The sequence below is a fragment of the Chitinophaga polysaccharea genome (genome assembly GCF_902150045.1).
Lineage (GTDB): Bacteria > Bacteroidota > Bacteroidia > Chitinophagales > Chitinophagaceae > Chitinophaga > Chitinophaga polysaccharea_A.
In genome coordinates this window covers 519043-634385 of the sequence record NZ_CABFVU010000003.1, presented here as the reverse complement: position 1 = coordinate 634385, position 115343 = coordinate 519043, and the positions used below count along the sequence as shown (strand labels likewise).

The window sequence follows — 115343 nt, the reverse complement described above, 5'->3', positions numbered from 1 at the left end:
ACACGGCGGCATTGGTCCGGTAATTTTTCAAGGGCAGAGCGGTATTGGGCTTCCAGTTCCTTATGTTCCAGCAGGGAATGGTTATTTTCCGCCGGTGTAGCGGTTTGCATTTGTTCCTTGGCGTATACTTCTTTTCGTTGCTCTTTTTTTATCCTGTTCAGGCAGGTGTTTACGGTGGCTCTTGCGAGATAGTGATTAATAGGGGCCCTTTCATCCAGGTTTTCCGCACCTTTCCACAAGTTGAGGAAAACATCCTGTACCATATCATTCGCGTCATCTTCATCTTTCACATACCGCACGGCAATATTATACATGGATGGTGCGAACTGTTTAAAAACAGTTTCGAACACATCTTTGTTTCTGCTCCGGATGCCTTTTACTATTTCGTCGTTACTCAATTGCAACATGCTTTTGATCTTTTGTCTTGTTTCCGTAGTGCGAAGATAATTTTTAAAATTACTAATTACGAAAGCAGCTGGTATAACGCCTTGTAATTCTTTTTTTCACTTTAACATTTCTTTGACTAATGGTAAGTGAATTGTCGGATGTATTGTTTATATACGGTAGCCAACGATGAGGGCATATAACAAAAACCATGCACATTCATCCGGGCCGGGGATATTCAATATAAATATTAACCATTCAAAAATTGAAGCCATGAAAAAATCAATTGTAGGAACGCTCGCTTTAGCAACAATGGTACTTGGGATGTCGGCTTTCAAAAGTGCAGATGTAGCCGCAGTAAAAACTGTAGACAGCACCGCCGCAATGGTGGATTCAATTGCAACAGACTCCATTGCCAGCCTGGATTCAGTAAAAGTTTTCAGTGTAGACTCACTGCAGCGCCTGGATTCTTTAAAAGGATTTGATTCCCTGACAGTAGACTCATTAATGGGAACCGATTCTTTACAGAGAGTGGATTCCCTGGCCGGAATTGACTCTGTAATGCGTATTGACTCTTTAACAGGGGTAGATTCTTTACAGCGCCTGGATTCCTTAACCGGGATTGACTCGTTGCAAAGAGTGGATTCTTTAACTGGAATCGACTCTTTACAAAAAGTAGATTCTTTAACCGGAATCGACTCTTTACAGAAGGTAGACTCCCTGCAGGGACATGATTCACTGAAAGTGATGGCTGTAGAAGGTGGTTCTATCACCGGTAAAATCACTCCTGCCGACAGCGCTACTGAAGTAGAGGCAGACAACGGTACTGATAAGCTGAAAGGCGCTATATCACAGGGTGCATTCACCATTCCGGCTGCTAAAGCAGGAACTTATACTATTACTGTTCTCGGCAAAAGCCCTTACAAAAACGCCGTGATCAAAGATGTAAAAGTAGAAGACGGTAAAGCTACCGACCTGGGCGAAATCAAATTAGAACAATAGTTTTTAATAATGAAATAGCAACCAACAACACAAAATCATCCACATTGGAAAACCCAATTTGGTTTGATGCAGGGGGACCTCTTACGGTCCCTCTTTTTTTTGCGCGGATTTTACTGGTTTTATTTTGCTGATTGTTAGACTGGGGAAGGATATGGGGGGTGGTTTTTATTTTGGGGAGATGAGAAAGGCCGTCTCTACTAACTGGTATAGCTCCGTAAAGCAGGATAGTACTTTCATTCGCTCACTCACGGAGCTGTAAGGCCCGCCGGGGTTGGTAAGGGCTTCGGTTTAAGCTGAGGCAAGCAGGTTATTCGTTTCACCTGGTCCCAAAAGCTCAAGTAGCTTTTCAGCACTGTTCCCGGGGAATTGCTATTCTTCGTCTGTAAGGCAGGCGGGGTTGGGGCGAAAGTCATATTAATTACTGAAAATATATTTAACAGAATGAAAAATAATTATAGTAGAGACAGGAGAAGCAATAACTGGCTCGTAAAAGAGCTGGGAGTAAGTATTACCACGGTTTCAAAATGGTGTACCAATACAATGCAGCCTACCGTGGAATCCTTGTTCAATATCACCGCTGCACTGGATGTGGATGTACGGGAACTGCTGGTTAGCACAAAGAAACTGGCGTAGAGCTATGTAAATCTATTTATCATCTTTTTTCAAAAAAAGTGGGCGTAGATTTCTTTTTTTTCTAAAAAAAAGCATTATCATTGAAATCAGAAAGTTGTTTGAACCTTATTGATTTGTGACCTAACTGTAGAATGCAGAGCCTTTGGGCCACTACTACGTTAACTCTTGAATAAGCATTAACGGGCAATTTGTTCCGGAGCAGTATTACCAACCCTGCATACACCGGATATATATAGTCAAACAAGCAACGAGCGAACAACGAGCGTAAAAAGTATTTGGTAACAACTTATAAGTTGCAATAGGATAATGAAAAATTGTGTTAATTGTCTTTTGTTTCCTAAAATAGGTTGTTATTTGTAAAATCCATTTTGAATGCATGTTTTAAGGCAAATAGTATAGGTACCCGCGCGTTTGAGAAGATAGTTGACCTCGCAGGATTACCATACATATATATATATTGGCTCCTTCCTGCCATAGCCAATATTACCGCCAGAGAATTTATATAGAGTTTTTTGCTTCCAATTTTTATTGGGATCCAAGCTTCATGACGTCCCGGGTCAGATGGTCCTCCTGGTTTCATGAAGATCGGTCTTCTTATAAAATGAGAAGCCTGCAAAACATCCAGTTACAGCCGGGGATGTTTTTTACTGGTTTCAGCAGCTATAAAAAGGTAGAGAACTTGCTCTAAAGGAAATAAGCCGGAGTAAGCCCTCTAAGTGAAGAATCGTGCCCCTGTGGTAGATGCAAAGCATATTGTGGCTTTGCCCATGATAGCTGTGTGCAAGCATGAAAACTAGTATCAGGAAAAGATTTAATAATTCAATATAAAATCTCAAACAAATGATCAGATTAAGTTTATTCAGTGTCAGAGCTGCTTTAGCAGTCACTTTATTTGCCGTTACTTTCGCATCATGCACCCAAATCTCTACAGAAAGGCCTCAACCGGTGGATTCAACGGCCATTTATCTCAAAAAACTCAATGACTACAAAAAAAGTGACCATAAGAAGTTTGTTGGTTATTTCAACGGTTTAGAAAAATCTGTTTCTGCAGATAGTACCAGGTATATGTATAGTAATCTGCGACTGGTTCCGGATAGCGTCGATGTTGTAGATATCTTTACTCATATGGGAAAAGGAAAAAAAGAATTGTGGAACAACTTTGACAAGATAAAAGCAGATATAAACTATCTCCGGAAAAGGGGTACTAAAGTGGTGAATTGCATTTGGCTGACTGATTTTCAGGATTGGCATAAAAATGCAGATGGAACTCCTGTATATAATCACAATGAGGCCGACTATGATAAATTTGCAAAATTGGTTTATGATTATTTTACGGAATGGGGCCTGGACGGAATAGATGTAGACATGGAACCTGAACTCATTTATAGTAAGGAACAGACAAAGGGGCTACTGAAAGCGTTGAGCAAATATTTCGGTCCTAAATCAGGGAATAACATTTCTTTTATTTTTGATACAGACCAAACATCGGGTACTATTTTTGAAATCTTTAACGATACCTATAGCTATTATAACAATGTTATCTTTCAGGGATACAATTGTGCCGGCGATCGGTGGAGCGGAAATCAAAATATGATGACTGGTGTAGTGAATCAATACGGAAGGCTTATTGGTAATAAAAATGTATTCTTTTTAACCAATGGTGAAAAACCATGTGCCTGGAATGTGAATAGCGCTTTAGGTAAAAATACCTTAATTGAGGAATATGCATTATGGGCATTGAAAACTGATGTTGGTGGTATAGGGGCATATGGATTCAATTTGGATTATAATAATAATAAATATTATAACGTTCGGAAATCAATAGCAACAATGAATTCCCCTCAATAAATTGTTTAACTTCTTTTTTGGGGAAAAATAATGGGCTGCTATGTAATATTACATATGAGCCCGTGAGAGAGCATTGCCCGGTTTTTCAAGCGGCTGTAAACTGAACTGTGTTAAAGGTCGGAATATTTCAGACCTTTAACACAGTTCTTATTTTATGAGTTATGCCCATCTGTTTATTGCATTGGGAGGTATTTAAAGTAAAATCATCATGATCCTGGAGACAGACAACCTCCGCTTCAAATATTATTTTTTGCAGATAGCAGCTACTCAGTAATTTAGCGCTTTCAAATATTTAATCACGCATGCGCACCATCCTGCTCCTCACTGTTTCCAATACCTTCATGACATTTGCCTGGTACGGCCACCTCAAACACCAGGACGTTGCCCTCTGGAAAGTGATCCTCATCAGCTGGGGCATCGCCTTTTTTGAGTACTGCTTTATGGTGCCCGCTAACCGCTACGGCGCCCAGGAAGGGTTTACCGGGTTCCAGCTCAAAACCATCCAGGAGGTGATCACCCTCACCGTTTTCAGCATTTTTGCGGTTACCTTCCTGAAGGAGCCCCTCCGCTGGAACTATCTCGTCTCTTTTTTCTTCCTTGTAGGAGCCGTATATTTTATGTTTAAAAAGTAACGCAGTAATAAAGCAGTGAGAGATATATACTTTAAAACCAATTCATATTATATAAAAATAAATGTAAAACAAGATCAAATTAGAAAAAATCTGTATTATCTTTAGGGATCAGTTTTCAACCAAAAAACAAATTATTGAGGGAAGAAGCCAATATACAGCTGCTGGTGGAAAGGGTAGCATCGCTGGGAGATGAACAGGCTTATAAAGCGCTGTTCCGGATATTTTACAAGCCATTAAGCCAGTTTGCCTTTTCCATCGTAAAATCCTGGGAATCCGCCGAAGAAATCGCCTCGGATGTATTCCTGAATGTATGGAAGCAGCGGGAACGACTGCTCCAGGTTGAAAATCTTCGCGTGTATCTTTATGTATCCACCAAAAATATTGCCCTCAATTACCTGAATAAGGCTGCCCGCACCCAGCATTTCAGTCTTGATGAAGTAGCGGTAGACATCAGTGTCAGCAATGCCACACCGGAACAGATCTTCATTTCCGGCGAAATGGTAAAAAGAATAGAAGCAGCCGTAAATACACTCCCCCCCAAAAGGAAAATGATCTTTAAGCTTATCCGGGAAGATGGCCTTAAATATAAAGAAGTTGCCCAGATCCTCGACATTTCCGTGAATACCATTGATGTACATATGGCCCAGGCCCTCAAAAAGATCAGTGAAGTGATCAACCTCTCTTTTATCAAAACAAAATAATTTAAATTTTTTTTCAGGCAGAGTAGTAGATTTTCAAAAATTGCTTGTCCTTCTGTATAATCATGCTTTTGTATCATACACATGGAACAGGAAAGAATATGGCTTTTGATGGGAAGAAAGGTATCGGGCGAAGCCACGATGGAGGAGTTGCGTGAACTGGAAGCATCATTGCAGAAAGATCCGGACCTGAGATATAAATTATCCGTATTAAGCAACTGGCCTCAGCCGGCTGCCGGTACAGAGTGGGAAACCAAAACGGAACAGGCCCTGGAAAAACACCTGGCCCGGATGGAGGAAGAGTTCCCACAGGAAGAATTACCCGTTAAAACCAGGAGGAACTTCCGTAAATGGGTGGCCATTCTTTCTATACTGGTAGTGATACTCGGAAGCTATTGCATCTATCTCTTATCAGACAAATACCCGCAAAAGGCCGGTAAAGTAGCAATGGCGGCTATTTATACCCGCGATGGCTCCCGTACAAGGGTGCAACTGCCCGATGGAACAGAAGTATGGCTTAATGGTGGCAGCCGTTTAACCTATGATCCTGATATGAACAACCAGGACAGCCGGGAAGTTACCCTGGAAGGGGAAGCCTTTTTTGACGTAGCAAAGAATGCAGCCAAACCCTTTTCCATTCGTACCTCCAGGATGGGCATCAAAGTACTGGGTACCTCTTTTAATGTAAAAGCATATACAGGAGATCATACCACAGAAGCTACGCTGATCACCGGCGCTGTGGAAGTAACACTTAACGATGGCGTGGAAAGGAATGTGAAACTGGCGCCCAATCAAAAGATCATTTTACAGCACGGACCAAGCAACAAACAAACCCAACCCAACCTGGTAGCAGGCTACAGGGTAGAAAATATCCGTAATAACACGCAGGACAGCATGGTAGCGGAAACTGCCTGGCACGACAACTACCTCGTGTTCGATAACGACAACTTCGAAGATATTGCGCTGAAAATGGAACGTTGGTATGGTATCAGGATCCATCTCAACGGTAACAAATTAAAAACATACCATTTCACCGCCACTTTTAAAAATGAATCGTTTTCAGAAGTACTGGAAGCGCTGAAGGTTACAACATCATTTCATTGCAGGATAGTAAGCAATGAAGTATTCATCACTCAGTAAAAGGGGAACGTTAAAAGAAAATCGATACCTCTCAGATAAAAAAAGGGCAAATGCTGCAAACATTTACCCCTTTTGTTGAGATCAAACGGCAGCTAGCTTCACTTGGCAATGTAGTACTGTCGTAGTTTTATGACCTTTTACAACCATAAATGTATGGAAAAAAATCCTACATTATGAATCCTTTTGCGTATAAAAACATAGGGAAAAGTTGTACTGATAATGAAACTGGTGTCCTTTATTATTCTTATTACCTGTTTGCAAATAACAGGAAATGTCTTCGGTCAGCAGGACCGGCGCATTTCCCTCAAAGCAGATTCAGTGCCGCTGACACGGCTCCTGAAGATGATCGAAAAGAAAAGCGGCTACCGTTTCGTATACCGCAACGATCTGATTCCGGCAGGCAAAAAAGTGTCACTGAATGAAAACAATGCTTTGACAGAAGATATTTTAAAAAAGATATTGAAGGATACTGGTCTTACTTTCAAACAGCTTTCCGCCACATTGGTGGCTATAGCGCCGGAAGACAAAGAGATCAGGAATATCAGTATCAGTGGAACGGTAACCGATGTTTTCGGACATCCTTTACCAGGTGTGAGTTTACGTATTGCAGGTCTTAATAAGGGTACTACTACAGATGAGAATGGTGAATTCCTCATGGAGGCGCCTTCTTCAGCAACGTTGATCTGTTCTTTCATTGGTTATGAAGAGCAGCGGGTGACAGTAAACAACTCATCCCACCTCAACATTACGCTGAAAGACGATTCCAAAGGATTGAACGAAGTGGTGGTAGTGGCTTATGGCGTGCAAACAAAAAGTTCTTTGACAGGTTCAGCTACTATGGTAAATGCTTCATTATATGATAAAGCACCCCGTAGCAGCTTCCAGGAAAGCTTACAAGGCAATGTAGCCGGCTTACAATCTACCAATGGTTCCGGTCAGCCCGGTTCCATACCCAGTATTCATATACGCGGCATAGGATCTATTACTGCAGGCAGCTCTCCGCTATACGTGGTAGACGGCACACCGGTGGTAACAGACAACCTTACAGATTATAATGTGAATTCCCTGGCAGGGATCAACAGCGCAGATATCGCGTCGATCTCTATTTTAAAAGATGCAGCTTCTGCGTCCATCTATGGCTCCCGCGCTGCCAACGGCGTGATACTCATCACCACCAAACCCGGCAGCCAGGGCAGAACAAAGATCAGCGCAACAGTGCAAAGAGGCAGCAACCAGCTCACCATCCCGCAGGCAAACTATCCGCTCAATACCAGCGAGATGATGGAACTGCTCCGCGAAGGATGGGCGCATAAAGCAGATGGCACAGGCGAAGCCGGTTTTCAACGGGAGCTCCGCGCACGTGGCGTAGACACTACCGTGAACACCAACTGGATCGATGTGCTCACCCGCCATGGGAGCTATACACAAGCCAATCTATCTGCCGCAGGCGGAAATAATAAAACAAAATTTTATGTTTCCGGCGGCTTATACGATTCCAAATCAGCCCTGAGAGGAGTGGACTACAAGCGTATGACAGGCAAGCTCAATCTGAGCAACCAGGCCACCAGCCGCCTGTCGTTTGATGTAAACCTGTCCTTCTCTTATCAGCGTGCAAACGCAGTAGGGGATGTAGGCTTAATGGCCAACCCGGTACGCTCACTCGTACGCCTGCAGCCCTGGTTGAAAATTTACAACCCGGACGGCAGCTACGACTTCAGTTACAACAACACCTTCAACCCGGTGGCCGTACTGAATGGCGATACCCGCACCGGCACCATTTACGGACTGCTGGGCGGCGCCGGCGCCAAATACGCCTTCACTGATTTTCTTTCGTTTGAAACAAAGATCAGTCTCGACCTGAACTATGCCCGGAGCAACTCTTTTTTTGCACCGGGATTCGGGGATGGAAGAAATACCAATGGCTGGGTATCGGTCAGCAACAGCCTGTGGAATAACTGGGTATCTACCAATATCCTGCGGTTCAACAGGCGATGGGGCTACCACGGGATCAATACGTTTGTAGGATATGAAGCGCAGAAAACCACCAACAGCGGCAACTCTTCAGCAGCGTCAAACCTGCTGCCCGACCTGCAACTGCTGGCGGACGCCTCCAAACCGGAAAGCGTATCCTCTGTATCCAGCGCCAATTCACTTACAGGATTGTTCCTGAACAATAGCTACGACTACAAGCAGAAATACTACCTCACCGCCTCTATCAGAAGGGATGCCTCTTCCAGATTTGGCCGGAAAAAAAGAAGTGCTGCATTCTGGTCCATAGGAACAGCGTGGAATATTTACCGCGAACCATTCCTCCAGGATGTAAATGTCATCAACGAATTAAAGATAAGAGCGAGCTACGGCAGCAACGGAAACCAGGCTATTGATAATTATGCTTCATTGTCGCTTTATAGCCCGGCAAATGATTATGATGGGAAACCGGGGTATGTGCTTACGCAATACCCCAATCCTTTCCTCACATGGGAACAGAACAGGCCACTCAATATAGGACTGGATTTCGCGGTGCTCAGAAACCGCTTGTCAGGTACCATTGAATATTATAACAGAACCACTTCAAGGTTACTGCTGAATGTACCGGTATCTTCTACAAATGGTATTACAACTGTTTTTAGAAATAACGGGGAGATGAAAAACCGCGGCTGGGAAATATCCCTTTCCTCCCGCAATATCATCGCAAAAAATGAAAATGAATTCTCATGGCGTACAGATGCCAACATCTCTACGCTGAATAATAGGATCACAAGACTGGATAACCCGATCACCAGTCCTCCTTATAAACGGGAACCAGGCACAGATTTCTACCAGTTCTTCCTCGTTGGATTTGCAGGCGCAGATCCCCAAACCGGTGAAGCACTGTGGTATAAGGATGCTTCTAAAACCGCTACTACCAAATCATACGGCGAAGCGCAACGTTTTAATCAGGGAAGCGCACTGCCTAAATTTTATGGCGGCATTACCAACTACTTCAGCTATAAAGGATTTGATCTGAGCTTTCAGTTCTTCTGTAACTGGGGAAATAAAGTATACGACAACTGGGGAACATTCACCGAATCAGATGGCAGCGGCGGATTCGGGGGCGCAGCAAAAATGTCGCGCCTCATTTATGAAAAACGCTGGCAGCATCCGGGAGATATTACCAATGTGCCTAAAGTGGTTTTCGGCGGTACACAATCGGGTTTGAGCAACCAGAGCTCCTCCAGGTTCCTGTACGATGGCAGTTTTATCCGCCTGCGCGACGTGCTGCTGGCTTATAACCTGCAGCAAAGCTGGTTAAAGAAAGCCAATATCAGCGAAGTAAAAGTATATGTGCGCGGCAATAATTTATGGACGTACGTAAAAGATAAATATCTCACCATGGACCCGGAAGTACCGGTAACAGGTGATTACGATCAGCGTCCCCCGGTTTTTAAAACATTCCTGGTAGGATTGGATGTAAATTTTTAAGGTATTCATGCAAAAGAAATATACATACGGGATACTTGTTTTACTGGCTGGCTTCTTCAGCGCCTGCAGCAAGGATTTCCTTGATCAGCGCCCGGATCAGTCAACAGAAACAGGCCGCGCCATTACAGACCTGCCCGGGTTGAGGGCGGCTATCAACGGCGTGTATTCCCTGATGCAGGATGAAAATTATTATGGACGTACCATGCCGCTGTTGCCGGATCTGCGGTCCGACAATGGTTTTATCAGCATCATCAACAGCAACCGGTACCGCAACCAGGACCAGTATATAGTAACGGCCAACGATCAGTATACCACCGATTCATGGAACCAGTTATACGCGGTAGTGGCCAATGCCAATATGGTGATCATGAAAGGGCCAAAGATTTCGCTGCTGCCATCATCGGCCGACAGTACAGAGGCTAAACAGATAGTGGCGGAAGCATACGCATTACGCGCACTGGTGTTCTTTGATATTGCACGCATGTTTGCGCAACCATATAACTATACGCCCGGCGCTACGCATATGGGTATTCCCATTGTAACGGTTACGAATGTAGATTCGGTGCAGTCGCCCTCCCGCAGCAGTATGAAAGATACTTATGCGCAGATTATCAGCGACCTCACAGCTGCTATCTCCGGGTTTGAAGGAAGTAAAAGCACAGAATTCTCTTCCGGGCGGATCAATATCTATTCTGCTAAAGCATTGTTGTCCAGGATCCTCTTATATAAAGAAGACTGGCAGGGAGCAGCCAGGTATGCCGGCGATGTGATACAATCCGGCAAATACGCACTGCTGCCCAATGAAAAACTGGTGAGCGATTTTAAGATCACCAATAACAATGAAACTGTTTTTGAGATCATCAATACAGCGGTAGATAACCGCAATACGGATGGCTTAAGTTATATGTTCAGCCAGGACGGATATGGCGATGTATTGGCCACCAATAACATTTACAATATCTACCAGGCTACAGATGTAAGAAGGAATTTTCTGCAGAAGGGAAAACGATCCGGTAACGGCGGCGAAGATCCGGCTAACATCATCACGAAATACAAAGATGTAAACACGTTTACAGAAAGTATCAAAGTGATGCGGCTGGCTGAATTATATCTCATTCATGCAGAAGCAGCAACACACCTTGGAAGCACCGCGGAAGCACAGGCTGACCTGGAAATGGTAACACAACGCGCCGATCATAATGCCCCGCCGGTAACGGCTACAGGACCGGCACTCCTGGATGCGATCCTGCTGGAACGTAGAAAGGAACTGGCTTTTGAAGGGCATCGGCTGTTTGATTTAAACAGAACAAAACGCTCATTCACCAAATTCCTGGCGAGCGACAAAACGATACAGGTATCGTGGCCAAGTACGAAAGTTATTTTGCCCATACCACAAAGAGAACTGGATGCTAACCCCAATATACGCAACCAGCAGAACGAAGGTTACAATTAAATCTAAACCGCCTTTGTTAATAATTGGTTTTTGCTAAGAGATGGCTGGTTGGATTTTTGCTTATGAAGAAATAAAGTCCCGGTGGTTCTTCACCGGGGCTTTTTTTATGTAAACACGACAATTATTCCGACTTCAAACTCTTCACTGGATTGGCCAACGCCGCTTTCACCGATTGGAAACTAATGGTAAAAAAAGTGAGCAGGATCACCACAACACCTGCAATTAAAAATATGCCTGCATCGAAATGGATACTATAGGCAAAGCCTTTCAGCCATTGCGCAGTAGCCCACCAGGCCACCGGGAAAGCAATAAGCATAGCAATCAACACCAGCCGCAGGAAATCCTTCGACAGCATCATCACAATGGTACTGACCGTAGCGCCCAGCACTTTCCTGATACCGATCTCTTTGTTTCTCCGCTGCGCGGTAAAGGCTGCCAAACCAAATAATCCAAGGCAGGAGATGAGGACAGCCAGGCCGGCGAAGTACCTCGACAACTGCGATATCTGGCTTTCTGCTTTGTATAAAGTCTGGTATCTTTCATCCAGGAACTGATAGTCGAAGGAGACCAATACAGCCACAATCAATATAATAGAAAGGGAGAACTGGAACACCACCAATCCCTTTCGTACAAATAACTCGCCCGCAGATCCCCTGATCTTTCCTTTCAATACAGTTACAGGTTTAAAGCCTGACAAGTGAAATGCAGGATAACTGCCGGCTATCAGGCCGGTGAACAGTGTGATGCCAAGCGTGGTCATTATCATCGACACATCGGGATGGAACAATGTAAGTTGTTTGCCTGTAATGCTGTTGAATACAGGGAGGAACAGTATTGCCATTAAAACCGCCAGCAGCAGGGAAGTGAAAGCCATTACCATGGATTCGCCGAGGTATTGCAGGATCAATGCACCACGGCCGGCGCCCATCGCTTTTTTGATGCCTACTTCCTTCGCCCTTCCGGATGCTTTCGCGGTAGAGAGGTTCATAAAATTAATGCAGGCAATTACCAGGATGAAAATAGCAACGAGAGAAAACAGGCGTACATAATCTATTCTGCCACCTACCTGTATACCGTTTTCATAACGACCATACAGGTAATTTTCTGAATACCGCTGGATGAAGGGCGTGCGGTAAGTGATCTCATTATTGGTTTTAAGTTTAATGTAGCCGGCAATTTTTGCATTGAATTTTTCGATGTTGGTGCCGGGCTTTAAAATAAGAAAGGTATTAAAAGCAGTATTTCCCCATTCATCGGCATTGCGTTTCACCATTTCAAGCGAGCGTACAGGCAACATAAAATCGAACTGTTCAGATGACTGTGGCCCGGGTGATTTAAATACACCGGAAACAACAAATTGTTCTTCATGCTGGAAGTCGACTATTTTACCAATCACATTTTCAGAGGAGCCAAACAGGTTCTTTGCCAGCACATCAGACAACACAACAGAGGCAGGGTCTTTCAGCACCTGGTCTGCATTTCCGGTGATCAGCTCATAAGAGAACATCTTAAAGAAATCCTTATCGGCATATTTCCCATTGGTCCTTATATTCTTTTCATTTTTTACAGATATTATTCCTTCAAGGACCGGGCTTACATAGGCTGCATATTCCACTTCCGGCATATCCTTTACCAGTGCTCCGGCCATAGGTACCGGAGATGATTTTGCTGTCCAGATGCCGCTTGCCTGCACCCTGTTTTCCAGCACCTGGAAAAGCGTGGCGTCGTTCTTATGGAATTTGTCGATGTGCAGCTCATCTTGTACCCAGATATAGATCATAAGCGCGCAGGCAAGCCCGGTAGACAACCCAATTAAATTAAGAAATGCAAAGCGGCGATCCTTAATGAGATTACGCCAGGCAAGCTTAAAGTAGTTTTTCAGCATAGTGAAAATTATGTTGTCGTTTGTCTCCAAAGGCGATGCCATTGCCCGGAGCTTCTATAAATCAAATTAATGAATATTTGTAATATATTTAAATTGTCCGGTTTTGATACAAATGGTGTTCATATATGCAACCTGGTGTACGCTCATCATATTTATCTTTCCTGCCACCAATTAATTATTACTTTTGGCAATCCGTAAATTCACGAATCATCAAATGTTTATAAGACGATCTACCGCACTGGTTATAATTTTACTGGCAGTATTGGGTTTACCCGCATTGGCACAACCATCACCCGTATGGAATGCTGCCGATATAAAACTGCAACTGAAGAAGCTGGATACGCTTGGAAGTGTATTATACATTGCCGCCCATCCTGATGATGAAAACACCCGTTTGCTGGGCTACCTGGCAAAGGAAAAGCTGTATCGTACGGGCTACCTGTCGCTCACCCGCGGTGATGGTGGGCAAAACCTGGTAGGGAATGAACAGTCGGAGTTACTGGGACTGATCCGTACACAGGAGCTCCTGGCTGCACGCCGTATTGATGGGGCAGAACAATTTTTTACCCATGCCCAGGATTTCGGGTTCTCTAAAAACCCGCAGGAAACATTTACCATCTGGAACAGGGAGCAGATCCTGGGAGATGTAGTATATATGATCCGTAAATTCCAGCCTGATGTGATCATCTGCCGTTTCCCGGCAGACAGCCGCGCAGGCCACGGCCATCACACCGCATCGGCCATGCTGGCGGAAGAAGCATACAGCGCAGCCGCTGATCCCAAACGTTTCCCTGAGCAGTTGAAACTGGTAAAACCCTGGCAGGCAAAACGGATCCTCTGGAATACCTTCAGCTTCGGCAATATAAATACCACTTCAGACGACCAGTTTAAAATAGATGTAGGCGCCTTTAACCCCCTGCTTGGAAAAGGCTTCGGGGAGATAGCCGCTGAAAGCCGCTCCCAGCATAAAAGCCAGGGATTTGGCGTAGCCTCTTCCCGTGGCAGCTCCCAGGAATACTTTCTAACCATCAAAGGCAATACGCCTAAAAAGAGTTTACTGGATGATATAAATACCAGCTGGACAAGAGTTCCCGGCGGCGGTAAAATAGGCGCCCTGGTAGATGCAGCGCTGGCTGCATATGATATGGAGAACCCGGCCGCCTCTGTACCGGCCCTGCTGGAAATACGCAGCGCCATCCAGGCTTTGCCCGACGGCTACTGGCGCAACCTCAAGCTGAAAGAAACAGAACAACTGATTTACGCCTGCGCCGGCCTGTGGGCAGAAGCCTACAGCACATCGCCCACTGTAGTACCCGGCACCAGTATGGAAGCCACGGTGCAACTGATCAACAGGGGCCCGGTAAAAATTACGCTCGATAAAATAGAATTACCAGGCAATACCAATATAGGAGAACAGCAACCACTGGCCTTCAATAAATTCACCAGCATATCCCAAACACTGCAGGTACCGGCCAACACACCGGAATCGCAACCCTACTGGCTGGCAGAGCCTCACCCGGTAGGCACTTACATCATCAATGATCCGCTGCTGGTGGGCAACCCGGAAAATATCCCTGCACTGCAGGCACAGATCCATCTTACCATCGGTGGCCAGCCCTTTACTATTGCACGCCCGCTGCAGTATAAATATACCGACCCTGTTAAGGGAGAGCTGTACCAGCCACTGGTAATAGCTCCGCCGGTAGTGGCAGACCTCAGCAACCAGGTATATATTTTTACAGATGCCAAAGCACAGTCCGTACCGGTGAAGCTCAGGGCAATGGCCGACAATATACAGGGAACCGTGCGGCTGCAATTACCCGCCGGCTTCAGCGATGGCAACAGCCAGCCGTTCAGCCTGAAACAAAAAGGAGATGAAACAGAGCTGCGCTTTGATATCAAACCGGTAAAAGGCGTGGCAGAAAACCATGCAGATACATTTACCGTGGTAATGAGCTGTAACGGTAAGGAATACACGCAAAGCCTGCAACAGATCCGCTATGATCATATCCCGCTGATCACGCTGTTCCCGCCGGCACAGGCAAGGCTGGTGTCCGTGAACCTGAAACATAACGGCAACCGGCTAGGTTATATTCCCGGGGCAGGCGATATGGTGGCCGCATCGCTGCGCCAGGTAGGATATGATGTAACAGAACTGGGAGAGAAGGAGATCATGAGCGGCAACCTGCAACAATACGATGCTATTATCACCGGGGTGCGGGCCTATAACGTAAACGCACGTATGAAATACTGGCAGCCCAAACTGATGGAATATGTGAACAACGGCGGGAAGCTGGTGATCCAGTATAATGTGAATGGCCCCCTGGTAACAACAGACCTGGGACCTTATCCGTTCAGTTTGTCGCGCGACAGGGTAACGGATGAAAATGCGCCGGTTACTTTCAATGATCCGAAAGACCCGCTGCTGCATTATCCCAACGAAATTACCGCAGCGGATTTTAACGGCTGGGTGCAGGAACGCGGGCTGTATTACACGGCTAATGCAGACAAGGCCTATAACAAGCCTTTCAGCATGAACGACAAAGGCGAATCGCCACTCAGCGGATCCACACTGGTGGCTCATTATGGCAAAGGATGCTATGTATACACCGGCTTGTCCTTTTTCAGGCAACTGCCTGCCGGTGTGCCCGGAGCATACCGTTTATTTGTAAACCTGATTTCTGTAAAATAGTGGCTGTAAGATAATGAGTAAGAAACATCAAGAAAATCGTCCCAGGCTGAAGATCGCTGCCGGCTTGTGTATTGCCCTCGGCCTGCTGATCGGGTTTACGATCAAGCGCGTGCAGGTGGGATTGATCATTGGTATTGCATTGGGACTGCTGACAAGTAGTATGTGGACTAAAAGCAATTCAAACGATTAGATTATGGCAGATAACCTGCGGGAAGAAAAACCACCGTTGTTTCCATCGTGGGGATGGTGGTATGCATTGGTAATAGCCTGGCTGCTGTTGCTGATCATACTCTTCTACTCATTCACCAAAACATTTTCATGAGTCCTTTAGATTGGATGGTACTCATTGGTACCCTCACTGTAATCATATGCTATGGCGTCTGGAAAAGCCGTGGCCAGCGAAACATGGAAAGCTATTTCCTGGATAACCAGTCTATGCCCTGGTATATCATCCTGCTGTCTATCATTGGTACCCAGGCAAGCGCTGTTACCTTTATCTCTGCGCCGGGCCAGGCCTATACAGACGGGATGCGCTTTGTGCAATACTACTTCGGTTTACCCCTGGCTATGGTAGTGCTTTGTATCACGTTTGTTCCCATCTTCCATAAACTGAAAGTATATACGGCCTACGAATTCCTGGAGCAGCGCTTCGATCTGAAAACACGTACCCTCGCGTCATCACTGTTCCTGATACAAAGGGGTTTATCTACCGGTATCAGTATCTGTGCGCCTTCTATCATATTATCTTCCTTACTTGGCTGGAATCTGTACTGGACAAACATGATCATGGGCGGCCTGCTGATCATTTATACAGTAGCCGGTGGTACCCGCGCGGTGGCCTATACGCAAACATTTCAGCTTACCATTATTTTCGGAGGCATGTTCCTGGCCGGATGGATGGTGGTACACCTGTTGCCCGCGGATATTGGTCTGAAACAGGCTTTGCAGGTATCCGGTAAGATGGACAAGCTGAACGTGATTGTTACGAAATTCGACTGGAAAGATAAATACAATATATGGAGCGGCGTGATAGGCGGCTTCTTCCTCGCACTATCATACTTTGGTACCGACCAGTCGCAGGTAGGCCGTTACCTTACCGCCAAATCAGTGAAAGAAAGCCGTATGGGCCTGCTGATGAACGGCCTTGTAAAAGTGCCCATGCAATTCCTGATCATGCTGATAGGCGCGCTGGTATTTGTATTTTACCTGTATTTCCGTGCACCTATTTTCTTTAATGAAGCGCAACTGGCAAGGATCCATAAAACAGAACAGGGACCGGCGTTACAGAAACTGGAAGACCGGTACAATGAACTGGGCGCCCGGAAACAGCAGCAGGTAAAGGACCTGGCGGCTGCGTTGGAAACAGATAACAGCGCCAGCATTGCTGTTGCAAAAAAAGCGTTGCAACAAACGGATGATCAGTCGCAGGAGGTGAGAACAGCCGCATTGTCGCTCATCAAAGATGCCGACCCGACTGCCGACACCAACGATACCAATTATATATTTCTTCATTTCGTGGTGAACAGTTTACCCAAAGGACTGGTAGGGTTGCTGATAGCAATCATCTTCCTGGCAGCCTGGGGCAGTATTGCTGCCGCATTGAATTCACTGGCGTCTACTACCGTGATTGATGTATACAGGCGGTTGTATAATGCGCATGCGTCGGAAGAGCATTACCTGAAGATATCAAAACTATGGACCCTGATCTGGGGTGTGTTCTGTATTGTGGTGGCGCAGTTTGCCGGTAGCCTTGGCAGCTTGATAGAAGTGGTGAATGTGCTGGGCTCCTGGTTTTACGGGGTAATACTCGGTATTTTCATGGTCGCTTTTTACCTGAAGCGGGTAGGGGGCGCTGCTACTTTCTGGGCGGCCATTATCGCGGAAATAGTGGTGCTGGTGGTTTACTGGACCGGGACGGTATCTTTCCTCTGGCTCAACGCCATTGGCTGTCTGCTGGTGATATTGCTCGGTTGGATCTTCCAGTATTTTGTGAATACGCGGAGGTTGTCTGACTCAGGATTAGGATGATTATGATGATTTCGCTGATTTTTATTTTTTGAATTTTTGTAATTATTATAATTAAGGGAGATGAGAGCAGATACACCTGTCTCATCTCCCTTAATATTTCCAAAAAATAAAATCAGCGAAATCATCATAATCATCCTAATCCTGAGTCAGACAAAATTCGCTTACTTCAACGTAGCCAGCAACTTCTTGTTTAAAGTTACGTAGTCATCGTTTTTAGCCGTAGTAGCCAGTTCTATGGATTTCTGGGCTGCTTCCTTAGCTACTTTCACATTTTTGGCTTTCGCGTTAATGCGGGCTTTCTGGTACCAAACCCAGAAGGCATCGGGGCTTTGTGTAGCGGCTTCATTGATCCACTCTACGGCTTTGTTGATGTCTTTACCGCTTTCGTAGTAGTATACAGCGGCCTGGAAGTAAGGTTTCTTTTCGGCATTCTGCATAGCATCGTTGATCTGGGCAGTGATTTTATCGTCGATGTCTGCTTTGATCACTACCGGTACTTTGGTTTTATCCCAGCCAAGGGTCAGTACTACGGAGTTGGAGCGTACATTTTCAAATCCGATGGTAAAGCTTTCCTGGCTGAAAGGAGTGGCTACCGGTTTTACGGTTACACGGGCAATATCGTTTTCCTGTTTGTACGCAGCAGGGCTGGTTACGTCCAGGCTGCTGGTAAGGATAACGGTCCATGATTGTGCGCCGGGAATAGATAGTAAACCATATTTACCAGCTTTCACAGGTACGCCGCCAAAATTTACATCGTCGCCGAATGTAATAGTGGTAGCGCTGTTGGCTCCGGTTCTCCAAACTTTACCATAGGGAACCAGGTCGCCCATGATAACGCGGCCGTTTTTCAGCGGACGGGAGTAGCTCAGCTCAATATTGGATAAAGCGAAGTCCTGTTTAATGGTTTGCGTAGGACTTGGCGCAGGCATTTTGATGCCCTGGGCCAGTGTAGTGCCGGCATACAGCAGCAGCATAGCGCCCGCTGTGGCGGCAAAGGTTCTGATAGTATTCATATTTGGTGGGTATTTAAATCTATTCTATTAATCCGTTGCGGAATGCGTACAGTACCAGGCCGACGCTGTTTTTAACGTTGATTTTTTCCAGTAGTTTCTGGCGGATCCCCTCTACTGTGCGGGGGCTCAGGAAAATCTGCTCGGAAATCTCCTGAGTGGTAAGTTCATTACAGATCAGCTTCAGTACTTCCAGCTCCCGGTCATTGAGCTGGATCTCATTTTTTAATGTCGGTTTAAATTGTTGTTTGTTTTTGTGCAATACTTTTTTGAGCAGTGCCAGGTTTACGTTTTCATTAAAGTAAAATCCTTTTTCAAAAGTAGTACAGATGGCTTCATAGATCTCTTCCGGTTCCGCGTTTTTTAATAAATAGGCATTGGCCCCGTTTTCCACCAGGTGTACAATGAAGTTATCGTCTTCATACATGGTGAGTATAATAATCTTTACATCGGGATATTTTTCCTTTACCTTGACAGTAGCTTCAATGCCATCCATGTTTGGCATTTTCAGATCCATCAGGATCACATCCGGTTGATGTGTTTCCATGTTCTGTAGCAGATGCAGCCCGTCATCGGCTTCAAAAACGAAGCGGATATTTTCGTAAGGAATCAGTGTGTTTATGACTCCACTGCGGAAGATCTTGTGATCATCTGCAATGGCCACTTTTATGTGTGCCATAGGTGGACAGTTAGAAGATTTGCTATTATTTTATTCAGAATAAATTACTATAAGTCATGTCGTTACAAGCGGGTTCAACATAACCGGATGGCAATTTAGTAATAAAACAACATAAGTATCAACTATTCTGTGCTGGTGACTGATAATTCTCTACACTTATCGTTGCAATGGTACCTTGCGGTGTTCCGGGAGTGAAGTTAATATTTCCACCGATAATATTGAGGCGGCTTTCAATATTTTTAAGTCCGAGGCTCCCGGTTTTAGTGCGGGAGGCGGCCAGTGTATTGAGTAGGGCGCCGTTCCCGTTATCTTCCACGGTAACCGTAAGCAGGGAAGGGGTGGTTTGATAAGTGATCAGTACATCGGTAGCCTGTGCATGTTTCAGGATATTATTGATCAGCTCCTGTACCACGCGGTATACGTTCAGTGCTTTTTCCCGGTCTACCGTTTGGCCGTTGCCTGCGGTTTTGAAAGCTATTTTTACCTGTTTGTTTTTATTCATCAGGTTGCAGAAGGAATCCAGGGCATGCGCCAGGCCCAGGTTTTCCAGCGCCTGGGGATGCAGGCTCTGGGAGATGAACCGCAGTTGCTGGATAATGGTATCCGTGAAATCTTTTGTTTCGCGGAGCCGTTCCGTTTCGCCGTTGCCGGTTTTCAGCAGGGGTTGAAGGCCGCCCAGGTTTAGTTTCAGTACCGACAGCTGGGCGCCTACCTCATCGTGGAGGTCTTCCGCGATACGTTTGCGTTCCTGTTCCTGGCCCTGTAGTACTGCGATGAGGCGTTCCCGCTGGAGCTGGAGGTCTTTGTCGCGTATGGCAAGTTTATGTTGGATAACCATTTTTTGTTGGAGCATTACCAGCAATATCACGATGACTCCCAGCATTAACATTACTGTAGTACCAATTACAATAACATCAATAATTCGCATGTTTTAGTTTTTTGATCTTAGAGAAGCCAATATAAAGAAGAATCATCGATATCATTCCAACAATATAATTGATACTCAATATTGCCACGGTCATTCCCAACCTGGCTACCCCTGTAGTGAAGAGCGTTTGCAGGTGATTATAGCTGATACAGAATAAAAATTCTGTACAGGCAAAAATGAAAACACCCGAATTATACCAGAATATCGGCAGGGAATCTATGTAGATCGATTTTTCTATAAGAGTCCTGTCTTTCAGCAGCTGTAAGAAAAGGTAAAGGCCGTAGGAGAACACCACGAGCTGCTTAACGCCGGATGAGATGGAGTTAAAGGCGCGTACTCCCTCTATAAAGAACAAATCAAATATAAATATAGCCAGTATCAGGAAAGGCATATACTTTATAATAGCTTTCATCGTAGGGTTATGTATACTCCGGTAGTAAAATATAGAGAGTGTTACAAACTGGATGAAATGCATAAGACTGAAAAACCACATGTTATTCCCTATATGTCTCTCTACAAGAACAGAGCCTCCTGCAAAAACGATACAGCTGAGAATATAAAAAAACATGCACCGGGAAGAGAAGTCCAGGGATTTATAGTTTAAAAGGAAGGGGATCAAGACCAGCGCTTCAATCCCCATCATGCTATAAAAAATGCTGAAAAATAAAGTTACATTCACGAGATGGCATTGTTGATGATAGTAGTTATCATTTATCCTTTCCCTCCTGGCTTTGAGCAATATTCAGGGCAGGGTAATCCTGAGTCAAGGATTTTTGCCATACCGCCTTTGGCTAGAACACCTCCCGGCGCCGCCGCAGTTGTCTCAGAAGGAAGTATATCATTGCCCTCTTCATCTACTGCTACCAGGATCATTTTTTTCTCTTTTATACCATCCCCATCGGTATCTACCTTTATACCATAATAAATTCTCAAAGCGGTGGTACCGGGTTGGTCCAGCAACTCGATGATCTTGTCTTTACCAAAACACATCGCCTTAACATGGGTGCCAAAAGACTTCTGGTTGACATGATCGTCATCATGATTTTTTGTAAGCGTTATCATTTCTTCCAGGGAAATAAACTCGCCTGTATCGGCAGGAATCGGCCTTTTAGGAAAATCATTCATAGTGGGTAAGTTTTAGTTTGTGGTAAAATTATCACAAATAATGGCATATACAATCCGGCTGCAGACCTACCTGGTTAAGGGCAACTGCGTTTTTACGCAGGTGTAACTGAATCCACCATTGGGTTTGAGCAGTTTTACACCCGCATGGAAAGCGCCCGGATTCCGTATCCCCCACAGGAAAATGCGTATTTATACGCATGGCTGTTTGGCCAGCCAGGAGAGGGGACAAAAAGCGAAAACCGTACTTCCCTTTCTCATTATACGTAATTATACGCAAGGTCTTTTTTCAGTTGTTAAACGCTTGACTGCTCCTTTAAAGTTCTTAATCTTTGTATTGTCAACCGGCTTAAATCTATTGTCCACAAAAAAGTTAATAGTAATTGGCCTTTCTACCATGTTTGTTTTTTTAGGTTAGTGATATGCAGAATCAATTCATCAGGTGATGCTCGTTAACCCCTTTTTTTTTCTTTAAAAAAAATAAAATTATGAGTTACCTATTAATCGGAAACATCTCTGCACTTATTTGCCAGGATTGCGTGGAGCCCCTGGTAAATGCACGTATCCGGGTGTATCTGCCTGCTGTGTCTGCAGCATCAGAACAGCCCATTGGAATTTTTAACGACATGAAACCGCTGTCTGCCCGCGAAGTGCTGATGAAAGCCGACCGGTTACTGGCAGAAGCCACCCTTGATGATAAAGGCAATTTCAGTCTCCGCTGGAAGGAAGTACACCTGTTCACCGAAGCGCTGGAACTGGACCTGTGCCTGGATGAGTTACCGGGAAAGAACGGCACGCGGCAATCACGCAACTTTCACCTGAGCAAACTGGTGCTGCACTGGAAGCGCAACGCCGACGGCTACGTGGGCGCCTATGCCTATGTGATCCCTGCTGTTACCTGGCATAATATATATGCCAATGCCGGCGCCTGGGTAATTACCGGTGTAGTGAAGCCTCATTTTGCAGCCTCTGGGCAACCGCACCTGAAAGTGGAAGCCTACAATGCAGTTACAGGTCAGCTGATAGGGCAGGCGCATACCAATGAGGCGGGGCGTTATACCCTGCACTTTTCCAGGCAGCACCTCAGCAATGGCGTGATGCAGTCGCTCATCCCCGGCCGCAGAGCCACCGGCCCGGATGTGTACTTCAAAATTTACAGGAATAATGAATTGCTGTGGGCGGAAGATGAAAGCATGGCCCGGCTGCCCGGCCGACAGGACCTGCGCCCATGCAGCAATGTAAATATAATTTACCGGTCATCGCGGGTGAAACGTGCTTCTGAGCAACTTGGCAGCTGGCTCGCCGATGTGATCACCCTCACCGGTCAGAAGAGAAAGAAGAGTGATAAATACCGCTTGCTAACCCATAGCTTATTGTAAAAGGATTGTTTGTATGTCCCTCCTTATCATGGCAAAACTACCAATTGTTTGTGACCTTCTAACAGCAGATGAGCAGCTACCTTTCCCCGGGTAGCTGTTCTCATTTACAGGTATCAGAACCTCGGATGAAAACGCAGCAGGGTATCCCTCAGGTATTCCCGGTCAAGGTGGGTATAGATCTCCGTAGTGGTAATACTTTCATGTCCCAGCATTTCCTGTACGGCCCGCAGGTCGGCGCCGCCCTCTACCAGGTGAGTTGCAAAAGAGTGCCGGAAGGTATGCGGCGATACGTTTTTCTGAATACCCGCTTTTTGGGCCAGCTCTTTTATCACGAGGAAGATCATTACCCGGCTCAGTGCACCACCGCGACGGTTAAGGAACAGGGTGTCTTCCTGACCGTATTTAACGGGTAACATTGTCCTGACATTTCTCCGGTAAATATCTATCTGCCGCATGGCATCTTTACCGATGGGTACCATTCTTTCTTTATTGCCTTTCCCGATCACCCTGATAAATCCCACATCCATATGCAGCTGGGTGATCTGGAGGTTAATGACCTCACTTACGCGAAGCCCGCAGCTATACATGGTTTCCAGGATGGCTTTATTGCGGTGGCCTTCTGCAGTATCCAGCGGTATTTGCGCAATGATCTTTTCGATTTCTTCAAAGGAGAGCACGTCCGGCAGCTTCCGGAGAATTTTAGGGGCTTCCAGCAGTTGGGTGGGATCTTCCTGGGCCATGTCTTCCAGCAGGAGGAACCTGTAAAATGCCTTCAGCCCGGAAATGGTCCTGGCTTGTGAACTGGCGGTCATACCCAGTTGGGCAACCCATTGTACACAACCCTGGAGGTCTTCAAAAGTTACGTCCTGCGGGCGCAGTTTTTCTTTTCCGTGGGCCTGGAGGTATTGCTCCAGTTTTTCAACATCTCTTATATATGCTTCCACGGAGTGGTCAGACATTGATCGCTCTAATCTTAAATATCCTTTAAACAGTTTCCGGAATGATTCCCACATATGCAGGCAAGTTAAATGCTTTTTGGAAAACTACGGTAACGGCTATTCGTAAAAATAAGGGGAAAAGGGTAAAATAATACCAGGGAAAGCGGGTGTTTTTACTACAAAAAAGGGAAAGTAGTTTTATTTAAAGTAAACTATTCTATGAAATAGTATAAATTATTGATAGTGAATTATTTAAGACATATAAATATTAGCCGGTTTCAAGGGTGTAAACCGGGGTTTTTGCCTCCTTTTTTGCTATCATATTCTTATTGAAGATCATATGATTACGCCTTTTTGGCAGTTTTATTATCATATCTAAAGTACCACTTCTTACAAAACCACATAAGTATATGTAAATGAAATAATTAATCAACAAAATAAATAACTGGCCCACAAAAAAGGCCGGCTTTTGAGAAGCCAGCCTTTTTGCAATGATGTAAGTGATTCAGTACTAGAATTTCTCCAGACCGCTGAAGAAGAAGTTACCTTCAATCACAGCGTTTTCATCAGAGTCGGAGCCATGTACCGCGTTGCGGCCGATAGACTCTGCGTATTTTTTACGGATGGTACCTTCTTCTGCGTTGGCGGGATTGGTAGCACCGATCAGTTTGCGAAAATCTTCTACGGCATTGTCTTTCTCCAGGATAGCCGCTACGATATGGCCGCTGCTCATGAATTCTACCAGTTCACCGTAAAAAGGTCTTTCCGCATGTACCGCATAAAACTCACCTGCTTTAGCAGTAGATAACTGCGTCATTTTCATGGCCACGATGCGGAAACCTGCAGCGTTGATCATGTTTAAAATGCCGCCAATGTGCCCGTTTGCTACTGCATCAGGCTTGATCATAGTAAATGTTCTGTTGCTCATATAATGTTTAATTCCGAATTACAGATTAGGCCGCAAAAGTAATTACATTTTCTTTAGTGGTAAAAAATTTTGAAATTCTGCCCCAAATAAAGATCTTCGCACTTCGTTTTCTGTTTCAACCACTTGTTGTGATTGGAAATCAACTCTTAACATTACAGTTTTTTAATGAAGCCGATCGAGGAAATTAAACCTTTGCTGGAGAGCCCTAAGAAAGTGGTGATAACAATGCACCAGAAGCCAGACGCGGATGCCATGGGTTCTTCCTTAGCAATGTATCATTATTTAATACAGAAAGGGCATCAGGTAACTGTAATCTCACCCACCAATTTTCCGGATTTCCTGAAATGGATGCCAGGCGCCAATGATGTGATCGATTACGAATCGTCTATAGACCGGGCCACCCAGGCGCTGGAAGGTATTGATCTCCTGTTTTGCCTGGACTTCAACGCCCTCTACCGCACCAAAAACCTGGCGCCACACCTGGAAAAACTGGATTGCACCAAAATTCTGATAGATCACCATCTGGAGCCACAGCCCAGCTTTGACTACGGCGTGAGTGATACCAAAGCCAGCTCCACCGCCCAATTAGTTTATGAAACTATATATAAATTGGGAGATGAGCAGTATATTAACCTCGAAATTGCCGAATGCATTTATGCCGGTACTGTAACAGATACAGGTTCTTTCCGCTTTGCATCCACTTCTGCTGCCGTACACCGTATGGTGGCCGACCTGATGGAAAGAGGACTGAAACATGAGGTGATCCACCAGGCGATCTATGATAACTTCCTGGAAAACCGCCTGCGCTTCCTCGGACATAGTCTGCTGAACCGCATGGAAGTATTCTATGAATATAATACTGCTATGCTGGCCATTCCATATTCCGATCTGAAACGGTTCGATCTCCAGACGGGGGATACCGAAGGGCTCGTGAATTTCCTGTTGTCTATCCAGGGGATCAAAATGGCTGCGCTGATCATCGACCGCAATTCGGAAGTGAAACTGTCGTTCCGCTCCAAAGGCAATTTCGACGTAAATACCTTTGCCCGCAAATATTTTGACGGGGGAGGGCATTTCAACGCTTCCGGAGGCCGCAGCACAGATTCACTGGAAAAAACGGTAGACCGTTTTGTGAAAGCCGTGGAAGAGAACGAAGACCTGTTACAATAACTTTAATTAAAGTATTTCAACCTACTAATACAATCAAATGAAAAAAAACAATCAGTTTTTAGTTGCAACTGCAGCTTTTGGCTTTCTTTTAGCCAGTTGCGGTACAGGTGTTAAAAAAACACCGGGCGGTATTGAGTATATCGTTCACAAATCCGGCAGCGGAGCACAACTGAAATTAGGCGATACTGCCCTGGTGAATGTTACCCAGCATATCAATGACTCCCTGCTGGGTGATTCCCGGAAAATGGTAGGCGCTGCGATCCCGGTGCTGGTGGCCAAACCACAGAGCAAATACGATCTGATGGAAGGTATTGCCCTCCTGCATGAAGGCGATAGCGCTACCTTTATTATTCCATGGGATTCATTACCAGCCCAGGAACGTCCTCCGTTTGGTAAAGCAGGTGATAAACTGAAGATCACTTTTGCAGTGGAAAACAAATACTCTGCTGCTGCCCAGAAAGAAAAAGACGAAAAAGTAATTAAAGAATACCTGGATAAAAACAAGATCAACGCCACTAAGAACGCTGAAGGCGTTTATGTAGCAGTTACCCAGGAAGGTACCGGCAGTACCCCTAACGCGGGCGATACCGTGTATGTTCACTACACAGGTAAGCTCACTACCGGTAAAGTATTTGATTCCAGCCAGGATTCAACTATGCGCCCAGGTATGCCTTTAGAGCCAATCAAATTCCCTATCGGCCGCGGTTTCGTGATCAAGGGCTGGGACGCTGGTTTGAGTGGCCTGAAAAAAGGTTCCAAAGCTACCCTGGTAATTCCTTCTGTACTGGCTTATGGCTTACAGGGAAGTCCCCCGGTAATCCCCGGCAACTCCGTACTGGTATTTAACGTAGAGTTGGTAGATATCAAAGCTGGCGCTCCGGCTCCGGCTGCTGCTGCACCCACTCCAGGTAAATAATTATTATCGCATAAAGAGAAAGCCCCCTGTCGCTTGACAGGGGGCTTTCTCTTTATAATTCAATACCATTATCAGGAGTATCCATCTATCAGCACCTCGTATAACTTCACCTTCAGGTCTTCCAGCGACACATCCTGGGTAAGCACTCCATCAATCGCATAAGACACAGATCCTCTTTCCTCGGAAACAATGATCGCCATATTATCGCTGTGCTCCGTAATCCCTACCGCCGACCGGTGCCGTAACCCTATACGGGTGGGCAGGTTAGGATTTTCAGATACCGGGAGGATCACTTTAGCCGCCAGGATCTTGTTTCCAACAATGATCAGCGCACCATCATGCAGGGGACTGTGCTTCTCAAAAATACTTTCTATCAGCTTCGCGCTTACGTTCCCGTCGATAGGAATACTGGACGCAGAATCGAATTTCAAACGGTAGGTGGTAGCTATTACAATCAGGGCTCCGGTAAATGTGCTCTGCATCCGGCTTACTGCCACTATCAGTTCGTTGATAATATTTTCTTCTTCCTTATAACTTTTAAACTTATCAGGAAGAAACAGTTTTGTTAGAAAACTGTCCTTACTCAATGGTGTTTTCTTACCCAGCACCAGCAGGAACTTCCTGATCTCCGGCTGGAAAATAATGATGATGGCAATGATACCAACATTAATAAAGTTTTGCAGGATATTGGTGAGGATAGGCATCTTCAGCGCCCTTACCAGGAAATAAGCGGCATATACCATCAACAGGCCTACGAAAATATTAAAAGCAAGACTTCCCTTTAATAAACGGTATAACTGAATGATCAGAAAAACAACAATCAACAGGTCCAGAAGATCCAGCCATCGAAACTCAACTCCATAAAATTGTATTACTTCCTTCATAGTTGTAAAATTGCAAGATTAAATTAGCCATTCATTTTCTTCATGATCCTTACCGCTTCCACAGCGGCTTTTACATCGTGTACCCTTAATATATGCGTACCCTGTTGCAGGGCAATGGTATTTAAAACAGTAGTGCCGTTCAACGCTTCGGCCGGGGTAATGTTCAGCAGTTTATAGATCATCGATTTACGGGAAATGCCAGTCAGCACCGGTACCCCAAGTACATCGTAAAACAGGCGCAGGTTCTTCAACAGGGTATAGTTATGGTCAATCGTTTTTCCAAAGCCAAATCCCGGGTCAGCAATAAAATCTTTGATGCCGGCAGCGCGACAGGCGGCCAGTTTCTGTACCAGGTAATCAAGCACTTCGGCCACCACGTCTTCATACTGCGGGTTTTGTTGCATTGTGGCTGGTTTACCCTGCATGTGCATTGCAATATAAGGCACCTGCAGTTTACCAACAACCGGGATCATATCTGCATCCATATCTCCCGCGCTTACATCATTGATAATAGCTGCGCCTGCATGTACTGCTTTCTCTGCTACTGCAGCATACCAGGTGTCTACAGAAATAATAGCAGTGGGATATTTGTTCAGGATGGCATGAATAGCAGGGATCAGCCGGTGGATCTCTTCTTCCGGTCCCACCATTTCAGCACCGGGACGGGTGCTCTGTGCGCCCAGGTCCAATATGGCGGCGCCTTCCGCCAGGTGCTGCGCCGCTTTTTCCATCACCAGGTGCAGCTCATGCATGCGGTTACCTTCATAAAAAGAATCAGTGGTCACATTTATAATACCCATTACGGCAGGTGTGGCGAGAGACAATAACTGCCCTCTGCAGTTTATTACAGGTGAAGATGTTGTTGCCGGGACATGGTATGGTTTCATTTAAATGCGTTAAGAGTTAGTATGCAGGCGCCTGGCCCCTGATTTCTTATATAGTTCCGGCCTTTTACCCGAAATTCTTTATTTTGCCTGCAAATCTAAGAAGGAAAATCAATCATTTCCGAATTTAGGAATTTACACGTTTAATTTCAGAAATAGATTTGAAGCGCGCCGGCAGGCATTTTACGCTCATCAATTTCAAGGAAAGGTAAACCCTGATTGTTCTTATCTTCACAGATCACTTAAACATTAAACTATTTTATGAAGATTATCCTTAACCTGTTACGTATAATCGTTGGGGTTTTATTCATTTTCTCTGGCCTGATTAAAGCAAATGATCCGTTAGGGCTCAGCTATAAAATGGACGAGTTCTTCGAAGTGCTGCACCTCACTTTCCTGTCTCCCTGGTCCCTGGCATTTTCCATTATCATGAATGCCTTCGAAATTATTGCCGGTGTAGCTGTACTGGTTGGATACCGTATGCGTATCTTTTCCGTGCTACTGCTGCTGCTCATTATATTCTTTACCTTTCTTACAGGTTATGCCCTGTTCAGCGGTACTATCCGTGAGTGTGGCTGCTTTGGCGACTGCATAAAGCTCAGCGCCGTGGAAACCTTCTGGAAAGATGTGATCCTGCTGGTGATGATCCTGGTGATCTTCTTTTACAGGAACGGCATACAGCCGCTGTTCAAAGCAGCAGGACTGGTGCTGCTGCTCTCCGCCGTATTCGCATTCGGGATTCAGTGGTATACGTTGAAACACCTGCCTTTCTTCGACTGCCTGCCTTATAAAATAGGCAACAACATCCCCGAAAAGATGAAACTGCCCCCGGGCGCTACACCGGATGTGTACGAAATGATCTTTATATATGAGAAGAACGGGCAGAAGAAGGAATTTACTGCAGATAACTATCCCTGGTCCGACAGTACCTGGAAATTTGTAAACCGGAAAGATAAACTGGTGAAAAAAGGCAACGCAGAACCGGCCATCAAGGATTTTATCCTTACCGACCTGGATGGCGTTAACCAAACGGAGGCCATCCTGTCTGAAACCAAACCGGTATACCTTTTCCTGGTGCTCAATACCCAAAAGGCCGGCAGCGGATGGGATGAAAAAATGAAAGCCCTGCAACAAAAGTGGAAGAACCAGGAAGTAGTTATATATGGAGTAACCGCGTCCACCAAAGAGGAAATTGCGGCCTTCAAACAGCAACACGGCCTGGAGTTTCCTTTTGTACAAATGGATGGAGTGGCCATTAAAACCGCAGGCAGAAGCAACCCTGCGCTGCTCCTGCTGGATAAAGGCACCATCAAAGGGAAATGGCATTATAATGATATACCATAATCAGCTGTATGCTTCGTTTTCTGCTTCGTAAAACCGGGTATGGATTGCTGGTGCTGCTAGGCGTAGTGGTGTTGGTGTTCTTCCTGTTCAATGTGCTGCCCGGCGATCCGGCACGGCTCACATTAGGACAGCGGGCAGACGTAGCATCCCTGGAAAACGTGCGCCGGGAACTGCATCTCGACCAGCCGGTAGGGACGCAGTTCCTGTATTACCTCAACGACCTGCTGCCAGTTGGGGTCCACACCCAACAGGAAGCCAGTGAAAACCTGCGGTACCTAACGGTAGCGCATATATCAAATGATAAGCTCCTGGTGCTGAAAGCGCCTTATCTCCGCCGTTCCTACCAGGGTAAAAAACAGGTATGGGATATTCTAATAGAGGCATTGCCTGGCACCCTGCTGCTGGCAGTAGCCGCTATGCTGTTTGCCACTATTGTTGGTATTGCCCTGGGGGTAGTATCGGCCGTAAAGCAAAACACCTGGATGGATACCGGGGCCGTATTTGCCAGTGTGGCCGGTATTTCAGCGCCTTCCTTTTTTGCAGGGATAGTACTGGCTTACCTGTTTGGCTTTGTACTGAGCGACTATACCGGTCTTCATATGTCCGGCAACCTGTTTGATGTGGATCCTTTCAGAGGCAGGGTACTGAACCTGCGCAACCTGGTGCTCCCGGCAATTACGCTGGGGATCCGCCCGCTGGCCATCATTGTGCAGCTCACCCGCAGCGCTATGCTGGATGTACTGCACCAGGATTATATCCGTACCGCTTACGCCAAAGGTCTTTCCCGCCGGGCCGTGATATGGCGGCATGCGCTGCCCAACGCCCTCAACCCGGTGATCACCGCCATCACCGGCTGGTTTGCCGAACTGCTGGCAGGCGCCTTTTTCGTAGAATACATTTTTGGTTGGAAAGGCATCGGCAAGGTAACGGTGGATGCCTTGGACAAATTCGACTTCCCCGTGGTAATGGGAGCCATCCTCTTCACCGCCGGCATCTTCGTGATCGTTAACCTCCTGGCGGATCTCCTTTATACACTTATCGACCCGCGGATCAAGCTCGCGTAGCTCGCCGCGGAAATTGTCTGACTCAGGATTTTGATGATTACACTGATTTGATCATTTTTGATTTTAAAAGATTTGTGGAGATATTAGCGAGTATATTTTCGCTAAAATCTCCCCAAATCCTTTTGAATCAAAAAAATAAAATCAGCGAAATCATCAAAATCCTGAGTCAGACAAACTCCGCAAAAAAATATTCCCATCTTTGTAACATCTCCGATTTACAGTCGTCTTCTTTCAAAACGCACTATTCTGCATGTCATTAGATAGATTCCTTACCGAGGTAGTTCCAGTCAGGCAAAAGCTTTACCGCTTTGCTTTCCGCCTGCTGGGCAACGAGGAAGACGCGCAGGATATCATCCAGGATGCCCTCATGAAGGTATGGGGCATGCAGGAAAAGATGGCGGAACTACAGAATATGGAAGCCTGGTGCATGCGTATTACCCGCAACCTGGCCCTGGATAAGATCAAATCCAGGAAATACCGGGTATCAGATGAACTGGACAGGGCAGGAGAGATGCCGGCCATTCATCAGCAAAACCCGCATGCGGTAACAGAACAGAACGATGTCATGGAAAAAGTGCATGTGGCCATCAATGCCCTGCCGGAAAAGTACCGCACCATTCTTCAGCTGAGGGATATCGACGGGCATTCCTACCAGGAGATCGCCGACATACTTGATATAGACATGAACGACGTTAAAGTGAATTTGCACCGTGCCCGTAAAACGGTACGCGAAAAACTACAAAACCTGCAGATATATGGATTATAAACACATCACTGTATTGGTGGAAAAGTATTGGGAAGGAGAAACCTCCCTCGAAGAAGAAGCGATACTGCGTGATTTTTTTAGCATGCCGCACGCTGGCCTGCCGGAAGCCCTGCAGGAGGCGGCTCCCTTGTTCGGGTACTTTCACCGCGAAGCAGAAAGAGTATGGGAAGCGCCACCGGTAAAAATAGTGAAGCTGTCGCCCTGGCGGCACTGGATGAAATATGCTGCAGTGATCTTGGTAGCGGTAGGCATCGGTTATGCGCTTAAGCAGCACCATCAGCGGGAGCAGCAGGTACTGGTAGCTTTAAGGCAGCAGGAAATGAACGATCCGCAGAAAGCGCTGGACGAAACCAAGAGAGCTTTACAGTTGCTGGCTAAAAATCTCAACAAGGGCACTTCCGGGATACAGCAGCTGTCTTATTTCAGCGAAGCCACTGCCGTGGTGGAAGGAAAGGAAGATTAACCAACGGCCATTTTAAAACCTGATATAAATTTAGAAAGATGAAACGATTCTTGTTATTACTAGTGGCGGTCTTTGCCAGTTTTCACCTCTTCGCGCAACAGGGAAGCGCCATAGAACGGTTCTTCCAGAAGTACGAGAACGACCGCAGCTTCACGGTGATCACCATCACGCCCAAGATGTTCAGCATGTTCGCCAAACTGGACCCCGGTGATGCCGACGCCAAAAACATGATGAAGGTGATCCAGAAGCTGAAAGGACTCCGTATCCTCACCAAGGAAACTACGAAAGATGGCCCCCGGTTATACAGGGAAGCCGCCGCGTTTATTGGTGGCGACTTTGAAGAACTGATGACGGTGCGCGACAAAGGCAGCGATGTGAAATTCATGGTGAAGGAAGACGCCAAAGGCAACATCAATGAACTGGTAATGCTGGTAGGCGGCTCCGATCAGTTCCTTGCCATGAGCCTGGTGGGCAATATGGATCTCAACGAAATATCCCAGATCGCCAACGGCGTTAGTATCCAGGGAATGGATAAACTTAAAAACGTGAAGAAGAAATAACTTTTAAAACTACTCCCATGAAATCATTGCTCATTGCCGCAGGTTGTATGTTCTTATCTGCTACGGCTGTAAAGGCCCAGGACAAATGCCTGCGCGAGTTCCGCAACAAGTATAAAGGAAGCGCGGAAATACACACTGTAAACCTGGGCAAATTTGCGCTCAACCTGGGCAGCCTGTGCCTGTCGTTCGACAATGACGACGCCGATGCCAAAGCGATGGGGCACGCACTCAGAGGCATACAGAAAGTAAAGGTATACACCATTTCCAATGTAAAAGGCGGCACTGTTAGTTATGACGATATTGCTGATCTGAAAAGCAACCTGCAGCGGAATGAGAATTTCGATCTGTTAATGGAAGCAAGAGACAATGGAAACCTGGTTCATATACTCAACAAGGGGAAAGCCGATGAATTGGGTAACGTGGTAATGCTGGTACAGGAAGAAAACGAATTCGTGATCGTAAACCTGCAAACCACCCTGAAAATAGCTGATGTCAACCATCTTATCCGGCAGTTTGCCTCCAACTGATCACTGCCTAACGGATCATCACTTCCTTTACAATGTTCTCTCCGAGCATTTCATTCACCAGCTTGATGATCTTGTCTTTCGAATAAGTTAATTCCTGTTTTAGCGGCGCCACAGTAGTTGTAACGATCAGTTTATTATCGATCAGCTGGATGCTCTGTGTGTAGCGGGCAATGGTTTTGCCCATCAGTTTCTCCCAGTTTTCCTGGATGCGCACCTCCGTAAGGCGGGGTTTCATCCTGCTCTTATTCATAAATTCCCGGAGGGCATCTCCTATACTGGTAGTTCCATGACGCATGGTGCGAAGCTAGTGATTTTTTGTTGGTATGTAGCTTTCAGCAACGCATTTTGTTGCCGGAAGCTATATGCTATATGGCGATGAGCTGTATATTTTCTCCTGTGCCCGCAAAGGCCTGCTGCAGCCGCTCTGCATGCGTATCCGTAATAAATACCTGGCCGTAGTTATCGCTGGCTACCAGTGCAATGAGCCGGCTTACCCTTTCCTGGTCCAGCTTTTCAAAGATATCATCCAGCAGGAGCAGGGGAGGGAATTTTTTATGCTGGCGGATCACTTCAAACTGCGCCAGCTTCAGGGCAAACAGGAAACTTTTGCGTTGGCCCTGTGAAGCGCTGCTTTTCATGAGATGATCGTTCAGCAGGAAAAGAAGATCATCACGGTGAATGCCGGTGGTGGTGCGCTGCAGCTGCATATCGCGGTACCTTGCCTGGTTTAGCTGCAGGGCATAATCTTCCTCCAGCAGGCTGCACTGGTATTGGATATTCACTACTTCATGGGTGCCGGCAATATAATCATACAGGCGTTGTACCTGCGGGATAAAGGTTTGCAGGAAAGTTTTCCGGGTTTCATATACCGGTACGCCATGCATTACCAGCTGCAGGTCAAACACATCCAGGAGGCTGTCCTGGTTTTGCCCCGTGGCCGCCATATTTTTCAGGAGGCTGTTCCGTTGTAATAATATTTTCTGGTAGATGATCAGGTGCTCGAGGTACTCGGGGTAGAGCTGGGAGAGAAGACTATCCAGCCATTTACGCCTTTCCTCGCTGCCACCAAGGATGATGTCTGCATCGTCCGGGGCGATCATTACCGCGGGAAACTGCCCGATATGGCGGGAAAACCGGTCGTACCGCTCCTCATTCAGGCTTACTTCCTTGCGGCCGTCTTTGAGGGTACATACGATCTTTTCTTCCTGGTCATTTTTTTCCAGGTAGCCCTCCAGCCGGAACCCGTTGGTCTGGTAGCGGACATTCTGATTTTCGCTGCTGGTAAAATAGCTGCGGGTGAAGCAAAGATAATAGATGGCGTCCAGCAGGTTGGTTTTACCCGCACCGTTGCGGCCGGTAATCCCCACTATCCGGTGCCCGAAGGAAAAGGATACCTGGTTGTAATTCTTGAACTGAACGAGTGATATCTTATTTATATAAAGCAAAGAAAAAAATTATTCGTAATTAATAATATGCAAAAAATATCATTTGTATAACTAATAAAAATCCGCTCTACTGGGAACTTCCCTGTGATCCGGGTGCAATTAAATGCAAAACTGTTTGAAATTGATGAAATTGCATAATTTAATGGGAATTAGAATTGATATTTATATTTTACGATTTTCCTGTTATATTTGCGAACAAATTTAGAAAGAGTGCAAACTAAAACAGACGTGAAGACGAAATTCACCAAAGAGACATATCTGTACTGGTATGAATTGATGCTTTTGCTGCGCCGCTTTGAAGAAAAGACAGGCCAATTGTACGGTATGCAAAAAATCCGTGGCTTTTGTCATTTGTACATAGGACAGGAAGCAATTGCTGCTGGTGCGATGACTGCTACCAAGCCGGAAGATAAATTCATCACTGCCTACCGTGATCACGCGTTGGCAATTGCGAAAGGAATTTCCGCTAAAGCTTGTATGGCAGAACTGTATGGTAAAGCAACCGGTTGTTCGAAAGGAAAGGGAGGCAGTATGCACTTTTTCTCCAAGGAACATGGCTTCTTCGGCGGCCACGGTATTGTTGGAGCCCAGATAGGCACCGGCGCCGGACTGGCGCTTGCAGAACAGTACAAGGGAACAGACAATGTAGTGTTGTGTTTCTTCGGTGATGGCGCTGCCCGCCAGGGTATTCTCCATGAAACCTTTAACATGGCAATGACCTGGAAGCTGCCGGTAATTTTCATTTGTGAAAACAATATGTACGCAATGGGTACTTCTGTAGAACGTACCTCCAACGTACTGGATATCTATAAACTGGCGGATGCTTATGAAATGCCGGCCGATTCTATCGATGGTATGAGCTGCGAAGCTGTACACGATGGTATCGAAAGAGCGGTAAAACGTGCCCGTGAAAAAGGCGGTCCAACCCTCCTGGAAATCAAAACATACCGCTACCGTGGCCACTCTATGAGCGACCCGGCCAAGTACCGCACCAAAGAAGAGCTCGAAGAATACAAGGAAAAAGATCCTATCAACGAAGTACTGAGAGTTATTCAGAAAAATAAATGGGCTACCGAAGCAGAAATTGAAGCGATCAACGAAAGAGTGAAAACAGAAGTGGAAGAATGTGTGGCATTCGCAGAAGAATCTCCGTGGCCAAGCGATGATGAATTACTGAAAGACGTTTACGTTCAGGAAGATTATCCATTCATCGTTGACTAATGTATTTAGCTATCTGCCTTAAGCCTTTAGTAAATGTAGCCAAAGCTGCATCTGCTAAAGGCTTAAAGCCTAAAGCTAAACCCTATATTTAATAACCAAGCAATCATAACTACACCTTACAATGGCAGAAACTAAAGATAAAGCCACCGTGCCTCAGCCTACAAAAGATTTTGACCTGGAAGCATCCATGCACAAGGCAGAGGATTTCTTCTATAAAAACAAGAACGTTATTACTATAGCTGTACTGGCTGTAGTGGTAGTGGTAGGCGGTTTCTTCGCCTATAACCGTTTTGTGAAACAGCCGAATGAAAACAAAGCGCAGGAAATGATCTTCCACGCTCAGAACTACTTCGCGGTAGATTCATTCAAACTCGCCCTGAACGGTGATGGTAACAACTATGGTTTCCTGCAGGTGGTGAACAAATACGGCGGCACCAAAGCCGGTAACCTGGCTAAATACAGCGCAGGTGTTTGTTATATCCGTTTGGGTGAATACCAGAAAGGCATCGACATGCTGAAATCCTTTAGTTCTACCGACCTGCTGCTGCAACCCACTGCCTACGGCCTGATCGGCGACGCGTACATGGAGCTGAACAAAGCGGAAGAAGGTATTGAGTCTTACAAAAAAGCAGGACATTATAACGATAATGAACTGACTGCCCCTGTATACCTGTTCCGTGCAGGCCAGGCCCTGGAGAAAACAGGTAAAGCAGAAGAAGCTAAAGTTATCTACAAAGAGATCAAAGAGAAATTTCCTACGACTAACGAAGGTCGTGAAATGGACAAATACCTGGCAAGACTGGGAGAAGTAAAGAACTAGCTGTTAGCCGTTTGCTGCCGGTTTAAAGCCGGCAGCAGACCGCCGGCAGCCCAAAGCTATAAGAATAATATGTCCGAGCACAATAAGAGCTTATTAAATGATGCTGGCATTCTCAACCTGGAGGATGCCAGTGTTGTTATGGTGTATACCGAATGGAACGACGCTATCGTGAATGAACTGGTAAACGGCTGCGAAAAAACCCTCACACAGTACCAGGTCAGCAAATCAGAAAAAATAATTGTACCAGGCGCATTCGAATTACCATATGCCTGTAAACAATACTGGGAAACTACCAAAGGCACCGGTAAACAGCCTGGCGCTATTATTGCTTTTGGATGCGTGATCCGGGGCGAAACACCACATTTCGATTATGTGTGTAAAGCAGTAACAGAAGGTATCCTTCAACTGAACCTTCAGCTACCCGTTCCTGTTATATTTGGAATTCTGACGGTAGACAATGAGCAGCAGGCGCTGGACAGGCTGGGCGGAGCCCACGGGCACAAAGGAGAAGAAGCTGCCATTACTGCACTGAAGATGATCGCATTGCAAAGAAAGTTAGCTAAAAGCTAAGGCTAACGCTAAAAGCTATAGAGATGAACGTACAGTTATTTATACCGTGTTTTGTAGATCAGCTGTTTCCCGAAACCGCCTTCAATATGGTGAAGGTGCTTGAGAAACTTGGATGTAATGTAATGTATAACGCGGAGCAAACCTGTTGTGGTCAGCCAGCCTACAATGCCGGGTACCAGGACGAATGCCGCACCGTAGCCACCAAATTTGTAAAGGATTTTAAAACGTTCGACTACATTGTTGCTCCCAGCGGTTCCTGTACCGGTTTTGTGCGGAACTACTATGGCAAATTGTTTGATAATTCTGCAGCACATAATGATGTAAAACTGCTGAAGAAAAACCTCTTCGAGTTTACCGAATTCCTCACAGACGTATTGCATGTAACAGACCTTGGCGCTACCCTCAACGGGGTGGGCACCTATCATGATGCCTGCGGCGCACTGCGGGAATGCCATATCAAGGAAGGCCCCCGTAAACTGCTGGAGAAAGTAAAAGGACTGGAGCTGAAAGAAATGAACGATTGTGAAGTGTGCTGTGGCTTTGGCGGTACGTTCTCTGTAAAGTTCGAACCCATTTCCATGGGAATGGGCGAACAAAAAGTAAACAATGCCGTTAACAGCGGAGCCGATTACCTGATCTCTACCGACCTTTCCTGCCTGATGCACCTGGATGGTTATATCCGTAAACACGGTACCAATATCAAGGTGATGCACATTGCGGATGTATTGGCCAGTGGCTGGTAATCTTACTATCTGATCACGAAAATTAAATGCAATATGAATTATTGGTTGGTGAAATCTGAGCCATTTAAATATTCCTGGGACCAGTTTGTAAAAGACAAGATCACTTTCTGGGATGGCGTGCGTAACTACCAGGCCCGCAACAATCTCAGGGAAATGAAGAAAGGCGACCAGGTATTGTTTTACCACAGCAATGAAGGCATGGAAATAGTAGGCCTGGCTACCGTGGCCAAAGAAGCCTACCAGGATCCCACTACACCAGATCCTAACTGGGTGGTGGTAGACCTTAAGCCATTAAAGCCGTTTAAGAAGCCCGTCACACTGGTACAGATGAAAGCTGAAAAAAGGCTGGCCAACCTGTCGCTGATCCGCCAGGGACGCTTATCCGTATGTGATGTAAAGCCGGAAGAGTTTGAAGCGATCATGGAAATGGGAGGAATGAAAAAATAAGTATTTTAAAGAGATAGAAATGCGAAGGTCATCTTTCTTTGGAAGATGACCTTCGCTGTTTATGGAATTTCACGGAGATGTACATCATAGGGGAAATTCCAGCTCATGAAACATTCATTCATATTTGCCCTATGCGCGGCTACAATGCTTTTACCCGCCTGCCGCAATAACAGCACCAACAGCGCGCCTGCAGTACAGGAACTTAAAATGGAGGAAGCTCCGGCTATAGCGGCCGTAGCTGCTGAAGGCGCACTGGCTTCTTCCGGGAGCCATGCCGGTCAGGGGGCTGCGTTACCCATCTCCCAGAAAATTATTAAAAACGCCGTGCTTCGTTTCTCTACCTCCGATTTCGAATCCTCCAAAAAACGTATAGCCGATACAGTTAAAAAGTACGGCGGCTACATTGCCAGTGAAAAACAGGAAAATACCAGCATGCAATGGCGGAACGAGGTAGCCATAAAAGTACCGGCAGCCGCCTTTGAGCAATGCGTGGAAAGTATTACCAGCGGGGCTTCCAGGATAGATGAAAAAAGTATTACCTCCACGGACGTTACCGAAGAGTATGTAGATCTGGACGCCCGTATGAAAGCGCGGCTGGCGGTGGAGCAGCGATACGTGCAGATATTGCAGCAGGCAAAGAATGTAAAGGAAATACTGGAAGTGGAGGCCCAGCTGAAAAGCATCCGTGAAGAAATAGAATCGGCAAAAGGGCGTTTGCAATACATGGATCATCATGTAGCCTATAGCAACATCAGTCTTGAGTATTACCAGACCTTTGCCAACTCAGATCCGCAGTCACCGGGCTTCCTGCAGCGGTCGTGGTTGTCGTTCAAAGACGGCTGGAACTGGCTCTTATCGCTTACGCTCGGTATTTTCAGTGCATGGCCATTGATAGTTGGTATTGTTTTTATTTTTATTTTTATAAAAAGAGGAATAAGGAGATGGAAATCCCGCAAAGCCCCAACTAACGTAAACCAATAAACGAATTTACATGAAACCAAGACTGGTGGTGCTGACCGGAGCCGGCATCAGTGCTGAAAGCGGCCTCCGGACCTTCAGAGACACAGATGGATTATGGGAAGGCTATGATGTATATGAAGTGGCTTCCCCGCAGGGTTGGCAAAAGAATCCTGCCCTGGTGCAGGACTTTTACAACGGTCGCCGTCAAGACGTGAAAGCGGCGCTTCCCAATGCGGCTCACACAGGCCTGGCAAAGCTCGAAGAAAAATATGATGTGCGGATCATCACACAAAATATTGATGACCTTCATGAAAGGGGAGGATCTACCCGGGTGCTGCACCTGCATGGGGAGATCTTTAAGATGCGCAGTGTAAATAACGAGGAGCTGATCTATGAGATCCGCGATGATATTAAGATGGGCGACCTTGCGGAAGATGGCGGGCAGTTGCGCCCGCATATTGTTTGGTTTGGCGAAGCCGTGCCAATGATTGAAAAGGCCGCGCGGGAAGTATGGGAAGCGGATATATTTGTAGTGATAGGCACTTCCTTGCAGGTATACCCTGCGGCCAGCCTGCTGCAATATGTAAAGCCGGGTGTGCCGGTGTATATCATCGACCGGAAGATCCCTGAAGTAGGTAAGGCCGATAACCTTTACCTGATTGAAAAGCCCGCAACAGAGGGCGTGCTGGAATTATTAAATATCCTGTAAAATAAAAACCTCCCCGTTCCAGGGGAGGTATCACAAGTCCTTGTGCCCGATTAGAGTCCATCATAGGAAAAAAATAACTTTGCTTATTCAAAGCTTTCTTCAAATCTGATATCGTACTCTTCTAATTCTTTTAGAACGGGGTTATATACTTCCGGCATTACCGGTATCTGCAGTCCTGTTAATGTAATCTTGTCCTGGAGGATCATTTTGGCCATAATTCCCAGTGGGAGCCCTACTGTTTTCGCCATCGCTGTGTGTATGCTGTCTTCTCCCTGAACAATCATGTAACTGTGCATCCTGGTGGCCATACTGCGGCGTTCAAACTCAATTTCATGCATCATTACGATCATGTCTTTATCGGCAGGTTCCATTTTAAGTTTGTTCTCTACCAGGAACTGGAGCACGCCTGCGTTGGTTTGTTCCCCTAAATTTATGACTTCTGTGCTTAATAATCCCAGGAATTTTAGCTGGCGGATCACTTTGGACTTGGTGCTAACGCCCAGGAGCTGGGCTATATTCTCTTCCGGGGTGCCTGTTCCATCTTTAACGGCATGTGATGCCCATTCCGTATACGTTAGTTTATCTGTGGCAATTTTATGACTATCATCTGTCAGGCCCAGCTTTATCAGGGCATTCCAGCCCTCGCAAAAGTCCGGGAAGCGAAGGGTGGCTCGCATAAAGGTGGCCAGGTCTTCCAACTTGTAAGCCTGCATATAGCCCAGGGAATCGCGGTTGGGGTAGAAGGCCAGTTTACCGAGGCCGGGTACCTGAATGGTTTTTGTATGATCAAAAAGTTGTTCGTGGGTAAGTTCCTTCACTTTGCCTTTTTCCTTGTAGGTAGCGCCGGAAATGCCTGCCGTTACGATGTTCCGGGCATTCCAGGATACTTTGTACTGCCAGGGGTTATCATTACTGGCCGGGGAGATAAGACCACCGCAATATGATTTAAAGGAGAAGATCTGTCCGCCTTTCTTTTCAATAGAGTGAATGAGTTTCATGGCCGACATATGATCTATACCGGGATCAAGGCCCATTTCATACATAAACAGCAAACCTGCTTTTTCAATTTCGGGTTGCAGTTGTCTTACTTCATCATCAATATAAGAAGCGGTAAGCAGGTGTTTCTTTTCCGCCAGGCAATCCCTTGCCACCAGGATATGAAGGGTAGCAGGCAATAAAGAAATAACCAGGTCGGTATCTCTGATCAGTTGTTGTCTGGCTGCATCGTCTTTGATATCCAGTGCAGCGGGTGTAGCATAATATGATTTTCCTGTTTTGGATTTAATGAGCGAAAGGTCGTGATCGGCCACTGTGAGATGCCATTTTTGCCTCGGTGCATTTGCCAACAGATAGTCGATCAGGCTGGTGGCCGATTTACCGGCGCCAAACAACAGTATGTTCTTCATAGTCTTCTTTAGAAAAGTGATTAAGAATCAGGGGAATAACAGCACTTTTTACACTTATGTTCGAATTTTCAGGCAAATTCGGATTTGTTCTTATTATATATATGTTTTCCGTTGATTCGAGCTATTGATTATCAGCCGCTTAGAAACAAATACTTTGCCAATATTTATTTTCTAATATATTAATGGATCTTAACATATAGCAGATAAATCAGAAAACGGGTTATTTATTTATAACGCAAAAGGCATATAAATGGTTGTCATTCATTATTTAAATCAATCATATATCCATATCACAATATAATCGTTATTCCCTATGGCGTTTTTTATTCACATTCTTTGATTTTTAGGCCGGAATAAGGGCTGAAATGGCTATATTTGCCTTTATCTGTTTTACGCAGAAAAAACTGTAAATCAACACACAAAATGACAGAGCATACGGAAAATCATCAGGAAGGGAGAATTGTCCAGATAAATATCGAGGAGCAAATGAAAACGGCCTACATAGATTATTCTATGTCCGTGATCGTGGGCCGTGCCCTGCCCGATGTGAGAGATGGTCTGAAACCTGTGCACCGCCGTGTTTTATTCGGGATGAATGAACTCGGTAACCACAGTAACAAGGCCTACAAGAAATCAGCGCGTATTGTGGGTGAGGTAATGGGTAAGTATCACCCGCATGGTGATGCCTCCATTTACGACACCATTGTACGTCTGGCACAGCCCTGGAGCATGCGTTATCCCATGGTGGATGGTCAGGGTAACTTCGGTTCGGTAGATGGCGATATGCCGGCTGCCATGCGTTACACTGAGATCCGCCTGCAGAAGATCGCAGAAGCCATGCTGGAAGACATCGAGAAAGAAACGGTGGATTTTACCAACAACTTCGACGACACCCTGCAGGAACCTACGGTACTGCCTACCCGCATTCCTAACCTGCTGGTGAATGGCGCTTCCGGTATCGCCGTTGGTATGGCTACCAACATTATGCCCCACAACCTCAGCGAAGTGGTGGACGGTGCAGTGGCGTATATCGAAAACAGGGACATCACCATTGAAGAACTGGTCAAACATATCAAGGCGCCCGACTTCCCTACAGGAGGTATTATATATGGTTTTGAAGGCGTTAAACAAGGCTTTGAAACCGGCAGGGGCAGGGTAGTGGTAAGAGGTAAGATCACCTCAGAAACTGCCAAGAACGGCCGCGAAAAACTGGTGATCTATGAACTGCCTTACCAGATCAACAAGGCGGTACTGCATCAGAAAATTGCACAGCTGGTAAACGATAAAATTATTGAAGGCATTTCCGATGTACGCGACGAGAGCGACCGTGAAGGTATGCGCCTGGTAATTGATCTCAAAAGGGAAGCTATCTCCAATGTGATCATCAACCAGTTATTTAAATACTCCGAGCTGCAAACATCTTACGGTATCAATAACGTGGCCCTGGTAAAAGGTCGTCCCCGTATATTGAACCTGAAAGATATGATCGCGGAATTCATCGACTTCCGTCATGAAGTAGTAGTTAGAAGGACCCGCTTCGACCTGCGTAAGGCAGAAGAGAAAGCACATATCCTCGCCGGTTACCTGATCGCACTGGATCACCTGGACCAGGTGATTGCGCTGATCCGTGCCGCAGCTACGCCTGATGTGGCAAAAGAAGGACTGATGACCGAATTCGGGTTGTCTGAGATCCAGTCGAAAGCCATACTGGAGCTGCGCTTACAGCGCCTTACCGGCATGGAGCGCGATAAGATCCGCGCCGAATATGACGACATCATGAAGCTGATCGCTTACCTGAAAGATGTATTGGCCGATGAATCTTTACGTATGAAGATCATCCGCGAAGAACTGGAAGAAGTGAAGAAGAAATTCGGTGACGAGCGTAAAACGGAGATCCAGTACCTGGCCAGCGAAATGAGGATAGAAGATATTATCGCAGAAGAAGATGTGGTGATCACCATTTCACACCTGGGATATATCAAGCGTACTTCCGCTTACGACTACCGCCAGCAGAAACGCGGTGGCCGCGGCGCAATTGGCGGTAAAACCCGTGATGAGGATTATATAGAGCACCTGTTCGTAGCCTCTACCCACCATACCATGCTGTTTTTCACGGAAAAAGGCCGCTGCTACTGGCTGAAGGTCTACGAAATTCCGGACGGCGAAAAAAGCGGTAAGGGACGTGCTATCCAGAACATGATCCAGCTGCCGGCCGATGATAAGATCCGCGCTATCATCGACATTAAAGACCTCAACGATAAAGATTTTATAAATAACCATTATATTGTACTTTGTACCAAGAAGGGTATCATCAAGAAGACAATGGTGGAAGAATTCTCCCGCCCCCGTCAGAACGGTGTAAACGCTATCACGATCAATGAGGGCGACCAGTTGCTGGAAGCCAAACTGACTACCGGCGACAGCCAGATTATGATGGCCATCCAGAGCGGGCGCGCCATCAGGTTCCCTGAAGTAACGGTTCGTGACACCGGTCGCGGCGCCATTGGTGTAAGGGGAATTGAGGTAGACAGCGACAAAGATGAGGTGGTTGGTATGGTTTGTGTTAATAAAGAAGACGATCAGAAAACCATCCTGGTGGTATCTGAAAAAGGATTCGGTAAACGCACCAACATCGAGGAATACCGTATTACCAACCGTGGCGGTAAAGGTGTGAAAACCATTAACATCACGGAGAAAACCGGTAACCTCATTGCGATCCTTGACGTAACGGAGAAACATGACCTGATGATCACCTGCAAATCCGGTATCACCATCCGCATGGCCGTTGCAGATATCCGGGAAGCCGGCCGCGCCACACAGGGTGTACGCCTGATCCGCCTGGATAATAACGATGAAATTGCAGCTGTAGCAAGACTCGATGAGCAGGAAGAAGAAGCCATCATTGCGGAAGAAGGTACGGAAGGTGCCGGAACAACCGCTGTAGCAGGCGAAGAAATACCTGAAGCAGATGAAAATGACGACACACCGGAAGGAACCGACGGTGAAGCTACTGAAGCAACAGAGGAATAAATCATCTTTTTATAACCGGTAACAGGTCCGTAACCCGGTCTGTTACCGGTTTCTGATAAAAAACACAGCCGGCTTTTAGTGGTAACTATACTGCTGGTTGTATTATTATTTATTGGAGCACCATACTCTTATTGTAATCAGCAACTAAAAAAACAAAAGCATGAAAAAATTATTGGTATCTCTTCTCTTTTGCACGGCCGGTGTATCGGTTATGGCACAACGGGCAAAAGTTAGCAGTGCGGATGAGAACCTGAAGAAGCAAGACCTGGAAAAAGCCAAAGCGGATATTGACGCAGCATTACAGAACGACAAGACCAAAAACGACGCTAAAACATGGCTGGTAGATGGTAAGATCCTGGAAGCTATGGGCACCAAGCAGAAAAGTGCGGCACTCGCATCAGAAGCTTTTGCAGCCTTCAAAAAAGCATTGGAAATAGATCCTAAAATGAAAGAAGCGGTACTGGAAATGAACCAGCCTCTGTTCAACGTTTATGCTACTATTGCCAACGCCGGTTATGCTAACCTGAATGAACAGAAATGGGACTCCTCCCTGTATAACTTCAAACAGGCCTTTGAAGTAGCTGACTTCTATAACAGTAAAAACCTCGGTGGCTCTATTCCTACAGATACTGCCCTCACTTTTTACGTTGGTTACGCTGCCAACCAGGCCGGTAAAAAAGACGATGCTTTCACCTACCTGAAAAAAGCAGCAGACCTGCAGTTCAAAGGCGAACCGGCACTCTACGTGATCCTGGGTCAGCTGTACGAAGAAAAAGGAGACCAGGCTAACTGGCTGAAAACAATCGAACAGGCTAAAGCATTATTCCCTAAGGATAAACGCTTTAACGATATGGAAATGGCCTTCTACAGCAAAACAGGTAAAACCAACGAATTACTGGGTATGCTGGAAAAGAAGATCGCCGACAATCCAAACGACCAGGCAGCTGTACTGGATTACGCTATCCGCGTAGATAACCTGGCTAATCCCCACGATGAAAAAGGCGGTGATGCTCCTAAACCGGCAAACTACGAAGAACTGATAGGTAAAGCAGAAGCAGCATACAAGAAAGCGATCGAAATGAACCCTGCTGATGCAACTGCCAACTTTCAGCTGGGCGCACTGTACTTCAACCGTGCCGTTGTTTTCAACAAAGAGCTCAATGGCCTGGACAGCAAACAGCAAACTTCACCCAAAGCCAAAGAATTACAGACCAAGGTAGAAGGACTGATGGGTCAGGCATTGCCTTTCTTCGAGAAAGCTGATGAAGGTTTCACCGCTAAAGCCAGCAGCCTCGATGCAAGCGACAAACAAACTTACGAAAGCTGCCTCTATGCACTGCAGAAGATCTACGCGATCAAAAACAATACTGCAAAAGTAGAAGAAGTGAAAAAGAAACTGGACGGCTTACAGAAATAGTAACCGCACTTATAATAAGTACAGGGCCCGCCTTACGGCGGGCTTTTTTTATGCGCGCGGAGTTTGTCTGACTAATCCTGAGTCAGACAAACTCCGAAAAAAAATCCCGTTAACCGAAGGCCAACGGGACTTTTTAACTCAAACGCTGTATGGTGTTGAATTATGCTTTCTTAGCAGCAGGAGCAGCTTTCTTTGCATGTTCGTGTTTAGCAGCTTTTTTAGTAGTGTCAGCAGCAGGTTTTGCTTCCGCTTTAGCTTCAGTTTTAGCGGCTTTCTTTGCTGGTTTAGCAGCTGGTGCTTGTGCAAAAGATGCAGCAGAAATGCTCATTACTACTACAGCGGCGATCAGGCTTTTTTTCATGATGTTGTATTTTTTAAAATGATTAGATGAAAGAATGTATCGTTATAGTTTCTGAAGTAAAAATACAGCAGCAAAGAGCGTGTTGGCGGGATGTTTCGGTGAATAGGGTATTACTGTCGTTGAACAGGGAAAAATGTACGGTAATGTATAACGGAGAACTATAATAATATATGGATGGCTTCCTGTACAGCCTGTATGCACAGCTGTTTCAGCGTATTAAACTGGCTGGCCACCGTACCGGGATGATAGCTGTTTTCCTGTAGCTTTTCCAGGGGCTCCAGCACGGGGTAGAGGTGATCCTGTAAACCAATAAAAGACACCGTAGTTTTGAGATTATGTGCGGTAGCGCGTATGGCCGCTATGTCTTCCTCCACCACAGCCTGCTTCAGCAATGATAATTCTTCCGGCAGCTGTGTAATAAATTGCTCCAGCATCGTTTTTTCGAATTGGGTATTGCCCTTGGAAAGGTCGTGAAGATAGTCCAGGTTGATCAGTTGATGAACACCGTTTTCACCCGGCAGCTGGTGAACAGCCGGCAATTCCCAGGGCGGCAGCTTGCCAATGTACAGCTGGATCATCCTGTACAGGTCGTCGTCAATAATAGGCTTGGAAATATACTCATTCATGCCCATTTGCAGGCATTTCTCACGTTCGCCGGTCATGGCGTGGGCCGTCATGGCTATTACCGGGATAGTGGAATGAAGCTCATTCCTGATGGCCTGTACGGCCGTATAGCCGTCCATCTCAGGCATTTGTATATCCATGAGCACCAGGTCGAAGTGCTGCCGCTCCAATGCCTGTAATACCTCTTTGCCATTGTTCACCATTTTGTATTGCAGATGCCAGCTGCCCAGTAAATGACGAAGCAGGTTCTGGTTCATCCTGTTATCTTCTGCCACCAGCAACCGTACATCCGGGTGCAATGGCAGCTGGTCGTTTTCTGTAAGATAGTTAGTCCCTTCTTCAAGCAGTGGCTCGCCCAATGTATATGGCAATTCCACTTTGAAGGTAGCGCCTTCACCTGGTTTGCTTTCCACGGAAATAAAGCCGTTCTGCAGCTCTATCAGCTGTTTTACGATGGCAAGCCCCAAACCGGTGCCGCCGTATTTGCGGGTGGTAGCGGCTTCCGCCTGGTTAAAACGGTCAAAAATACTTTGTTGCTTGGAGGGATCAATACCTATGCCGGTATCACTAACGGTGAACAATATACGTACTGCATTATCTTCCGCCCATGTTTTTGTTACGTGTATGCGCACAGCTCCCTCCCCGGTAAATTTAACGGCATTGCTGGTAAGGTTTACCAGCACCTGCGTCAGCCGCACAACATCTCCATATAAAATATCCGGTACATCGTCCCCGATGGTAACAGACAGCTGCAGCTGTTTTTCTTCGGCCTTTGGCCGGAACATGGTGTTGACGGCATGCAATACGCTGCGCAAACTGAAGGAGGTAGCTTCTATGCGCATCATACCGGATTCTATTTTGGAGATATCCAGGATGTCGTTGATAATTTCCAGCAAACTTTGCCCAGCATTTTCTATGGCGGCCACGTACTCTTTGGATTTATCGTTCAGTGGCTGCACTTTGAGCAAATTGGTAAACCCGATCACGGCGTTCATTGGGGTGCGTATCTCATGGCTCATATTGGCCAGGAACTGTTCCTTTATTGCGGCCAGTTTCTTTTCCTGCTGCCGCGATTCATCCAGCGCTTCTATGAGCTGTTCCTGCTTGTGGATCCTGCTGGTAATATACAGGAATGCCAGCAGGCTCGTTAAGCAGGCGAAGAAAACCAGGACAGTGCCCCATCGCTGGGCTTTCTGGCCGCTACTGTCTATCAGGTGGGTGGTACGGTTCACCTCCGATTGCCGGGTGGTATCCAGCTGCCGTAAAATGCCGGTAATAGCTTCTCCCAACCGCTTCCCCTTCTGGTTGTTAATGAGCTTTTCTGCGGCCCATTTACCCTGGCTGTAAAAGGTATCCAGCACCATCAGGTTGAAATTGTTCTTTTCATCCACCAGGTAGTTCAGCTGGGTAAGGAGCTTCTCTGTGCTGTCGTTCTTGATGATCTTATTGATCTCTTTGAGATCGGCCTTTATGATGGCTATTTCGGCTTCAATGCCGGTAATATGAAGGGTATCCTGGGAAATGACCGCACCACGTACTTTGCTGTCGGTTTTGGCCATATTCGTTTGCAGCTTCTGAAGCTCATTCTTCACATTCAGTTCCTGCAGCAGCTGCTCATTGCCTTTAATAAGCTTATGGATATTGTTAGCGGAATTGAACTGCAGCACAACAAATAATATCATTCCGGTAATGAACAGGCCAAGGAGGTAATATTTGATTCTTTTAGGCTGCATGACAGTTTAGTACATATAAACGCTGATATAGGAAAGCCGGTTCAATAAAAGTAGCAATTTTATTGTTCCTTCCTTCAGATAATTAGCCTCAGCGCAATTATCCGCTGAGGCCAATTATGTGTAGTAAAGGAATCCCGTTATTTTGCCTTTGGTGCAGCCGGAGCAGCAGCAGGTTTTGCTGTATGATGATGCTTCGCGTGTTTTTTGTGTACAGGCGCCTTGGCAGCAACTTCTTTCTTTGTTTCTTTTTTAGGCGCAGTGGTCTGTGCAAAAGATGATGCACTCATAAACAACATAGCTGCAGCGATTACAATACCAAACTTTTTCATGGCTGTATATTTTATTTAGTGATCAATTGTTTTGACGAGCTAAAGGTACATCCAGGGAAAAAAGAAGGGCAATACTAATGGCCCAACAGGCAGGAGCTGTCGTTCAAAAAGGGGAAAGTGTCGTTGAGTTACAGGAGATTCAGTTTATTGTTAAGGGCAGACCGGTAGGCATCTGCTACGGGGATAGCGTTCTTATTGATAATAATGGTGCCGTCCTCAATGGATTCAATTTTGTCCAGCGCCACAATGTAGGACCGGTGCACCCGCATAAATTTACCTGCGGGCAGCTTTTCTTCCAGCGCTTTAAGGGTGGTATGGATGGCGTGGAATTTCTGGGGGGTGTTTAATTTTACATAATCGCCCATCGCCTCCAGGAAAAGGATGTCTTCTGTTTTTATTCTTTTCAGGACACCATTGTCGCGTATAAACACAAACTCGGTATCGGATACCTGAAGCTCACGGAGATTGCTGTCGGTGATTTCACGTGCCTTTTCAATAGCCTGGATAAAGCGGGCAGGCTGCACCGGTTTAATCAGGTAATCTGCCACATTCAATTCAAATGCCTCTACTGCGTAATCTTTTTTTACTGTTGTGAAGATGATCACCGGGCGCTTCTTTCCCAGGTTACGGGTAAGTTCCAGGCCGCTCATACCTGGCATTTCGATGTCCAGCAACAGCAGATCTATCTTTTCTTTCTGTAAAAAATTATATGCTTCCATAGCGCTGCTGCATTCACCCGCTACATGCAGCTGTTCTACATGACTGGCCAGTTGTTTCATAGCGGTGCGCGCCAGCTTGTTATCGTCTACTATCAGGCAATTCATGCGGCTAATTTAAGTACAAAAATCATCTCAGCCGCAACTACGATGCAGTTTTTTCTGGCGGCATTTTGTTTTTAAGTTTTACATTTGCAGAAATGAAGTGGCTGCTTTACATATTAAGCTGTTATATTGTACTGTTATCGTGCATTCCCTGCAACGACTACCAGGCGGTAAGCAATCCTGTGGCTGTACAGCTTTCCACTTCGCACGACCATGAAACGCAACCGGATTATTGCTCCCCGCTCTGCGTATGCAGCTGTTGCAATATACAGGCTATACCCGTGGCAGCTGTAACGGTTCATTTTATCGCGCAACGGGTTATGGTTAGTTACCCGGCATTGCCCGTTAACCCGCTTCCTTCTTTACCAGATACCATCTGGCAGCCCCCACAGCGGGTTTAATAACGTTTTACAGATGTTTTTGCTATGAGCATATCCGCGCCTTTTACCGGTGCAGGTATGGCTATGGTACTTCATTTTATTACTTATTGAATCAATTATGCTGGATAAGATCATTCGTTTCTCCGTGAGGAACAAATTAATGATAGGGATATTTACGTTTGCCCTGGCGGCATTTGGTGTTTTCGCCCTATTAAGGCTGCCGGTAGATGCAGTGCCTGACATCACCAACAACCAGGTACAGGTGATCACGCAATCGCCCTCGCTGGCCGCACAGGAAGTGGAAAGGCTTATTACCTTTCCTATTGAACAAACCATGGCCGTGATACCGGAAATGGCGGAGATCCGCTCCATTTCAAGGTTTGGACTGTCGGTGGTTACAATAGTATTTCATGATGATGTAGACATTTACTGGGCCAGGCAACAGGTGAATGAAAAGCTGGGAGAAGCCAGGGCCAATATCCCTGAGGGTATCGGCGCACCGGAAATGTCGCCCGTTTCCACCGGCCTTGGGGAAATATACCAATATGTGTTGCATCCCCGGAAAGGATATGAGGAAAAATTTGATGCACGGGAACTGCGCACTATTCAGGACTGGTATGTAAGGCGACAGCTGCTCGGTACTCCGGGCGTAGCGGAAGTAAACAGTTTTGGCGGTATGCTGAAACAATACCAGGTAACGCTGAACCCCGATAAACTCCGCAGCTACCGTCTCAGTATAGCCGACGTGTTCAATGCGATGGAGCGCAACAATCAAAACACCGGCGGAGCCTATATCGATAAAAAGCCCAACGCCTATTTCATCCGCAGCGAGGGCCTGATCGGCAGCCTGGCAGATATAGAAAAGATAGTGGTGAAGAACACGCCTGAGGGGCTACCTGTGCTGATAAGAGACATTGCCGACGTGCAGCTGGGCAATGCTGTACGCTACGGCGCGCTTACCCGCAATGCCAGCGGGGAAGCCGTAGGCGGCATTGTAATGATGCTGAAAGGAAAGAATTCCAGCGAAGTGGTGAAAGCCGTAAAAGCAAGGATTACTGAGATACAAAAAACATTGCCGGCAGGCGTGGTGATAGAACCCTTCCTGGACCGCAGTGAATTTGTTGGCAGGGCAATAGGCACTGTGCAGAAAAATTTAATAGAGGGCGCGCTCATTGTCATTTTCGTACTGGTGCTGTTCCTTGGCAACCTGCGCGCCGGACTGATTGTAGCCTCTGTAATCCCGCTGTCGATGTTGTTCGCCATCTCCATGATGTACGTGTTTGGCGTATCGGGTAACCTGATGAGCCTTGGCGCCATTGATTTTGGGCTGATTGTAGATGGGGCGGTGATAATAGTAGAAGCCACCCTGCATCACCTGGCAGGCCGGAATAAAACCGGACAGCCACTGCGCCTGTCGCAGCCGGAAATGGATACAGAAGTTTTTGACGCTGCCAGTAAAATACGCAGCACCGCAGCTTTCGGCGAGATCATTATCCTCATTGTATACCTGCCCATCCTGGCGCTTACAGGTATTGAGGGTAAGATGTTCCGTCCTATGGCACAAACGGTATCCTTCGCCATCCTGGGCGCCTTTATCCTGTCGCTCACCTATGTGCCGATGATATCCGCCCTGATGCTGAGTAAGAACCTGGATAATAAAACGACGGTGGCCGACCGCATCATGCGCTTCTTTCAACGTATATACGCCCCCGTTATCCGGGGCGCATTACGCGCAAAGGCGTTAGTAACGGCAACGGCTATATTGCTTTTTGCGATCGCTTTATTTTTATTTGGAAAGATGGGGGGAGAATTTATACCTACCCTGGAAGAAGGGGATTTCGCGGTGGAGACAAGGTTACTCACAGGCAGCTCCCTGTCGGAAACCATCAGCAAAGTGAACCTGGCCTCCGGCATACTGATGAAACAGTTCCCTGAAGTGAAGGAAGTGATTGGCAAAATAGGCGCTGCGGAAATACCTACCGACCCTATGCCGATGGAGGCCTGCGACCTCACCATTTTGCTGAAGCCCAAAAAAGAATGGACCAGCGCCCGCAGCCGGGAGGAACTGGCCAATAAAATGCAGGAAGCCCTGGAAGCCATCCCCGGGGTGAGCTTCGGGTTTTCGCAACCCATCCAGCTCCGTTTCAATGAGCTCATTTCAGGTGTGCGGCAGGATGTAGGGATCAAGATCTTTGGAGAAGATCTTGCCACACTGGCATCGCTGGCCGGGAAAATTGGCGGCATTGTAAACCGTACACCAGGCGCAAAAGACCTGTACATAGAACAAACCGGCGGGTTGCCGCAGATCGTGGTAACGGCCAACAGGGATAAGATAGCCCGTTACGGGCTGGATATCGCCACTATTAGTCAAACCATCAACACCGCCTTTGCGGGTCATAGCGCGGGCCTGGTATACGAAGGGGAGAAGCGGTTCGACCTGGTGCTGCGGCTGGATAAGCAGAGCCGGCAGCACCTCACGGATGTGCAAAACCTGTATATCACCACCCCGTCGGGCAACCAGGTACCGCTGCAGGAAGTAGCCGAAGTAAAAATGACCATCGGTCCCAACCAGGTACAAAGAGAAGACGCCAAAAGGCGCACCATTGTTGGCTTCAACGTACGTGGCCGTGATATCGCCAGCGTAGTGGAAGATATTGAAGCCGCCATTGGCAAAGAAGTGAAACTACCCTCAGGCTACTTTATCCGCTACGGCGGGCAATTCGAAAACCTGAAGGAAGCCAATCAGCGTTTAGCCATAGCCGTGCCCGCTGCACTGCTGCTGATCTTTGGCCTGCTCTATTTTACTTTTCATTCCGTAAAACAATCACTGCTCATATTTACCGCTATCCCCATGTCGGCCATAGGCGGCGTTTTTGCGCTGTTGCTGCGCGGGTTGCCGTTTAGTATATCCGCCGGCGTAGGATTTATTGCCTTGTTTGGCGTGGCAGTGTTAAATGGTATCGTACTGATCGGTGAGTTTAACCGGTTAAAACAATCGGGTATGGAAGACCTCAACAGCGTGGTGCTAAATGGAACGGCTACACGATTAAGGCCGGTACTTATGACGGCGTTTGTAGCCTCTCTGGGCTTTTTGCCCATGGCACTGGCTACCAGCGCCGGCGCGGAAGTACAGCGCCCCTTAGCCACCGTGGTCATCGGGGGATTGATCACCTCCACGTTGCTCACGCTCCTGGTCTTACCCTGTTTATACATCTATTTTGAGAAAGGCTTTTCAAAACATAAATTATGAAGATCCGGATATTAATAGTTATGCTGTTACCGGCTATGGCCATGGCGCAATCACAGGCCCTGACCATGGAAAAGGCCGTGCAGCTGGCGTTACAGCAAAACAAAGGACTGAAGGCGGCAGATGCGTCTGTCGATTACTACCGCAAAATGGCCCGCAGCAGCGGCGAGATCCCGAAAACGGATGTGAACCTGCAATACGGGCAAACAAACAGCTATGTGGCCAATGATAACAATTACAGTATCACACAAAGCATTCCTTTCCCTACCGTATTCGGCGCAAGGAAAGCACTGAACAATGCGCAAACGGATAAAGCAGTATGGCTAAAAGCAGTAACACAAAATGAACTGGTGTACCAGGTAAAACAGGTATACGTGCAACTGCTGTACCTGCAGGAGCTAAAGTCGCTGCTCATGGAGCAGGACAGCATCTTCACCGGCTTTGTGCGCAGTGCAGACCTTCGCTACCGTACCGGTGAAAGCCGGATGCTGGAAAAGATCGCCGCAGAAGGACGTTTGAATGAAGTAAAGAACTCCCTGCGGCAGAACGATGCAGACCTCCATATTTATACCGCCAGGTTACAGGCGCTGCTGGGCATCAATACACCGGTGAGTATAACGGAAACGGCTATACCGAATGCCACAATGCCGGTGATGGATGATGATGCTGCCATAGCCGCCAACCCACAGCTGCAATACCTGAAACAACAGGTAACCATTGCGGAAAAGCAGAAGCAATTATACAAAGCCGCTATACTGCCGGATATCATGGTTGGTTATTTTAACCAATCATTCATAGGCACACCGCTGAATGCTTCCGGGGCGCCGCTGGCCACTAACAGTAACCGTTTCCAGGGGTTCCAGGTAGGACTGGCATTGCCTATCTGGATGGGGCCACTGAAAGCAAAAGTTAGGGCGGAAGAAAAGCAGCGACTGGCCGCCGGTTTACAGTTCGATAATAATATGATACAGCTGCAATCCCAGTACGAACAGGCAGTGCAGCAGTTTATCAAGAACAGGAACAGCCTGGAGTTTTACCAGCGCACATCACTGCCCAATACGGAGCTGTTGCTGAAACAATCTGAGAAGTCGTACAGGAGCGGGGATATCGGTTATGCCGAATATTTTCTTAACCTGGAACACGGGCTTACCGCCAGGCAAGGATACCTGCAGGCCCGTAACGAAATAAAGCAGGCGGAATTATATATGGCCTACCTGGCGGGCCGGCAGTAAGCTTCAGCCGGTCTTCAATCTAAAAAAAAATATTTATGCAATTATTCAGAAAACATATAGCCTTTACCGTTATCACCGCCTTCATGCTTGTTTCCTGCGGTGCAAAACAGGAAACAGCCAACACGGATACGCATGATCACGAAGAGGAAGCAGGCGTGGTGGAGCTTACAGCTGCACAGTTTAAAACTGCGGGCATCACTTATGGTAAACCTGAAAACCGCCAGATCAGCGGGGCCGTTAAAGTGAACGGCCTGCTGGATGTGCCGCCACAGCAGCAGGTGAGCATTTCGGTGCCTATGGGCGGTTTTATAAAACAAACCAGTTTATTACAGGGGATGCCGGTAAAAAAAGGACAGGTAATTGCCGTACTGGAAAACCTCGACTATATCCAGCTACAGCAGGATTACCTGGAAGTAAGCAGCCAGCTGGAATATGCCGCAACGGAATATAACCGCCAGCAGGAGCTGGCCAAAGAAAATGTAAATGCCCTGAAAACATTGCAGCAGGCAAAAGCCGCCTGGCAAACGCTGCAGGCCAAAGAGAACGGGCTGAAACAAAAACTGTCTATGCTGAACATCAGCACAACAACTTTGCAAAAAGGGAATATTCAGCGCAGCATCAATGTATACGCGCCTATCAGCGGTTATGTAACCCAGGTGAATGTGAACCTGGGTCAGTTTGTAACGCCGGCGGATATCCTTTTCCGTATCGTGAATACTGAGCATCTGCATGCAGAGCTAACAGTGTTTGAAAAAGACGTGCCCCGCTTAAAGATCGGGCAGCTGGTACGTTTTACACTGGCCAACGAAGCAAAGCCACGTACCGCCACTGTTCACCTGATTGGCCGGGAAATAAGCCAGGAACGCACGGTAAGGGTACATTGCCACCTGGACGAAGAAGATACCCAGTTGCTTCCCGGTACCTACCTGCAGGCCATGATTGAAACCGGCGCCGCCGCCGTAAAAGCATTGCCTGACGCCGCCGTGGTGAACTTTGAAAACAAGGCCTACGTTTTTGTAAAAAAACCAGGTACGGACAGCACCTTCCATTTCAATATGCTGGAAGTGCAGAAGGGGAACAGCGAACAAGGGTACACGGAAGTAATATTTCCCAAAGCCCCGCCAGAAGAGGAAATAGTGATAACCGGCGCATACGACCTGCTGGCCCAACTTAAAAACAGCGGTGAACATGAAGGGCACTGATCCCCTGTAAACAGCGCAAGCTTTATCAAAAGTAATCTCATGCGGTTTTCCACCAGTTACTTTTGATAAAGCTCTTCATACGCCCCGGTTAATTAAATCATCTTATATAATTACATTAATTTCATATATTTGAAATTAATAATTAGTAGTAAGATGAAATATCTGAGATGGCCCACTCTTTTTGGCGCTTTACTGATCAGCAGTTTAGCGATAGCCCAGGTACCCGTGGTTACACTGGGACCCGATTTCGCTGAACCTGGAGACGGATGGGATAAACTGATGCAGTTAAAGAACGGCAATACCGTATTCCTGCATTTCTCCAAAAAAGACGGGCTGCTGGTCAATATCTATGATACCACGCGCGCCCTGAAAGTAACAGATACGGTGCATACGCAGCTATGGAATGCGGCGGACCTGGAATCGACCGAAATAGATGGCATCTTTGAGATAAACGGACAGCCGGTGATTTTTTTACAACAGCTGGTAAAGTATAACCCCGTCATGTACCGCCTGGTTCTGGATGCGGAAACGGGCAGGCTGCTGCGGGAAGATAAACTGGGAGAGCTGCCCAGTGTACAACATCGCAGCGTGTTTATAGACGATAACCTCGCTACGCATGATATGTACGTGGAAAAAGATGCCTGCAGCGATTATTACGCGGTGGCCCTGTTTTCCGGCGCGCCTGTCCGGAAAACAGACAGCATTCGTGAGCGCATCCGGGTACTGCATTTTTCACCTGCCCACGAGCTCATTAACAGCGGCTGGTTTTACCTGGGCGATTCTTCGTATAGCTATTTCAGTTATATCAATATGGCGGTGAAGGGAAAAGAGAAAGTGTACCTGAGTACAGTAGGATTTAATGCCAAACGGAAAGAAGGAGATGCAGGCGCCAAAGTGTTGTTCTCTATGCTGTCGCCGGACTCGGCTGCCTTTGCCCATGAAGTACTGGATTACACAGCAGGCTTTGGAAATGTAGGTGGAAATATCCAGGTGGCCGGTTCACAGGTAAAGATGCTGCTGTATGTATCTTCAAAACAAAAAGAAGGATATACGGGTATAATGATGAATACTTTCCAGGCGTATACCGGTAAACTGAGAAAACATGTACAGCTATCGTTCCCCGAATTGTCGCGCAATGTACAGCAGAACCTGGGCTACAAAGAAGACTACAAAGGCGCACCCCAACGGTTATACCTGAACGAAGACGGCAGCAGCACCTTGTTGATGGAAAGTTTTTCCTTTTTCAAACAGGGGAACTCGCAGCTCAATAAACTGCATACTAATCTTGGCGATATAGGGATCACCCTGCTGGATACCTCCGGCCGGGAGAACGCTACCCTGGCCGTTTCCAAGTACCAGGTGATCACCGGGGTATGCGAGCCTTTCCAGCTGCAGCGACGCAGTAAAAGCGAGTGGGTGTTCCGGAATAAAATTACGGCGCTGAATACCAACACGTGGTTGTCGTATGACTATATTCCCGTGCCGGGCGTTTCCTTTGTGCTTTTCAACGACTACCTGCAATACCTTGATACCGGGGGACAGGATAAAGTGCGCAAGCCCTTGAAATTCGCGACAGACGCCAACTTCGTTTGCTACCGTTTTTATAATGGTAAAATGGAACGGCTGTTCCTTTTTGGTATGCCGGAAGTTACAAAGGGATATGCCTGTATGATGGGCGCGGCAGATTATAATGCACAAACCCGCGTATACGCTACTCTATTGATCTCGCGGAAAGGGTTAGAGAAAAAAGCAAATATTGCCTGGATCAGGTTTTAGAGGCTGGTCCAGCCTTCCGGCACTATCCCCGTACGGAATTGGTTCACCGCGTTATGCGCCAGCCGGGTAGGCTCGGGCAGGCGATAGCCCTTTATGCATTGCATCAGGATCTCTGTACTGCCGGGAACGTCTATAAGATGTCCGGGTGACACGAAGACAGGTTTTACATTGCTTTTGCTCCGTAGTACATTACCAAGCTGCTGCCTCTGCTTGTCTGTAAGCGGTGTATAGCTGCCTTTTTCCATACCCGGTTCTTCATACATCCCGAATAGTTTTTTCTTGGCGCTGCCAATAGATGGTTGCTGTGCCAGTACCCCAAAATGACTGGCAATTCCCATGCGGCGGGGGTGCGCAATGCCATGTCCGTCTACCACCAGGATATCCGGTTTCAGCGGTAGCTGCGCCCAGGCATCCAGCAAGGCAGGCACTTCCCGGAATGCCAGGAAGCCCGGAACATAAGGGAACAGCACTTCTTTTTTTACAAGGCTGTAACCCACCGGCTTCATGGAAGGGAACTCCATCATTACTATACCGGCATATACGGTGGTACTGAATTTATTGAAAGAAATATCGGCGCCGGCCACATAATTAAGCGGGCCATTGTACGGTGTTATCTTTACGGTATCTTTTAATTCCTTTTGTATAATGGTGGCCTGCGGAACAGTTAGTTCATTGTAGTTGATCATGGATGCCGTTGTTTATTGCTGCTTAAAAAAGGGATAGCTGGTCGCCGCTTTTTGGGTCCGCCGGCTTTACAGCTTTTCCGAAAACGGTTCTGCCGCCATACTGCCATGAATCGCGGCGTTCCTGGGCTATTACCTTATCAAAGTTGGTATTGGGCTCAAAATCTTTTTCAATCTGCTGTGAGAGGGCAGACAGTTTCCTGATGGCATCTTTCTTATCAGACTCACCGATCTTCGCTTTATGCAGCGCCTCCTTCAGCGTATGAATGGTTTCATCATAGATCCTGGTGGGCACCGGGAAGGGGTGACCATCCTTACCTCCATGAGCAAACGAAAACCGCGCGGGATCTTCAAAGCGGGAAGGAGTGCCATGAATCACTTCGCTCACCAGGGTAAGCGATTGAAGCGTTCTGGGGCCTACACCTTCCAGCATCAGCAGGGCTTCAAAATCGGCGGGATCGGTATCATGCGCCAGTGCCAGCACGCTGCCCAGTCTTTTCAGGTTTATGTTTTCCGCTCTCACATCGTGGTGGGAGGGCATCACCAGGTTACGGATTTCCGGCAGCAGGTGCGCGGGTTTTTCCTTTGTAAGCTGAAGGATACCTGTTTGGGTGCTGCCTGCCTGCAGGTCAGTAAGGTTAAGAATACGACCCTGGTTACGGCCGTAGATAAAAGTATGAGGCGCCTCCGTGTATGATTGAAACGCAGAAGAATGCCAATGGTAACGCCTGGCCATGCTGCTGGCATCATTCATTCCCTGCTGTACCACCGCCCATTCTCCTTCATCAGATAAGATAAAAGAGTGCAGGTAAAGCTGGAAACCATCCTGCACAGCCGTGTTATCTACTTTAGCGGTGAGCTTGCTGCTGTATACCAGCTGATCGCCGGGCAAACCGGTCTTATATGCAATGGCGGTTAGTTCCGCCGGTGTTTGTTTGCTATACCGCCCTTTACCTCCGCAAATATAAATACCCAGTTCGGCAGAACGGGGATTGATGGCTTTTTTCAGGGCGCCCATCACACTGGTGGTAATACCTGATGAGTGCCAGTCCATGCCCAACACGCAACCCAGCGCCTGGAACCAGCAGGGATCGCTGAGCCTTTTAATCACTTCTCCTTTACCGTAATCGGTCACAATAGCCTCTACAATAGCGCCGCCCAACAGGCTCATTCGCTTTGCCAGCCAGGGAGGAACCTGGCCGTAGTGTAAAGGCAGATCTGCATATGACATATTGATATTTTAAGTTGGATTGGCCTGCACCTCATATTGGATGATACCGGTACTGGTAAGTAAAAAATTATCCAGCTGTTCCATTTTATGGTGAGCGCCCCGCACCGTGTAATTTACTTCTATGATGTTCTCTTTTCTCACCACCATCATTTTCTTATACTTCAGCTGAAACTCCTGTAGGATATTTTCAACATCTATATGTGGAAATTTTTCTTCATAAAAATAAATTGTGTAAAGCCGTTTATCATTTACCATGGCAATCCGTCGCTCTACAAACTCCAGTAAAATAAGCACCAGGAGCGCGCCCACAAGGGCGGCAGCCGCCAGCCAGTACTGGCTCATACCGATAGCCATGCCTATAGCCGCTGCAATCCAGATAGAGGCTGCAGTAGTGATCCCGTCAATGGAATAATCGCCCTTGAAAATAACACCTGCCCCAATGAAACCCACGCCTGTGAGGATATTGGAGGCTACGCGATCCGCGGAATTGGGGTATCCCAGCTCGGCGGAAAGAATAGTAAATACAGTGCTGCTCATGCATATCAGGGTCATGGTACGCATACCGGCCGCCTTTCGCTTATATTCTCGTTCAAGGCCCAGCAATCCCCCCATCAGCAATGCTATCAGCACTTTCAGTATCTGGTCTTCTTCTATGATCTGTAATACATGTTTCATTCTCTGAAAATATATGCTACAAATGTAAGCGTTGGCACAATTCTTCCTTAAATAAAAAAGTAAGGGATATTGAACTGTTTGCTTTAATGCCCGTTACGAATGTAATCTATCACTATAAAACTATTTACCAATGGTACCATTCATTTATAAATCATGCGTTGTACTTTGTTTAGCCGGCATCCTGAGTATGTTTCTTTTTGCCTGCAACAGTTCCAGAGAAGCCAGCCGGGAAGCCGATTCCGCTGCTGTATCTATGCCTTCGGTAGATAGTACCAGTGTTGTACCTGTGGATACTACCAAAACCAAACCGGATTCAACAAAGCTATAAGCAGTAACTTGTTTAAGGAAGGCGCCCTATCAACTGAGAAACGTATTACCTCACCCTTAAACATTCGGTATATGAAAGTAACACACATGCTCATGCTTGCAGGAGTATCGGTATTGATGCTCGCAGCATGCGGTAACGGTAACAAATCCGGAACCGACTCAACAGTAAATACAACGGATACGGCTGGTATGATTCAGCAGGATACCGTACCCGCTGCACAGATGCCTCCGGGCGCCATTAATCCGGGTGAAGATTCATCCCGCTTTGGGACAGGCACCCAGGACTCTTCTAAAAACAGACCTTAGCTGCAACATAATGCCTCCGCATTGTTTTTCATCCAACGGAAAGCAACTCCGGAGGCATTATAATTTTTATCCCGCTTTTGCAATATATTTGGATACCTTTCGTCTACCTCTATTAATAAAGATAATATCCGAATGCAAAACGACACCTCAACCCCGGCGCCAAAGCAACCAATAAAGGTGGCCGCATTAAAAAAAACATTTCGCCTGTTCCGTTATGTAAAACCTTACTGGCCTCAGTTTTCACTGGGTCTCTTTTTTCTCCTGGTTTCAAGTTTAGCGGGGCTTGCCTTTCCCAAACTACTGGGCAACCTGGTAGACCCGAAAAGCAATGATTTCCTTTTCAATGGCATGAACAAAGCCGGCCTGCTTCTCGTAGCCGTACTGGTGGCGCAGGCTATCTTCTCATTCTTTCGCATTGTGCTATTTGTTAATGTAACAGAGAAAACACTGGCAACACTCCGGCAAACCATTTACAGCCACCTGATCCGGCTGCCCATGAAGTTTTTCCTGGAAAGAAGGGTGGGAGAGCTCAGCAGCCGTATCTCATCAGATATATCCCTGCTGCAGGAAACATTTACCACCACCCTGGCCGAATTTATCCGGCAGATGATCATTATCATAGGAGGCGTGGTAATTTTGCTGGTCACTTCCCCGCACCTGACCCTCTTTATGCTGGCTATTTTGCCGTTGATGATGGTGGTGGCCGTTGTTTTCGGCAAGTTTATCCGCCGCTTTTCGAAACAGGTACAGGAGCAGGTAGCTGCTTCCAACACGGTAGTGGAAGAAACCCTGCAGGGCGTATTGAATGTAAAAGCTTTTGCCAATGAATTTTTTGAAATAGCACGTTACCGCCAGCGTACCAATGAGGCGGCCAGGCTGGGCATGAAAAGCGGGAAATTCCGCGGCGCCTTTTCCTCCTTTATCATTATGGGCATTTTTGGCGCCCTGGTAGCGGTTATCTGGAGAGGCGTGTCTATCGGGATGCCCACTGCAGATCTTTTATCGTTTGTATTATACTCGCTGTTCATCGGCGGATCTATTGCCGGTCTCGCAGAAGTATATACCAACCTGCAGAAGAGCATAGGCGCTACCGAGCACCTGCTGGAAATACTGGATGAACCTGCGGAAGAGATCAGCCCGGTAACGGCTATCGCCCCGGAAAACCAGCTGGACGGGCAGATCAGCTTCCGTAATATTTCTTTTCATTACCCTTCCCGTCCTGATCTTACCATCATGAACGATGTTTCCTTTGATGTGTATGCCGATCAGAAAGTAGCGCTGGTAGGCCCCAGCGGTGCAGGGAAAAGCACCATCGTTTCCTTACTGTTACGCCTGTACGATCCTGTAAGCGGCAGCATCCTGTTCGACGGCAAAGAAAGCACCGCCTTTCCATTGTCGGAGCTTCGCTCACAAATGGCAGTAGTGCCCCAGGATGTATTCCTTTTTGGCGGCACTATCGCGGAAAATATTGCCTATGGAAAGCCCGGCGCCACCCAGGAAGAAATGGAGGAAGCCGCGAAAAAAGCCAATGCCTGGGAATTCATACAGCGGTTCCCGTTAGGCCTGCAAACCGTGGTGGGAGAGCGGGGCATCCAGCTCTCCGGCGGGCAACGGCAACGCATCGCCATTGCCAGGGCTGTTTTGAAAAACCCGCGTATCCTTATCCTCGATGAAGCCACTTCTGCACTGGATTCAGAATCCGAAAAACTGGTACAGGATGCCCTGGATAAGCTCATGGAAGGACGCACCTCCATCGTGATCGCACACCGCCTGGCCACCGTGCGCCAGGCCGATAAAATAATTGTGCTCGACAAAGGCCGTATCGTAGAAGAAGGCACCCACAACGAACTGATAGGACAGGATGGCTTATACCGCACCCTGAGCGATATGCAGTTCGCGAGCTAACGCCGAAGGCGATACAAAGCTACATATACGGCCGCATCTCCTCGTCAATATCCTTGCGGAGATCCATAAGCTTTTTGGCGTAGCCTTCCATGCTTATTTCGCTGGCGGTTTGCGGAGTCCATTTGGGAACAGGTACCGTTTTGCCATGATCATCCACTGCTGCAAACACCATTACGCAGTGGGTGGTTTTTGTTTTCTGCTGTTGACGCGGGTTTCCTGCAAATACATCAATGGAGATATGCATGCTGGTATTACCCGTATAAATGATAGTTGCGTGTATTTCTACCAGGTCGCCGATGGAAATAGGTTTGAAAAAACGGATACCACCCACATATACCGTTACGGCATATTGCCCGCTCCAGTTGGCGGCGCAGGTATAGCCCGCCTGGTCAATCCATTTCATAACAGAGCCGCCGTGTACTTTCCCTCCGAAATTTACATCCGATGGCTCCGCAAGGAACCGAAGGGTGATAGTGTGATAAATAGAATCCATAAGTGTTGTTTACTAACAACAAAATACGAATTAAAAATTATCACCTCCGCCCATTTCTGCATTATCGTTTTCCTTAGGCTTGTTATTCTTTCTTTTAAAGAGATGAGTGTCCATTTTACCAAAACGCCAGGTAGCATTGAGCCTTAACTCACGGGTAGCGCGTTTGCGGTAATTTTCCTGCTCGGAAAAACTGGTACTGGTATAAGCAAGATTGCGGTCTGTATTGAAGATGTCATTAATACCAAGCGAAATAGACAGCGCCTTGTTCTTCAGCAGATCCTTTTTAATGGCGGCATCGGCCGACCAGTTAGGCTCTCTTTCACCCTGTGGCATGATCTGTTTGGATTCATACTCGGCGCTTACCTGGAGCGACAGGTTCCACGGCAATTTGGTGTTGCTGTTCAGCTTACCAAACCAGATAAAGCCCTGGTTGGAAAGATTATTACCATTGCTGGTAGCATCAATCTTCGTTTGGGCAATGTTCACATTGGTGGTCAGGTCCCAAATTTTTGTCAGCTGGCTTCTCACCGTAAACTCCGCCCCATATGAATTCCGGGTACTGGCATTGATAGGATAGGAGAGCAATACATGCTGATCCTGCCCGTTCAGGTTCAGGGTAGTATCTACATAAAAATCGGTGATGGCATTGTTGGTATTCCGATAGTATAAAGACACCAGCAGGTTATGCTTATGCGCAATATCCTTCAGGTAAGATAATTCAAAGGAATTTGTGAACTCCGGTTTCAGCTGCGGGTTACCGGTGCTGGCGGTTTGGCCGCTGTAGTCGATATTAGGCAACAGGTCGCGGAACCAGGGCCGGCGGATACGGCGGCTATAGTTCAGTTGCAGTTCATGATCGCCTTTAAACTTCTGCGACAGGAAAATGCTGGGGAACAGGCTGATAGGGTAGTTGATCTTATAGGAAGATTTCTTTCCCAGTCTTGTTTCACCGTCATAGTTGGATTGCTCCGCACGTAAGCCCACCTGGTAGCCGAAATTATCTTTGGCGCCGGTGTAGCTTACATACCCTGCATTGATCTGCTCCTGGTAGTGATAGCTGTTAGACAGCGCTGTGTCCAGCGTAAAATCGCCGGAAGGATAGTTCTGCCCGTAAGTATTGGTGAAGTTGTCGAACTTGCGGGTATTGCTGCGCAGCCCCATTTCAACTTTGGATTTTTCTGTCAGTGGCTTCACATAATCCACCTGGGCGGTCATATACTTGGTGGTTCCTTCTCCACTGCCATAGCGCAGTTCCGGCTTCTCAGGATCATATACCGGTTGACCTGAAAGATCAAAATACTGCAGGGAATAATTAGAACTGTTGTCGCCCGTAGCATAGTTATAGGTGAAATCCGCTGTCAGTTCTTCACCTTCTTTTGCAAAGGTGTGCTTGTAGCCCAGCTGCGTGGTATAATTACGGAACCCGTTCAAGGTATTATTAACACCGTTGCCATAGCGTACTTTCTGCTGGTGATCGTCCAGCTCATTCACCGTTTGATTATTATACCGGTTAAAATTACCCCCGGTAATATTCTCTGATATTGTGATAGTATTACGGTTATCGATGAACCAGTCGAACCCGATACGTCCGGTCTGGAACTTCCGGTAAAAGTCGCCGTCTTCCAGCTGTTCGGTATACGTAGTGGTATCAGCGCCGAGGTTCTTGCGGAACAGGCGGCTGGTCATGGGCGATTTCCGGTTACGGAAGTTATAGTTAATAAAGAAATTGAACTTTTCCTGGCGGAGGTTAAAATCAATACCACCGTTGGTGCTGCCCAGGGAGGTAGCGCCGGCGTTCACCGAGCCATTGATGCCTGCCTTCTTATTTTTCTTCAGCACAATATTCAGGATACCGCTCATTCCTTCCGCATCATATTTGGCGGAGGGGTTTGTTACCACTTCAATGTTCTGTATGGCGTCTGCAGGGATCTGGTCCAGTGTGAGCGTTGAGGGGCGGCCATCAATAAAAATGGTAGGGGCGCCGTTGCGCACGGTTACATTCCCATCGATGTCTACGTTCACGGAAGGCACCTGTTTAAGCACATCGGTGGCAGTACCGCCTATGCTGGCCAGGTTCTTTTCTACATTAAACACCCGCTTATCGATGGCCATTGTAAAGGCAGGTTTTTCGCCTACTACATTTACAGCCGCGAGCGATTTTACATTGGCCTTCAGTTTAATATTGCCAACGTCTATGGTACCTGATTTGGCAGATGGCGCTGCCGGTTTGTAAATAGTTTCGTAGCCGATAAAATTAATTTTCAGGATATATTTATTCAGCGGGATGTTTTCGAAACGGAAGTCCCCGTTGGTTTTGGAGAGCATTCCTGTTTGTACGGAGGAGTCAGGGCGTAGCAATGCTACAGATGCGTACTCAATAGGTTTGCCCGTTTGCGCATCCAGCAGTTTGCCGTAAATAACGCCTGTGCTGGCGGAGGCAGCTTTGCCCTCCGGTTGTTGCGCCACAGCACTAATACAAAATAATAACAGCCAGCCTGTAATTAACGATACAATTTTTCCCATAATAGCTTCCAACAATTTATAGCCCTGTAAAATTACCTTTTATGGACGAAGAATTCCCTGTTTTTGGGATGAAAGGTTGGTTGGAACCCTTTACAGTCCGCTGTTTCAACTACAGAATCTAACAGGATTCTTTGTGGTGGCCAATTACAGGAATATGCAGAAAAAATACCTCAAGTGTTAATTAGTGTTAAGCCTGGTTTTTAACCGGTATAACCAGGTGGAGGCCAACGGATAGCATACGTTAAATTTTGTGGATAAAAAAGAGGTCAATACAAGTTTATCGTTTCCATTGTATTACAGAGCAACGTATCTTTACAGCCCGCTGTTACGTTATTTTAATTTTTTTATATGCATAAGGATTACCGACCGGACTGGGATATTTATACGTGCCACATTGAAGAAAGTCCAGCAGTAATAGGCCTTGACCTTGATCTGAGACGATTTGCGCCATTGAAGGAAAAGCCGAATGCCATATATATAACAGTGTATCTTAACAATCCACGTGAGGACGGATTCCCGCAGAACGATGAATTTGCCATCATGGGTGAAATTGAGGATAGCCTGGTGGAGCAACTGCAAAACAAACTGGATGCGCATTTTGTGGGCCGTACCTTTTCCAATGGCGTACGTGATTTTTACTTTTATTCAGGCACTACATTGCTGCATGATAAATTCATTGCGGATGCAATGGTGAATTTTCCCGATTACCGTTACGACTACGGTGTAAAGGAAGATAATAACTGGGAACTATATTTTGATTTTCTTTTTCCTGATGTATACGAGTTTCAGCGCATACAAAACAGGAAAGTACTTCGTATGCTCCGCGAGCATGGCGATGTATCAGAGAAGGAACGCATTATAGAACACTGGATCCATTTTAGAACGGAAGAAGATAAAACTGCTTACTGGGAACATATCAAGGAGAATGGTTTTGCTTTAGCAAGAGAAGAAAAAACAGATAACCCTGAATTCCCCTATAAATTATGCATTTCCCGCTCCGATAAAGCCAGCGAGGCTTCTATCGACAGTGTGGTAATGAGCCTTTGGGAACTGGCCCAACAGGTAAACGCCGAATATGATGGCTGGGAAACCAGCATCATGAAGTAGATTGTCCTGGAACACTGATTATGATGATTTTGATGATTCTGTTGATCTTTTTAAATAGACTTTAAAAATTCTTTTTAAAAAATACCAGTGTAATCATCAAAATCATCATAATCAGTGTCCCAAGACAACATCCGCTATTTCCGCAGCAATCCTGTCAGTAAAGAAATGGCAAATAACACCAGGAAAATATAAAACAGGATCTTGGCGATAGATGCTGCTCCGGCGGCAATGCCCCCGAAACCAAAGACAGCTGCGATAATGGCGACGATAAAAAATATGAGTGCCCAGCGTAACATAACTAAAACTTTAAGGTGAACAAATAATATCTGTAACACTTTTTCCAGGTAATCCGTTCGATTTTACACAATTATCATTCCGGTAAGTACAATAATTGCAGTTGTTACTATTTCATTTTTTTTCGATATAATTGTTACCTGCTGCTAGAATTGAGGAATTATTTCAAAATATGGCCTACACTAACTGTCCTATGCTGGCTTATTGGCCTGCATAGCCCCGCCTTCCTGCATGCAGAAGGCCAGCAGTTCCCGCGCGCAGCAGATACTATTCCCCATAGAAGCAGTGGGCTCTTCAAAAAGATCGGGGAGTACCGGGACTCTATACGTAATAAAGAATACCGCCAGTCGCTCATAAAACGCATTACCAAACAGGATGAACCGGTACATTCCAACGATAACGACAGCACCATCATCAAAAGTGAGGCATATTTTACCCCCTTTGCGGGCAAAGTGATCAGAAATATCTACTACAGGAAGGTAAAAGTATTCGGCCCCCGCAACATCAATGATACCACTTTCACTACCAGCATGAAGCTCATCCACCTGGCCAACCGGTTGCACTACGACTCCCGGGAATGGGTGATCAGGCAATCCCTGTTCTTCCGGGAAAACCAGCACCTGGAGCCTTTTGAAATGGCCGACAATGAGCGTTACCTGCGTAACAGGCCCTTTATCCAGGATGCGCGTATCTATGTAAAGAATGCCGGCCGCGACTCCATCGATGTGGAAGTGGTAACAAAAGATCTCTTTGAATATGGTGCAGACATCTCCCAGTTCAGCGCAAAGGATATCAGGGCCAGCGTTTCCAACAACGACCTGTTTGGCGCCGGCCAGGGCCTGAAAGTGGGTATGCAGTGGCGCTCCGATTATTCCCCTACCTGGAACACGGAAGTACGGTATACAAAATACAACGTCCTGGGCTCCTTTATAGATATGACCCTGGGGTACACCACCCTGAATAATTACGCCCAGCTGGATACCAACGCTTTCGAAGGCGCCGTATTCATCAATTTCAACAGACCGCTTTACCGCAATGCCGCGAAACTGGTTGGCGGTTTTGCCTTGTCAAAGAACTGGTCTATCAATATCAGGGGATCCTTACCCGAGCTGGGCGACAGCATTTACCGTGATTACACTTACTCTGTCATCGACGGATGGATAGGCTATAATTTCATCAACCATTATAAACACGACGGCACCATCGGCAAAAAGCCCAACTTCGCGGTACTGGCCAGGCACTATAACCTGTCGTTCCAGCGAAAGCCGGACCAGCTGCGATATAAAGACGACCCGGTATACAATAATCACCGGTTGTATTTATTAGAGCTACAGGCTTACCGCATCGATTATTTTAAAGCCCATTATTTCTTCGGATTCGGCCGAACGGAGGATATTCCCCTGGGATATAATATCAGCGCCACCAGCGGCTGGGAAAGCTGGAAAGACCGGAGGCGGATCTACACAGGGATTGAAGCACAGAAATACTGGACCACTAAAAACCAGGGACTCTTTAACTCCACCATCGGACTTAGCACTTTCTGGCTCAATAATGCGTGGGAAGATGGCGTAATACACGCCCGGCTTGAATACTACAGCAGGCTGCTGAACATCCGCAAAGCGCGGTTCCGCCAGTTCCTGAACATCGACTACCTGAACAGCCCTAACCCGTTCTTTAATAAGCCACTCAACATCAATATGGAATACGGCATCTGGGGATATAAGAATACAATGATCAACGGCTATCAACGCCTGAACCTCGGATCGGAAACCGTGTATTACAGCCCGCTGAAATTTCTTGGCTTCAAATTTAACTTCTTTACTTCCCTTCAAACATCCATGATCACCAACAAAAGTGATGACCTGCTGCGGAATCCCCTTTACCTAGGACTGGGAGGCGGTTTCCGTGTCCGTAATGAAAACCTCTCACTAAATACCATTAAAGTTTCCGGGTATTATTATCCCAATGCACCACAACCTATGAATAAGCTGATGCTGGAAATTACCACCATTGTTGATTTCCGTTTTGATATCTCTGCACTGCGCGCGCCTACCGTGCTGAACTTCCGCTAAATAATGCGCAGGCAATTCCGGCTTTCCGTAAATTTATAGTACTAAATTTTGTGTCATGGAATGGAAGAATGAGCTCACCCGTATGCTGGGAATTACCTACCCGTTGATCCAGGCGCCTATGCTGGGTATTACCACTCCCGCCATGGTGGCCGCAGTGAGCAACAGCGGCGGGTTGGGATCCTTACCGGTGGGCGGCCTGCCTCCCGATAAAGTCACCTCGCTGATCCGCGAAGTGAAGGGATTAACACAGCAACCGTTTGCGGTAAACCTTTTCGTTTATGAGCCGGAGGAATATTATGACCGGAAAACATTTGACGATATGCAGGAGTTCCTGCAATTCCTGTATGGGGCCAACAGGCTGGCGGCGCCGCCGGTAAATTTTGATGAAATACCTTTTCATTCCTGGAGGGACCAGCTGCCGGTGATCCTGGCTGCCGGTATAAAATATATGAGCTTTACCTTTGGTATGCCGGATGCTGCAGGATTTGAACTGCTGAAACAGCACCAGGTATTATTGATGGGCACTGCCACCTCCGTGGAAGAAGCTTCAGTGCTTACTGCTGCCGGAACGGATGTGGTAATTGCACAGGGCATAGAAGCGGGCGGCCACCGGGGCTCCTTCCTTCCGGGCGAGCTACCCAAAACAGGCACCTTTGCCCTGGTGCCGCAAATTGCAGATCGTGTGCGCGTGCCCGTTATTGCCGCCGGGGGCATCATGGATGGCAGGGGAGTAGCTGCAGCAAAAATGCTGGGTGCCGCCGGTGTACAAATGGGAAGCCTGTTCCTAAGAGCGCATGAAAGTCTTGCCACACCTGCACACAAAGCAGCGCTGGCCGATATAACGGATACGGATACACTGCTTACCCGCGCTATATCAGGCCGCTGGGCCAGGGGCGTACGTAATACGCTGATCACCGAAATAGAGGCCTCGGGCTTACCTGTCAGTGAATATCCATACCAGGATGCGTTAACACAACCCATCCGTAAAGTGGCCAGGGAACTGGACAACCCGGCATTTGTAAATATGTGGGCAGGGCAGGCAGCAGGAAAGGCGCGCGCCTGGAGCACCGCAGATATTTTCGCGGAACTGGTCCGGGAAACTGCGCTGGCGCTTAATAAATAATACGCCTGAAGATGCCGGGATAATCTATAACAATATCGTTTTCATCAAAAGGCAATTGTGCGGTGAAGTCCGTGGATACATTATCATACAGGTATTCCCGGAGCCCGGTACGGGTATAACGTTGCTGCACTTTCTGTAATTCAAATTCGGGCAGGTTGATATAAAGCATATCCAGCAGTTTGCTTTCCTCCGGTTCAAACTGCAGCCGTTTCACCGGCAGGGTATTGGTAAAAGGCGTCAGCGAAATATCGATGTCGATGCAGTTATCGAATGCGTCGATGTGGTTATTGTCCTTATCGAACCAATGACCGTGAAGATCCGAAGTCAGTTTCAATTCCCTGGGCGTAAGCCCTTCCTGTTTAATATGAAAGGACGACACCTGCCAGGATGAGGTGATCTCTATTTTATAATGTATGCAAAATGGCTGTTGGTCTCTTACTCCGTTGATACAACCGGTAGCCAGTTTCCCCGTGCCATTGTCTTCCAGCGTAAAATATTCGGTTGCAGGCCATAGTAACGCCTGCCATAGAATGGGTTGCATGTATTATCTTTTTATGGTCGATGATTTTATTTTAATGATCACCAGTTTGGATGTTGGCGTATTGCTTTTGTCAGCCACACTGTCTACCGGCACCAGCACATTGGTTTCGGGGAAATAGGTAGCCGTACATTTTTCCGGTATATGGTAAGACACAATAATGAAACCATAAGCCACCCGTTCCTTATTGCCGTGATAATTATAAAGATCTACCACATCGCCGGGGTGGAAGCCGGCAGCGGCGATATCAGCAGGATGCATCAGTATCACTCTCCGCTCATGATATATACCGCGGTAACGGTCGTCCAGTCCATAAATGGTAGTATTGAACTGGTCGTGGCTACGGATGGTCATCATCATATATTCATCGATGGCCAGGGGAGTTCTTAATACTTCTGCAATATTGAAATTGGCTTTGCCGCTATAGGTATTGAATTGCCCTTCCCGTGCACCATTGGGCAGGTAAAAGCCACCCGGATGTCTGACCCTTTTATTGTAGCTGTCAAAACCCGGAATCACTTTTTCAATATCGTTGCGTATAAGATCGTAGTGTTGTGTATAGGTTGCCCAGGGCACGCGGGAGTTTTCACCCAGCAGGGTCATTGCCAATTCACAGATAATAACGGGCTCGCTTTTCAGGTGCGTGGATACCGGTTGCAGGTTACCTTTCGACATCTGTATCACACCCATAGAGTTCTCACAGGTCACAAATTGTTGCTCCCCCTGTTGTATGTCTTTATCGCTGCGGCCCAGGCAGGGGAGTATCAGGGCTTCTTTGCCATGTACCACATGACTCCGGTTCAATTTCGTAGATACGTGCACAGTAAGGTCGCAGTTCCTCAATGCCTCCGCTGTATAGAGCGTATCCGGTGTAGCGGAAAGAAAGTTGCCACCCATGGCCATAAATACTTTTGCATCGCCCCGGTGCATGGCATTGATGGCATTCACCACATCGAAGCCATGTGCCCGTGGCGGCTGAAACCCGTATACAGCATGGATCCTGTCGAGGAAAGCATTGGAAGGTTGTTCATAGATACCCATTGTTCTGTCGCCCTGCACATTGCTGTGCCCGCGCACAGGACAGGTACCTGCGCCTGGTTTACCTATGCTGCCTTTCAGCAGCAGCAGGTTTACCACTTCACGGATGGTATCTACTGCATTTTTGTGTTGGGTAAGGCCCATTGCCCAGCAGGCAATGATCTTCTTTTTATGAAACAGCGCCTGTGCTGCCTCATGTACCAGTTCCGGCGCTACTCCGCTGTCTGCTATCAGTTGTGAGAGCGACTGCGTTTTCAGGTGTGCAATATAATTATCATATCCCTGGGTATTGGCTTTGATAAACGCCTGGTCGAACACGGTGCCGGGTACACGTTCTTCTTCCTGCAACAATAACAGGGACAAGGCTTTCAGCAGGGCCATATCTCCATTGATCTTTACCTGCAGGAAAATATCTGTAAGATGTGTTTTTATATTCAGTACTCCTTTCACGGTCTGCGGATTCAGAAAATTGAGCAAACCGGCTTCCGGTAAAGGATTTACGGAGATGATAGTAGCGCCGTTGGCCTTGGCTTTCTGTAAAGCGGTGAGCATGCGCGGATGGTTGGTGCCGGGATTCTGTCCCAGTATGATCAGCACTTCTGCCTGGTGTATATCTTCCAGGGTAACAGATCCTTTAGCTATTCCTACTGCATCGCTCAGGGCCACGCCGCTGGATTCGTGGCACATATTGGAACAGTCGGGCAGGTTGTTGGTGCCATATTCGCGTGCCATCAGCTGGTACAGGAAAGCGGCTTCATTACTGGTTCTTCCCGAAGTGTAAAATATAGCTTCGTTGGGAGAGGATAATTTATGAAGATGACCGGCAATAATTTTATACGCGTCTGCCCAGGCGATGGGGGCGTAGTGTGTGGCTCCGGGAGCCAGGTACACAGGCTGGGCTATCCTGCCTTTTTTACCTATTTCGTAATCTGTTAAAGCGCCCAGGTCCGCAACACTGTTGGCTGCGAAAAAGTCGGGCGTTACTCTTTTTGTGGTAGCTTCTTCCGCTACTGCCTTGGCGCCGTTTTCACAATATTCGGCAATGCCGGATCTTTCATCATCGGGGTCGGGCCATGCGCAACCGGGGCAGTCGAACCCGTCTTTCTGATTAAGCTCCAGCAATGCTTTCATTCCCCTGAAGGCGTTCATTTCCTCCAGGATATGCCGCATGCTGGATACTACTGCAGGAATACCTGCTGCAACTTGTTTGGGTGGTCCTAGCTTAATACCGGTAAACCGCACCGGGTTTTCTGCGCTGTCCATAACGGGTAATATTTTATCTGACATCAATTCTCTCTGATCCGCTGTAAATATTAAAACGCTGGTCCTTTAAAAATCCCAGCAGGGTGATATTCCATTCAGCGGCCATTTTTACCGCCATACTGGATGGCGCTCCTATAGCGGCAATAACTGGTATCCCTGCCATAGCGGCTTTTTGTATCAGCTCAAATCCTGCGCGGCCGCTAAGCAGCAGCACACATTCTTCCAGCGGCGCCGGCTGTTGCTGCAGGGCGGCGCCTATGAGCTTATCTACCGCATTATGCCGACCAATATCTTCCCTCAGCAGGAGCAGTTCCATATTGCCGTTAAAAAGCCCGGCAGCATGCAATCCGCCGGTAGAGTCGAAAAGCGCCTGTTCATTCCTCAATACTGCAGGCAAACCGAATAGTTTTCCGGCAGCCAGGCAAAAAGTGCTGTTGTTAACGGTAACGCCTGTATGAATATCGGCGATATCCGTTTTGCCGCATACCCCGCAGGCGGCAGTTGCCGCGAAATTACGACGGGTATTGCCCAGCCGGGCTTCTGTTCCTGGTTTCAGATGAACGGTGGCGATGCTGCCATTGCTGTCTTCCGAAAGAATAATTTCCTGGATAGCAGCGTACTCGCTGATCACGCCTTCGGTAAATAAGAAGCCGGCAGCCAGTTCCATATCTTCACCGGGCGTGCGCATGGTAACGGAGATGTTCTGTTGCCGTCGGTTATGGGAGGGTCCGTGCACCAGTCTTATTTCGAGTGGATCTTCTGCCGCGAGCGTATCACTGGCATCTGTGATACTTTCTGCCGCTACTTTTTTAACAAGGGTATGAACAACTGCATTTGTCATACTCAAAATTACACTTTCACCACCATCTTACCACTGTTTCTTCCAGAAAATAATCCGAGTAATGCAGCCGGCAGCTGGTCAAATCCTTCTTCCACGGTTTCTGTATATTTTATTTTCCCTTCCTTTACCCATTCAGAGAGTTGTTTGAAGCCTTCACCAAACCTGCTGGCATAGTTACCGATAATAAACCCTTGCATGAGGATGCTTCTGGTTACCATAATGGGCTGAATACGCGGGCCTACGGGTATTTCAATGGAATTATACAGCGCGATCTGTCCGCAAAGCGGCACACGGGCAAAGAAATTCAGGTGTTTGATCACAGCATCGGAAATATCGCCGCCTACATTATCGAAATAAATATCCACGCCATTGGGGCAGGCAGCTGCAATGGCGGCCTCCATGTTATGATTGCCTTTATAATCAATAGCAGCGTCGAAGTTAAAGGTATCGGTGAGCAGTCTTACTTTTTCTGCGCCTCCGGCGATGCCTACTGCGCGGCAACCCAATATCCGGGCGATCTGCCCCACCACGATACCTACGGCGCCCGCAGCGCCGGATACCACTACTGTTTCACCAGCTTTGGGCTTGCCAATATCTACCAGGCCAAAGTAGGCAGTAAGCCCCGGTACGCCCAGCAGGCCGAGGTAATAAGTAAGCGGAATACTGTCGTCGATCTTACGCAGGTGCGCTGCCGGGAAGATGGCGGCGGTAGCCCAGGGCAGAAAGGGGCGGGGGCCGCTGCTCATTACTTTATCGCCTGTTTTAAACTGTGTACTTTTGCTATGTGTTACTTCCGCCACACCACCGCTTTCAATAGGCTCGCCTACCTGGAAGGGCGGTATATACGACCTTGCATCGTTCATACGGCCACGCATATACGGATCTACGGAGAAGTAAAGGGGCTTTACCATCACTTCACCTTCCTCCAGTTCAGGTAAAATAGCATCTACGGTTTCAAAGTTGTTGGCTACAGGTAATCCTTTGGGCCTTGCAGCCAGAAGGATCTGTTTTATTTTCATACATCCGGGTATTTAAAAGTAAAGAATGGTAATGGTTATTTAACAGTTAGAAAATGCTTTTGTTTACCTGCCGGGAAAGTAGCGGAATTAACAATGAAAAATGTACATTCGGGGTAAGAATCTTCACCCCTAAAAATTAAAATCTACTATGCGTCTTGATGATGAAGAAATGAGCGAAAACGTCGAGAAACGGACCGGTGGCGGTATGCGCAAGATCGGTGTTGGCGGCGGTATAGGCACCGTTATCATTATCGTGCTGGCCTTGATCTTTAAACAGGACCCGCAGCAGGTAATGCAGGCGGTTCAACAGGTAAATCCCGGCCAGGAGCAGGCGGGCACCGCTGAAAAACTCACGAAGGAAAATGCAAATGCCTTCGAGGTGATGTCTTCCAAAGTACTCCGCAGTACAGAAAGGGTATGGACGCAGGGATTCCAGGAAAGGAACAAAACATACGAGGTACCCGGCATGGTATCCTTCGAAAAAGGTACCCCTTCCGGCTGCGGTTTTGCGGAATCAGCCATGGGACCGTTTTACTGCCCGGCCGACCATAAAGTATACCTGGATGTTTCTTTCTTTAATGAACTGGAGCAGCAGTTCGGGGTAAAGGGCGATTTTGCAAAGGCATATGTGATTGCGCATGAAGTAGGGCATCACGTACAGAACCTGTTGGGCATCAGCGATAAATTACAAGCCATGCGTTCCCGGCTAAGCGAGAAGGAATACAACAAATTATCGGTGATGCTGGAACTGCAGGCCGATTTCCTGGCAGGCGTATGGGCTAACCGGGCCAATAAGATCAGGCCTTTACTGGATCCGGGAGATATTGAATCAGGCCTGAGCGCTGCCAGTGCCGTGGGCGACGACCGGCTGCAGCAGGCCAGTACAGGGCAGGTTGTACCGGATGCTTTTACCCATGGCACCTCCGAACAGAGAATGTTCTGGTTCAAAAAGGGCTTTGAATCCGGGAATGTGGCCGACGGGGATACGGGCATTGGCCTGGGTTCCTGGTAGTTAAGCATTGCCGGGCGGTTTCCAGGGCAGGTATTCGCCATATAACCCGGGAAACCGCACCTCATACAGGCGCTCCGTTTGTTAAATATCCAGCATTTCCTTCGCCAGTTCAATCATCCGGGGATCCCCGGTATATTTGCCATTCACGTCCGACAGCTTCACTACAGGCGTCCACCGGGGCGCATCTTCCGGCAGGGCTTCATACATCTTGATCACAATATTCAGGGCAGTTAATCCTGCATCGTTAGTAAAGTTGGTGCCAATGCCAAACGACATGCCTATCTTTCCACGGCAATAAGCAGCGATGTCCGCTACTTTTTCATAATTGAGCCCGTCTGAAAAAATAATGGTTTTGCTGAGAGGGTCTACATTTTTCCCTTTGTAGTGGGCAATAGTGCGGTCCGCGAACAAGATGGGGTCGCCGCTGTCGTGCCGCACCCCGTCGAACAGCCTCGCAAATTTTTTATCGAACTGCTCAAAGAAAACAGGCGTGGTATAGGTGTCGGAGAGAGCAATTCCCAAATCGCCCCGGTACACCTGCACCCAGTTCTCCAGTCCAAGCATATTGGCCATTTTGAAGCCGTATTTGGCTGCGTGGAACATAAACCATTCATGGGCATGGGTACCCACCGGCTTTACGCCATTCCGCATGGCAAGGTGCACATTGCTGGTACCTATGAAACATCCTTCTCCATACTGCCGGAGCGTTTTCACCACCAGCTTATGCACCGCGAGAGAGTGCCGGCGCCGGGTGCCAAAATCCGCGATGGTGATATCCATCTCTTTATATTTCTCAATCTTATTCCGGGTAATGCGGATCACTTCCTCATCGGGTACGCGTTCCTGCCCGGTTAGCTGGTAGTACAGCTCGCAGATGAGCGACATCAATGGCACCTCCCAGAGAATGGTGCGGTACCAGTAGCCATCCACATGCACTTCCAGGCTATCGCCCTGCTGGGAAATATGCACTTCCGACGGGCTATACCGGTAGCCCTGCAGAAAATCGAGATAGGTGGGGTCGAGATAGGGGCAGGTTACCGCCAGGTAATCCTTTTCTTCCGCCGTAAGCTGCAGCTGCTGCATGTTATTGACCGCTTCACGGAGGGCCTCCGCAAAACCGGGAGGAAATGAATGATGCCCCCGGTTAATAAAAGTATAACGGGCACGGGCCTTCGGAAACAATTTGATAACCCCATGCTGCATGGTGAATTTGTAGAAATCGTTATCAAGAAGGGAAGTAAGGATCATATTTGCTGTTTGGATTCACAATAAAATTATACTTTTGCGGTTAACATATTGTAGTTAACATGCAGCAGATTAAAGTTAAATGGCCCCTTAACCCAAAAGAAACAGTATTGTTCAAAGTACACGGTGTATACCTCAAGAACAGTTTTAACGCAAAACAAGGCGTTTTGTATCTTACAAATGAAAGAGTTGTTTTCGAGGCAAAACCTATGATGATGGTCCTTTTATTCGGTGTCATCGGCTGGTTATTATCCCGTAAAAAAATCTCCGTTGATTTTCCATTGTCCGATATTACGGATTTCAAAAGAGGCAAACAGGGCTTTAATAAAAAAGTAGCTGAGTTCGACCTGATAGATGGCCGCAAGATCCGCATCGGTATTACTGGTAAATGGGAAGTTTTTGATACCGCTTACCAGAAAGCAATGCTGGACGTACAGCCTTTATTCAGCGTAAATTAATTCATCAGAGTTTAGACCCGCAGTATTTGCAGAAGTCCGCATTGGCATCGTGTCCTTCACGCATGCAATGCGGGCAAACCCTGCGATCTACTTCCTCCCGGTTACGTATCCTGCTCATTTCCACTGTCACTATCCCCGTAGGCACTGCTATAATTGCATACCCCATGATCATAATAAGCGCTGAAAATGTTTGTCCAAGCGGTGTTATGGGCGCAATATCACCATAACCTACCGTGGTAAGGGTTACTACTGCCCAATACACGCTCACAGGGATACTGGTGAATCCTGAATTATGCTCAGACTCTATTACATACATCACCGCACCTAACACAACAGTTAACAACCCGATAAAAAACAGGAACACCAGGATCTTGCGTTTGCTTTGCTGCAGTGCGAGCGACAACTGCTTACTCTCATTCAGAAAGGGCACCAGCTTGAATATCCTGAAAATACGCATAAGTCGCAGTATCCGGATGGTAAGCAGGAAATGCGCGCCGCCATAAAATGCTTCCACATAGGTGGGAAGGATACAAAGCAGGTCTACAAGGCCATAGAAACTTGTCATATAGGCCCTGGGGCGATAACTGCACCATACCCGGAAAATATATTCCAGGGTAAAAACCAGGGTGAACACCCACTCCAGTATATGAAACAGGCGGCCGAACTTCTGCTGCAGAGGCGCAACACTTTCCATCATAACAATAATAACACTAACCAGGATCGCGATGAGCAAAACAATGTCGAAAGCCCGCCCCGCGGGGGTGCTGGCCTCGAAAATGATATTATGCCATTTTTCCTGGAAAGGGGTAAGCTTCCGTGTAATATTGTTCGTCATCCTGCTGAATTATGTACTTTAAACAAAACTTGTTAATTTATGTTTAGTGAGGGCCGTTTTATTATGGTTAACCCATTAACTGTTCAATATTTTTACTCATCAGACTGATTCAGCATGCCCGCCTGATACCGGAATATATTTATAACAATATCAAAAGATGATTCCCGTCTTTTCCTATCTTTAGCATATGCTAACCGGAATTTTAATCAATTTATTTGAACGTGATCTCAGCAAACTGGAAGAGGAGATCGCTGCGTATGATAGTGTTGCAGGCATCTGGCTGATCCCACCCGGAATAAAAAACCCTGCAGGCAATCTTTGTCTTCATCTCTGCGGCAACCTGCAGCATTATGTGGGCGCAGTACTGGGGAAAACGGGTTATGTACGCAACAGGGACCTGGAGTTCAGTGCAAGGAATGTTCCTACGGAAGACCTGCTGGTGCTGATCAGTACCACACGCCGTATAACCCTCTCCGTTATAGCGGGGTTAACAGCGGAAGATCTTGAAAAGATCTACCCGGAAAAGGTGATGGCCGGTGCTATGTCTACCGGGCATTTCCTGGTACACCTGAGCACACATCTTAACTATCATCTCGGACAAATAAATTATCATCGCCGATTAACCCAGTCCTAGTTAAATGAACACTTTTCTGAAAAATTTTATCAGGGTATACCAGCAGTTGAAATGGCTGGTATGGCCATTTGTAATAGTAGTAATAACGATACTGGTAACGCGGATGTTTGTGAGCAGGCAGGATGCTTATTTCTTCATCAATAAATTACATACACCTGCGGGCGATTTTATATTCCCATACATTACAGAGCTGGGAAGCACAGCGGCGGCAGTGCTTATTTCCCTGTTGCTGCTGGTCGTTCACCGGCGTGCAGGCATCATGCTGGCCACTGCTTACCTTTTCACGGCAGCGATCAGTTTCACGCTGAAAGCACTCATCGGCTTTCCCCGGCCACACCGTTATTTTGCCAGCCGTTTACAGGAGATCTATTTTGTGCCGGGCGTATCAGTGCTCGATAATTTCAGGAGCTTCCCTTCCGGCCATAGCGTATGTGCATTTACTGCCGCTACCGTACTTTCCTATTATACAAAAAATAAGTACCTGTGCCTGGTATACCTGGCGCTGGCCATGCTGGTAGCCTATTCGCGTATGTACATGAGTCAGCATTTCCTTGAAGATGTAACTGCAGGCGCCACTTTGGGCGTTTTCTTTTCCATGGTATGGTTGAGTATTTTCCGCGGGAAAACGGGGCAGTTATCAGGACAGTAGATCTTTCTTTTTCTCCATTTCGGCTATGAGGGAGTCCTGGTGCTGCCGGAGCATTTCATTATATAGTTTTGCGGGAGATGTGGGGGCAGTATCTTTCTCTTTGTACCATACAGGGGCAGGGGTGTACCTGGCCCATATTATTTCATACCCGATGTAGATCTGGTATTTGCCTTCTCTTACATCATCGGTATGGCCCAGGCGGCGCTCTTCCCCGGGAGCGAGGTTTTCAATCAGCCTCGCCTGGCGGGTAGTTCCCATTGTAGTAGTGATCACCTGGTTAACGGCCACTGTCATAAATCGCGTATCCGACAGGTTCTTTACGCTGCGCAGGTATTTGGACACACTGAATACGCTGTTTGAAACACCAACTATCCTTACTGCCCGGATGGCGTCTTCCCCTGCAATGGGCCTTAATTTCTTCTCTTTAAAAGAGGTCACACGGAAACTTTGCGTTCTGAAACGGACGTACCATAACATGAAAAAGAACAGGATGATTACCGGAATATACATAATTAACAGTTTTTGAGGAACGATGTACAGGGCATTAAGCCGGGTTCGTTTGAGAGGTTACAGGTTTTTTTGATTATCGGATTATCAGATTGATAATACTAAGATAAAGGGTCTTGCGTAGGTAATTGTAAATTCAATGTTAATGAAAGTGCGATATCTTATGCTGGTCAAAGGTTTCCTAAAGTAACGAGGCAAAAAATGGACTTTTTTTGCACATTAACAATTAAATCACAAAATTTCTCAGGAGAAACCTGCAACTTTGTCACATAGCCAAAAACAAGGTGTTTGTAACCAAGGTCAGCTTTAGGGGTTAACCCCCAAATATTCTTTCGTTAATACTCCCTATAATTGTTTAATATATTTTTCCTTATCTGAAGAACAGGTAATTTTATTGGTAACACAGGGTGTTATAACATATTATCATGTTATCATCGGGGAAAGAATATGAAACTGATACCTGCGCTGTGAAACTGCGGGTTGTAATAAGGCACGATCACCTTATCAGCCGCGCCGGCAGAGGCATTCAGGAGCTTTCGCTGTAACAGGGGATATACCCAGTAAGCGGCTTTGGTACTTAAAATACCTACTCCTGCACCGGCTACCACATCGCTCAGCCAATGCCTGTTATTATACATTCTCAATGCGCCGGTGGTGGTAGCGGCCAGGTAGCCAGCCACCCCATACCAGGGAGAAACGTCTTTGTATTCCTGCCGTAAATATTCTGCTGCAGCAAAAGCCGAAGCGGTATGCCCGGAAGGGAAGGAGAGATAATCGGAATGGTCCGGCCGCTCTTCATGGGTTTTATTCTTCACTATTTCCACGGTACCTGCGGTAAGCACTGCTGAAATTCCCAGCAGGATAGTGCGGTCGCGCAGGTTATGTTTTCCATGTATACCCGCTGCGTTCAGTATATAAACTGCTGCTACAGGGGTGTACTGGAGGTAGTTGTCAATATGCGTGTGGAACCCTGGATGATCTTCTTTGATTTCTGCTTTGGTTGTACTGTTCAGGTCCCGGAGAGTGGGATTATTCAGGGCAAGCACGCCATAGCCGATCATCGCTGCCGGAACAACAAGACCGGTAACCGTTGTATGAAAACGCCCCGGTACTTTCCCGGATGGCGCCGGGTAAATAAAATGTACAGTATCGCTTACGGCAGGCAGGGAGTCCATTTCCTGGGCATCAGCACTATAAGAACAGGTAAGGGTACAGAATGCCAAACCCGTGGAGAATATCATTTTCTTCATGCATCTTTCCTTATACTATCAAATGTAGATGCTGATTCTGGAGAAAATCTGTATCCCGTTATTCGCCGCCACGGTCGGGCTTCTGAAGGATCATTTCCGCGGTTTGCCTGGTATAGCGGTTATGGAAGATAAAGGTAATCAGTAATCCCAGCAGGCAACCGGCCAATACAGACAATACCCTCGCCACCGCTGTATCCCAAACATGTTCCCCCGCCTCATGGGTCATTACAATAATAGTAGCTGCCAACGCAGTGCGGGTAGCTGCTTCCAGGTTTAGCAGGTTGCAGATCACCACTGTTACAAATACCGCCGTACACATCATCATCAACAGATTCGGATGTACCAGTATCAACAGGAAACCGGATATGCCACCTACCAGGTTCGCCTTAATACGTGTAACCGCCAACGTTACTGCATCGGATCCATCGGGCGATAATACCAGCATCACGGAAATCAGCACCCAGATCACATCAGTATAGTTCACTAACCACGACAAACCGAGCACCACTAGTACACCGGTTACACATTTGGCGGCATAGATCAGTATTCGCCTGATTCGCATTTTATCAATCATGACTGAACTCTTGGCAATTGGGAATTGTTCTGTTAATTTAACCATTAACAGCATGAAAATAAGGAATCTATGCTATCTGGCCGCACTCACTGTTTCTTTGCATGCCTGTATTAAAGATGTGCCTATAAACCCCGAAGCGGATATTGAAACATTTTTAATAGACAGGAAATATCTTACTGCAGATGTTTTCATCTACTTCACATTAGGCGTAACCTACAAAATATAAAAAGCAGCAGCGACTTTATCGCTGCTGCTTTTATTATTATCCGGTGCTAATATTTCGCTGCCTGACCTGCTTTGGGAAGGGAAGCACGAATGAATTCGCGGATATCATTATTGCCGGTAGCCAGATCATCCTTGCGGAGATACATCATATGGCCGCTGCGGTAGCCGCGCCAGGAGAGACGGTCTTTCAGCCGGCCACCAGGGTCCATCTGCCACATGCTGTACTTGGCGTTGAAATAATCGCAGGCGCCGTCGTAGTAGCCCGACTGGATCATTACATGCAGGTAAGGGTTAGCAGCCATTGCCTCGCGGAGGTTTTCGCCGGTGTTGTCGCCGTTCTTATCCCAGGGATGCACGGGGCCAAACATCATGTATTTAAGATCCGTGCTGAACTTCAGTTCCTGGCGGAGATAAATATTGATGGCAGGAGTAAAGGCATGCAGCCAGGAAGTAAGTTCTGCATTGTAATCCGGTCCATTGCCCGCGTCCTCCCGGTCCATGCCCCGGTAACGGGAATCCAGCCGGCCTACGGTAAAGCCTTTATCACGCAGTAATTCTTTCCAGAAAAAATTCGGGGGTACATCCAGGTTATGCTGCAGGATCACTTTTTCTGAAAGCCCGGAATAGCGGGCCATTTTAGATGCGATCGCTTTTCTTTGCTGATCTTCTAAAAAGCCTCCCTGGCTGATAGCCGGTATCAATTCATGAATAGTGAAATTTTCCACTTCGGGTAATACCGCAGTCAGATCCTTCTGTTGCAGATCCGGCGGCAGCATTTTATGATACCATGCGGTGGCTGCGAAATAGGGCAGCCGCAATGCCGCATCCACAGGGCCGTTGCGGGAAATGCCCAGCTCCGTGGGAGATACCAGGATCACGCCATTGAGATACATCCACTGCGCATTCTGCAATTCCAGCGCCAGGCCGGAAACACGGGTGGTACCATAGCTTTCCCCGATCAGGTATTTTGGCGAAGCCCACCTGTTTTGCCTCGACACAAAGGTATTGATCCATTCTGCGAGGTAGCGGATGTCTGCATTTACCCCGAAAAATTTTTCGCGGGGAACATCTTTCCCTATGAGCCTGGAGAAACCGGTGTTGGCCGGATCTATATAAATGATATCAGCAATATCCAGGATGGTTTCAGGGTTTTCGTGTATGCCATAGGGTTGTACCGGGTAACCTTCGTCATCGATATTAAGTAACCGGGGCCCGGTATAAGCGATCTGCATCCATACAGAAGGCGTGCCTGGGCCACCATTAAAGGAAATAACCAGCGGCCGCGCTGCACGGTCTTTTACATCCGTTCTTTCATAATACGTGTAAAAGAGGCCCGCCAATACTTTGCCATCCTGGTCCCATACCGGTTGCGTACCTGCTACCGCCTTATAGGGGATCTTTTGTCCTTTTACGGTGACGTCATGAAAGGTGGTCACCGCTGTATCCGGGTTCAGCACAACAGATCTTTGTGGCGGCGCATCTTCCTTGTTAGCAGGATTAGGTTTACTGTTCTTTTGCTGCGCCTGCAATTGCAGGCTGATGGCGCCTGTTAGCAGCAGCGGCAGCCATAGTTGTTTTCTCGTTAGGTTCATGTAGCAGATCTTGATTGCAGCTAAAGATTAGGCAATTGCTGCAAAAAATCAAGCACATTGGGATGAGTGGGTTATAGCTGGAAATTGCCCGGTTTCTGTGATGACGCCTGATGAGAAGGATAAACATCCCGCGGCAGCGCCTTATGGAGCCATGACTGGATGCTTTAACATCGCTGTATGCAACCGTTTCAGAAAAGGTAATTGGCGGTGAATTGTATGGGCCTGACCAGGACGTTGGCTACCGGGATTTCCGACACGTGCAGCCATTATGGATTGAATAAAGCAGCTTTGGAATTGGTTCTTCGGTAACCGTGCAAGTGGAGTAGTAGATAAAAAGGAAATAGGGATATATTTGTTATTCATTCTTCTTAGTGAGATTTTCTATTTAACATAATATTAATTATAAGGTAATAATAGAGAGATTCAATAAGGACATCTAAGGCTATATTATAACAACATTCAGGTACTGTTATTAACAGCTATACCCAGGTTGGATAAAGCTAACGGTGATTATGAATTGGCAAAAAAGAAATAAATTACAGCTACAGGGTATCCGCAAAAAACAACGCTCTTGCGTATCTGCATCCGTAAGATCTTTCTATCCGGGTTCCTGTGTATACAGTATGGATACTTCCGGTTTCCGCCGTATTTTCACCATATATACGCCATAGTTCCGCCATATATACCCTATACTTATTTAAATACGGCATAATCACAGGTTAATTCTGCCTTACTTCCTGGTGAAGCATAAATGTAACAGGACGGTTCTCCTTAGCAGCAGTTTCCGCGTATCAATAACAACAGATCAAATCATTGTTCCGGGCAAAAACAAACGCCCTGAGAATCGCGTATAATTTTTCCCCGGGAGTATGGACGTAAAATAACCGTTTAACCGGGTATAAGCCATACCTGGTTAAACGGTTATCCCTGCAAAGCGGATCTTATCTTTTTACTGCTGTTACATCAATTTCCACCAGCATGCCATCCAGGGCAAGCCTTGGAACGGGAATCAGGGTGTTTGCGGGAAACTTTTTGTCCGGCCAGATCTTCATGGCTTCCTCTGTGAAAGCCTTCAGCTTTTCTTCATTGTGGTCTACAATCAAGGTTGTGAGCTTTACAACGTCGCTGAATGTTAAGCCCTGCGACTTGAGCGCCGTATCCAGGTTGCTGAATGATTGTTTCAGCTGCGCACGGAAATCATTTGGCAATTGGCCGTCGGCGGTTTCGCCGCCCTGACCGGATATAAAAACCAGCGTATTTCCTGCGGGTACCACCGCAATATGGGAATATGCATTGGGCGCCGGGTCATATAAACCCGGAGGATTGATCACCATTGGAGCTTTTGTTTCCTTTTCCATGTTAATACTTTTGAAGATAATAAATAAGGCGCCTGCCAAAGCCAATACCATTAAGGATATCAGCGTATTTCTGCGAATCATGCCATTGATTTTGTACAAGGCAAAGTAAACGCAAATAGCTACGCAGGAACAGGCACAGAATTACCTCTATGAAGCATAACAGTATCAACCCTGAAAGGTTTCAGCAAACTCAATAACTTCGCCATCGAAGCCGTATAAAAGATGAAATGGTATGCTGATATAACTGCGGTAAAAAGATAAGATCCGCTTTGCAGGGATAACCGTTTAACCAGTTACAGCTAGTACAGCTTTTTTACTTCCAACCGCTGGGCGCCATAAATCCCGGAATGACCGCTGAAATAATAAGCAGTAAAGCAAGCCACTGCAAAATACAGGATATGCTCGGTGCCAAACAATTCTGCGCCCATTAAAGTGCAGGCTATGGGTGTATTGGTGGCGCCGGCAAAAACAGCAATGAATCCCAGTCCTGCAAACAGATCCACCGGTGCGCCTAATATCAGCGCCACCGTATGCCCAAGGGTGGCGCCAATAAAAAATAAAGGCGTTACCTCTCCCCCTTTGAAACCCATTCCCAGGGTAATAGCCGTGAAAACCAGCTTCCAGAGCCAGCTCCAGTCGTTAATATGCCCATTGGGGTCAAAAGCAGCTACAATGCTTACCCCTTCCGGCGATTTGCTGTATACCCCCAATCCAAGGTAATCAGCAGTGCCTGCCACATAGCTTAGCAGTATAATAACAATGCCGCCCACTACAGGGATCAGCCAGGGAATTTTAATATAGGCATTGGCGTTAGCCCTGATATTATGAATGAGTCTGGAGAATAAAAGACTGCTCAAACCAAAAAACACACCGCTCACAATCACCTTCGCCAACAAAGGCAAATTGTGGTGAACAAAAGGAAGCCAGTTCACAAAGGGATCACTCTTATATAATATATGGTAATGGGTATGTTCAATACCCCAGGCGCTGCACACGATGTCGGCAAAAACGGCTGCTATCAGGCAGGGTATCAGCGCATCATAACGCATTACGCCTATGGCCAGCACTTCCAGCGCAAACACGGCTCCTGTAAGCGGGGTTCCAAATACCGCCCCAAACCCTGCGGCAATACCGGTCATGAGTAAAATTCGTATATCCCGGGCCGGTAGTCCTAGCTTTTTGCCTATCAATCCGGCCATGCTGCCGCCGATCTGCACGGCCGTTCCTTCCCGTCCGGCGGAACCGCCAAATAAATGGGTGATGATAGTGGTGATCAGCACCAGCGGCGCCATACGCGCAGGCACGCCGCCTCCCGGCTGGTGGATCTCGTCCATGATCAGGTTGTTGCCTTTTTCGGCATTCTTCCCGCCCAACCGGTACAGCCAGTAAATGAGTACACCCGCCAGCGGCAGGCCAAAAAGCAGCCATTCATGCTGCATACGCAGGTGGGTAACCACTTCCAGCAGCCAAAGGAACAGCGCCACTAAAGATCCTACAATTATGGCAACAGGTATTACCAATACTGTCCAGCGCAGCAACTGTTTAGCTATGGACAATTGTTCCAGCAAAGATTTCGTTTGTTTCATATCCTACAAATAGCAGCGTTATATGGCAGCCATGCTACCACTATAATATTTGTAGGCGCCATCAGACAGCCATGGGCTGACGGTTCTGGTCAGGAAGACACCATTTCCTGTTATCTATCTCACAAAAATAAATTATTCTTTTAATAATCCTGCATAAAATGCAGCGCCCCATAAGGCGGATTTATCATTGTTCACAATATGTATAGGCACACTGGCCAGCAATTCAGCCATCCGGTCGCCCTGCATGTAATGATGATAGAACCCGCCGGTTTCCAGCAATGCTGCTATTTTCGGAGGTATCCCGCCACCCAGGAACAAACCGCCGGTGGCCTTCATTTTCAGCACCAGGTTGCAGGATTCCCTGGCAAGATAGCGGACAAACAGCTCCATCGTTTTAACGCAAACAGGGATCCTTCCTGCTATAGCCGCCTTGCTGATCTCTGCGGCGGCATCGCCGGCATCCATCAATGCCTTCAGATCTGTGGGCTCGTCCATTCCTTTTATATCCCGCAGGAACTCATAGATATCGGTTATACCGGGCCCGCTGATGAGGCGTTCCCAGCTTACCACGTCATATTTCTCCTGGAGGTACCTGAGCAATAAAATATCCAGGTCGGTCCTTGGCGCAAAATCAGTGTGCCCACCTTCGGTTGGAAACGGGTGATGATATTGGCCATCCCAGTACAAACCCGCCATACCAAGCCCCGTGCCCGGTGCTATGATAGCCATGTTCCCCGTATGATCCGCAGCTCCACGGTGCAGGGTGGTGAGCTGATGCGGCGCCAGGGTAGCCAATCCGTATGCAGTGGCCTCAAGGTCATTGATCAGCGCAACGGTCTGGATCCCTGTGCTCTGTCTTATCTCATCTTCACTCAGCTCCCGGCTCAGGTTGGTGAGCTCCACTTTTCCCTTTACCACCGGACCAGCTACGCCAATGCATATACGCTGCGGCGGGGTATCGGTGCTGTCGCTGAGAAAGCGCTTAATTATCTCCGAAAAATTCTGGTACTCACGCGAAGCATACTTTTCCTGGCGTACCAGCTCCAGTTCTCCATTCAGGCTGCTGAACAAGGCCAGGTTTGTTTTGGTGCCCCCCAGATCTCCCGCCAGCAGGTAGGTTTTGGTATCCCCACTGTTTAACGGTTCTATAAAATAAGGGAGGTATTGCTGCTTTTTCATGGTCTGCATCGTAGTGGAACTTTATACTTAAAAATAAGAATTCAACAGGATATGTTTTGTTAATAATTGCCACGGGGGTATTATTGGAACAGCTTTTGTTCCACGGGGTTGAACAATTCCCGGACAAAAATGTAATTCAAAACACAAACCTAAGGCCCATGGAAAGACATACCTATCAGACCGGACTTATTGGCAACTGCGCATTCCTGGCGCATATTAATAAGGATACAAACATCGATTGGCTTTGCTGGCCCCGCATGGATAGTTCCTTTATTTTCGGGGGATTGCTGGATAAAAAGAAAGGCGGCTCCTTTTCCATTTTACCGGAAGCCGATTATTCTTCCCACCAGTACTACCTGGAAAACACCAATGTACTGTGTACTGAAATTACTACCACAGAGGGCAGTTACCGGGTTACTGATTTTGCGCCCCGCTTCCTGCAGTTCGAGCGCTTTTTCAAACCGCTCATGCTGATCCGGAAAATTGAACCGCTGGAAGGCTCTCCCCGCATCCGGGTGAAATGTGAGCCCACCTGCGATTATGGCGCGTCGAAACTACACCCTATGAGAGGCAGCAGTCATATCGAGTTTACGGGCTGCGAGGAAAACATCCGTCTCACCACCAATATTGCTGTCAGCTACCTGATCGATAAAGAGTTTTTTGTACTGAATGATACACGGTACCTGATCCTTACTTATGGCCATCCGCTGGAAGCGCCGCTGGCCAGCACGGCAGAACGTTTTTTCCGGGAAACCGTTTCCTATTGGAGAACCTGGATCAAGCACTCTTCCATTGCCAATTACTTCCAGCCTTATGTGATCCGTTCCGCTTTGGCGCTGAAAATACACCAGTATGAAGATACAGGCGCCATCATTGCCGCCAGTACCACCAGTTTGCCTGAATTCCCTGAAAGCGGGCGTAACTGGGACTACCGCTATTGCTGGATGCGGGATACCTATTATATCATAACAGCCCTGAACCACATCGGCCATTTTGAAGAAATGGAACGGTACTTTGGCTATATTACGGATATCTCTTTTTCGGGCGACTTCCGCTATCAGCCGCTATACGGGATTACCGGGCAAAAGACCCTGTCTGAAACAATACTTCCTCACCTGGATGGCTACATGGGGAACAAACCGGTGCGCGTAGGCAACCAGGCTTTTGAACATATCCAGAACGATATATATGGGCAGGTCCTTATTTCCATGCTTCCATTATATACTGACCATCGTTTTATTTTTTCTGAAAGAAAAGATTCCGACCGTTGGATTGAACTGTTATTAAAGAAGATAGAAAAAACGATTGATGAGAAAGATGCCGGTATCTGGGAATTCAGGAACATGGCTAACGTTCATTGCTATACGAACCTTTTCCAGTGGGCCGGCTGCGCCGCCGCCGAAAAAATGGCCCGCACCATTGGCAACGAGTCCCTGCTGCAAAGAGCCATTGAACTGAAAAACCGTGCTGCTGCGCATATTGAAAGCTGTTACGACCCGGTAAGGAAAGTATACACCAATGCGGCAGGCAGCCAGCACCTGGACGCCAGTACCCTCCAGCTGATTATGATGAACTACCTGGACCCCGCTTCAGAACGGGCCCGCGATCATCTCATTGCGTTGGAAAAAGAATTGAAAACACCGGAAGGATTATTTTACCGCTATCGCCACTCCGATGATTTTGGTAAACCCAAAACCACATTTCTCGTATGTGCGTTTTGGTATGTAGAAGCGCTCGCCTGTGTGGGCCGGCTGGAAGATGCGCAGCGGGAATTCAGCAAACTGCTGCAATACTCCAATCACCTGCTGCTTTTCAGTGAAGATGTGGAGTCTGATACCGGCAGCCAGTGGGGCAATTTCCCGCAGGCTTACAGTCACGTAGGATTGATGAATGCTGCCTATCGCATTGCCATGAAACTGGATACCCCCATTTTTCTATAGTCAGGTGGATATATAAATTAATAAGGAGAGGAGTTTGTGCTCCTCTCCTTTTATTATTTAAACGCTTTCCTTGTTGCGTAAGGTTCTCAGCAAATGCCGCACCTCATGATAGCTTCGCAGGTAATACTGCGCGGCAGATACCTGGCTGCCTACTTTAACAGTAATGGCTTTATGCGGGAGTGCTTTGAAAATGTCTTCGTCTGTAACATCATCGCCCATTGCCATAATGAAGTCGTATTTTTTATGATTCAGCCAGCTCAGGGCGGCCTTACCCTTATTTATTTCCACGTTCTTCACTTCTATCACCTTATCGCCGGGCAATACCTGTAATCCTTTTTCCACGGTGAAGTAGCGCAAGGTGTTCATCAGTTCATTGGCGCGTAGCTCACCAAGACCGGATTCCACTTTGCGGTAATGCCATACCAGCGAGAAACTTTTTTCCTCGATGAATGAACCGGGCGTACGATCGGTGGCCAGCTCCATGATAGGCCGTAGCTCTTTCTTCCATTTATCAGTAAGGCCGGGTAACTGGTACCACTCTCCTGCCTTTGTTTTTTGCCAGGCGCCATGTTCCGCAATAAGATCAAGATGCAGATGCCCAAACCATTCTCCCAGCGTTTCATGATTCCTGCCACTGATCATTACCAGGTCGTTGCCCGGTATGGCGGCCAGCTCCCGCAGCAGCTGGTACAGGTCAGGATCGGGTGAGGCCATATCAATATTGGGCTGGAAGCCCACCAGGGTACCATCATAATCCAGGAAGATGATCCGTTTCTTACTATTGAAATACTGCTGCCTGATCAGCACAGCTGTTTCCTGGTTAACGCGGCGCGCCAGCATATTCTGCTGCATTTCATTTACTTCCTGCAACCGGGTCATAAACAATTTCACCCAGTGATTGATATTGAACTTCGCTACCACGGTGCGCATTTGTTTCATGCGGCGTTGCTGCTCTGCCAGCGGCATATTCAGCGCATCTACAATAGCGCGGGTAATGGCCCCGATGTTGTTGGGATTTACGATAATGGCATCAATTAATTCTTTAGACGCGCCGGCCATCTCGCTCAGGATCAATACGCCATCGTTATTATTCCGGCTGGCAACATATTCCTTGCTCACGAGGTTCATGCCGTCTCGCATGGGGGTTACCAGGCAGATGTCTGCAAAATTATAGAGGGCCGATAATGTTTCCAGCGGGAAGGAACGGTAGAAATACTGGATGGGATGCCAGGCCAGCGTACGGAAACGTGCGTTGATATTTCCTACCAGTTTATCTATTTCATCGCGCAGCTCCTTGTATTGAGGCACCTGGTCGCGCGAGGGCACCACGATCATATACAGCACCACTTTCCCAATGTATTCGGGATGTAGCTGCAGCAGCAGTTCAAAAGCCTGGAGCCTTTGCAATATCCCTTTGCTGTAGTCCAGCCGGTCGATGGACAACACGAGGCGGTCGTTCTGGAAGTTTTCTTTCAGGTTCTTTATCTGTTGCAGCACTTCCGGATCGCTGCCCATTGCTGCGTATTTATTGAAGTCGATGCCCATGGGGAATGTTTCCACCACAATTGCCCGGTCGTTGTACGACACCACATTGGCCGATGTGTTCACCGGCAGGATGCGGCTGGCGGCATTGAGGAAATGGCGGGTATCATCAAAGGTGTGGAAGCCCATCAGATCGGCGCCCAGCATACCTTCCAGGATCTCCGCCCTCCATGGGATGAGGCGGAATAATTCATAAGACGGGAATGGGATGTGCTGGAAGAAACCAATGGAGATCTCCGGCATCTCTGCACGGATCATTCCCGGTAATAACAATAACTGGTAGTCGTGAATCCAGATGATATCTCCCGGTTCCGCTACTTTCATAATAATATCCCTGAATCTTTTATTTACCTGGTAATAGGCATCCCAATAGCTTTGTTCATAGTGGGCATAAACAGCCATATAGTGGAAAACCGGCCACAGTGTTTCGTTGGAAAAACCTTCATAGAAGTTATTGATTTCATCCTGTGTCAGGTAAACCGGCATCAGGTTCATTTTCCGCAGCTGTTTTGTTACTTTCTCCTGTTCTTTCGGATCGGTGATCTCCTGTCCCGGCCAGCCTATCCAGATATTATTTCCCTCCCGGTAAATGGAGCCCAGCCCTGTGGCCAAACCTCCTTCGCTGGGTTGAAGGGTGTAATCCCCATCTGTTTCTGAAATCTTCACCGGTAACCTGTTCGATACAATAATAGTCTTTCGCATAGTCAGTTTATATAATCTATTATCTAATTACATTCAATTGGAATAGCACCAACAAACAAAAAATGCACCCAAAAGAGCGGAACCTACATATATAAATAAATACAATGCTGCTGCAATGGCTATGGTTCATCAACAGGGTTTATCCGGAGCGGATAAAGGGCCAAACCTGTATATGTGTGAAAATGCAAGATAAACATTATCAGGGGGAAAAGGAAGTAAAAATATCTCTCCTGCTATGATTTACGGCCAAGCGTCATCAGTACTACCCCGCATATAACGATGGCAGCGGCAATGCCGATCAGCGAGGTGATGGCTTCATTACCGAAGGCCCATCCCAGGAAAAGGGCTACAACAGGATTGATATAGGCATAAGTGGCGGTGAGCCGTGGTGGCGCATTTTTCGATAACCAGCTGTAAGAGGTATAACCCACCAGTGAGCCGATCAACACCAGGTACAGATAAGCCTGCCAGGCTTCGGTGGTCATCAGCGGTATTTTAGCAATACCACCGGGCTCAAATACAAAACTCATCAGCAGGGAGAACACGCCGCCAGACAACATCTGGATAGCGGTGCTGGTAATTTGCGCAGGCATGGGCAATCTTGGGACCAGCAATGTGCCGGCCGCCCAGCAGATATTTCCCGCTACGATAACGATCACCGGCCACAGGGGGAACTGCCGCGCTTCGTGGTGAACAAATGGGTTAAACAACAGGAACAGCCCGGCAAATCCTACCACGATGCCGAGCATGGTCATGCCCGATGGCCGTTTCTTACTAAAGAAAGCCCAGTCCATTCCCATGATCCAGGCGGGCATAGCGGCCACTATCAACGCTACGATCCCCGAGGGCATATAATTTACTGCCAGGGCCACGGTGGTATTTCCGATGCCGATCAGCAACACGCCCACGAAACAGGCAGCTATCAACTGCCGGCGCCCCGGCCAGGCCTTTTCCCTGAGAATGCCTACCAGCAACAGGATACTGCCGGCTACCAGGAAACGCATAGATGATAACAGAAAGGGCGGCACCACTTTGGTGGCTATCTTCATCCCCAGGTAGGTGGAGCCCCATATTATATATACAGCCAGGAGGCAAAAGATCAGTTTTGACGACAATACACTCTTTCTGTTCATAGTTTCTTTCTTTTGGTACGCTGATAGTTCCGGGTTACTTTATTCACATCCCCACAGGTGCTCATGCTGCACCATTTGCGCGATCCGTTACGGCTTTTGTCCAGGAAAAGCCATCCACAGGCAGGACATTCCTTTACTTCCGCTAACTGGCTGGAAGTAAATAACTCAACGGCCGACTTTATGGGCCACCAGTATACTTGTTCCAATGCGGGGGCATTGAATTGTAAGGCGCCGGCGCCCGCCTGCCAGCTGATCTCAATATTGGCATAGGCTTCCCCCACATAGGTGTTGAACAGCATACTGTCGGCCGCAGCCGGCTTCTTTTTATCCAGGCTCGCGGTAAACAGGCGGTGTAGCAATTCCCTCAACGCAATGCTTTTTTCAAAAACCACTCCTGCCTTCTGCGGGTAATCTTTCGCCAGCCGTTCCAGGGTATGGATAATTTTGGGAGATAATGCCCGGGTATGCCCATACCATTCCAGCAGCTCTTTAAAACCTTTTACATAATCGTGCGGTATTCCTTTCTTCCGGTTGTCGATGGTGTTCACAAAATCGAGGCACAGGATACCGCCGTCGAGCCGGAGTGAGGAGATGGATTTTTGCACTGACATTTGCTTTTTTGTCTTATCCAGGATTTTGATGATTAGGATGATTTCACTGATATTTTTTTGAGCGGTTTTCTTTGTTTTTGTAAAGGTAGGTGATATTATTAACCGGTGAAAGTTATTTTACTGGTTAATAAAAAATGAGGGTAAAACAGGGCATCCATCTATCTAAAACAACACGTAAACAGTTAGTCATTAAATCATTTTAAATCAATACATTGAAAAACAGAAAAAGGCTCCGTAATGAGCCTTTTTCTATGCTATATTGATAGTATTTTAATACACAGATTTATGAGAGTGGGGCAATTTTTCATTTTGCCCTTTCAAGATACATAAATTATTTTACATATACTTCTATAATTGCATTAGTTGGTCTTCTTGGTGCAAGGAAGCTGTCTACCTGGTGGTAATGTTGCTTCAGTTCACCCCTCAGGGCAAAGGGGTAAAAGTTGTTTAAAGTAGGGGCATATTCATAGATCACCAGGTCGTAATGATGGTCCCTGATCTTCTGCGTGAAGGTAGCCAGCTGCCGGTTAAACATTCCCACTCCCAGATGGTACCATAAGGGGTAGTCGGGTCCGGTTTCCAGTTTATAAGGCATGGCCGCCGCCAGCGGGGTAAGCTCCGACATATTCAATACCTTGATGTCGCCCTTCTTTTCAGCTACCACCGGAAGCGCCATAATGTTCTCCATTCCTTTTACGGTAGATGCAGGCATGTATATTTTGCGGAAGGGCTTCAGGTTGGAATATACCCATAACGATACCGGCACATCAGTAGTATCATTATTCAGCATATAGTTATGCCGGTTTACCACGTTCTCATGGCCAGGGCCTGCTGCGGCAGCTTCCTGTGTGGGGAACAAACGGTCGGTAAACCGGCCTATGTATTTCCACCAGGTACCGGACCACCAGAAGAGCACAAGAAAAGTAGCTCCCAGCAAAGGGCGGAACGAATTGACATTTATCTTCAGCAGCTCAAATAAGTAAGACGCAATAAACGCAAACGCAAAACTGTGGAAAAAGATGTTGTTATCCGGAGGCGTATAGCTGGTTACCTGGAAAATGGCTGCTTCCCCTAATATACCCAGTGTGAGCAGGGCAAACAATACCTCCCGGCGTTGCTGCCACCAGGCGCCCCACTGCTTTACTTTAGCCACAATACATAATACCACCAGCACCACATAGGCCTTGATCCAGTTGGAACTGCCAAATATTTCATCAGTAAAATCGGTGATAGCAAGACGGGAACTGTGAGGCGGTTGCCCATGGTTAAACCAGTAACCAAATCCCGGCATGAGGGGCAGGATCATAACAGCGGCCACCAGGGCAAACATGCCCACAAAAACGGGCAGGTCGAGCCAGCGCCTCGTTTGTAAGCTATTATAGGCCAGGAATAAAAGACAGAGCATGAACGCCATTCCCCCTCCATCCTGCTTGGTGAAAACAGACAGGAAAATAAAGAAGGCGGCGCCGAACATGTTGCCGTACTTACGTACACGGCTATCTGAAAACAGGGAACGGAACAAGAAGCTGAGCCCCACCAGTTCAAATACGATCACCGTATGATTATACCAGGGCCAGAAATTAAAGAAGGAATAAGACAGTACAAATACCAGTACAGATAGTAGTCGCACTCCCGGCTGCACGCCCATACTTTTCATGATGGAGCGGAACGCAAACCCGGCCATGATATTCAGGAGCACCTGTGCTTTTACCAGGGAAACGAGCTCCGGGCCGAACAGTTTGAAAAAGATAGCCGGGAAGATCCAGAACCCGTAACCCAGTGGTGTTCCGAAATCCCTGAACGGAATCTGACCTGACGATATCCGGTAAGCGCCTTCCCAGGACAGAAAAATATTAACTCGGTATGGGAATGTTACAAATAAAGGCACCAGGGCCAGCGCGATGATAATGAAGCTTTCTGCAATGGCAGGGCGACTGCCTTTCAATGAAAATTTGGGCATAGTAGATTGGGATTCGCTGTAAATGCTGATTATCCAGTAATATGAATGGCTGCAAAAGTAATCGAATAAATTGTAATTTAGGCCCATCTAACTGATCAAACAACTCCAGGTTCCGTGAAATTTTTAACGCTGTTGAGGCCCAAACACTGGGTAAAGAATGCTTTCCTGTTTATTCCCCTGTTCTTTGCGGGAGAGATATTTAATGTTACCAAACTGCTGGACCTGGCAGTGGCGTTTTTCGCCTTCAGCTTTATTGCCAGCAGTATTTATATACTGAATGACTACCGTGATATAGAGGCCGACCGGCAGCACCCTGTAAAATGCAAACGCCCCCTGGCTTCCGGCACCATCAGCAAACCTGCTGCCCTGGCTCTTTTCCTGATCTGTATTTTTGCGGGTTATGCCCTTGGCATCCTGGTGGGTCAGAAGTTTGTATTTGTGCTGAGCACTTATTTTGTACTGAACCTTCTTTACTGCCTTGGCCTGAAAGATATCTCCATTCTTGATATACTGATCCTCTCTACCGGGTTTGTACTGCGCATAAAGGCCGGTGGCGTGGCCGCCAAACTGGCCATCTCGGAGTGGCTGGTGATCATGGTATTCCTGCTGGCGCTTTTTATGGCCATCGCCAAACGCAGGGATGATATCCTCATCAAAATGGATTCAGGCAGGGAAATGCGGAAAGCCGCCAAAGGATATAACCTCGACTTCCTCAACGTAATGCTGGCCCTCGTTTCGGCAGTGATCATTGTATCTTACCTGATGTACACTATTTCGCCGGAAACCCAGGCCAGGTTCCATACCTACCGCCTTTATTACACCACCCTGTTTGTAATTGGCGGATTATTACGATATTTGCAAATAACCTACGTGGAGAACAGTACAGGTTCTCCCACAAAAATCCTATATAAAGACCGTTTTATTCAATTAACCATCCTCCTGTGGGTCCTGAGTTTTTATGTATTAATTTATTTACCGACAGATAAAACTTTTTTTGAATAATGCAAAAACGGTTAGCCAACTGGGGGAACTACCCTGCTGTTGCCAGCGACGAACATGCTTTTACCCGGGAAGATGAGCTTCGCAATTATGTGGTAGCCAATACACATATGATTGCACGGGGTAACGGCCGCTGCTACGGCGATGCCTCCCTGGGCAAACACAGCATCTCCATGCTGAAGTACGATAAGATGCTTTCCTTTGACACCGGCGCCGGAGTGATGGACGTGCAGGCAGGTGTAACGCTGGACCAGATACTGGATATTATTGTTCCCAAAGGATGGTTTTTACCGGTTACCCCCGGTACCAAATATATTACGGTAGGAGGCGCCGTTGCCTCCGATGTGCACGGAAAGAACCATCATGTGGATGGTGCGTTTTCAGGACATATTATCGACATGGATGTGCTAACCGCCAGTGGCGAAACGATTTGCTGCTCCGCCACTCAGCACCACGACCTGTTCTGGGCCACCTGTGGTGGTATGGGCCTCACCGGGGTGATCACCCGTGTAAAATTCGGGCTTAAAAAGATCAGCACTGCCTATATCCGGCAAACACAACTAAAGGCTAAGAACCTGGAGGAAGTGATCCGGCTGTTTGATGAATACAAGCACTATACCTACTCCATGGCATGGATCGATTGCCTGCAGAAAGGCGATTCCTTTGGCCGGAGCATCCTCATCGTTGGCGAACATGCCAACCCGGAAGAACTGAATGCAAAGCAAAAAGAAGCCCCGCTTACGTTACCGGCTAAACGAAAACTCACGGTTCCTTTCAATCTTCCCTCCTTTGTGCTTAATACTTTTACAGTAAAAGCCTTTAACTGGTTATACTACGGGAAGAATTATAAAAAGGTAATGCAGAAAGTGATCCCTTATGAGCCTTTCTTTTACCCGCTGGATGCGATCCTCCAGTGGAACCGGGGTTATGGTAAGGCGGGCTTTGTACAATACCAGTTTGTAGTATCCCTTGAACAAAAAGACGGCCTGATCGCCATCCTGAAAAAGATCAGTGAAAAAGGATGGGGCTCGTTCCTGGCGGTATTAAAGGTATTTGGCAAACAAGACAGCCTTATCTCCTTCCCGATGGAGGGATATACCCTGGCGCTGGACTTCCCGATCCGCAAGGGATTATTTGAATTCCTGGATGAGCTGGATGAAATAGTATTACAATATGGCGGCCGTTTGTACCTGTCGAAAGATGCAAGGATGAAGCAGGAAATTTTCTGGAACAGCTACCCTAATGCCGGCAGGTTTGCCGAAATTGTAAAACAATATAACAGTGACGCACGTTTTGAATCCCTGCAATCGGAACGTTTATTATTGACAAAATAATTTCCCTGATTAACCAAATACCTCTCATGCCTACCCTTTTAATACTTGGCGCGGGCTCCGACATGGCAGTTGCCATTGCCCGGAAGTTTGCGTCTGAGAAATATGATATCCAGCTGGCCGGCAGGAACACTGCCGCGCTGACGCCACAGCAGCAGGATCTGCAGGTACGTTATAACGTTAACGCCACCACTCACCTGTTTGATGCCACCGATTTTAGCTCCCACAACGCTTTTTACGCCGGTTTACCTGCTGTCCCCGACATAACCATCTGTGTTTTCGGCTACCTGGGGCACCAGGAAAAAGCCCAGGTAAACTGGCAGGAAGCAGCTACTATTATCAACAGTAACTATACCGGCGCCGTTTCTATATTAAATGTGGTGGCAGAAAGTTACGCAGCCAGGAAGCAGGGAACCATTATCGGTATCAGCTCAGTGGCCGGTGAAAGAGGACGGCAGAGCAATTATATGTACGGCAGCGCAAAAGCGGGTTTTACAGCTTATCTTAGCGGACTAAGAAACCGTCTTTTTCGTAGCGGCGTTCACGTGATGAGTGTGCAACCTGGCTTCGTGAATACCCGTATGACCAGCCACCTGCCCCTGCCCCCGCTACTCACCGCACAGCCGGAAACAGTGGCCACCGCAATTTTTAAAGCAGTGAAACGAAAAAAGAATGTGCTGTATGTAAAGTGGCATTGGAGATACATTATGCTCATTATCAAATTAATACCTGAAGGTATTTTCAAAAAATTGTCATTGTGACCATTGCCTTTTTTGACTTCGACGGAACCATCACCACCAGGGATACCCTGTGGGAAATTATCCGCTATCACAGGGGCCGGGCCGCTATGTATGCAGGTATGGTGCAACTGTTGCCCCAGTTGCTGCGCTTCAAATTAAAGATGTTACCGGCACAGGAGATGAAGGAAGAAGTACTCGCGTATTTTTTTGGGGAGATGCCTGTTGCGGATTTTTCTGCCGGGTGTGAGCGCTTCTGCCGGGAACAACTGCCTTCGCTGATCCGTCCGCAGGCATTGGCTGCCATAAGGGATCACCAGCGGCAGGGACATCATGTAGTGGTGGTATCTGCATCTGCGCAGGATTGGGTAGCGCCCTGGTGCAGGCGGGAGAACATCGTTTGCCTGGCTACCCGTCTCGAAGTAAAAAATAAACACCTCACCGGTAAGATCCAGGGAATCAACTGTAACGGCGTAGAAAAAGTAAACCGCATCCGCGAAGCTTACCGGCTTGAAAACTTCCGCGAAATATACGCCTACGGCGATAGTGAAGGCGACCGGCCCATGCTGGCGCTGGCGCAGCATGTTTCATTCAAACCTTTCCGCTGATGCGGAGATCGCCGAAGGCGATCAATAAAAAATGCCTCACCATTACGGCAAGGCACTTTCTATTATTGTAACAGATTGATTGTACGAAGTAGCTGTTATCAGGCAGCTTTGGCTTTCTTCATCTGCGCTGTAACCACTGCAGGTTTCAGCTTAATGATGCCGATGAAGTTCAAAACCTTCATTACCTGGTAGCTTGGGTCCAGTTCATACCATTTCTTGGCAAAGTTAGGACTGTCTTTAAATTTGTGGTGGTTGTTCTGGAACAGTTCGCCCATCAGTACAATGCCCCATGGGGAAGTGTTTCTTGAGTGGTCGTTGTTATCAAAGTTCTGGTAGCCATATTTGTGACCGCACCAGTTAACAATAGCGCCCTGTACAGGTCCCATCAGGAAATGGATAGGCAGCAGTAAATAAAGGTACCACATGCCCGCAGGAACAAACGCTACATAAAATGCTACGTATGCACCCATCCAGAGGAAGCGGGTAATGTTGCTGTCGCCGAACTTATCCATGGCATCCCATTCAGGCAATGGATCCTTGGTAAATTTAGGATCTACCTGGCTGGTACGGGTCACAAAACCATTGTAGATCTTGCGGGTCTGCACCATCATACCCCATACGTCTTTAAAGAAGTGCGGGGAATGCGGATCGTGCTCGGTATCGCTGAACTCGTGATGCATGCGGTGCATAACGCCATAAGCTCTTGGAATCAGGTATGATGAACCCTGGAAAAACCAGGTGCTGAAATAAAAGAATCGTTCCCAGAATTTGCTGGTAGTATACATCTGGTGAGATGCATAACGGTGTAAGTAAAATGTGTGAAAAAACAAGGAAAAGAACCAATGCACACAAAAGAATATCAGGATCGCCGTCATTTCTATACTTTATAAAGTGACAAATAAGCGTCAAAGGTAAGCTAATTAAGCGGATATAAAGCCAGTATTGTCAACCCGGGTGGTGAATAAAATGTTAAAATAATTTTAAATTTTAATTTTTCTTTACCCGACGTAACTCTAAGAGATTCATACCGTTATTGCTGAATCCGGAGATATTGGGCTGTACCAGTCTTACCACTTCATCATAGAACAACGGCACTACTGCGGCGTCTGCCATAAGCATATTATCCATCTCCCGGTATTGGGCATAGCGGATGCTGTCGTTGTTTTCCTCCAGGGAGGCTTCATACAGCCGGTCGAAAGCGGGGTTATGATAGCGGGTGTAATTAGGCGGCGCGGGATTTTTGCTGTAGAACATGGCCAGATAGCTTTCTGCGTCGGGATAATCGGCGATCCAGCTGCCCCTGAAAAACAGCGCCTGGGACTTAGCAGTTTGCTCCAGCAGCAGACTTTTCTGTATAATCTCCACCTGTACCCTTATGCCAATGTTTTCCAGCTGGTTGGCCACATAGTTAGCCAGGTCTGCGTAGATGGGAATAGACAATAACTTAATAACGGGCAGCCCTTTCCCGTCGGGGAAGCCGGCTTCGCGGAGCAGCTGCCGGGCCATGGCAGGGTTACAGGGATACCCTTTTACCTGCTGCGTACTGAAAGACGGCAATCCTGCAGGCACAAAACCCGCAGTGGCGGCGATTCCTATACCATTACGGAGATAGGTCATCATTTTCGTACGGTCTATACCGTAGTTAATGGCCTGCCGGATCTTTTTCCAGCGGAGCGGCGATGCTTTTACGATGGCTATGCTGCTGTCTGTAAGAAAACCCAGGTATTCGGTATTCAGGTAAGGATGTTTGTTCAGCACCATTTTGCCTTCCCATTCCTTGCGGAGCTGCCCCTGTTTGGTGAGCACTTCATCTTTAAAGGAGGCGTCTATGTCGTTCATAAAGTCGAGCTGCCCCTGGCGGAACAGCAGGAACTCGGAGGCCTTGCTTTCGAGGAAGCCCACCTGCACAGCTTCCAGGTAAGGCAGGCGATGCCCGGCGCTATCCGTTTCAAAATAAAGCGGGTTGCGGTGCAGCACCAGGGCCTGTCCTTCGTCCCAGAGAAAAAAGCGGAACGGGCCGGTGCCACAGGGATGATTGCGGAAGTCTTTCCCGTATTTCTCCACCGCCTCATGCGGTACTATAGAGCAATACTGCATGCTGAGAATCCCCAGCACCGGGTGAAAAGGCCGGTAGAGCGTTAGTTCAAAGGTAGAATCATTGAGGGCTTTAAAGCCGCTGTCGGCCGAGAGCTTGCCGTTGAAGATCCAGGCTCCGGGCGATGCGGTAACCGGGTCCATAATCCGGCGGAGGCTGTATACCACATCGTGGGCCGTCATCCTGCGGCCTTTGCCCCCGGGGAAGATGTCGCTGTCGTGGAAGTATACATCCGTTCTCAGGTCGAAGGTATAAGTGCGGTGGTCTGCCGATTCGCGCCACTGCTTTGCCAGCGAGGGCCGGATCACCAGGTTGCTGTCCGGCTCCACCAGGGTATTGTATAATTGCTTTACCGCCCATATTACTTCCTGGCTTTTGGCAAACGCGGGGTCCAGGCTGGCAATTCCATTGGTACTGTTATACCGGAATACGCGCAGCGACTGTTTTTCCGGGCTGCCGCATGCCCCAAGCAGGAGGCTGCATAGCACTGCAAGCCCCCATCTGTATATAACCACCTGGCAATAACTACTTTTCATCTGGCAGTAAATTAATATCTTTCAGGCTAAAATATACGAATAAATATGCGCGGCATACCTATGCTTTGTATAGCCCTAATGGCTACCTTAACTGCAGGGGCACAGCAGTTCAGCAGGGCGGACACGCTGAGAGGCACTATCACTCCACAACGCGCCTGGTGGGATGTTACAAACTACGACCTGCATGTGCGGGTAAACCCGGACGACAGCACCTTCAGCGGGTTCAATACTATTACCTATAAAATACTGAAACCCGATTCCATCATGCAAATAGATCTGCAGGCGCCTATGGTGATAGACAGTGTGGTGCAGGATAAGAAATCACTTCCCGTTACCCGCGACGGCAATGCCTGGTTCATAAAAACAACAGCGCCGCAGGCAAAGGACAGATCCAAAAAGATCACGGTGTTTTACAGCGGCAAGCCCCGCAAAGCGGTTAAAGCACCCTGGGATGGCGGCGTGGTTTGGGCTAAAGACGATAAAGGCCGCCCCTGGATAGCCACTGCCTGCCAGGGCCTGGGCGCCAGCATCTGGTGGCCGAACAAAGACACCCAAAGCGATGAGCCGGAAGACATGACCATCAACGTTACCGTTCCTTCCGATCTTACCGACGTATCCAATGGACGTTTAAAAAAGACCATCGACAACCCCGACGGCACCAAAACCTTTGTGTGGTATGTAGACAATCCCATCAATAATTATGATGTGGCGGTGAACATAGGCAACTATATAGAAATGAAGGATACCTATTCAGGCGAAGGAGGCAAACTGGACCTGGGTTTCTGGGTACTGGATTATAATGAAGACAAGGCACGGGAGCATTTCAAAGTAGTAAAGCCCATGCTGAAATGCTTTGAGTACTGGTTTGGAAAATATCCTTTTTATAAAGACAGCTACAAACTGATTGAGGCCCCATTCCTGGGAATGGAGCACCAGAGCGGGGTTGCGTATGGCAACAAATATCAGATGGGCTACTCCGGCAGGGATCTTTCCGGTACCGGCTGGGGCCTTAAGTGGGACTTCCTCATTATCCATGAAAGCGGCCACGAATGGTTTGGCAACAGCATCACCAGTAAAGACCTGGCTGATATGTGGATCCATGAATCTTTCACCAACTACTCCGAAACCCTTTATACCGAATGCCAATACGGGCGTAAGGCTGCAGATGAATATGTACAGGGCATCCGCAAGAACATCTTAAATGATAAACCTATTATTGCCCCCTATGGCGTTAATGCCGAAGGAAGCGGCGATATGTATTATAAAGGAGCCAACATGCTGCACAACATCCGGCAGATCATGGAAAACGATGAGGCTTTCCGGCAGCTGCTGCGGGGGCTGAACAAAACATTCTATCACCAAACGGTAACAACACAGGAAATTGAAGACTATATGAGCCAGGTGGTAGGCATGAAGCTGGATAAGGTTTTTGACCAGTACCTGCGTCATACCACCATCCCTACGCTGGAATACCGTTTCAATGGGCAGCAGCTGCAGTACCGTTGGGTGTCTGATGTAAAGGACTTTAATATGCCGGTAAAGGTAAAGCTGAGCGATAATGGTTATAAGCTGATATACCCAGGCACGTTATGGCGCAGTTCCAATATTACTTTAACTGATCTGAAGAATTTTGAGGTAGATAAAAACTTCTATATAAATTCAAAAAAGGTAAAATAAAAAAGAGGCTGTATCATAAGTAATTTTTACTCGATTTTATTCGGGTACCTGATGGAGAGAATTTTCGTTTACGCAATTCTCAGGACCTTCAGATTACTTTTGATACAGCCTCTCTTTGTTTATCGTTTTAATAATTTGAAAGCGTGTCCGGAGCTGTCGTTCAGGAATCCCCAGGCGGCCCATAAAATGGAGAGCGGTTCTATGCTGCGGCTCATTTCTATCTTTCCCATATCCGCCACATCATGCCAGCCGATCTGGTGCAGGAGGTTCACTACTTCCCGTTTGGCATCGATATTATTACCAGCAATAAACATAGTGGGTGCGCCTTCCTTAAAGTCGGGCAGCAACATTTTTTCGTGGCCGATACAACTGAGCGCCTTTACCACATTGGCGTCAGGAGGCAGCCAGGCTTGTATTTGTTCACCGGCGGAGTTGGTATGACCAATAGTGAAGGTAAGACGCCCGTTTTCATCGGGACCTTTGCCATCAAGCGGATTGGTAACATCCACCACTGTTTTGGATTTGAAGTTCCAAATGCCGGCGGCTTCAATGGCTTTTTTGGTACCTGCCCAGCTGGTACAGATCAGCAGTAGTTCCCCAAATTCGGCCGCCTGCCTGAAAGTACCGGCCATGGCCTGCTTTCCTTGCTTCTTTATCCATTGCTGCAGGGCTTCCCTCGAAGGGTTGCGGGTACCGATTGTAACATGATGCCCTGTTTGAATAAGCCCTTTACCAAGAGTTAATCCAACAGGTCCGCTTCCAAGGATACCGATTTTCATGAGCGAAGATTAAATTGAGCAGATAATAGTGCGAACTATGAAGATACTAAAAAGAACGAAGCGAATTTTGTCTGATTCAGGTCAGACAACCTTCGCGTATGCTTTGCACACGCGAAGCACTCGCTTTACTCATGCTCCGGTCGCGGAGATTACGCGGACAGGAGGTGGACTTGATCATGCAACCCTCTCCTGTAACAGGTATCCGAGGAATTTTTGCATCCCCTGCCGCTTCGCCGGTGTTAGCGGGTAGCTGATGTTATGAACATAATACGTGGTAAGATCGTATACTGCGTAAGGGTTTTCAGCCACTACTGCCGGGATGTTCTGTGTTCCGATGCCAGTAGCATGGTTGAACTCCTTTATAAATTCAGCCGGAAGGGGTTTGTTGCTGATCCAGGCCGCGAAGATAAAGGGCAGGCTGGTAAAACGCATCCAATACTCTGCCAGATCATAAATATACGGAGAAATTTTGCGTTGTTCCAAGGCGCGGTCGCCGATCACCAGCCCCGCATCGGTCCCCCTGATCTTATCCTGGTAGTCGCCGTTGGTGTCCACAAACTCCACATCCAGTTTCCAGTATTCACGTACCAGCACTTTCAGCAGCGCTACCGATGTACGGCTCTGGTAATCCAGGTAAATACGTTTGATCTCATTCAGCGGCACATCGCTGTATAAACAAACGGAGGCCACAGGTCCTTCCGCTCCGATACAATAATCTGCTATGATATGATATTCCTTCAGTTTAGGAATAATAGCTACCGGCACCAACGCTACATCCACCTCTCCATCTATCAGCTGCTGGGCTATTTTAGCGGGATAATCCATCGATAATTCCATCATCTCCATCACCGGATGACTCCTGAATCCATACAATAAAGGCTTCGTATTCAAATAACTTACAGCCGCAACTTTTACTTTCCGTTCCAATTTCAGTAATTTTGAAGCTGCAAAAGTAATTAAATCCCGGTTAACAAGTTCCAAATGAATAATTGTGGTCCTGTAAATCGGGATTTAGGGAGAACTTGCAGCCATTCAAACATGTTAATAGTAATACTGGAATACATACATTATGCAACTACAACCTTTAACTGCCATTTCTCCGCTGGACGGGCGCTATCGCAAACAACTGGACGAGCTGGCCAATTATTTTTCTGAATTTGCGTTGATCCGTTACCGTGTGATGGTAGAGGTGGAATATTTTATTGCGCTTTCAGAGCAGAAGCTGTTTACACTGCCTAAAGCCAAGTTCCCCGCCCTGCGTAAAATTTACCAGGAGTTCACCATCGAGAACGCACAACTGATCAAAGACACAGAGAAAATTACCAACCACGACGTAAAGGCAGTTGAATATTTCCTGAAAAATGAACTGAAAAACCTGGGCCTGGAAGATAAACTGGAATGGGTACATTTCGGCCTTACTTCACAGGACGTAAACAATACCGCTACCCCCCTTCTCTGGAAAGACGCCGTAGAACAGGTATATATGCCTGCCCTGGCCAACCTGATCCTGGAACTGAAGAAACTGGGATCATCATGGATGAAAGTGCCTATGCTGGCCCGTACTCACGGTCAGCCTGCCTCTCCTACCATTTTGGGTAAAGAGATCCTGGTGTTTGTAGAAAGACTGGAAGGACAGGTGAACCTGCTCAGCCACATTCCTTTTGCAGCAAAATTTGGCGGTGCTACCGGTAACTTCAACGCACATCATGTGGCTTTCCCAAAGATCAACTGGGAGAAGTTCGGCGAGAAATTCGTGAACACCACACTGGGACTGCAACGTATGAAGTATACTACACAGATTGAGCATTACGACAACATCTCTGCACAGTTTGATGCCCTGAAACGGATCAATACTATATTACTTGACTTCTGCCGCGACGTATGGACTTACATCTCCATGGATTACTTCAAACAGAAAATCAAGAAGAACGAAGTGGGCTCCTCCGCGATGCCGCATAAGGTGAACCCCATCGATTTTGAAAATGCAGAAGGTAACCTCGGTCTGGCTAACGCATTGTTTGAGCACCTGAGCGCAAAGCTGCCGGTTTCCCGCCTGCAGCGCGACCTGACCGATTCTACGGTATTGCGTAACCTCGGTGTTCCGTTTGGCCATACCCTGCTGGCTACAAAATCTATCCAGAAGGGACTGGAAAAACTGATCCTCAATGAAGCGAAACTAAAGGACGACCTGGAAAATAACTGGGCCGTGGTAGCAGAAGCAATTCAAACCGTATTACGCCGTGAAAACTACCCGCAGCCATATGAAGCCCTGAAAGAGCTTACCCGCGGCGGAGAACAGATCACACAGAAAAGCATGCATAAATTTGTGGACAGCCTGAAGATCAGCGCGGCCCTCAAAAAAGAACTGAAAGCCATTACACCACATAATTATACCGGTTTGTGGTAAATCTGAAACAGAAAAAGCTCCGTCTTACAGGACGGAGCTTTTTTTTGACTCCCGAAAGCAATTAATTAACTGCGATCAATGCGTTGGTAGCGTAATAGCCACGGTTAAACAAACGCTGTTCAATGTGTATTAATTTCTATTCCCCTCTTTTTTTGTTATTGGCAATCGCCGGTAACTCATCTCTCCCGCTGATAGAAATACATCGCCTGCATCAGGCCATACCAGCCACTGCATCAGGCATTTCCAGGGAAATGAATCTTGCTTGAAAACTACCGGGATACCGGGGGATAACAGCTCAGGGGTAGGTTCTAAAAGCTGATGCAAAGATATAGTATTACAAAATAATCATAGGCATTTTTTTGTTAATAACCAGTTAATGATAATGTAATGAAAACCGCGCTCAGAACACATCTTTAAGATGTTCCAGTTCATAGGTATCTCCCCAAAAGGTGATGGCAATAATATCGAAGCGGATAGCTACCGGGCTGAGATGATAATACTGGAGATAATCGGTGGCCACACTGCGGATATGTTCTTCCTTACGGGCATTCACAGCTTCCTCGGGCCATCCGAAGCGATCCGTGCTCCGTGTTTTTACCTCTATGAAATAGATCTGCGCTTCTTTTCCGGCGATGATATCAATTTCTTTCCTGCCTGATTTCCAGTTCACATGCAGGATGGTACAATAGCGGCGAACATATGCCTGTGCAATTAATTCGCCCTGTTGCCCCAGGGATAAGTGATTTGCCATTTTGTTGCTGGATTTGGGTATTACAAACAATTTACTTCCGGGTGTAGGGAATTATTTATTCCTAACACCTATTTTTGCAGGCATATAAAATTATCGATTCCCTGGTATTTAACAAGTAAACAGATTACTATATTATGAACTTATTCAGACTGGAAGGAAAAGTACAGCATTACGCATGGGGCGGATATAAATATATTCCCGAGCTGTTAGGTATTCCCCCTTCGGATCAGCCCAGCGCAGAATACTGGATGGGCGCGCATCCCAGCGCACCGTCCAATATCGCCACTGCCGGCGGACAGGTACCGTTGAATGAACTGATCAAAACGGACCCGGCTAACATTACCGGCCCCGCGGTTTGGGAACGGTTTAAGGAGCTGCCTTTTCTCTTTAAGATCCTGGATGTAAAAGATATGTTATCTATCCAGGTACACCCTACCAAAAGTGAAGCAGAGAAAGGATTTGCCAGGGAGAATGCAGAAGGTATCCCATTGAATGCGCCTTACCGCAATTATAAAGACGACAACCATAAGCCTGAAATTATGGTGGCGTTGAGCGAGTTTTATCTTCTTCACGGCTTCCTGCCGCATGAAAAATTACTGGAAGTACTGAAAACCGTTCCGGAGTTCATATCACTGGTAAGTATATACGAAAAAGAAGGTTATTATGGCCTGTATAAAAATGTAATGGAGATGCCGCAACCGCTGGTGAACATCATTCTCCGTCCACTGACAGACCGGGTGATCCTTCCCTACAAAGCAAACAAACTGTCTAAAACCGATCCTGGTTTCTGGGCAGCCCGTGCGGTGCTGAATGATCCAAACAGTAAAGACAAACTGGATCGTGGCATCTTCTCTATTTATTTCTTCAACATCATGCAGGTGCAGCCTGGCGAGGCTGTGTTCCAGGATGCAGGTATCCCCCACGCTTACCTGGAAGGCCAGAACGTAGAGCTGATGGCCAATTCAGACAATGTACTGCGTGGCGGTCTTACCCCTAAGCATGTGGATGTGCCCGAGCTGCTGAAGCATACCCGTTTTGAAGGCGTGCATCCGCATATTATTAAAGGCGATGTAAGCGCGGATGGCCTGGAAAGGATCTATCCTTCCCCGGCGCCGGATTTTGAAGTGAGTAAAATTGAGCTTAGCGCCGGACAGGTGTACAAGCATACCGCCAAAGCTGCGGAGATACTGATTGTAATAAAAGGCAGCGCCACTATTAAAGGCGAGGACACACTGGCGTTACAGAAGGGGCAATGCGCTTTTACAACGTATGGGGCCTCCTACGAGATCAGCACCGACGGAGCGGCGGAGTTGTTTAAGGCAACGGCGAATGTGTAGGATTTTGTCTGACTCACTGATTATGATGATTTCTTTGATTTTATTTTTTTGAGCTTATAAATATAAATAGTTAAGGGAGATGCGACGGATATATTCGCTTTATCTCCCTTAACTATTTTAAATAGCATCTAAAACAAAAAACTAAAAGTAAAAATCAAAGAAATCATCATAATCAGTGAGTCAGACAAAATCCGCGCCGATAACGATCACCGTTTTACCTTTGGCTTTCGCCTGCCGGCTTAGTGCAATGGCTGCCGGTGCATCTTCCAGCCTGATTTTATTTTCTACTGGGATGGTTAGTCCTCCGCGGTCGATGATAAGGGTGAGCGTATCCAGCGATGCGGCGCTGCCTTGTGTTTCGAAATTGCCTCCGTGCAGATTCCTGCTTTTCAGCGCTTCTTCTTTTGCTACAAAAGCGGTGGTGAGGGCGCCGCTGCCGGGTTTCAGCAAATCGAGGTGAGCTTCAAAATTTTCACTGTTGCTGATCAGGTCCAGCAGGCCATCAACCCCTTCGGGGTATTTTTCCTTTACCTGCCCGGTTAATGAGGCTGTTTTATAGTTGATGGTTTCAGCTGCCCCCAGCTTCTTCATTCTTTCTGCACCGGCTTCGTCGGAAACGGTAGCGATAACATGTATGCCCTGCGCTGCTGCCAGTTGTACAGCAAAGGAGCCTACGCCGCCGGTAGCGCCTACAATGAGCAGGGTATTGCCTTCCTGGAGGTCCAATTTATCCAGGAGTTGCTGGGCGGTCATACCGGAAGTAGGCACTGCTGCCGCTTCTACGGCAGATATACCGGACGGCGCTTTGGTAATACCTGATTTCTCCGGCACAATAGCATATTCCGCATAGGAGCCTTCCCCGATAGGGGAATGAATAAACTGGCCGTAGATCTTATCGCCTACCTTAAACCGGGTAACGCCCTCTCCCACTTCTTCTATGGTACCGGCGCCATCTACGCCCATAATAAGGGGGAACTGGTGTTTCGTTTTCCCGTCGTCCATAATGCCATCGATCATTTTCCAGTCGAACGGATTCATACCGGCGGCAGCTACCTTCACCAGCACTGTTCCCGGTCGTACTGCGGGTTTCGGAAGATCCATCACCACAGGAATGTCTTTGAATTTTGATACGGCTACGGCTTTCATAATCATATTTTTTTATGTAGATAGATGCGTTTACGGTTACAGTCTCGGATCCACGGGCTCACTCTCCAGCGCTAAAATACCAAATACGCATTGATGTACCAGCTGCAGAGGCGCATTATTTACAAACCGGTCCAGTCCCTCCAGGCCTAGCGCGAATTCCCGCAGTGCGAGGGAGCGTTTGCCCGACAACTTGCGGCTCCTCAGCCGGGTAAGATTTTCAGGCGCATCGTATTCAGGGCCATAAATAATACGGAGATATTCTTTTCCGCGGATCTTAACAGCAGGTTGTATAAGCCCTTTGGCATCTCGGGCAATAAAGGCAGCGGGTTTGATGACCATACCTTCCCCACCGGCGGCCGTAAGACTTTCCCACCAGCGGACTGCCGCCTGTTCACTGGCTTCATTGCCAATTTCCGCTTCAATAAAAGGCGTAGCAACCAGCAACTGTTCATTACCGGCGCAAATATCTCCGATGGCAGACATGTGCCAGGTATGATCCCTGTGGAAATACGTTTTGCCTTCTGTGGCCATAATATGGAATGGCGCCAGCTTATAATCGTCCAGCGATTCCACCGGCCAGCAATACTGGCGGTAAGCTTTTACATAACTGCTGGTTTGCTCCTGGCGGCGGGAATACTTTTCCAGCAATGCCTGTGCCGGAACGCCCTGTGTAACTGCCTGCAGCAAGGCTTCCACCACTACGGGCAACGAATGTGCCGCCGCCGCTCCCACAGCTGCATATTGCTGCTGCAGCAATGCCTGGGCTTTTGCGCTCCAGGGCATCAGCTCTGCATCCAGGCAAACCCAGTCGGTTTCAAAGGTATCATAGAAACCTGTGTTGATCAAAGCTGTATTAATACGGGCAATGAAATCCTGTTCCGTTTGCTTATCATTGAAAAAGCTACGGCCGGTTCTCGTATATACGATACCGTTACCTTCCCCGGTAACGCCAAACCGTTTTACCGCTGTTGCTTCATCCCGGCAAACGATTACCACTGCGCGGGAGCCCATGTGTTTTTCCTCACAAATCACTTTGCTGATACCTGCATCCCTGTAATATTGCAACCCCTCTGCCGGGTGCTCCAGCATTCCTTCTTCCCGGCTGGTTTCGGCGGGCGACATGGTAGGCGGCAGGTATATCAGCCACCGCGGGTTGACAGCAAAACGGCTCATAGCTTCCAGTGCCGCAATACTGTTTTCTTCCCGGATGGTGATACTGTGGCTGTAACGGGTTTCCAGGATCTTCTTCCCGGTAAAATCATCTATATCCAGTACATTATCATATTGCTGTTCTATACTCAATGCGCTATCTGCGTTATAGCCAATAGGACGGGCAGGCACTGCATACTGCTCCAGTGCAGGCACTGCTACCAACACTCTTTCCGGGTAACGCAGGGCGGTAAGGGTAGCGCCAAACACGCAACCGGTGTCTATATCAATGATATTGTTCAGGAACTTAGCCTGAGGTACCGGCGTGTGGCCATATACCACCATGGCTTTGCCTTTGTATTCCAGCGCCCAGTTGTATCTGACCGGCAGGCCGAATTCATCTGTTTCCCCGGTGGTTTCACCATACAAACAGAATTCCCTTACAGCGCCGGAGCCGCGCCCCTGCATATTTTCCTTCAAACCGGCATGGGCTACCACCAGCTTGCCGTCGTCCAGCACATAATGGCTTACAAGGCCATCCAGGAACAGCTTCACTGCTTCCAGGAATTCCGGCGTTTCATCTGCCAGCTGGGCTACAGTTTGTTCCAACCCATAACGCAGCTGCACATTTTTACCAATCAGGTAACGAAGCAGTTTGGCATCGTGGTTACCCGGTACACAAAGGGCCTGCCCGTTATTTACCATGTTCATTACCAACCGCAGTACCTGTGGTGATTTCGGGCCACGGTCTACCAGGTCGCCCACCAGCACCGGTTTGCGAAACTGCGTATGTCCTTCTCCGTTAGTAATTGCCGGCGCACTGATCAGGGTATAGTTATCTTTATCTACCTGGTAACCCAGTGTATCCAGTAAGGCACACAGCTCATCATAGCAGCCATGCACATCTCCTATTATATCAAAAGGCCCGTGCTCTTCCTTCTTATTATTATACAAGGGTGTACGGGCAATGGTTTCCAGCTGCGACACCTGTTCCGGTGAATGAAATTCAAACACATGACGGAACCCTTCTTCCCGGAGGTGACGGATCCCGCGCCGGAGCTGACTGATCTGCTGGGGGATCACATGGTTACCGAAGTTCCGGTCGCCGCGAAAACTGTTGCGTTCCTTGCATACATGCTCCGCCATGTTGAGCACAATAGCTACTGGCAGCACATGATATTCCCTTGCCAGTTTTACCCATTCCTTACGGGCTTCCGGTTGTACGTTGGTGGCATCGATCACTGTAAGCAAACCCAGTTTCAGCCGCTTTGCCGCTATAAACCGTGCTACTTCAAAAGCATCAGCAGAAACGGCCTGGTTGTTTTCATCATCGCTGATCAAACCCCGGCAAACATCTGAAGAAATAATTTCAGTAGGTTTGAAAAAATTGCGGGCAAAAGTGGACTTACCGGCTCCTGAAGGGCCGATCAATAATACCAGTGATAGTTCCGGTATGGTGATATGTGATAATTGTCTATTTCTGCGGGACATAAAATTCCTCTCTGATTCTGATCAGCAGTGATGCAGCCAGCTCAGGGTCCGGTTGATCCGGAAGATCTGAAGCTGCATACAGCTGTTCCATGTCATTTAATTTACGGGTAGCCATTTCCAGCAACTCCTCATAGCTGAACTCCCCATTGCGGATACGCAGCAGGAAATCGCGGTCGTTGCGGTACACGCGTACTTCCTTATGCAATGCAATTTCTTCTGCCATTGTAAGAAGCCGGAAAGTATGCATTATATGTTTGCTGTCGTAATCTGCGCCCAGTTCCCTGTTATGTTCATAACGGGCTTCATTGCGCAGTTCCACCCATTGCCAGTAAGTGGCAAAGTCCTTACAGTACACCGTATAGCCATCCTTGTTAAATTGCATGATGGCCAGCGGGTCTGCTTCTGCCGGAACGCTGCTGAGCTGTACATCATTGGCATCTGCGCCGGAAAAGATCCCTTTAAAAATAACCCCCTGCCCAAACTGGCTGTTGTGATACAAGGCATATACATCCCGGAAATGATCAATGCGGGCGAGGCCGCAATCTTCCTGCTCCAGGTTATTTTCGTGCAGCCATTTCCGTAAGGGAACACTTCCGGCGCCAGCTATTACGTAGCAGAACTCCATCACATCTTTCCGTTCTGTTCCGTGCGACTGGTTAATCTTTTTATTCAGTCCTTTGGCTTTTTTTATTTGTGTTTTGGCGTAGCCGGCAAATGTTTCCAGGCATAGCTTCGACAGGAAATCCTCAGGCCGCACCAGGTTCATGAGCGGGTGCCGGAACAGCTGGTTGTTATTGGTGGTACTTAACAGCTCCAGGATATTGGGATTATTTTTCTCCAGGAGTTCCAGGAAGCGTTTTATTTCAAAGTATACTTCATCGTTGCTTTGATTGGCCACCTGCGGTGTATAGGTCATGCCATACAATTCCTTTTGCGGCAGTATGAACACGCCTTTGATATCTGTATCAGACGTGGGCACCTGCAGGTTATAGGCCCTGCTGCCACTGATGCATTCCAGCAGGATGTATTCCCGTTGTTGTTTCAGCGATTCAAAAGTCATACGAAATATATTTCCGGAAAAGCTGATCCAGCTCCGTGGTATCATTTTTTACCGCCGGCAGTTCTGCCGCCTGCATCTTACAATCTTCCAATGCATACGCCATCCACTGATGCAGCACCGGATCCGGCGTTATAGTGGCTTGCTCGTCTGCACCGGCTTTTATTTCCAGCAGCTTATCGATGGTAGCCTGGATGGCTGCATCCGTTATCAGCGTACGCAGCGGTGCAAACTCCATGGGAGGCACGCCTTTGCCGGCCAGGATCCACTGGCAGGCCAGTAGCGGGCGCAACACATAAAAGTATTTCTTCAGTTTCACCGCCTCTCCCTTTAATTCATTGGAGAAAACATTGAAGGCCATGGACAGGTAGTGATGACAACCTGAGCGTGGAGAAAAATATTTCCCCATGAGACCTGTCATGGTTTGTTTAAAGTCTGTTTCCTCCTGGTAAATAATGGGCGATTGGAACCATTCGTACAGCGGGGCATTGGATTTCAGGAATAGCTGTAATCCTTTGCGGATATCCCATCCGCTGATGTCGAGCACTTCATCCACCGGTAGCTCAATTACATCACGCGGTTCTGTGATGCTCAGGTAACTATCCCTGTGCCGGGTATAAATATAGCGCACATCGTAATCGCTGTCTGGTGAAGCAAAGCCCCAGGCGCGGCTGCCCGACTCGCAGGCGTACAATACTTTTACCTGGTGTTCCTGTTCCAGTTCCTTTATCTTTTCTAAAATAATGTCTCTCATAATGATCGTTTAAATAAAGCCAGTTGACTGGGACCTCCCAGCGTTTCATCTGTTTCCCCCAATGGCCGGAAGGATACTGTATAACCAAATTGTGCGGCCACCCGGTTTCCCCATGTTTCAAATTGTGCGCGTGTCCATTCAAAGCGGTGATCACCATGCCGGAATGC

The 115343-nt window shown here is 47.3% G+C and carries 105 protein-coding genes and 1 riboswitch (2 of these 106 only partly in view); of the genes, 54 read left to right on the top strand and 51 right to left on the bottom strand.

What is annotated here, in order from left to right:
* Nucleotides 1-407, bottom strand: the 5' portion of a protein-coding gene (locus FN124_RS22925) for an RNA polymerase sigma-70 factor (RefSeq protein ID WP_142687108.1). Its footprint begins 136 nt before the window's first position; the window shows 407 of its 543 coding nt (coding positions 1-407); it begins with the start codon at nt 405-407; its stop codon lies beyond the left edge, outside the window.
* A 250-nt stretch (nt 408-657) separates the two neighbouring features.
* On the opposite strand from FN124_RS22925, the gene FN124_RS22920 reads away from it, so the two are divergent.
* From FN124_RS22920 to FN124_RS22885, 8 genes are all read left to right on the top strand, one after another.
* On the top strand, nt 658-1386 hold the full coding sequence (locus tag FN124_RS22920; RefSeq protein WP_142687107.1) for a peptidase associated/transthyretin-like domain-containing protein: 729 nt from the start codon (nt 658-660) through the stop codon (nt 1384-1386).
* A 441-nt stretch (nt 1387-1827) separates the two neighbouring features.
* The gene (locus FN124_RS22915; protein ID WP_142687106.1) at nt 1828-2019 is read left to right on the top strand and encodes a helix-turn-helix domain-containing protein; all 192 of its coding nucleotides are present in this window, start codon (nt 1828-1830) and stop codon (nt 2017-2019) included.
* A gap of 840 nt (nt 2020-2859) precedes the next feature.
* Entirely contained in the window at nt 2860-3867 is a 1008-nt protein-coding gene (locus FN124_RS22910; protein ID WP_142687105.1) for a glycoside hydrolase family 18, read from the top strand.
* A gap of 302 nt (nt 3868-4169) precedes the next feature.
* Nucleotides 4170-4499, top strand: coding sequence for a DMT family protein (locus tag FN124_RS22905; RefSeq protein ID WP_142687104.1), 330 nt, complete (start codon nt 4170-4172; stop codon nt 4497-4499).
* 134 nt (nt 4500-4633) lie between these two features.
* Nucleotides 4634-5200: an RNA polymerase sigma factor gene (locus FN124_RS22900; protein WP_260607564.1), complete on the top strand. Its 567-nt coding sequence runs from the start codon at nt 4634-4636 to the stop codon at nt 5198-5200.
* 108 nt (nt 5201-5308) lie between these two features.
* Nucleotides 5309-6337: a FecR family protein gene (locus tag FN124_RS22895; protein WP_185937329.1), complete on the top strand. Its 1029-nt coding sequence runs from the start codon at nt 5309-5311 to the stop codon at nt 6335-6337.
* A 219-nt stretch (nt 6338-6556) separates the two neighbouring features.
* Entirely contained in the window at nt 6557-9799 is a 3243-nt protein-coding gene (locus FN124_RS22890) for a SusC/RagA family TonB-linked outer membrane protein (RefSeq protein WP_142687102.1), read from the top strand.
* Nucleotides 9800-9806: 7 nt separating this feature from the next.
* A complete protein-coding gene (locus FN124_RS22885; protein ID WP_142687101.1) occupies nt 9807-11252 on the top strand; it encodes a RagB/SusD family nutrient uptake outer membrane protein in 1446 nt (481 codons plus the stop codon).
* Nucleotides 11253-11373: 121 nt separating this feature from the next.
* Here FN124_RS22885 and FN124_RS22880 read toward each other — a convergent pair whose 3' ends face one another.
* Complete coding sequence (locus FN124_RS22880) at nt 11374-13137, bottom strand: ABC transporter permease (RefSeq protein WP_142687100.1); 1764 nt, start codon at nt 13135-13137, stop codon at nt 11374-11376.
* Nucleotides 13138-13351: 214 nt separating this feature from the next.
* Between FN124_RS22880 and FN124_RS22875 the strand changes: the two genes are divergently transcribed.
* The 4 genes from FN124_RS22875 to FN124_RS22870 are packed head-to-tail and all read left to right on the top strand — an operon-like array spanning nt 13352 to nt 17857.
* Entirely contained in the window at nt 13352-15829 is a 2478-nt protein-coding gene (locus FN124_RS22875; protein WP_142687099.1) for a PIG-L family deacetylase, read from the top strand.
* Between the two features lie 13 nt (nt 15830-15842).
* Nucleotides 15843-16019 (top strand): hypothetical protein, encoded by a 177-nt coding sequence (locus tag FN124_RS30970; protein ID WP_185937328.1) that lies wholly within the window; start codon nt 15843-15845, stop codon nt 16017-16019.
* 3 nt (nt 16020-16022) lie between these two features.
* Nucleotides 16023-16151: a hypothetical protein gene (locus FN124_RS31525; RefSeq protein WP_260607563.1), complete on the top strand. Its 129-nt coding sequence runs from the start codon at nt 16023-16025 to the stop codon at nt 16149-16151.
* Nucleotides 16148-17857 carry a sodium:solute symporter family protein gene (locus tag FN124_RS22870; protein ID WP_142687098.1) on the top strand — a complete coding sequence of 570 codons (1710 nt, stop codon included), beginning with the start codon at nt 16148-16150 and terminating at the stop codon, nt 17855-17857. Before FN124_RS31525 ends, FN124_RS22870 begins: the two co-directional genes overlap by 4 nt.
* A 161-nt stretch (nt 17858-18018) precedes the next feature.
* On the opposite strand, the gene FN124_RS22865 is transcribed toward FN124_RS22870, so the two are convergent.
* From FN124_RS22865 to FN124_RS22845, 5 genes are all read right to left on the bottom strand, one after another.
* Entirely contained in the window at nt 18019-18870 is an 852-nt protein-coding gene (locus tag FN124_RS22865; RefSeq protein WP_142687097.1) for a DUF2911 domain-containing protein, read from the bottom strand.
* Between the two features lie 19 nt (nt 18871-18889).
* Nucleotides 18890-19546 (bottom strand): response regulator transcription factor, encoded by a 657-nt coding sequence (locus FN124_RS22860; protein ID WP_142687096.1) that lies wholly within the window; start codon nt 19544-19546, stop codon nt 18890-18892.
* Between the two features lie 118 nt (nt 19547-19664).
* Nucleotides 19665-20474, bottom strand: coding sequence for a sensor histidine kinase (locus tag FN124_RS22855; RefSeq protein WP_142687095.1), 810 nt, complete (start codon nt 20472-20474; stop codon nt 19665-19667).
* Nucleotides 20461-20886, bottom strand: coding sequence for a hypothetical protein (locus tag FN124_RS22850; RefSeq protein WP_142687094.1), 426 nt, complete (start codon nt 20884-20886; stop codon nt 20461-20463). Before FN124_RS22850 ends, FN124_RS22855 begins: the two co-directional genes overlap by 14 nt.
* A 299-nt stretch (nt 20887-21185) precedes the next feature.
* The gene (locus tag FN124_RS22845) at nt 21186-21599 is read right to left on the bottom strand and encodes a hypothetical protein (RefSeq protein WP_142687093.1); all 414 of its coding nucleotides are present in this window, start codon (nt 21597-21599) and stop codon (nt 21186-21188) included.
* 485 nt (nt 21600-22084) lie between these two features.
* On the opposite strand from FN124_RS22845, the gene FN124_RS22840 reads away from it, so the two are divergent.
* Complete coding sequence (locus FN124_RS22840; RefSeq protein WP_142687092.1) at nt 22085-22975, top strand: hypothetical protein; 891 nt, start codon at nt 22085-22087, stop codon at nt 22973-22975.
* Nucleotides 22976-23088: 113 nt separating this feature from the next.
* Here the strand turns inward: FN124_RS22840 and xerD are convergent, their stop codons facing one another.
* Both xerD and FN124_RS22830 read right to left on the bottom strand, forming a co-directional pair.
* Nucleotides 23089-23988: a site-specific tyrosine recombinase XerD gene (gene xerD / locus FN124_RS22835; RefSeq protein WP_142687091.1), complete on the bottom strand. Its 900-nt coding sequence runs from the start codon at nt 23986-23988 to the stop codon at nt 23089-23091.
* Between the two features lie 436 nt (nt 23989-24424).
* Complete coding sequence (locus FN124_RS22830; RefSeq protein WP_142687090.1) at nt 24425-24841, bottom strand: nucleoside-diphosphate kinase; 417 nt, start codon at nt 24839-24841, stop codon at nt 24425-24427.
* Between the two features lie 165 nt (nt 24842-25006).
* Here FN124_RS22830 and FN124_RS22825 point away from each other — a divergent pair, with 165 nt between their 5' ends.
* Both FN124_RS22825 and FN124_RS22820 read left to right on the top strand, forming a co-directional pair.
* Nucleotides 25007-26011, top strand: coding sequence for a DHH family phosphoesterase (locus tag FN124_RS22825; RefSeq protein WP_142687089.1), 1005 nt, complete (start codon nt 25007-25009; stop codon nt 26009-26011).
* Between the two features lie 37 nt (nt 26012-26048).
* Nucleotides 26049-26927 (top strand): FKBP-type peptidyl-prolyl cis-trans isomerase, encoded by an 879-nt coding sequence (locus FN124_RS22820; protein ID WP_142687088.1) that lies wholly within the window; start codon nt 26049-26051, stop codon nt 26925-26927.
* A 71-nt stretch (nt 26928-26998) separates the two neighbouring features.
* Here FN124_RS22820 and FN124_RS22815 read toward each other — a convergent pair whose 3' ends face one another.
* Together FN124_RS22815 and folP are read right to left on the bottom strand one after the other, a co-directional pair.
* Nucleotides 26999-27811, bottom strand: a complete 813-nt coding sequence (locus FN124_RS22815; RefSeq protein WP_142687087.1) for a diadenylate cyclase — start codon at nt 27809-27811, stop codon at nt 26999-27001.
* 23 nt (nt 27812-27834) lie between these two features.
* Nucleotides 27835-28698 (bottom strand): dihydropteroate synthase, encoded by an 864-nt coding sequence (gene folP / locus FN124_RS22810; protein WP_142687086.1) that lies wholly within the window; start codon nt 28696-28698, stop codon nt 27835-27837.
* 258 nt (nt 28699-28956) lie between these two features.
* On the opposite strand from folP, the gene FN124_RS22805 reads away from it, so the two are divergent.
* The 6 genes from FN124_RS22805 to FN124_RS22780 all read left to right on the top strand — a co-directional run bounded on the left by FN124_RS22805 (nt 28957) and on the right by FN124_RS22780 (nt 33419).
* Entirely contained in the window at nt 28957-30039 is a 1083-nt protein-coding gene (locus FN124_RS22805; RefSeq protein ID WP_142687085.1) for a BT_3928 family protein, read from the top strand.
* A gap of 8 nt (nt 30040-30047) precedes the next feature.
* On the top strand, nt 30048-31103 hold the full coding sequence (locus FN124_RS22800) for an ABC transporter permease (RefSeq protein ID WP_142687084.1): 1056 nt from the start codon (nt 30048-30050) through the stop codon (nt 31101-31103).
* Nucleotides 31104-31353: 250 nt separating this feature from the next.
* Complete coding sequence (locus FN124_RS22795) at nt 31354-31869, top strand: GFO_1088 family ECF-type sigma factor (protein ID WP_142687083.1); 516 nt, start codon at nt 31354-31356, stop codon at nt 31867-31869.
* Nucleotides 31859-32332, top strand: a complete 474-nt coding sequence (locus FN124_RS22790) for a PG0215 family putative anti-sigma factor (RefSeq protein ID WP_142687082.1) — start codon at nt 31859-31861, stop codon at nt 32330-32332. The genes FN124_RS22795 and FN124_RS22790 overlap by 11 nt, the downstream gene beginning before the upstream one ends.
* 38 nt (nt 32333-32370) lie before the next feature.
* Entirely contained in the window at nt 32371-32892 is a 522-nt protein-coding gene (locus FN124_RS22785; RefSeq protein ID WP_142687081.1) for a DUF4252 domain-containing protein, read from the top strand.
* A gap of 17 nt (nt 32893-32909) precedes the next feature.
* Entirely contained in the window at nt 32910-33419 is a 510-nt protein-coding gene (locus FN124_RS22780) for a DUF4252 domain-containing protein (RefSeq protein ID WP_142687080.1), read from the top strand.
* Nucleotides 33420-33426: 7 nt separating this feature from the next.
* Here the strand turns inward: FN124_RS22780 and FN124_RS22775 are convergent, their stop codons facing one another.
* Entirely contained in the window at nt 33427-33714 is a 288-nt protein-coding gene (locus FN124_RS22775; protein WP_142687079.1) for a DciA family protein, read from the bottom strand.
* Between the two features lie 70 nt (nt 33715-33784).
* Entirely contained in the window at nt 33785-34864 is a 1080-nt protein-coding gene (gene recF / locus FN124_RS22770) for a DNA replication/repair protein RecF (protein ID WP_142687078.1), read from the bottom strand.
* A 228-nt stretch (nt 34865-35092) separates the two neighbouring features.
* Between recF and pdhA the strand changes: the two genes are divergently transcribed.
* The 7 genes from pdhA (at nt 35093) to FN124_RS22735 (ending at nt 40334) form a co-directional block, all read left to right on the top strand.
* Entirely contained in the window at nt 35093-36085 is a 993-nt protein-coding gene (pdhA, locus tag FN124_RS22765) for a pyruvate dehydrogenase (acetyl-transferring) E1 component subunit alpha (RefSeq protein WP_142687077.1), read from the top strand.
* Between the two features lie 121 nt (nt 36086-36206).
* A complete protein-coding gene (locus FN124_RS22760; protein ID WP_142687076.1) occupies nt 36207-36905 on the top strand; it encodes a tetratricopeptide repeat protein in 699 nt (232 codons plus the stop codon).
* A gap of 69 nt (nt 36906-36974) precedes the next feature.
* Nucleotides 36975-37475: a 6,7-dimethyl-8-ribityllumazine synthase gene (gene ribH, locus FN124_RS22755; RefSeq protein WP_142687075.1), complete on the top strand. Its 501-nt coding sequence runs from the start codon at nt 36975-36977 to the stop codon at nt 37473-37475.
* Between the two features lie 23 nt (nt 37476-37498).
* Entirely contained in the window at nt 37499-38218 is a 720-nt protein-coding gene (locus FN124_RS22750) for a (Fe-S)-binding protein (protein ID WP_142687074.1), read from the top strand.
* A gap of 33 nt (nt 38219-38251) precedes the next feature.
* The gene (locus FN124_RS22745; RefSeq protein ID WP_142687072.1) at nt 38252-38665 is read left to right on the top strand and encodes an EVE domain-containing protein; all 414 of its coding nucleotides are present in this window, start codon (nt 38252-38254) and stop codon (nt 38663-38665) included.
* 105 nt (nt 38666-38770) lie between these two features.
* The gene (locus FN124_RS22740) at nt 38771-39646 is read left to right on the top strand and encodes a DUF4349 domain-containing protein (protein WP_142687071.1); all 876 of its coding nucleotides are present in this window, start codon (nt 38771-38773) and stop codon (nt 39644-39646) included.
* A 10-nt stretch (nt 39647-39656) separates the two neighbouring features.
* Complete coding sequence (locus FN124_RS22735) at nt 39657-40334, top strand: SIR2 family NAD-dependent protein deacylase (RefSeq protein WP_142687069.1); 678 nt, start codon at nt 39657-39659, stop codon at nt 40332-40334.
* A gap of 83 nt (nt 40335-40417) precedes the next feature.
* On the opposite strand, the gene FN124_RS22730 is transcribed toward FN124_RS22735, so the two are convergent.
* Nucleotides 40418-41740, bottom strand: coding sequence for a saccharopine dehydrogenase C-terminal domain-containing protein (locus tag FN124_RS22730; RefSeq protein ID WP_142687068.1), 1323 nt, complete (start codon nt 41738-41740; stop codon nt 40418-40420).
* Nucleotides 41741-42163: 423 nt separating this feature from the next.
* Between FN124_RS22730 and gyrA the strand changes: the two genes are divergently transcribed.
* The gene (gene gyrA / locus FN124_RS22725; RefSeq protein ID WP_142687066.1) at nt 42164-44770 is read left to right on the top strand and encodes a DNA gyrase subunit A; all 2607 of its coding nucleotides are present in this window, start codon (nt 42164-42166) and stop codon (nt 44768-44770) included.
* A 160-nt stretch (nt 44771-44930) separates the two neighbouring features.
* Entirely contained in the window at nt 44931-46187 is a 1257-nt protein-coding gene (locus FN124_RS22720) for a tetratricopeptide repeat protein (protein WP_142687065.1), read from the top strand.
* A 160-nt stretch (nt 46188-46347) separates the two neighbouring features.
* Here the strand turns inward: FN124_RS22720 and FN124_RS22715 are convergent, their stop codons facing one another.
* The 4 genes from FN124_RS22715 to FN124_RS22700 all read right to left on the bottom strand — a co-directional run bounded on the left by FN124_RS22715 (nt 46348) and on the right by FN124_RS22700 (nt 50058).
* Complete coding sequence (locus FN124_RS22715; RefSeq protein WP_142687064.1) at nt 46348-46548, bottom strand: hypothetical protein; 201 nt, start codon at nt 46546-46548, stop codon at nt 46348-46350.
* 158 nt (nt 46549-46706) lie between these two features.
* Nucleotides 46707-48905 carry a hybrid sensor histidine kinase/response regulator gene (locus FN124_RS22710; protein ID WP_142687062.1) on the bottom strand — a complete coding sequence of 733 codons (2199 nt, stop codon included), beginning with the start codon at nt 48903-48905 and terminating at the stop codon, nt 46707-46709.
* A gap of 137 nt (nt 48906-49042) precedes the next feature.
* Entirely contained in the window at nt 49043-49234 is a 192-nt protein-coding gene (locus tag FN124_RS22705; protein ID WP_142687061.1) for a hypothetical protein, read from the bottom strand.
* A gap of 128 nt (nt 49235-49362) precedes the next feature.
* Complete coding sequence (locus FN124_RS22700) at nt 49363-50058, bottom strand: LytR/AlgR family response regulator transcription factor (protein WP_142687059.1); 696 nt, start codon at nt 50056-50058, stop codon at nt 49363-49365.
* Between the two features lie 92 nt (nt 50059-50150).
* Here FN124_RS22700 and FN124_RS22695 point away from each other — a divergent pair, with 92 nt between their 5' ends.
* The 5 genes from FN124_RS22695 to FN124_RS22680 all read left to right on the top strand — a co-directional run bounded on the left by FN124_RS22695 (nt 50151) and on the right by FN124_RS22680 (nt 57892).
* Entirely contained in the window at nt 50151-50456 is a 306-nt protein-coding gene (locus FN124_RS22695) for a DUF6660 family protein (protein WP_142687058.1), read from the top strand.
* A 139-nt stretch (nt 50457-50595) separates the two neighbouring features.
* Entirely contained in the window at nt 50596-53685 is a 3090-nt protein-coding gene (locus tag FN124_RS22690) for an efflux RND transporter permease subunit (protein WP_260607562.1), read from the top strand.
* Complete coding sequence (locus FN124_RS31225) at nt 53682-54914, top strand: TolC family protein (RefSeq protein WP_221887869.1); 1233 nt, start codon at nt 53682-53684, stop codon at nt 54912-54914. The genes FN124_RS22690 and FN124_RS31225 overlap by 4 nt, the downstream gene beginning before the upstream one ends.
* A gap of 35 nt (nt 54915-54949) precedes the next feature.
* Nucleotides 54950-56116 carry an efflux RND transporter periplasmic adaptor subunit gene (locus tag FN124_RS22685; protein WP_142687057.1) on the top strand — a complete coding sequence of 389 codons (1167 nt, stop codon included), beginning with the start codon at nt 54950-54952 and terminating at the stop codon, nt 56114-56116.
* A 153-nt stretch (nt 56117-56269) separates the two neighbouring features.
* A complete protein-coding gene (locus tag FN124_RS22680; RefSeq protein ID WP_142687056.1) occupies nt 56270-57892 on the top strand; it encodes a hypothetical protein in 1623 nt (540 codons plus the stop codon).
* Here FN124_RS22680 and nfi read toward each other — a convergent pair.
* The 3 genes from nfi to FN124_RS22665 are packed head-to-tail and all read right to left on the bottom strand — an operon-like array spanning nt 57889 to nt 60481.
* Entirely contained in the window at nt 57889-58578 is a 690-nt protein-coding gene (gene nfi, locus FN124_RS22675) for a deoxyribonuclease V (protein WP_142687055.1), read from the bottom strand. The genes FN124_RS22680 and nfi overlap by 4 nt on opposite strands.
* Before the next feature lie 22 nt (nt 58579-58600).
* A complete protein-coding gene (locus FN124_RS22670) occupies nt 58601-59806 on the bottom strand; it encodes a DUF763 domain-containing protein (protein ID WP_142687054.1) in 1206 nt (401 codons plus the stop codon).
* Nucleotides 59807-59815: 9 nt separating this feature from the next.
* Nucleotides 59816-60481 (bottom strand): MgtC/SapB family protein, encoded by a 666-nt coding sequence (locus FN124_RS22665; RefSeq protein WP_142687053.1) that lies wholly within the window; start codon nt 60479-60481, stop codon nt 59816-59818.
* Between the two features lie 130 nt (nt 60482-60611).
* Between FN124_RS22665 and FN124_RS22660 the strand changes: the two genes are divergently transcribed.
* The 3 genes from FN124_RS22660 (at nt 60612) to FN124_RS22650 (ending at nt 63019) form a co-directional block, all read left to right on the top strand.
* The gene (locus FN124_RS22660) at nt 60612-60809 is read left to right on the top strand and encodes a hypothetical protein (protein WP_142687051.1); all 198 of its coding nucleotides are present in this window, start codon (nt 60612-60614) and stop codon (nt 60807-60809) included.
* A 71-nt stretch (nt 60810-60880) separates the two neighbouring features.
* On the top strand, nt 60881-61114 hold the full coding sequence (locus tag FN124_RS22655) for a hypothetical protein (protein ID WP_142687050.1): 234 nt from the start codon (nt 60881-60883) through the stop codon (nt 61112-61114).
* A gap of 132 nt (nt 61115-61246) precedes the next feature.
* Nucleotides 61247-63019: an ABC transporter ATP-binding protein gene (locus FN124_RS22650; protein WP_142687048.1), complete on the top strand. Its 1773-nt coding sequence runs from the start codon at nt 61247-61249 to the stop codon at nt 63017-63019.
* A gap of 19 nt (nt 63020-63038) precedes the next feature.
* On the opposite strand, the gene FN124_RS22645 is transcribed toward FN124_RS22650, so the two are convergent.
* Nucleotides 63039-63512, bottom strand: coding sequence for an acyl-CoA thioesterase (locus FN124_RS22645; protein WP_142687047.1), 474 nt, complete (start codon nt 63510-63512; stop codon nt 63039-63041).
* Nucleotides 63513-63542: 30 nt separating this feature from the next.
* Nucleotides 63543-66035, bottom strand: coding sequence for a TonB-dependent receptor (locus FN124_RS22640; protein WP_142687046.1), 2493 nt, complete (start codon nt 66033-66035; stop codon nt 63543-63545).
* Between the two features lie 348 nt (nt 66036-66383).
* Between FN124_RS22640 and FN124_RS22635 the strand changes: the two genes are divergently transcribed.
* The gene (locus tag FN124_RS22635; RefSeq protein ID WP_142687045.1) at nt 66384-67142 is read left to right on the top strand and encodes a DUF695 domain-containing protein; all 759 of its coding nucleotides are present in this window, start codon (nt 66384-66386) and stop codon (nt 67140-67142) included.
* A gap of 134 nt (nt 67143-67276) precedes the next feature.
* On the opposite strand, the gene FN124_RS22630 is transcribed toward FN124_RS22635, so the two are convergent.
* Nucleotides 67277-67438: a DUF1328 domain-containing protein gene (locus FN124_RS22630; protein WP_079471907.1), complete on the bottom strand. Its 162-nt coding sequence runs from the start codon at nt 67436-67438 to the stop codon at nt 67277-67279.
* 150 nt (nt 67439-67588) lie between these two features.
* On the opposite strand from FN124_RS22630, the gene FN124_RS22625 reads away from it, so the two are divergent.
* Both FN124_RS22625 and FN124_RS22620 read left to right on the top strand, forming a co-directional pair.
* Nucleotides 67589-69508: a BamA/TamA family outer membrane protein gene (locus FN124_RS22625; protein WP_142687044.1), complete on the top strand. Its 1920-nt coding sequence runs from the start codon at nt 67589-67591 to the stop codon at nt 69506-69508.
* Between the two features lie 55 nt (nt 69509-69563).
* The gene (locus FN124_RS22620) at nt 69564-70631 is read left to right on the top strand and encodes an NAD(P)H-dependent flavin oxidoreductase (protein WP_142687043.1); all 1068 of its coding nucleotides are present in this window, start codon (nt 69564-69566) and stop codon (nt 70629-70631) included.
* Here the strand turns inward: FN124_RS22620 and FN124_RS22615 are convergent.
* The 4 genes from FN124_RS22615 to FN124_RS22600 are packed head-to-tail and all read right to left on the bottom strand — an operon-like array spanning nt 70621 to nt 75330.
* Nucleotides 70621-71172 carry a putative glycolipid-binding domain-containing protein gene (locus FN124_RS22615; protein WP_142687042.1) on the bottom strand — a complete coding sequence of 184 codons (552 nt, stop codon included), beginning with the start codon at nt 71170-71172 and terminating at the stop codon, nt 70621-70623. The two genes, FN124_RS22620 and FN124_RS22615, sit on opposite strands and share 11 nt — an antisense overlap.
* A 3-nt stretch (nt 71173-71175) precedes the next feature.
* Entirely contained in the window at nt 71176-73470 is a 2295-nt protein-coding gene (locus FN124_RS22610; RefSeq protein ID WP_260607561.1) for an FdhF/YdeP family oxidoreductase, read from the bottom strand.
* Between the two features lie 13 nt (nt 73471-73483).
* Nucleotides 73484-74311 (bottom strand): formate dehydrogenase accessory sulfurtransferase FdhD, encoded by an 828-nt coding sequence (gene fdhD, locus FN124_RS22605; RefSeq protein WP_142687040.1) that lies wholly within the window; start codon nt 74309-74311, stop codon nt 73484-73486.
* An 8-nt stretch (nt 74312-74319) separates the two neighbouring features.
* Complete coding sequence (locus tag FN124_RS22600) at nt 74320-75330, bottom strand: NADP-dependent oxidoreductase (protein ID WP_142687039.1); 1011 nt, start codon at nt 75328-75330, stop codon at nt 74320-74322.
* A 148-nt stretch (nt 75331-75478) separates the two neighbouring features.
* Between FN124_RS22600 and ypfJ the strand changes: the two genes are divergently transcribed.
* Nucleotides 75479-76342, top strand: a complete 864-nt coding sequence (gene ypfJ, locus FN124_RS22595) for a KPN_02809 family neutral zinc metallopeptidase (RefSeq protein WP_142687038.1) — start codon at nt 75479-75481, stop codon at nt 76340-76342.
* An 81-nt stretch (nt 76343-76423) separates the two neighbouring features.
* Here ypfJ and pncB read toward each other — a convergent pair whose 3' ends face one another.
* Entirely contained in the window at nt 76424-77590 is a 1167-nt protein-coding gene (gene pncB / locus FN124_RS22590) for a nicotinate phosphoribosyltransferase (protein ID WP_142687037.1), read from the bottom strand.
* A gap of 59 nt (nt 77591-77649) precedes the next feature.
* On the opposite strand from pncB, the gene FN124_RS22585 reads away from it, so the two are divergent.
* On the top strand, nt 77650-78045 hold the full coding sequence (locus FN124_RS22585) for a GRAM domain-containing protein (protein ID WP_142687036.1): 396 nt from the start codon (nt 77650-77652) through the stop codon (nt 78043-78045).
* A gap of 4 nt (nt 78046-78049) precedes the next feature.
* Here the strand turns inward: FN124_RS22585 and FN124_RS22580 are convergent, their stop codons facing one another.
* Nucleotides 78050-78880, bottom strand: coding sequence for an ion transporter (locus tag FN124_RS22580; protein WP_142687035.1), 831 nt, complete (start codon nt 78878-78880; stop codon nt 78050-78052).
* A gap of 187 nt (nt 78881-79067) precedes the next feature.
* Between FN124_RS22580 and FN124_RS22575 the strand changes: the two genes are divergently transcribed.
* Nucleotides 79068-79514, top strand: a complete 447-nt coding sequence (locus FN124_RS22575; RefSeq protein WP_142687034.1) for a DinB family protein — start codon at nt 79068-79070, stop codon at nt 79512-79514.
* A gap of 4 nt (nt 79515-79518) precedes the next feature.
* On the top strand, nt 79519-80163 hold the full coding sequence (locus FN124_RS22570; RefSeq protein WP_142687033.1) for a phosphatase PAP2 family protein: 645 nt from the start codon (nt 79519-79521) through the stop codon (nt 80161-80163).
* Here FN124_RS22570 and FN124_RS22565 read toward each other — a convergent pair.
* The 3 genes from FN124_RS22565 to FN124_RS22555 form a co-directional block, all read right to left on the bottom strand.
* Nucleotides 80152-80673 carry a hypothetical protein gene (locus tag FN124_RS22565; RefSeq protein ID WP_142687032.1) on the bottom strand — a complete coding sequence of 174 codons (522 nt, stop codon included), beginning with the start codon at nt 80671-80673 and terminating at the stop codon, nt 80152-80154. The two genes, FN124_RS22570 and FN124_RS22565, sit on opposite strands and share 12 nt — an antisense overlap.
* A gap of 428 nt (nt 80674-81101) precedes the next feature.
* A complete protein-coding gene (locus FN124_RS22560; RefSeq protein WP_260607560.1) occupies nt 81102-81920 on the bottom strand; it encodes a phosphatase PAP2 family protein in 819 nt (272 codons plus the stop codon).
* Between the two features lie 58 nt (nt 81921-81978).
* Nucleotides 81979-82482, bottom strand: a complete 504-nt coding sequence (locus FN124_RS22555; RefSeq protein ID WP_185937327.1) for an FUSC family protein — start codon at nt 82480-82482, stop codon at nt 81979-81981.
* Between the two features lie 64 nt (nt 82483-82546).
* On the opposite strand from FN124_RS22555, the gene FN124_RS30965 reads away from it, so the two are divergent.
* Entirely contained in the window at nt 82547-82720 is a 174-nt protein-coding gene (locus FN124_RS30965; RefSeq protein ID WP_185937326.1) for a hypothetical protein, read from the top strand.
* 46 nt (nt 82721-82766) lie between these two features.
* On the opposite strand, the gene FN124_RS22550 is transcribed toward FN124_RS30965, so the two are convergent.
* From FN124_RS22550 to glk, 4 genes are all read right to left on the bottom strand, one after another.
* A complete protein-coding gene (locus FN124_RS22550) occupies nt 82767-84311 on the bottom strand; it encodes a S10 family peptidase (RefSeq protein ID WP_142687030.1) in 1545 nt (514 codons plus the stop codon).
* Between the two features lie 941 nt (nt 84312-85252).
* Nucleotides 85253-85750: a RidA family protein gene (locus FN124_RS22545; RefSeq protein ID WP_221887868.1), complete on the bottom strand. Its 498-nt coding sequence runs from the start codon at nt 85748-85750 to the stop codon at nt 85253-85255.
* 218 nt (nt 85751-85968) lie between these two features.
* A complete protein-coding gene (locus FN124_RS22540) occupies nt 85969-87255 on the bottom strand; it encodes a chloride channel protein (protein WP_142687029.1) in 1287 nt (428 codons plus the stop codon).
* Between the two features lie 45 nt (nt 87256-87300).
* Nucleotides 87301-87372, bottom strand: a riboswitch (Fluoride riboswitch).
* Nucleotides 87373-87387: 15 nt separating this feature from the next.
* Entirely contained in the window at nt 87388-88443 is a 1056-nt protein-coding gene (glk, locus tag FN124_RS22535; protein ID WP_260607559.1) for a glucokinase, read from the bottom strand.
* Nucleotides 88444-88592: 149 nt separating this feature from the next.
* Here glk and FN124_RS22530 point away from each other — a divergent pair, with 149 nt between their 5' ends.
* Nucleotides 88593-90374 (top strand): glycoside hydrolase family 15 protein, encoded by a 1782-nt coding sequence (locus FN124_RS22530; protein WP_142687028.1) that lies wholly within the window; start codon nt 88593-88595, stop codon nt 90372-90374.
* Between the two features lie 57 nt (nt 90375-90431).
* Here the strand turns inward: FN124_RS22530 and FN124_RS22525 are convergent, their stop codons facing one another.
* The 4 genes from FN124_RS22525 to FN124_RS22510 all read right to left on the bottom strand — a co-directional run bounded on the left by FN124_RS22525 (nt 90432) and on the right by FN124_RS22510 (nt 96322).
* The gene (locus FN124_RS22525; protein ID WP_142687027.1) at nt 90432-92618 is read right to left on the bottom strand and encodes a bifunctional alpha,alpha-trehalose-phosphate synthase (UDP-forming)/trehalose-phosphatase; all 2187 of its coding nucleotides are present in this window, start codon (nt 92616-92618) and stop codon (nt 90432-90434) included.
* A gap of 233 nt (nt 92619-92851) precedes the next feature.
* Nucleotides 92852-93751, bottom strand: a complete 900-nt coding sequence (locus FN124_RS22520; RefSeq protein WP_142687026.1) for an EamA family transporter — start codon at nt 93749-93751, stop codon at nt 92852-92854.
* Nucleotides 93748-94362, bottom strand: coding sequence for a CGNR zinc finger domain-containing protein (locus FN124_RS22515; protein WP_142687025.1), 615 nt, complete (start codon nt 94360-94362; stop codon nt 93748-93750). Before FN124_RS22515 ends, FN124_RS22520 begins: the two co-directional genes overlap by 4 nt.
* Nucleotides 94363-94693: 331 nt before the next feature.
* A complete protein-coding gene (locus FN124_RS22510) occupies nt 94694-96322 on the bottom strand; it encodes a hypothetical protein (protein WP_142687024.1) in 1629 nt (542 codons plus the stop codon).
* A gap of 114 nt (nt 96323-96436) precedes the next feature.
* On the opposite strand from FN124_RS22510, the gene FN124_RS22505 reads away from it, so the two are divergent.
* Genes FN124_RS22505 through FN124_RS22490 form a run of 4 tightly spaced genes read left to right on the top strand, consistent with a single transcriptional unit; the run spans nt 96437 to nt 99997 of the window.
* Nucleotides 96437-97324 (top strand): decaprenyl-phosphate phosphoribosyltransferase, encoded by an 888-nt coding sequence (locus FN124_RS22505; RefSeq protein WP_142687023.1) that lies wholly within the window; start codon nt 96437-96439, stop codon nt 97322-97324.
* Nucleotides 97324-98655, top strand: a complete 1332-nt coding sequence (locus FN124_RS22500; protein ID WP_142687022.1) for an FAD-binding oxidoreductase — start codon at nt 97324-97326, stop codon at nt 98653-98655. Before FN124_RS22505 ends, FN124_RS22500 begins: the two co-directional genes overlap by 1 nt.
* Nucleotides 98656-98681: 26 nt before the next feature.
* Nucleotides 98682-99413 carry an SDR family oxidoreductase gene (locus tag FN124_RS22495; protein WP_142687021.1) on the top strand — a complete coding sequence of 244 codons (732 nt, stop codon included), beginning with the start codon at nt 98682-98684 and terminating at the stop codon, nt 99411-99413.
* Entirely contained in the window at nt 99410-99997 is a 588-nt protein-coding gene (locus FN124_RS22490; protein ID WP_185937325.1) for an HAD-IB family hydrolase, read from the top strand. Before FN124_RS22495 ends, FN124_RS22490 begins: the two co-directional genes overlap by 4 nt.
* Nucleotides 99998-100095: 98 nt before the next feature.
* Here FN124_RS22490 and FN124_RS22485 read toward each other — a convergent pair whose 3' ends face one another.
* Together FN124_RS22485 and FN124_RS22480 are read right to left on the bottom strand one after the other, a co-directional pair.
* Nucleotides 100096-100872: an acyl-CoA desaturase gene (locus tag FN124_RS22485; RefSeq protein ID WP_142687019.1), complete on the bottom strand. Its 777-nt coding sequence runs from the start codon at nt 100870-100872 to the stop codon at nt 100096-100098.
* Nucleotides 100873-100984: 112 nt separating this feature from the next.
* A complete protein-coding gene (locus FN124_RS22480; RefSeq protein WP_142687018.1) occupies nt 100985-102628 on the bottom strand; it encodes an ABC transporter substrate-binding protein in 1644 nt (547 codons plus the stop codon).
* 45 nt (nt 102629-102673) lie between these two features.
* On the opposite strand from FN124_RS22480, the gene FN124_RS22475 reads away from it, so the two are divergent.
* A complete protein-coding gene (locus FN124_RS22475; protein ID WP_142687017.1) occupies nt 102674-104305 on the top strand; it encodes a M1 family metallopeptidase in 1632 nt (543 codons plus the stop codon).
* Between the two features lie 119 nt (nt 104306-104424).
* Here the strand turns inward: FN124_RS22475 and FN124_RS22470 are convergent, their stop codons facing one another.
* Nucleotides 104425-105084, bottom strand: a complete 660-nt coding sequence (locus FN124_RS22470) for an NADPH-dependent F420 reductase (RefSeq protein WP_142687016.1) — start codon at nt 105082-105084, stop codon at nt 104425-104427.
* Nucleotides 105085-105258: 174 nt separating this feature from the next.
* Nucleotides 105259-106011: a menaquinone biosynthetic enzyme MqnA/MqnD family protein gene (locus tag FN124_RS22465; RefSeq protein WP_142687015.1), complete on the bottom strand. Its 753-nt coding sequence runs from the start codon at nt 106009-106011 to the stop codon at nt 105259-105261.
* Between the two features lie 142 nt (nt 106012-106153).
* Between FN124_RS22465 and purB the strand changes: the two genes are divergently transcribed.
* On the top strand, nt 106154-107491 hold the full coding sequence (gene purB / locus FN124_RS22460; protein WP_142687014.1) for an adenylosuccinate lyase: 1338 nt from the start codon (nt 106154-106156) through the stop codon (nt 107489-107491).
* Nucleotides 107492-107891: 400 nt separating this feature from the next.
* Here purB and FN124_RS22455 read toward each other — a convergent pair whose 3' ends face one another.
* Complete coding sequence (locus FN124_RS22455; RefSeq protein WP_142687013.1) at nt 107892-108242, bottom strand: YraN family protein; 351 nt, start codon at nt 108240-108242, stop codon at nt 107892-107894.
* Nucleotides 108243-108376: 134 nt separating this feature from the next.
* Here FN124_RS22455 and manA point away from each other — a divergent pair, with 134 nt between their 5' ends.
* Nucleotides 108377-109579, top strand: coding sequence for a mannose-6-phosphate isomerase, class I (gene manA, locus FN124_RS22450; RefSeq protein WP_142687012.1), 1203 nt, complete (start codon nt 108377-108379; stop codon nt 109577-109579).
* Nucleotides 109580-109759: 180 nt separating this feature from the next.
* Here the strand turns inward: manA and FN124_RS22445 are convergent, their stop codons facing one another.
* The 5 genes in view from FN124_RS22445 to FN124_RS22425 are tightly spaced (at most 36 nt apart) and all read right to left on the bottom strand, a layout consistent with a single transcriptional unit that may run on beyond the window.
* Nucleotides 109760-110725, bottom strand: a complete 966-nt coding sequence (locus FN124_RS22445) for an NADP-dependent oxidoreductase (RefSeq protein WP_185937324.1) — start codon at nt 110723-110725, stop codon at nt 109760-109762.
* Between the two features lie 36 nt (nt 110726-110761).
* The gene (locus FN124_RS22440; protein ID WP_142687010.1) at nt 110762-113365 is read right to left on the bottom strand and encodes a polynucleotide kinase-phosphatase; all 2604 of its coding nucleotides are present in this window, start codon (nt 113363-113365) and stop codon (nt 110762-110764) included.
* Nucleotides 113349-114425 carry a DNA polymerase beta superfamily protein gene (locus tag FN124_RS22435; RefSeq protein ID WP_142687009.1) on the bottom strand — a complete coding sequence of 359 codons (1077 nt, stop codon included), beginning with the start codon at nt 114423-114425 and terminating at the stop codon, nt 113349-113351. The genes FN124_RS22440 and FN124_RS22435 overlap by 17 nt, the downstream gene beginning before the upstream one ends.
* On the bottom strand, nt 114415-115176 hold the full coding sequence (locus FN124_RS22430) for a nucleotidyltransferase domain-containing protein (RefSeq protein WP_142687008.1): 762 nt from the start codon (nt 115174-115176) through the stop codon (nt 114415-114417). The genes FN124_RS22435 and FN124_RS22430 overlap by 11 nt, the downstream gene beginning before the upstream one ends.
* Nucleotides 115173-115343, bottom strand: partial view of a 3' terminal RNA ribose 2'-O-methyltransferase Hen1 gene (locus FN124_RS22425; protein ID WP_142687007.1) — the 3' portion only. 1203 nt of this gene lie beyond the right edge of the window; 171 of the gene's 1374 nt are visible here — the last part of the coding sequence; the start codon falls outside the window, past its right edge — the gene reads right to left on this strand; the stop codon is at nt 115173-115175. Before FN124_RS22425 ends, FN124_RS22430 begins: the two co-directional genes overlap by 4 nt.

What these genes read in the sequence shown, in the direction of transcription:
- FN124_RS22640 (WP_142687046.1), bottom strand. Translation starts at nt 66,035, where the DNA reads ATGGGAAAAATTGTATCGTTAATTACAGGCTGGCTGTTATTATTTTGT.
- ypfJ (WP_142687038.1), top strand. Translation starts at nt 75,479, where the DNA reads ATGCGTCTTGATGATGAAGAAATGAGCGAAAACGTCGAGAAACGGACC.
- FN124_RS22820 (WP_142687088.1), top strand. Translation starts at nt 26,049, where the DNA reads ATGAAAAAAAACAATCAGTTTTTAGTTGCAACTGCAGCTTTTGGCTTT.
- FN124_RS22520 (WP_142687026.1), bottom strand. Translation starts at nt 93,751, where the DNA reads ATGAACAGAAAGAGTGTATTGTCGTCAAAACTGATCTTTTGCCTCCTG.
- FN124_RS31525 (WP_260607563.1), top strand. Translation starts at nt 16,023, where the DNA reads ATGGCAGATAACCTGCGGGAAGAAAAACCACCGTTGTTTCCATCGTGG.
- FN124_RS22660 (WP_142687051.1), top strand. Translation starts at nt 60,612, where the DNA reads ATGGTACCATTCATTTATAAATCATGCGTTGTACTTTGTTTAGCCGGC.
- FN124_RS22890 (WP_142687102.1), top strand. Translation starts at nt 6,557, where the DNA reads ATGAAACTGGTGTCCTTTATTATTCTTATTACCTGTTTGCAAATAACA.
- FN124_RS22745 (WP_142687072.1), top strand. Translation starts at nt 38,252, where the DNA reads ATGAATTATTGGTTGGTGAAATCTGAGCCATTTAAATATTCCTGGGAC.
- FN124_RS22750 (WP_142687074.1), top strand. Translation starts at nt 37,499, where the DNA reads ATGAACGTACAGTTATTTATACCGTGTTTTGTAGATCAGCTGTTTCCC.
- FN124_RS22730 (WP_142687068.1), bottom strand. Translation starts at nt 41,740, where the DNA reads ATGAAGAACATACTGTTGTTTGGCGCCGGTAAATCGGCCACCAGCCTG.
- FN124_RS22510 (WP_142687024.1), bottom strand. Translation starts at nt 96,322, where the DNA reads ATGCCCAAATTTTCATTGAAAGGCAGTCGCCCTGCCATTGCAGAAAGC.
- FN124_RS22480 (WP_142687018.1), bottom strand. Translation starts at nt 102,628, where the DNA reads ATGAAAAGTAGTTATTGCCAGGTGGTTATATACAGATGGGGGCTTGCA.
- xerD (WP_142687091.1), bottom strand. Translation starts at nt 23,988, where the DNA reads ATGTGGGAATCATTCCGGAAACTGTTTAAAGGATATTTAAGATTAGAG.
- FN124_RS22775 (WP_142687079.1), bottom strand. Translation starts at nt 33,714, where the DNA reads ATGCGTCATGGAACTACCAGTATAGGAGATGCCCTCCGGGAATTTATG.
- FN124_RS22485 (WP_142687019.1), bottom strand. Translation starts at nt 100,872, where the DNA reads ATGACGGCGATCCTGATATTCTTTTGTGTGCATTGGTTCTTTTCCTTG.
- FN124_RS22540 (WP_142687029.1), bottom strand. Translation starts at nt 87,255, where the DNA reads ATGAAACAAACGAAATCTTTGCTGGAACAATTGTCCATAGCTAAACAG.
- FN124_RS22550 (WP_142687030.1), bottom strand. Translation starts at nt 84,311, where the DNA reads ATGAACCTAACGAGAAAACAACTATGGCTGCCGCTGCTGCTAACAGGC.
- FN124_RS22815 (WP_142687087.1), bottom strand. Translation starts at nt 27,811, where the DNA reads ATGAAGGAAGTAATACAATTTTATGGAGTTGAGTTTCGATGGCTGGAT.
- FN124_RS22555 (WP_185937327.1), bottom strand. Translation starts at nt 82,482, where the DNA reads ATGCGAATCAGGCGAATACTGATCTATGCCGCCAAATGTGTAACCGGT.
- FN124_RS22740 (WP_142687071.1), top strand. Translation starts at nt 38,771, where the DNA reads ATGAAACATTCATTCATATTTGCCCTATGCGCGGCTACAATGCTTTTA.
- FN124_RS22455 (WP_142687013.1), bottom strand. Translation starts at nt 108,242, where the DNA reads ATGGCAAATCACTTATCCCTGGGGCAACAGGGCGAATTAATTGCACAG.
- FN124_RS22655 (WP_142687050.1), top strand. Translation starts at nt 60,881, where the DNA reads ATGAAAGTAACACACATGCTCATGCTTGCAGGAGTATCGGTATTGATG.
- FN124_RS22500 (WP_142687022.1), top strand. Translation starts at nt 97,324, where the DNA reads ATGCAAAAACGGTTAGCCAACTGGGGGAACTACCCTGCTGTTGCCAGC.
- FN124_RS22735 (WP_142687069.1), top strand. Translation starts at nt 39,657, where the DNA reads ATGAAACCAAGACTGGTGGTGCTGACCGGAGCCGGCATCAGTGCTGAA.
- FN124_RS22560 (WP_260607560.1), bottom strand. Translation starts at nt 81,920, where the DNA reads ATGAAGAAAATGATATTCTCCACGGGTTTGGCATTCTGTACCCTTACC.
- FN124_RS22680 (WP_142687056.1), top strand. Translation starts at nt 56,270, where the DNA reads ATGAAATATCTGAGATGGCCCACTCTTTTTGGCGCTTTACTGATCAGC.
- FN124_RS22840 (WP_142687092.1), top strand. Translation starts at nt 22,085, where the DNA reads ATGAGTTACCTATTAATCGGAAACATCTCTGCACTTATTTGCCAGGAT.
- fdhD (WP_142687040.1), bottom strand. Translation starts at nt 74,311, where the DNA reads ATGACAAATGCAGTTGTTCATACCCTTGTTAAAAAAGTAGCGGCAGAA.
- FN124_RS22650 (WP_142687048.1), top strand. Translation starts at nt 61,247, where the DNA reads ATGCAAAACGACACCTCAACCCCGGCGCCAAAGCAACCAATAAAGGTG.
- FN124_RS22580 (WP_142687035.1), bottom strand. Translation starts at nt 78,880, where the DNA reads ATGACGAACAATATTACACGGAAGCTTACCCCTTTCCAGGAAAAATGG.
- FN124_RS22585 (WP_142687036.1), top strand. Translation starts at nt 77,650, where the DNA reads ATGCAGCAGATTAAAGTTAAATGGCCCCTTAACCCAAAAGAAACAGTA.
- FN124_RS22700 (WP_142687059.1), bottom strand. Translation starts at nt 50,058, where the DNA reads ATGAATTGCCTGATAGTAGACGATAACAAGCTGGCGCGCACCGCTATG.
- pncB (WP_142687037.1), bottom strand. Translation starts at nt 77,590, where the DNA reads ATGATCCTTACTTCCCTTCTTGATAACGATTTCTACAAATTCACCATG.
- FN124_RS22910 (WP_142687105.1), top strand. Translation starts at nt 2,860, where the DNA reads ATGATCAGATTAAGTTTATTCAGTGTCAGAGCTGCTTTAGCAGTCACT.
- FN124_RS22440 (WP_142687010.1), bottom strand. Translation starts at nt 113,365, where the DNA reads ATGTCCCGCAGAAATAGACAATTATCACATATCACCATACCGGAACTA.
- FN124_RS22545 (WP_221887868.1), bottom strand. Translation starts at nt 85,750, where the DNA reads ATGATTCGCAGAAATACGCTGATATCCTTAATGGTATTGGCTTTGGCA.
- FN124_RS30965 (WP_185937326.1), top strand. Translation starts at nt 82,547, where the DNA reads ATGAAAATAAGGAATCTATGCTATCTGGCCGCACTCACTGTTTCTTTG.
- FN124_RS22430 (WP_142687008.1), bottom strand. Translation starts at nt 115,176, where the DNA reads ATGAGAGACATTATTTTAGAAAAGATAAAGGAACTGGAACAGGAACAC.
- FN124_RS22760 (WP_142687076.1), top strand. Translation starts at nt 36,207, where the DNA reads ATGGCAGAAACTAAAGATAAAGCCACCGTGCCTCAGCCTACAAAAGAT.
- FN124_RS22860 (WP_142687096.1), bottom strand. Translation starts at nt 19,546, where the DNA reads ATGGCACACATAAAAGTGGCCATTGCAGATGATCACAAGATCTTCCGC.
- FN124_RS22445 (WP_185937324.1), bottom strand. Translation starts at nt 110,725, where the DNA reads ATGAAAGCCGTAGCCGTATCAAAATTCAAAGACATTCCTGTGGTGATG.
- FN124_RS22855 (WP_142687095.1), bottom strand. Translation starts at nt 20,474, where the DNA reads ATGCGAATTATTGATGTTATTGTAATTGGTACTACAGTAATGTTAATG.
- FN124_RS22475 (WP_142687017.1), top strand. Translation starts at nt 102,674, where the DNA reads ATGCGCGGCATACCTATGCTTTGTATAGCCCTAATGGCTACCTTAACT.
- FN124_RS22685 (WP_142687057.1), top strand. Translation starts at nt 54,950, where the DNA reads ATGCAATTATTCAGAAAACATATAGCCTTTACCGTTATCACCGCCTTC.
- FN124_RS22790 (WP_142687082.1), top strand. Translation starts at nt 31,859, where the DNA reads ATGGATTATAAACACATCACTGTATTGGTGGAAAAGTATTGGGAAGGA.
- FN124_RS22830 (WP_142687090.1), bottom strand. Translation starts at nt 24,841, where the DNA reads ATGAGCAACAGAACATTTACTATGATCAAGCCTGATGCAGTAGCAAAC.
- FN124_RS22895 (WP_185937329.1), top strand. Translation starts at nt 5,309, where the DNA reads ATGGGAAGAAAGGTATCGGGCGAAGCCACGATGGAGGAGTTGCGTGAA.
- gyrA (WP_142687066.1), top strand. Translation starts at nt 42,164, where the DNA reads ATGACAGAGCATACGGAAAATCATCAGGAAGGGAGAATTGTCCAGATA.
- FN124_RS22610 (WP_260607561.1), bottom strand. Translation starts at nt 73,470, where the DNA reads ATGGACAGCGCAGAAAACCCGGTGCGGTTTACCGGTATTAAGCTAGGA.
- FN124_RS22495 (WP_142687021.1), top strand. Translation starts at nt 98,682, where the DNA reads ATGCCTACCCTTTTAATACTTGGCGCGGGCTCCGACATGGCAGTTGCC.
- FN124_RS22435 (WP_142687009.1), bottom strand. Translation starts at nt 114,425, where the DNA reads ATGACTTTTGAATCGCTGAAACAACAACGGGAATACATCCTGCTGGAA.
- FN124_RS22565 (WP_142687032.1), bottom strand. Translation starts at nt 80,673, where the DNA reads ATGTATATTCCGGTAATCATCCTGTTCTTTTTCATGTTATGGTACGTC.
- FN124_RS22825 (WP_142687089.1), top strand. Translation starts at nt 25,007, where the DNA reads ATGAAGCCGATCGAGGAAATTAAACCTTTGCTGGAGAGCCCTAAGAAA.
- purB (WP_142687014.1), top strand. Translation starts at nt 106,154, where the DNA reads ATGCAACTACAACCTTTAACTGCCATTTCTCCGCTGGACGGGCGCTAT.
- FN124_RS22785 (WP_142687081.1), top strand. Translation starts at nt 32,371, where the DNA reads ATGAAACGATTCTTGTTATTACTAGTGGCGGTCTTTGCCAGTTTTCAC.
- FN124_RS30970 (WP_185937328.1), top strand. Translation starts at nt 15,843, where the DNA reads ATGAGTAAGAAACATCAAGAAAATCGTCCCAGGCTGAAGATCGCTGCC.
- FN124_RS22805 (WP_142687085.1), top strand. Translation starts at nt 28,957, where the DNA reads ATGAAGATTATCCTTAACCTGTTACGTATAATCGTTGGGGTTTTATTC.
- FN124_RS22795 (WP_142687083.1), top strand. Translation starts at nt 31,354, where the DNA reads ATGTCATTAGATAGATTCCTTACCGAGGTAGTTCCAGTCAGGCAAAAG.
- glk (WP_260607559.1), bottom strand. Translation starts at nt 88,443, where the DNA reads ATGCAGACCATGAAAAAGCAGCAATACCTCCCTTATTTTATAGAACCG.
- FN124_RS22780 (WP_142687080.1), top strand. Translation starts at nt 32,910, where the DNA reads ATGAAATCATTGCTCATTGCCGCAGGTTGTATGTTCTTATCTGCTACG.
- FN124_RS22635 (WP_142687045.1), top strand. Translation starts at nt 66,384, where the DNA reads ATGCATAAGGATTACCGACCGGACTGGGATATTTATACGTGCCACATT.
- FN124_RS22525 (WP_142687027.1), bottom strand. Translation starts at nt 92,618, where the DNA reads ATGCGAAAGACTATTATTGTATCGAACAGGTTACCGGTGAAGATTTCA.
- FN124_RS22710 (WP_142687062.1), bottom strand. Translation starts at nt 48,905, where the DNA reads ATGCAGCCTAAAAGAATCAAATATTACCTCCTTGGCCTGTTCATTACC.
- FN124_RS22570 (WP_142687033.1), top strand. Translation starts at nt 79,519, where the DNA reads ATGAACACTTTTCTGAAAAATTTTATCAGGGTATACCAGCAGTTGAAA.
- FN124_RS22670 (WP_142687054.1), bottom strand. Translation starts at nt 59,806, where the DNA reads ATGTCATATGCAGATCTGCCTTTACACTACGGCCAGGTTCCTCCCTGG.
- FN124_RS22615 (WP_142687042.1), bottom strand. Translation starts at nt 71,172, where the DNA reads ATGCAACCCATTCTATGGCAGGCGTTACTATGGCCTGCAACCGAATAT.
- FN124_RS22870 (WP_142687098.1), top strand. Translation starts at nt 16,148, where the DNA reads ATGAGTCCTTTAGATTGGATGGTACTCATTGGTACCCTCACTGTAATC.
- FN124_RS22850 (WP_142687094.1), bottom strand. Translation starts at nt 20,886, where the DNA reads ATGAAAGCTATTATAAAGTATATGCCTTTCCTGATACTGGCTATATTT.
- FN124_RS22875 (WP_142687099.1), top strand. Translation starts at nt 13,352, where the DNA reads ATGTTTATAAGACGATCTACCGCACTGGTTATAATTTTACTGGCAGTA.
- ribH (WP_142687075.1), top strand. Translation starts at nt 36,975, where the DNA reads ATGTCCGAGCACAATAAGAGCTTATTAAATGATGCTGGCATTCTCAAC.
- nfi (WP_142687055.1), bottom strand. Translation starts at nt 58,578, where the DNA reads ATGATCAACTACAATGAACTAACTGTTCCGCAGGCCACCATTATACAA.
- FN124_RS22600 (WP_142687039.1), bottom strand. Translation starts at nt 75,330, where the DNA reads ATGAAAATAAAACAGATCCTTCTGGCTGCAAGGCCCAAAGGATTACCT.
- FN124_RS31225 (WP_221887869.1), top strand. Translation starts at nt 53,682, where the DNA reads ATGAAGATCCGGATATTAATAGTTATGCTGTTACCGGCTATGGCCATG.
- FN124_RS22690 (WP_260607562.1), top strand. Translation starts at nt 50,596, where the DNA reads ATGATAGGGATATTTACGTTTGCCCTGGCGGCATTTGGTGTTTTCGCC.
- FN124_RS22705 (WP_142687061.1), bottom strand. Translation starts at nt 49,234, where the DNA reads ATGAAAAAGTTTGGTATTGTAATCGCTGCAGCTATGTTGTTTATGAGT.
- FN124_RS22645 (WP_142687047.1), bottom strand. Translation starts at nt 63,512, where the DNA reads ATGGATTCTATTTATCACACTATCACCCTTCGGTTCCTTGCGGAGCCA.
- FN124_RS22515 (WP_142687025.1), bottom strand. Translation starts at nt 94,362, where the DNA reads ATGTCAGTGCAAAAATCCATCTCCTCACTCCGGCTCGACGGCGGTATC.
- FN124_RS22630 (WP_079471907.1), bottom strand. Translation starts at nt 67,438, where the DNA reads ATGTTACGCTGGGCACTCATATTTTTTATCGTCGCCATTATCGCAGCT.
- FN124_RS22530 (WP_142687028.1), top strand. Translation starts at nt 88,593, where the DNA reads ATGGAAAGACATACCTATCAGACCGGACTTATTGGCAACTGCGCATTC.
- FN124_RS22720 (WP_142687065.1), top strand. Translation starts at nt 44,931, where the DNA reads ATGAAAAAATTATTGGTATCTCTTCTCTTTTGCACGGCCGGTGTATCG.
- folP (WP_142687086.1), bottom strand. Translation starts at nt 28,698, where the DNA reads ATGAAACCATACCATGTCCCGGCAACAACATCTTCACCTGTAATAAAC.
- FN124_RS22800 (WP_142687084.1), top strand. Translation starts at nt 30,048, where the DNA reads ATGCTTCGTTTTCTGCTTCGTAAAACCGGGTATGGATTGCTGGTGCTG.
- FN124_RS22470 (WP_142687016.1), bottom strand. Translation starts at nt 105,084, where the DNA reads ATGAAAATCGGTATCCTTGGAAGCGGACCTGTTGGATTAACTCTTGGT.
- FN124_RS22845 (WP_142687093.1), bottom strand. Translation starts at nt 21,599, where the DNA reads ATGAATGATTTTCCTAAAAGGCCGATTCCTGCCGATACAGGCGAGTTT.
- FN124_RS22575 (WP_142687034.1), top strand. Translation starts at nt 79,068, where the DNA reads ATGCTAACCGGAATTTTAATCAATTTATTTGAACGTGATCTCAGCAAA.
- manA (WP_142687012.1), top strand. Translation starts at nt 108,377, where the DNA reads ATGAACTTATTCAGACTGGAAGGAAAAGTACAGCATTACGCATGGGGC.
- FN124_RS22665 (WP_142687053.1), bottom strand. Translation starts at nt 60,481, where the DNA reads ATGAAACATGTATTACAGATCATAGAAGAAGACCAGATACTGAAAGTG.
- FN124_RS22915 (WP_142687106.1), top strand. Translation starts at nt 1,828, where the DNA reads ATGAAAAATAATTATAGTAGAGACAGGAGAAGCAATAACTGGCTCGTA.
- FN124_RS22905 (WP_142687104.1), top strand. Translation starts at nt 4,170, where the DNA reads ATGCGCACCATCCTGCTCCTCACTGTTTCCAATACCTTCATGACATTT.
- FN124_RS22885 (WP_142687101.1), top strand. Translation starts at nt 9,807, where the DNA reads ATGCAAAAGAAATATACATACGGGATACTTGTTTTACTGGCTGGCTTC.
- FN124_RS22865 (WP_142687097.1), bottom strand. Translation starts at nt 18,870, where the DNA reads ATGAATACTATCAGAACCTTTGCCGCCACAGCGGGCGCTATGCTGCTG.
- FN124_RS22695 (WP_142687058.1), top strand. Translation starts at nt 50,151, where the DNA reads ATGAAGTGGCTGCTTTACATATTAAGCTGTTATATTGTACTGTTATCG.
- FN124_RS22715 (WP_142687064.1), bottom strand. Translation starts at nt 46,548, where the DNA reads ATGAAAAAAAGCCTGATCGCCGCTGTAGTAGTAATGAGCATTTCTGCT.
- FN124_RS22620 (WP_142687043.1), top strand. Translation starts at nt 69,564, where the DNA reads ATGGAATGGAAGAATGAGCTCACCCGTATGCTGGGAATTACCTACCCG.
- FN124_RS22920 (WP_142687107.1), top strand. Translation starts at nt 658, where the DNA reads ATGAAAAAATCAATTGTAGGAACGCTCGCTTTAGCAACAATGGTACTT.
- FN124_RS22880 (WP_142687100.1), bottom strand. Translation starts at nt 13,137, where the DNA reads ATGCTGAAAAACTACTTTAAGCTTGCCTGGCGTAATCTCATTAAGGAT.